This is a genomic window from Calothrix sp. NIES-2098 (assembly GCF_963875125.1).
Lineage (GTDB): Bacteria > Cyanobacteriota > Cyanobacteriia > Cyanobacteriales > Nostocaceae > Aulosira.
Genome location: NZ_CAWNKJ010000001.1, coordinates 5,904,461 through 6,019,803, shown reverse-complemented (window position 1 = coordinate 6,019,803; position 115,343 = coordinate 5,904,461). Strand labels below are relative to the sequence as shown.

Sequence of the window (115,343 nt, the reverse complement as noted above, 5' to 3'; positions counted from 1 at the left end):
GAGCGTCCCACTGTCACTCAAGACCTTTCAGAAAACGTAATTCTGACTACGGTTGATGACCTTTACAACTGGGCGCGACTTTCTAGCTTGTGGCCGTTGCTATTTGGTACGGCTTGTTGCTTTATTGAGTTTGCAGCTTTAATTGGCTCTCGGTTTGACTTTGACCGCTTTGGGCTAATTCCCCGTTCCAGCCCCCGCCAAGCTGATTTAATTATTACGGCTGGGACAATCACCATGAAGATGGCACCTCAACTCGTGCGTCTTTACGAACAAATGCCTGAGCCTAAGTATGTGATTGCGATGGGAGCTTGTACAATTACAGGCGGGATGTTCAGCGTTGATTCTCCCACTGCTGTGCGGGGAGTGGATAAACTCATTCCTGTAGATGTGTACTTGCCTGGTTGTCCGCCGCGTCCAGAAGCGATTATTGACGCAATTATTAAGCTGCGGAAGAAGATAGCCAATGATTCCATCCAAGAACGGGATCAAATTAAGCAAACTCACCGCTATTACAGCACTACTCACAACTTGAAGCCTGTAGCGGAAATTTTGACTGGTAAGTATATGCAGTCAGATACTCGCTTTACACCACCAAAGGAATTGGCGGAAGCGATTGGTTTACCAGTTCCACCTGCTTTATTGACATCCCAGAAACAAAAGGAGGAAACAAACCGTGGCTGATGAAGAATCTAAGCCAGTACCAGCAGCCGAGGAGTCACTGGTAAAAGCCGGGAAAGTTTCCCAGTGGTTGACTGAAAATGGCTTTGACCATAAGGTTTTAGCACCCGATGTCAATGGGGTAGAGATAATTAAGGTAGAGCCAGATTTCTTACTCCCTACCGCCACAGCTTTGTATGCTTACGGGTTTAATTATCTCCAGTTTCAAGGCGGTGTTGACCTGGGGCCGGGAGAAAACTTGGTGAGTGTTTATCACTTAATTAAAGTTGGTGATAATAGCGATCGCCCTGAAGAAATCCGATTGAAAGTGTTCTTACCACGGGAAAATCCCAGAGTACCTTCAGTTTACTGGATTTGGAAAACCGCAGACTGGCAAGAACGCGAGTCTTACGATATGTTCGGCATTGTCTATGAAGGACACCCTAATCTGAAGCGGATTTTGATGCCAGAAGATTGGGTAGGTTGGCCTTTGCGGAAGGATTACATCTCGCCTGATTTCTACGAGTTGCAAGACGCTTATTAGACAGTGGTGAGTGCTGAGTTTCAGCAGTGAGAATTGTGATATCTCATCCCTAACCCCTCTCCGACGGCGGAGGGGGGTATTGTTTTTTGGAGTTAGCATAGAAGGGGATGATATTTGCTTGTTACGCAGAAATATCTAGAGATAGGACAAAGATTTTTGAGTAATGGCTAGGTAGGCATTAATATAAATAGGCAGTAAAAATATTTTTTTGTAAAAGCCAATGTCTAGCGAATTACAAGCATCATTTAAACAAGCATATAACAATCTTGAATTGTTTCCACTAGTGGAAAAGAAGGAAACAGATAATTTTAGAGTTGATTATGGTAATGATTCTATAGAAAAGTTAATTCAATACATTGAATACAGCCCTAATGGTGATGCGAAGATTGTATTTACTGGACATCGGGGATGCGGTAAATCGTCTTTATTAGCTGAGTTAAGTAGACAAATTGAAGATAATTATTTTGTAGTTTTATTTTCTATTGCTGACAGTATTGAAATGTCGGCTGTTAATCATATTAATATTTTGTTTGCGATCGCTCTTAATTTAATGTCTGAGGCGGAAGCACGTAAAGTACAAATTCCTAAAACTACCAAAGATAAACTCTATGGATGGTTTACAGATCGCACTCGAACTACAGAGGTAGAGTTAGGAGGTGGGATTGAAGTTGGTTTTGATTTGCTCAAATTTTTGAAAACTCAATTAAAAGCTGATGCGAAAGTTAGAGAGGAAATTAAACAGGAATTTGAACGGAAAATATCGGAGTTAGTTGAACGCATTAATGAAATTGCAGCGTTGATTCAATTTACCACTAAAAAAGAAACTATAGTCATCATTGATGACTTAGATAAACTAGACTTGGCAACAGTTCAGGAAATTTATAAAAACAATATTAAATCCCTATTTCAACCTAATATTCGCATTATTTATACTGTCCCTATTGCAGTAATGTGTAACACTTATATTTGGGATATTATTAAGGCAGAAAGCAAAAACTTAATTGAGGTAATGCCTGTTATCAAAATTTTTCATAAGGGTGATAATCGCTTACCTGATGCCCAACCTCGGAGTGAAGCCATAAATATTTTATGTGAAATATTAGAAAAACGAATTTCTCGTGACTTAATAGACAAGTCAGCCGCAGAAAAGATTGTCATTTACAGTGGTGGAGTGCTGCGGGAGTTGATTCGTTTAGCTAATGTATGCTGTCTTATATGTTTGCGACTTATTAAACAGAAACCTGGAGAAAGAATAGCGATTAATGACCAAGTTATAGAACAAGCAATTAAGGAAATTCGTAATGAACTTTCTCTGCGTTTAGGAAAAGAAGAGTTTAAAATTTTGAAAACTACTTATGAAAATTTCGAGCCTGATGACGTAAAGCAGCAAGAGTTTTTAGAATTACTGCATGGATTGTATATTTTAGAATATCGTGATGATTACACTTGGTATGATGTTCACCCCATTCTTATAGAAACCTTGAGACGTAGGGGGTTGATTAATTAATTATGAATGAAGATTTAGTGACAGATGATGACAACAGAGATGCTTATGATTACTTAACTATTTCTATTGAGGCTAAAGCCAATCGATTAAATTTGCTAATTGCTGTTTGTGATGATGCTAGTTTTCGTGATGAAATTATTGCTGAGTATGAAGCAGAATTACAGCCACAAATCCGTTGTTATCGGGTGACATTGGCAAGAGATGAGCCGAGTTTGACGGCTGCTATTTCTCAATTGGTCAGAAGTGAAGAGTATTTGCAGCAACATCAATCAGCAGTAATTACGGTAACTGGTGCAGAACAGCTTCATTTTCTGAAATTGGGCAAGGAACGTTCCGAGCAAGAGGTTTTTTTCGGTTATTTACAGTGGACTAGGGAAGCATTGAGGGCATTTCCTTTTGCGATTATCTTGTGGGTGACTAATCAAATATTAGTTGAGTTAATTAAAAAAGCACCTGATTTTTGGAGTTGGCGCAATGGTGTTTTTCGGTTTGTGTCTAGAAGGAAAAATACTGTTTCTGGTAGAGAATTAGAAGCGATTCGTTTTGCTTTTAAGGATAATGAAATTTCAGGTTTGGATGATGACAATGATTATTTGTTGCCTATAGAAGATTTGCAAGGGTTTATTCAAGATTTAGAACAGCGCGGTGTTAAAGATGCAACTTTAGCGACTTTATACTTTAGCTTAGGAGATATTTATAGGAAAAGACTCAACCGGGGTGAGTTTCAAGATTATAAGCAAGAGCAAGAATTAGGCATTGAGTATTTAAGCAAAGCTGTAGAATTGCAAAAAGAATTAGGTTTAGAGAAAGACTTAGCTACTAGCCTCAATAACTTGGCGGAACTCTACGAATCTCAAGGTAGATATAGCGAAGCCGAACCCCTCTATCGACAAGCTTTGTTACTCAGGCAACGCCTACTGGGAGAAGAACATCTAGATGTTGCCACTAGCCTCAACAACCTAGCTGCACTATACTACTCTCAAGGCAAATACAGCGAAGCTAAATCCCTTTTACTGCAAACTTTGGCACTCAGGCAACGCCTACTGGGAGAAGAACATCTAGATGTTGCCACTAGCTTCAACAACTTAGCTGCACTATACTACTCTCAAGGCAAATACAGCGAAGCTGAACCCCTTTTATTCCAAGCTTTAGCACTATGGCGACACCTGCTGGGTGAGGAAAATCCAGAGGTTGCTACTAGCCTCAACAATCTGGGGTTACTCTACCACTCTCAGGGAAAATACAGCGAAGCCGAAGCTTTATTTCTGCAAGCTTTGGAACTAACACGACACCTACTGGGAGAAGAACATCCAGATGTTGCTACTAGCCTTAACAACCTGGGGTTACTCTACCACTCTCAGGGAAAATACAGCGAAGCCGAAGCTTTATTCCTGCAAGCTTTAGCACTTAGGCAACGTCTGCTGGGTGATAAACATCTTGAAGTTGCATCTAGCCTAACAAGTCTGGCAGGACTCTACTTCTCTCAAGGAAGATATACTGAAGCCGAAGCTTTATTCCTGCAAGCTTTAGCACTTAGACGACGCCTACTACGTGAAGAGCATCCAGATATTGCCTCTAGCCTCAACAACCTGGCGGAACTCTACTTTTCCCAGAGAAGATACAGCGAAGCCGAACCCCTGTACTTGCAAGCTTTGAAGATTTGTGAGCGAACTTTAGGGGTAGATCATCCCAATACTATTATTGTTCGTAAAAATTTAGCATATCTCCGCGATCGCCTCTCCTCAGAACAGTAACATTGATGAGGAAATTCTTAAGCGCGATCGCCTAAACTCGAAGTTCCGAGTTCTAAGCTCGAAGTGTCGTGTTCTGAACTCGAAGTTCCGTGTTCCAAGCTCGACGTTTCATGTTCTGAACTCGAAGTTCCGTGTTCCAAGCTCGACATTTTGTGTTCCGAACTCGAAGTTCCGAGTTCCAAGCTCGACATTTCGTGTCCCGAACTCGACGTTTCGTGTTCCAAGCTCGAAGTTCCGTGTTCCGAACTCGAAGTTTCAGGTTCTGAGGTTGAATGATGGGGTTGTGAAGGCGATCGCTTAATGTTTGAACTGCAAATTCCACGTTTTAAATCAGAATAATTGCAAGCTATAACTGTGCGATCGCTCATTTTGGCTGATGTGTCTCTTCACAGCAACAACCTGCAACCCCATCTGTTGGATGAATCTCACGCAGAGTAATTATAGACGGCTTGGCAAACAAAGGACAGGAAGGTAATTGCCATTGCACGGTGGAAACATTTAAGTCTTTGATTAGCCCGGTTTTGATATCTAGCACCCAACCATGAATTTTTGGGGCTTTTTGCTCGTGGAGTGCTTTGCGGACGATGGAAGTTTGGTAGAGATTCTTAACCTGCGCCAAAACGTTGATTTCTGCTAATCGATTTAGGCGTGCTTCTCTGTTTGGTAAAGCATTAATCTCGTCTAGGTTGTGTAAATAAAGTTCCCGAATGGGATTTACCCAGTTATCAATGATTCCAGTGGTGCTTCCTTCTAGAGCTGCTTTAATTCCACCACAACCGTAGTGTCCACAAACAATGATGTGTTTAACTTGAAGATGAGAAATCGCATAATCTAAAACCGCTAAGAAGTTCATATCTGTTAGCGATACTTGATTAGCAATATTGCGATGTACAAATAACTCTCCGGGTTCTGTGCGAGTAAAGTTAGTCAGAGGTAAACGGCTGTCTGAACAACCTATGTAAAGAAAAGGTGGTTTTTGTCCCTCGGCTAATCTCTCAAAATACTTGGCGTCTAGGGCTAATTTTTCTGCAACCCAAGATTGATTATTGGTTAGTAGTTCATCAATGGTGTGATATTTCATCAATCATTAGATATATCTATGATTAATATTGTATTTTATCTATATATAACGGTATGCTCTCCATACATGAAGCGATCGCGCTTTCCGTTTGCATGAAAGACATTCGTTGAAGACTAAATTATTCTGAAGAAACAACAGTCTTGCAGTTTGATAGTGAATTATTCAACTGCAAATTGCTGTGAGTTGGTTAGTTTCCTGGTGCTGAAGGATATTCATGAGAAACAAAGGGAACTTCTACTATTTCACCCTCGGTTTCTCCTACTTGCACTTTTAAACCAACGCCGCCTGCTTTGGTACGAATGTAACCCAGTCCAAAATAACCATCAGGCGTTTCGGTGTAACTGGTGAGTTTGCCGACTTTTTCATCTCCTACAGCAATTGTTGCGCCAACTTCCGCAGGTTTACTCAGACGAATTCCCCAAAGGTGTTGCTTTACGCCTTTATATGTATTTAATCTGGCTATAGTTTCTTGCCCAATATAGCAACCTTTATTAAAGGAAATTGTTTGCCATAAACCGACTTCTAGAGGATTGTAATCATCTGTGAGTTCTGCTTCTGGGGCGGGGCGTCCTTGTAAAATTCGTAACAATTCCCAAGCGCGATCGCTCGCTTCTACTGCGCCTAATTCTAAAATTTGGCTCCAAATCTTCTGTTTTTCGGAAACGGGCAAAATCAAAGTATATCCAGGGGAAGCCAAGCCACTACCAACCGCCACAATTACGCCATCGTTGACTAAAATATGATTGCCGTGAGGTTGTCCGATAATTGCACCCGCACCCAAATTTTCAATAATCGCATCGCTTCCCGAACCGATGAGACTAAAGGTTGCTGTTTCACCAGTCACATCGGTTAATTGCACTTTATCGGCAAAAAAGATGTAGCGATCTAACCACTGCATCATAAATTCGCGGCGGTTAGGCGAAACTAATAATAAAACCGCATCCTCTAGAACGTAAGCACTCACCAAATCTATCGTGCGGGCGGTGGATGTCACCATTACAGTATCGCATCCTTGCCCAGGTTTGAGACTTTGGAAGTCATTAGTGCTTTGATTGTGTAAAAAGCGGAGGCGTTCTTCATCAGAAACACGGATGCGTCCCCAAAAAGAGCGATCGCATACAGCAACTCCTTCCTTTACCGCTTGGATAGCTGCTGCGTCTTTAGCGTCAATTGCAGAGGTTGGCATGGTAATGAAGAGTTACTTTGTTTCAATGTTTTCGCATTGGAAATCTTAGCAAATTATCTTTTACTGGTTCAACAGTCATTTGCCATTCGTCATTTCTCCTCATCTTCCCCATGCCCATTGTCTTCTTCGTTCCTGATTTATGGTTTGATTTGAAAGATATCGACGTTTTCCAATATATCTATATAGAGTTCCAGAATTCTTATGATGCCGAAGGTTGCACCTGCTGTTGTGGTACTTGGTCAAAATAGTGTGACTGTAGCACGCAAAATTATTAGCGTTCTACCAGGGGCGACGTTATACGGTTTGGCGGGGCGCACTTCTGAGGTTGATGTCAGCTTTAGCAATTTCGGTGAAACTTTGCGCGAGTTGTTCGCGGAGGGAAGGCCGCTGATTGGTATTTGTGCGGCTGGTATTTTAATTAGAACTCTCGCGCCTTTGATTTCCGATAAACGCCAAGAACCGCCAGTAGTAGCTGTAGCTGAGGATGGTAGCGCGGTTGTTCCACTGTTAGGCGGACTGAGTGGGGTGAATGATTTGGCACGCCGCATTGCTGAGGTATTTGATGTCAAAGCAGCAATTACAACTACTGGCGACATTCGTTTTCGGACAGCGTTGTTGTCTCCTCCGCCTGGATATCATTTGGCTAACCCAGATGATGCGAAAACGTTTATCTCAGATTTGCTAGCTGGGGCGCAGGTAAAGTTGGAAGGAACAGCACCTTGGTTGAGTAATAGCCAATTGCCGATTGATGCTAATGGAAATTTGACAATTAAAATTAGCGATCGCTTGTCACATCCTACAGCCAATTGTCTTGTTTACCATCCAGCGACAATTGCGATCGCTATTAGTAACGCATCTGCAACTAATGATGAAGTAATAGCTTCACTACAACAATTATTAGCAGCTGCGGAACTTGCGCCTGCATCGGTAGCGGGGGTATTTGCACCTATCAATATGGCAGCAAATTCAGTAATCCACGCGGTTGCTAGCGCGTTGGGAGTGCCTGCACGCTTTTTTACCTCAAATCAACTAGAAAACTTACAATCTCAAGGTTATAGCCCCGCCCAAGCTATAGCGATTGCCGCTACAGGTACATCTGGAAAGCTAATTTCGACAGCAGCAACAGAAATTGCGATCGCTATTTCCCCCGAACCCATCGACGCCAGCACCATTGGTCAGCCACGGGGGCGGTTAGCTGTGATTGGTACGGGGCCGGGAAGTCTAGAGTGGATGTCTCCGGAAGTCAGAGAAATTCTCAAGTCGGCTACTGATTTGGTAGGTTACACAACTTACTTAAATTTAGTTGGTTCCCTCGCGGAAGGTAAGCAACGCCATGATTCTGACAACCGCGAAGAAATCGCACGGGCGGAAATGGCGTTAGATTTGGCAGCCCAAGGGCGATATGTAGCTGTTGTCTCCTCTGGCGACCCCGGTATTTACGCAATGGCGACAGCAATTTTTGAAGTACTAGATAACCATGCCAAACCAGAATGGGATAGCGTTGAAATTCATGTAGCGCCTGGTATTTCCGCGATGCAAGCCGCCGCCGCTGCCATTGGCGCGCCCTTGGGACATGACTTCTGTGCGATTTCTCTATCAGATATTTTGAAACCCTGGTCAATTATTGAACAACGAATTGCTGCGGCTGCGGAAGCTGATTTTGCGATCGCTTTCTACAATCCTGTGTCTAAAGAGCGTACTTGGCAACTTACAGAAGCGAGAAATATTTTGCTGCGCTATAGAACGCCTGACACACCAGTAGTCTTAGGACGAAATCTCGGCAGACCAGGACAGACTGTTAAAGTAATTAACCTAGAAGAGTTAGCGCCAACAGTAGCAGATATGCGCACAATTATTCTCGTTGGTTCTAGTAAGACGCGGAAAATTCAGCGCAGTGATGGCAGTGTCTCCGTTTACACTCCACGCCGATACGGTTAAAATCGCATTCATCGAAGAAGGTGACAGGAAATTTCTCTATTTCCTGTTCAATGAAGAGTTCCAAAAAATCCTAGCGTGCATCAATTATAAATATTTAGACGGCAACACTTGTTCTATTTAAATTCTAAATAGCTTGTTTTATACAGCTAAAATATATGCCTTACGATATTATTATGTGCCCCGGACAAAGTTGTCCAATCAAACACGATTGTTACCGTTTTACATCTGAAATTTTGGGTCGTCAGGATTTTTTTGGAACAGATCCTTATAGTTTTTCGACTAATTCCTGTGAGTATTTTATCAGTAATCGCCCAGATGAAGATTCAATTCGTTTGAAAGCTTATGAAATCTGGCAAAAAAGCGGCTATGCAGATGGCAAGTCTGTGGAACATTGGCTTCAGGCTGAAAGAGAGTTGACAGGGTTAAAAAACTTACATTCCTGATGAATATTAATTTGTAATGTAAGATGAAATCGGCTCATTTGAGCAATGGAAATTCTTCACCTGGAAACTAATGAACAAGTTTATACTGCACTTACTTTCAACTCCTGTAGTTATTAGCTCTATATTGTCTACGGGAATCGTCATTAATCAAGCCCAAGCTATAGAGCCAAAACCTGCAAATACAGATCGTCTATCCTGTATCCGTAATAAACATAAAGTTGGTTTAGTATGTGCTAGAGCTTCTGTTTTGGCCCAAATTCCTCAATATCAACCAGAAGTTGAACCATCTGCGGATGGTGTACCAATGTTAGAGTTTACTGTCGAAGAAAGCGATATGGCAGCCACTTTATTTGGTTGTGATTGTCCTGCTTGCATAAATTCATTAAGGAAGATGCAGGGTGCGACACCATTAGTTTATTAATAGTTCAAAGTTTTTCTTTTTGCTTTATAGTAAAAAACTTCCAAGAATAACACTTGGAAGTTTTTCTATTCTCAAGATGGCTTTACATAAAATCGCAGTATTTTAACAAGCTAATTTTATAAAAATTTTGTGATATAAATGCTTGATAGCCATTTAAATATTGTTGGTAATACCTGGATGATTTGTAAAGGCACAACATTGTTGTGCCCCTACCCTAACGTCGCATTTTTATGCAAATTGGTATTAGTTTGCGCAATTGAAAACTGTGGTTAAGTTAATAGATTTAGGTTGTCTTTAAGGGTTTAGCTCTAGATTTTAAGCACTTGCTAAGAACTAATTTTGAATCACTGTGCAACTACTACCCCATGTCACCCATTTATGGGATATACCTACAGAGACAATGCTTTCGCCTATCTCTTGTTCAGTGATGCTTGCTCCAGTGAAATCTGCATCAGTGATTTCGGCTTCATCAAGATTGCAACTAATCAAATTTGTTTCTCTTAGATTAGCACCTCTTAAATCGGCTCCACTCAATTCTGCTTCACTAAGGTTTGCACCAAATAGATTTGCCATTGCTAAATTTGCACCCCGCAAATCAGCACGACTGAGGTTTGTTTTCTCTAAATTAGCCCAGCCCATTTCTGCACCAATCAGGTTTACCTCACTCAAGTTAGCACCATTGAGATTGGTACTAGTTAAATCTGCATCAGTCAGGTTTGCTCTAGTTAAGTTACATTCGCTTAAGTTGGCTTCACTTAAGTCAGCACCACTCAAGTCAGCATCTGCAAAATTTATGCCACTCAAATCAAGATGAGAAAGGTTAGCCTGATGTAGAATGACTCCATTAAAATTCTTTTCCCCTGCTGCATATCGACTCAGGAGCTTATTTGTGTCCATATTGTCCCCTCGCAATGTCTACAGGTAAGTCAAGTCTAGTTATGAGTTATCCACTACCCAAACCACACTAAAGTTACTGGTTTGAGTTACCAGCAACCAATATATTAGTTAGGAAAAACTTGTAGTTTTATTTTGCTATAGTTTATGGAATTCTGAATAGCAACTTAATGTAAATATAAGAATTCTGATTAATTCTGGTCAAGTTGTTACTAACTGACTACTATTTGACTAGGTAATTAGATTTTCTGAGATTTTAAAATATCTGAAAATTCAGGCATCAGGCAGATGGGGCAGTATGCGATCAAATTATTTATCTGGAAAATTTCCTCAATTGGTTGAAGTAATGTAAAGTATTGTCATTAAATAGTTGATTATTGATAATACGATCGCACCTATAAATTACTGCTCTAGAACAGCCTTGAGAAAAGTTGTCCGTCTCCAAACAGAAATACAGCTATTGAAAGCTTCGCTAACAGAATCACAAATTATTCATTAGGAATTTATCCCTAAGCGATCGCTCTATGAGTTGGCTGACTAACTGATTACCTTGTATGTTAAGGTGAATATGGTCTTGATACAATGCTTTAACATTTGGGGTGGAGTTGAAGATTGGCAACACATCTATATAAGTAATCTGCTGTGCTTTCGTAAATTCATTCAACCGTTGACGTGCTTTAATTTCATAATCGCGGGGGCCGGGTTCTCCGATTTCGCGCAATAAAGGAGTCATTACTAACAGAAATTGGCTATTGCTTTCACGAGTTAGCGCCTGAATTTTACCAATCGCATCGAGATTGATCCCAACTCTATCGCCTGGTTCATTTTGTACGGCTTGGATTTCGGGAATGGGCTTTTGTTTAATTAGATAACGTTGCCAAACTTCTACTAAAGCCAAGGGTGGTTTACGATCTGGATAGTTGCGATCGCGTCCCACTGGTAACGATGTGGGAGCCGTAGCAAACAAATCATCAGTATTAATTAATAACACTACTGTCTGAGCTTGAAAATTCCCAAATCTTTGGAGATAGGCTAATTCATTTCTCGGCCCCCAAGAGTTGGCTGACGCATTTAAAACTTCGACTTCTTGATATTTAGTTTGATTGTTTGAACTTAAAGAGCGCGTTATCAAGGCAGAAATTGTATTATCCCCATCTGTCCACCAGCCACCATTAGCGATCGAGTCTCCTAGAATTAGCACTCGCAGCGTGGAAGGTGCAGGTGTCTGTTGAATCGGCTGGCTACGCATGGAATACTCATTAATCTCAATGCGATTTCCAAAGCGACGGGTGCGCTGGTTAGGTGCTAACAAGTAGCCTATTTGCTCATCAGCAATGTAAATTAGAGGCTTGCCAAAGCCAAAGAGCGATCGCAGTCCAATTTCAATCGCTACCAATAATCCGATAACTACTGTCACAATTACGATCGCTGCTAATTTCACCTGCAAATACTCCCCAATCAATTTAAGAAAATTAATCGCCCAAGGATAAAGTATTAAATTATACTATTTTACTTTCAGCCCTGAGACAGATTTCTCATAATTTGGCGTCTGTATCGTCTAAATACATTTATGGAATAAAAAAACTGAGTTTAGTATTTTAAATTACTTTATTTAGTAGAAATTTTAGAGATACTTATGCATAACATCTCACTATGCAACTTTGATGCGCAAATTAATTAAATAATTACAAAGTGTAAAAAGATACTCGCTTTTTGAGGACGAAGATAGATTTGTTGCGGTCATTGTTGCAAAGCTTAAACAAAATAATAATGACGATTTAATACTATCCTTGAACATAAGGACTACAATCAAAACGGACAAATTAGCACTGTAACAAAGGAGGCTTACAAAGCTATGTCCGACTTAAATCGCGGAATCATGAAGTTCGAGGGAGCAGATTCTCCAAAAGTGGTCACTATCTCTACCGTGCTGCTATTGGGGTCAATTGCTGGTCTAATTATCTGGGCACTCCAAGCTGCCTATGCGCTAAACTAAGAATTAGCTGCTTAGTATTTGGTAGGTTGGCAGGACACTGGCAAAAATGGCTTCTGCCTCGGCCATGTGTACCTTGCCCAACTGATAGAAGCGCCCTTGAAAGCATCAATAGAATTTCCGAAAGATTTTAGATTTGAGATTTGAGATGCCAAATGCAAAGTGCAAGATAAATCTAAAATCAAAAATCCAAGATGTTTGAACTTTGGGGTGCCCTAACTATTTTAATCGTCTGCCCTCTACTGGGTGCATTACCGCTAATTGCTTGGATTACCTATGCCCTGACAGGGAAGCAATTAGCCAAACTCGGTACAGGCAATATCAGTGTGTCAGCGGCTTTTTACCACGGTGGCAAACTGGTAGGTATTCTCGCAGTACTATCAGAAGCTTTTAAGGGTATTACAGCAGTTCTCATTGCCCGCGCTTTTTTTGGAGAAGGGTCAACTTGGGAACTTATCGCCTTAATTGCCTTGGTAATAGGTAGATACTCGATTGGCAGAGGAGCCGGTACAACAAACGTCGTCTGGGGATTTTTGGTACACGATCCACTCGTGGCAGGTTTTACAACTTTTTTAGCAGCAATTAGCTTTACAGTTTTGCAATCAAAACAATTGGTAAAGTTCGGCGTTTTGCTGCTATTTCCGCTGTTTGTGGCAGTGTTACACTTTGAAGATTTCCCCAGAGTGATTGCGGCTGTTAGCCTGGCGGGCTTATTAGGTTGGATTTATACAAAAATACCCGATGACCTTAACCTCCCAGCCCAAGGAGCAAAATCAGAATCGAAACCCATGCTGGAATTTTTGGGTGGCGAAACCAGGCCAATTGCTCTGGGTGAAGACTTGGACGAGGCGAAAGTGGGTCACAAAGCAGCAGCGCTATCTCAACTCAAGCGATGGGGTTATCCAGTACCCAAGGGATGGGTAATTAACCCAAACCAAGATCCTGAGGAAGTAATAGACTTTTTTCAACCTTCGGAATTATCGCCGTTAGTTGTGCGTTCTTCGGCAATTGGGGAAGACTCAGAACAAGCTTCAGCAGCTGGACAGTACGAAACGGTGTTGAACGTTACCAGCGAACAGCAGCTCAAAGAAGCGATCGCTCAAGTTAGAGCTTCTTACGATCAACCTGCTGCGGTACAATATCGACGCGATCGCGGCCTACCAGACCAAGCGATGGCCGTGCTAATTCAACAGCAAGTCCAGAGTGTATATTCTGGCGTAGCTTTTAGTCGCGACCCGATTACTCAACAAGGCGACGCCATTGTGATTGAAGCTTTACCAGGCAGCGCCAGTCAAGTGGTTTCCGGCAGAGTTACCCCAGAACAATATCGGGCTTTTGTTGTCGAGACAGAAAATTTCTCCTCTGTGCAATTAGAAGGTACAGGTAGAGTACCCCAAGCATTAATTAAACAAGTAGCCTTATTAACCCGCCGTCTCGAAAAACGTTACCACGGCATTCCTCAAGATATCGAGTGGAGTTACGACGGTCAAACACTTTGGGTATTACAAGCGCGACCCATCACTACCTTGTTACCCATCTGGACGCGTAAAATCGCTGCCGAAGTCATCCCTGGAGTCATTCACCCCTTAACTTGGTCGGTGAATCGTCCCTTAACTTGTGGCGTTTGGGGAGAAATTTTTACTGTCGGTTTAGGCGATCGCGTTTTGGGTTTAGATTTTACCGAAACCGCTACTCTGCACTATTCAAGGGCATATTTCAATGCATCCCTCCTAGGACAGATTTTTTTGCGGATGGGTTTACCGCCAGAAAGCCTAGAATTTTTAACTAGAGGCGATCGCTTCACTAAGCCACCCTTGCTTTCGACTTTGCGGAATATCCCTGGATTGCTGCGGTTGGTGCGCCGGGAAATGGATTTAGAAACAGAATTTAAGCGAGATTACCGCGAGAAGTTTATTCCTGTATTGTCGCAGTTGGCTCACGAACCTGTCCAAGAACTGGAACCATCCCAGTTATTGGCGAGAATTGACATGATTTTAGAAGCGCTGCGGCTTGCCACTTACTACAGTATTTTCGCTCCGCTCAGTGCTGCCATTAGACAGGGAATTTTTCGAGTTAAAGACGGGCAAATAGATAACAGCGTTGCACCAGAGGTAGCGGTTTTGCGATCGCTGAGTGCTTTAGCGCAAAATGCCAAGCAAGTATTACCTGAATTCGAGCCAGAGAAAGTCTTTGAGCAGTTGGAGACAACTCCTGAAGGACAAAACGTTTTGTATGATTTTAACGAACTGCTTCAGGATTACGGCTATTTAAGTGAAGTGGGAACTGATATTGCCGTTCCCACTTGGAAGGAAGACCCTGAGTATGTCAAACAGTTATTTGTACAGTTAATGCAGGGAAATGAACCGCCAACAGACGGTGTAGATCCGATCAATCAAGTCTTTTCTGGAAAACGCAAACGTGGAAATGTCCAAAGACGCGTAGATCTCAAAGGTCGAGTTACCGAGGTTTACTCGCGACTGCTAGCGGAATTACGTTGGAGTTTTGTTGCTTTAGAGCAGATTTGGTTAAAGTCCAGTTTCCTGAAACAAACTGGAGATATCTTTTTCCTAGAGTTAGATGAAATTGGTAGTCTAGTTGCAGCAGCTGATGCTGAATTTAGCAGCCAGTTGGAGAAATTGGTGCAAAATAGGCGATCGCAATTTGAACAAGACAGCGAAATCAATCAAGTTCCGCTTCTAGTTTACGGTCATACACCACCTCATCCTCTAACACCTTCTCCCCTCTACTCTGACCAAGTTTTACAGGGTATTCCCGCTAGTCACGGACAGGCTGAAGGGCAAGTAAGGGTACTGCGAAATTTAAAAAATATACCAGAGATTAATAAAGAGACAATCTTGGTAGTACCTTATACAGATTCTGCTTGGGCACCATTATTAGTCAGGGCTGGAGGCTTAATTGCCGAGGCAGGAGGCAGACTTTCTCACGGTGCGATCGTGGCGCGGGAATATGGAATTCCCGCAGTTATGGATGTGCGCGGTGCTACTTGGCTAATGCAAGATGGGCAGCGAGTACGGATAGATGGCTCTAGGGGTATTGTGGAATTATCGAATGATTTAAGACCAGAATGATTACTACTTCCCTGAATGATTTGCCAGAAGAATCTGTTTCTCACAACCCCGAAATCAAGAAAAAGGTAATGCTGCGGTTTGGGGATCTACCCCACCTAACTAACTTTTCGCAAGCACGTTTTGCTCCCGGACAAAGCGCCCCCGCCCACGCCCATCAAGATATGTCTGAAGTCTTCTTTGTGGAATCTGGTGCGGGGGTTATTTATATTGATGGTCAAGCATACCCTCTACTTCCAGGTAACTGTGTAGCCGTAGAACCAGGAGAAGTCCACGAAGTTGTGAATAATGGTACAACTGAACTTGTTCTTACTTACTTTGGTTTACGCGTGGAAAAGCCAGCCTGTTGATGAGTTCGTAGCCAGCAGTATCCTAGGGGTTATACCATTTCACGAAATACCTGATACACGTGATGAATTTCTAATTCTTTCTCCTTGCTGCTTATGTGTATCAATCTATACAATTAGTTAGTATTGTTAGGCGATCGCTTGTTTACAGGTATTGACTCTGGTAAATTAATCGCCGGATTGCGGCTAAAAAATCCTCTAGGAGCCAGTTTAAACCCTACTCGGTGCGTTGGCATCACAGGCCAATCTTCTGGTCGGGGAATATGGGTAACGCCCATTGTGTACCAAAGTACGAGATCTTCTCCAGTTAACGATTCATCGTTGGCAATATATTTAGGTAAACCTTGTCCTGGTTGACTTTGGTTAGGATAATCTCCGCCAGCATAGAGTTCATCTGGCTGATATTTTGTGATCCAGACATGGTGTGTAGCAAAGCCAGCTTTCTCACGAATCTTCGCACCTTCCACAGGGAAGAATACCGCATTCCCTCCTGGCATTAGCATATATGCTGGTGCAGTACCTAGAGTATTTTGGCGATTGGTGTTGACAATCATCCATTCACGGCTGTGTTTCATATCCAAATCGCGGACAGCAGCCTTTTCTGTGGTTAAGGGAGTTTCTGTAACTGCGATCGCATTTCCGAGAGAATTGTTATTATCCATCGGTAAGGCTTGAACATTCATTTCCATCACGGAATTAGCCTCACCGTCTACATCCATATCTAAGCGGTAGTTGAAAAAGTGTTGATGATTCACGCCAAAGATATTCTTTGCTATCAGCCTTCCATAGGAATTATCTTGAGACTGTTTTTCCGCTTCTGTCCCTTGTACTAAAACAATTCCTGTTAAATCATTCTCAATTTCTAAACTGCCATCTTGGTGAAAAATCCAATTCAGGCTGTAATCATAATTATCAACTGCCGCCGTCATTGTCATGACAAGTTCTCGACTGCGACGGACATAATTTTTCTGCGTATTGTATTCGTAGTGCTTCCAGAGTATGCCATTATCCCGTTCGTAAATACCAATAACTTTTGGCATTTCGTAGGCTTCGCCCTGTTCATTAGCTAAAACAGCATTCAACAACAAGCCGTTTTCAGGAATATCTTTACCTAACTCCATTGAGGTGGCGAGGGAACCAAAGTTATATTCGCCCACATCAAAAGCATTTCTAAAAGACCAGGTAGGGTCAGGGTCGCCATAAGGTACTACCATTTCTGATAGGCTAGCGCGGTATAAAACTGGTCGAATCTTTTCCCCATCGTCATAAGTTACTTGGTAAAGAACTAACCCACTACGGGGATGCATGAGATAGCGAAAATTCCAACCTTGCCAGCTAATTGTATTACCTTTAATTCGGAAACTCGCGCCTTGCGGTTGGAGAATTTTTAATAATTTAGGTGGTGAAAGTAATTTACCCAAAGATTGCAAATCGTAGTTCCAATTCTGTTTAGAGAAAGGTACTATCCCTTTGTCTACAAAGTTGTCAATTTTACCTGTATTTAAATCAACAGTAGCCAGCACACCTTCAATTGGACTGCCAAAATAGTTCCAATTGTTACCTTTATAGTAGGATAATGCTCGACAAAGACGCTTACCTTTTGCAGTTTCGCTATTAGTTAAAACTCCTGGTGCCCAGCAATTAATTTTAACTTGATCAAAATCTGTAATTCCCCGTTTTTGCATTGCTGCTTGCCATTGGGGGTCAGATTGTACAATCTCCCGTGCTAGATCGTATTCTGAATTAATTAGTGCTGGTTGGGCGTTAGGTATTTGTTTCCAAGAACTTAAGGTTTGGGTTTTGAGGTCAACTACAGCTTCATAGGTTTGATTTTGCGTTCGCTCATACACTACCAAAAAAGCTTGGCGCTTAAAAGTTTTCCCTGTTGTAAAATTTAGGACTTCTTTTTTATCTGGTTCTTGCAAAGTTATTAGGGGAAACACAGCGTTTTCCGAGAGATTTTTATCTTTTTTTACTACTGCAACCGCTGTGTTAATTTCTGCTGATGTTAATGCAGTTAGAGGATGGGAAATAGTTGGTTGTTGTGCAAACAACATTTCCCTAGAACCAAGAGCGCCAACAATGAAAATAATAATGGCAATAGCTAAAATAAATAACCGTACCCGCTTAATCATTCTTGAAATATTTACAGGAATATATAGTTATCTATATTCCTAGCTTGTTTTAACAAACCGCATAGATTTATTTGAATTTTAGATTTTGTATTAGCAATACTCATCCTGCAATCTTTTTACCAATGTGAAACAACAAGACTTATGTAAATTTGGTATAAAATTTTGTGAATAAAAAGATTCCCGACTGATTAATTAAGTCGGGAATCTAGGTTGTTTAATAATGCTAGCAAGGGTGATTAATTAGGCAGAAACTAAACGACGTAAAGATTCAGAACGGCGTTTAGCAGTAGAATTATTGGGAGCAAATTTCAGGGCTTCTTCGTAGCTTTGTAGTGCCTGTGCGTTTAATTTTTTACGCTCATAAGCATGACCGAGATTATTTAGGGCTGTTACGTAGTCAGGCTTGATTTTCAGGGCTTCTTTGTACTGACGAATTGCTAAATCATACTGCTCTTGGGCAAAGTAAACATAGCCCAGTCCATTGTAAATAGGAGAAATATTTTCTTCTCCTTCTTCTTCCGCAGCTTTGAGCGCTTTTTGAAATAGGGTAATAGCTTGAGAATAAATTTTCTTTTGAGAATAAATACTAGCTAACTCGTAATATTCTTGAGTCGTACCCTTATCTTTACTCAACTTGTTTTTTAATCGTGATAAGGAACTTTCAAGTCTCCGAGTTTTGAAAATTTGGCGAAAAATAGTCACAACTGCAAATGCGAGTATACCGACAAAAATTGAGAGATAAACAACCGCTAGACTGTTATCCATTGTCTTGAATTAGAAAATTATAAAGAGTCTTCTTATTTATTATCAGCTTTTTGTCATCTGTCATTTGTTCTTTGTTGATTGTTTATGTTCTCGTAACCAATGACTAATGACCAATAACTAATTTATGGCAAACCCCAATATTGAGCGCGTTGCTTTAGCCAACCTTCAGCTAGATAACGCGCGATCGCTTCATTTACCTGTCGTCTTAAATCATCGTACTGCAATCCCTTAGGCATGACTACAGATAAAGGTGCTGTGGATAGTTTGGTTGGTAGTAACCGATATTGGGGATATTGTTGCACCCAACCACTGAGAACGCTAGCATCGGCTCCAAAGGCTTGCACTTTCCCACTTTCTACTTCCTCGCGCGCTTCTTCATAGGAACTCACGCCTACCAACTCAGCATTGGGCACATAGTATCTAACGTCACCAATTGTACTGGAATGGTTGAGTACAGCTATTTTGCGTTTTGCTAAATCATTTATCTGCTGGATGCCAGTATCTTTTACAACTAAATAACTACCATCATAGTAGTAAGGAACGCTGAGACTAACCAAGCGAGAGCGTGACTCTGTGGCTGTTACTCTCGCAATGGCAAAGTCAACTTTATGGTTTAAGACTACAGATAAGCGATCGCGATTTGCTACAGGTTGCAACTTCACAGCATTGGGCTTACCTAGCAAGTCCACTGCTAAACGCTGTGCTAAGTCAATTTCTAAACCTTGCAAATTCCCGTTAGCATCTCTAAATCCCAAGGGACGCAAGTTATCTTTGACGGCAATGTTGAAATAGCCTCGCCGCTGAATTTCTGGCATTTCGGCGGCAGATGCAATTGAGCCTGTTAAGAGAAAGCAAAAGCAAAAAATTAATAATAAGGATAAGGAGTAAAGGATAAAGGATGAAAAAAAGAATTGCTGTAAGACACCCATTCTGTATAGTAAGGTGTCTTTCTTCCAGCCCCCAGATTGATTTTTGGGGTATACTTCAGCCTTCATACTTCATCCTTAATCCTTTATCCCCTGGCTTGGCTTGCCAATTCAGCGATTTTGCTAAAGCTAGCTGGGTCTACAACTGCCAATTGTGCTAACATTTTGCGATTTAGTTGGATATTAGCTTTTTTGAGGTTGCCGATTAGCTTGCTGTAACTCAAACCATGTTGCCTTGCAGCAGCATTGATCCGCGCGATCCAAAGGCGACGAAAATCGCGCTTTTTCTTTTTGCGATCGCGATAAGCACTCCGCAGTGCTTTCATTACTTGTTGGTTAGCGGTTCTAAACAAAGTTGAGTGGGAACCGCGAAAACCTTTAGCTAGTTTGAGAATTTTGTTGCGGCGTTTACGAGCTACGTTACCGCGTTTTACCCGTGTCATATCTTAATATTCCTGAGGACTTACAAATAAGGGAGCATCAAACGCACATTATCTTCATCGCGTTCGTGTACAAGTGTAGACTTGGACAAGTTACGCTTCTTATTGGAAGTTTTGTGCTCTAAAAGGTGATTTTTGAAAGCTTTACGACGCACAATTTTACCTGTGCCAGTGGCACGGAATCGCTTCGCCGCTGCTTTACGAGTTTTGAGTTTAGGCATGGTTTGGCTCTGATCGACACAATCCATCATTATATACTAAGCGCATGAGATTGCACGAGCCACACAGCCTAAATCCGGCGAATATATCTGCTAATAGTAGAGACAGGCACTGACTCAGTGTTTTGGAAGTCAAGCGATCGCACAATTTAAAAAGCTGATAAGCGCAGCAAATCATTTTTATTGTGAATTTCTAAATTCAATAGTGCATAGACCAATTTTCTTTCGGAATTGCTCATTGTACTTTTATCTAATTCCCGATCGATATAATGGTTTGATAAAAAATCAAGTACTCGATGGTAAATTTCCCACTGGGGAAACTGTGGACTCATATAGCTATGGAGCCATGCGGGTTTATCTGGTAGAATATCTTGTCCCAAGAAAATTTCTTTTCCTGTCAATATTCGATAATAGATAATTCCTAATGCTAATAAATCAGACATTGAGGGATTGCTTTGCTGTTGAACTTCCGACAAAGATGGTGCAGGAATGCGATTACTTGGCTTCATTTCTCTGCCAAAGTATTTCAGACATTCTACGATACCAACAGCTTTAGAATCGCCTAAATATGGGGGTAATAGTGGATAATTTGCAGATGTAGTTGTAAAGATATATTGTTCTTGTAATCCAAAAAGCTTACCTGAATCGCTAGCTAATACAACTCCCGGATCGATGATGTGAAAAATATTTTGTTTTTGACTAATTAAAATATTACTTTCTGATAAATCGCCGTGATGCATATAGCAAAGAGCATCCCAGAGAGCAGGTAACATTTGTGGGAATAGCAGTCGCTTTGAATAAGCTGGTAATTTTGAGAAAGGAGTTGCCTCGTAATCAGGCATAATTAGTACTGGTAAAAATCGCAGATCCAAAGGCTCGGATGTATTATAAACCTCTTTATTGCCATGAATTTGTGATAATCCATCCCAAGTCCCTAAACCAATAATTGAATGATTCCACCTACCTCTTGTCCAATTAATTAGTTGAGTCTCAACTAATAAAATCCATGTAGCAACTTTAATTGGATCGAGAAGATCGTTAGGATGGTCAAAAACTTTATCAATACCAAGTTCGCTAGTAACAAAAATTTCAGATGTACTGTAGCTGTTGTAAGCATAAATATCTTCGCCAGTCACATGGGGCGAAGGTGTCTTCAAAACTACATCTTTGCCGCATAAGTTGGCACGATAGAGATTAAAAGTTTTTCCTTGATGTAGGATTTCTGTTACTATACCTTCACCAAAAGGACTAATATTAAATTTATTTAGCATCTCTAATATCCTATTCGTCAGTAAGCTGATATAATTAGTGCTTATTTATAAGTAAAGATGTATTTGTAGAGGTGGAGTTTCCTTCGCAAAAATCTACAATTTCTAATTATTGATTGCATTAATATTACTTAAAAATTTATGCAACGACGTTTGAGGAGCATAAGGCAATACGGTTCAGTTAAGAGAGATTATAGGGGCACGGCGTCTACAATCTTTTGGTGTATACAATCATCTTATCGGTGCCGTGCCCCTACTACTGAATTGTCTTGAAATATTAGGGTTTATGAAAAATTAAGCAACTTTAGGATCTAAAACGATCGCAGAGCCAGATTTATTCACATGATAAGTCCAAGATTGCTGCTTCACCTGAACAATTACTTCCCAACCTTCAACAGGCTTATAAATCTCTGCACAGACTTCGCCAAAATTAAAATGGCACTCATTGCCAAAGGTTTTGGCTGTAGCTTGAGTAATTCTTAAATTAGTAACTGCTACTCCAGAACGTTTGGCGGCATCGCGTAAAACTTTATTGGCGATCGCTTTTGGTAATGTGACATTTCCTGTTGTCTTAATTTTTGGATCTAAAACGATTTGCGAGCCAGATCTATTTACATGGTAAGTCCAAGATTGCTCTTGCACTTGAACGATTACTTCCCAACCTTGAATGGGATTGTATTCCTTAGTGCAGATTTCACCGAAGTTGAACTCGCAAGGATTTCCAAAGGTTTTAGATGTAGCTTGAGCAATTTTTAAGTTAGCAACCGCCACTCCAGAACGCTTGGCGGCATCGTTTAATATTTTATTAGCGATCGCTCTCGGTAATGCAACATTTCCCGATGCATTAATTTTTGGATCTAAAACGATTTGCGAGCCAGATCTATTGGCATGATAAGTCCAAGATTGGTCTTTCACTTGGACAATTACCTCCCAGCCTTGTATAGGTCTGTATTCTCGCGTACAAACTTCTCCAAACTGGAAAATACAGGGATTACTAAAGGTTTTCGCTGTGAATTGAGTAATTTTCAAATCCGCGATCGCTACTCCAGAACGCTGGGAAGCATCATTTAGTACGGCTTGAGCAACGGCTTTTGGTAGTTGATTCGGTCTATTTTGGACGTTTTGGGATAATTGTATGTTTGCTACACTAGGCGCAGCAGTAGCAGTATTGTTATTTGTCAGTCCCATCCCCCAAGATAGCAGGCTTGTTAAGGCTAGAGTTAATATCACTCCTTGCGGAAATTGACGCGAACTATTAATTGAGTGAGATAGTTTATAAATATTTTTCATGCTATTTTACCTTGAGAATTGCATAGTTCGTCTCGCTACTAATACCAATTCTCTGAAATTTACACTTAAAGGATGACTGATTTTTCTGCTTTAGAGCCATGCCTTATTATTAGGTTAATAAATATTAAGTGCAACTTCATAGCGAATTGCTATCAGTTCGCTCAAAAGAGGATATTGGAATTGACGTTATACTTTCAATCCAGTTTCCCAGAAATGAATTTTAGTTAAATTTTGCTTGAGACTGCCTACTTTGATAAATTAGGTTCTACAACATTGGGGAAGTTCTGAAAATTACGCCGTACCCAATCCATACCAACTTCATTGTTAAGTTTAATTTTCTGAGGTGTATTGGGATAAATCTTCGTGAGAATATCTGCATCTTGATCCACTACAACCTTGCCAAACTTGAGATAGGTACTGCCAAATAGCTTAAAGGCTGGATGCTTGGCTTGGGCAAATAGCAAAATGTAAGTTTTTGTACGATTTAAGGCTTCTGGTACAAATATATGGCACTGAGCAGCTTTACCTAATGGCATTTCTCCATGAAAAATCACTAGCGAAGGAAAGTGATTTTCTAGATGGGCTTTAATAGTGCTGGGTAGTAGAAATAAATCAGGTTTTTTCAGCTTTTCTACCCAGCTGTAAGCTGCTGTGGGCAGATCGTAAAGTGCATGGGAATGATGCCCGTTATCAATAAATTGATGAAATTCTACATTGGTAATCCGAAATAATTCCCGGTGAGTGCCATTTTGATGATTGTAGTCATGCATATTCAGCAGCATAGTTAGCAAATCTGTCTCTACACTTCTATCTGCTGTATACCCGACAAAGTAATAATTTTTAGCAATCTCATTCAGTACGTTAGGAATGGGCACTTTCGGTTCGTATCCCCCATAAGACCAAATAAAATCGTCTTGTAGAATTAACTCTAAAGGTTTCAGTTGGGGTAATGTTTTCTTGTGAGAACCTGGTAAAACCGTGCAGCCTTCCGCATCAAACTCCAGGGCATGAAACGGGCACACCACGCTACTTGCGCCACTGCTTTTGACTTCGCACCACCCTGCTGACAGCATTGCACCCATGTGTGGACAAGCGTTGGGTAAAGCAGATATCTTTCCAGACGCATCTTTCCACATCACATAATCAACCCCATACAAAGAAATTTTGCGCGGTTGATTTACAGGCAGCATCGATTTGTGTGCCAATAACCAAGGCGCACCAGGAAGCATAGACTGCATCATGTTCTCCCTTAGATATAAAATTGTGAGAAATCCGTCGTGTTTCTAAAATATGACAGAACATTCACATTCGTCAAGAAGTTTGCGCCGTCAACCCAAACAGCAGCGAGGTAAAGAAAGAGTCAAAAAAATCTTAGATGCGGCCGCAGCAGTGTTTGACGAAGTGGGCTATGAAGCGGCGACAACACATTTAATTGCGGCAAAAGCGGGAACAGCTATTGGTTCTCTATACCAATTTTTTCCTGATAAAGCCGCTATTTTTCATGCAATGGAGTTGCGCCATGTAGAACAAGTCAAGCTGATGTGGGCGCAAGTAGATAAGCAACAGATTGTCCAGTTACCACTCCGCCAAATGATTCATACACTGGCAAGTGCTGTCGCACAGCTATTTGAACAGCCTGTGTCGCGGGTGGTTTTTGTGCAGTTTTTTATATCTCGTCAGATTTTTCAGTCAATTGATGACAGCATGACTCAAGAAGCGATTAACTTTATGGCAAGTATCTTGAAACAGCGAAACTCTGCATTGAGTGAGGCGCAGTGTAACCTCCTAGCAGAAGTTTGCGTGCATAGCAGCAATGCTGTAATGTTGTCGGCACTTCGCACCGCAGATCGGCAACACAAGCAATTGCTAATTCAGCAGATTGAGGACTTGCTAGTGTCATATTTAGAGCCGCATTTGGGAGATAGTCTGTTGGGTAATGTAATGAAAGTAATGAAATGCCCGCATTGTCGATCGCCGCAATTATCGAAAAATGGGTATCGCAGAGGGAAGCAGTGCTATCGCTGTAAGGACTGTGGGAAACAGTTTGTGAACAACTCTAGGGGATGATTAAATCAATCAATCACCTTGATATGTGATATTTTCTCAGCCGCAAAAGGCACAAGACAGAATGTTATTGATAAATTACAAGTTCAGTAATGGCAGTATGACAGTAAAGGTTGTACCTTCGCCAACTTTGCTATCAACTAGAATCTCACCGCCATGTGCATCAACACACTTTTTCGCAATTGCTAAACCCAAACCAGTACCAGGAATAGATCCCACATTTTCCGCACGCTGAAAAGGCTGAAATAATCGTTTTTGGTCTTCTTCAGGAATACCAATTCCCCAATCTTTAATGCGAAAAGCGATCGCTTTTTCTTGACCAATTAGTTCAAACTTGACTGTACCGCCTGGTAGCGAATACTTAATCGCATTAGTTAGTAAATTTCCCAATATGTGTCGTAGGAGGCTCTCATCCCAGAGATTATCTTTAAATTCTCCCACACTTGTAAACACAAGATTTATCTGCTTTTCCTTTGTTGTGAGTTGCGCTTCTTCGATGAGTTGACGGCAGAATTTTTGTAAATCTAAAGAGATGAGTTCGCAATGAAGTCTACCTGAATCTGCTTGTCCAATTAACGAAACTTCATCTAATAACTGCGCCATGTTTTTGATTGCTGCGCGAATCATTTGAAAGTGAGAACTTTTTTTCTCTTGGGTCAATTTTTCATCGTTATTTTGTAGTAATCCCGCAGCTAGGAGAATAGTATTGAGGGGATTGCGGATGTCATGGGAGAGCATGGAGACAAATTCAGATTTGAACTGGTTAATTTCTTGAGCTTTTACCAGTTCGGCTGTGCGTTCTTCAACGCGAGTTTCTAATGTTTTATTAGTTGTCCGTAATGATTCTAAAACCTGTTTGCGCTCGATCGCATAATGTATGGAGCGAACTAAAACATCTACATTTACCTGTCGCTTAACTAGATAATCTTGCGCCCCTTGTCGCACTGCTTCAATTGCTAAGGCTTCGTCATTGGTATTTGTGAGGACAACAATCGGTAAGCTAGGGGCATAGCCAATCAGCGTTGGCAAGGATGACAATCCTTCGCTATCAGGTAGAGTCAGATCCAACAAAATGACATCATAGGAACATAAAGCCCTGTCTAGAGTTAATTCTTGGAGGGCATTTTGCAAGCGCTGAACGTGAACTACACTAAAGTCTTTGGATTGGGCTTGCTTCAGAAACTCTTGTAACAATCTCGCTTCTGCTAAGTTGTCCTCAATCAACAAGATTTTTACTGAGCCTGTAGCCATCATTTCCTGGTTCTACCTCCTTAATAGTCAAGAGTCCAGAGTCCACAGTCAAGGGTCATTAGTTCTTTCTCCCCACACTCCCTCATTCCCTACTCCGATGGCAATGTAGCAGTAGAGAGCCAAAACTCTTCAATACCCTTAACGATTTGAAAGAGCTGGCTCAGGTTGCGAGATTTAGTAATGTAGCAATTCACGTGTAAATCGTAACTGTGAAAAATATCATCCTCGTTTCTGGAGGTTGTGAGTACGACTACCGGAATGCGTTTGAGTGTGGGGTCGGTTTTAATTTCCGCCAGTACCTCACGACCATCCTTTTTAGGTAGGTTCAAATCCAAGAGAATCAGGTCAGGGCGTGGAGCATCAGCATATTCACCTTCTTGGCGTAAATAAGCCATAGCGTCCATGCCATCCCTGACCGTTACCACTTGGTGTGGTACTGTGCTATTTTTCAGCGCTTCTTGAATCAGGCGGATATCAGCTTTATTATCCTCGACCAAAAAGATCGTTTTGTGTTTTTCTTCCGTTTCTACGCTCACGCTCGCGGCCTCCAACTGGAATCGTAAAGTAGAAGGTTGCACCTTCACCCAGCTGTGACTCTACCCAGATTCGTCCCCGATGGCATTCGATAATTTTCTTACAGATTGCCAAGCCCATGCCTGTACCGGGATACTCTTCTCTGGTATGTAGGCGCTGAAAGATGACAAAAATGCGATCGCTAAATCGTGGATCGAGTCCAATACCATTATCGCGCACGGAGAACAACCACTCTTCCTCTAATCTTTCGGCTCCGATATGGATTTGTGGCGGTTTGTTGCTGCGGAATTTGATGGCGTTGGCAATCAGGTTTTGAAATAGCTGCATTAATTGTGTACTGTCAGCCATCACAGTAGGTAAGGGGTCATGGGTAATTGTTCCCCCAGTTTCATGGATGCGTCCACGCAAATTACTGAGGGCACGATTTAAGGGCGTTTCTATCTCAGTTAACTGAAAGGCGATCGCTTGCATATCGACTTTAGAGTATGCTAATACGTCATCAATCAGCGTTTGCATCAGACTAACTCCCTCAACGGCAAAGTTAATAAATTCCTTTGCGTCTTCGTCGAGTTCTTCTTCGTAGCGCATCTCTAATAGCTGCACGTAGTTTGCTACTTGATTTAGCGGTTCTTGCAAATCATGGGAAGCGACATAAGCAAACTTTTTCAGTTCAGCGTTTGAACGTTCTAAGTCTTGCGCTAACTGAGCCAGTTCATCGGCTTGGCGCAACACAATATTAATGATGGCTTTGCGTAGTTCTAAGGCTGCTTTAATTTCGACAAACTGCCAAGGTAAAGAAGTTAAACGAACGGTTTCTTTCCACAGTTCAAATGATTTCCGCGGAACTAGGCGCAAATTTCCTTCTGATTGGTTAACTTCAAATGCTTCGTTGGGATTTCCTCCCCAATTTACCGTTTGAATTACTTCCGGTCTAAACCACAATACATAATTGCGCTTGGAAATCGGAATAGCTAATAAACCGCTAGCGACATTTTTAAATTTTTCTGCATCTGGATAAATCTGTGGTAGTGAATCTGTATAGAATACTTCTTCATGTACATGATTCTTGAGCCATTGCAGTAAAAAATTCAAGTCGTCTTCTTTGGGCGTCTCACCAATAACTGTACAATTATCGCCAAAACATACAGCTGCGCCTTGGGCACTTGTTAAATCTAATAGATTCGGCTGGTGTTTAACTAACCCATCGATAAAGTTTTCTTCTTGCGACATATATTCCATCAACACTGATTGAATATATGCCAAATTCATGCGGTAATCGTAATCTTCAGTTTCTTCTCTAGCTGAAATTTCTGTAAATATCACTCTTCCTAAGAATTCGCACGCTTTACGCAATTCGTAGGAAACATATTTAGGCGTTTGATGATGACAAGCAATTAAACCCCAGAGTTTGCCATCTTTAATTAAAGAGATAGTCAAAGAAGCACCTACACCCATGTTGTGTAAATACTCTAAATGACAAGCAGCTGCACTTCGTAGAATTGAATTGGTTAAATCAACCGGACGCTGGCTTCCCGGATTATTCACCGGAATCATTTGTACGGGTTCAGAATATGAATCGGGGATTAATCTAATGAAATTGGAAGCGAATAATTTTCTTGCTGGTTTAGGAATATCTGACTCTGGGTAGTGTAACCCTAAGTAAGGTTCCATGCTGTTTAATTTTTCTTCAGCAATGACCGAGCCATGCCCATCTTCATCAAACTTATATAGCATGACTCTGTCAAAACCAGTTACTTTGCGGACTTCTTGGACAATTATTTGACAGAAATCGCGAAGGTTAGTAGTTTTTTCTAACTGGTTAATAGAAGCTCTAGCTAGATGGTAAAAACTTAAAAATGGGATATTCTCTTGAGAAATTGCTGGCTCTAATTCTAGAATTAAAATTCCTTCTGGATTGCGATGAAAAATCGCATCAAATACTACGTAATCATCGCCTTTTTTTCTTACCCAGACTTTAACTGGATTGATATAATCAAGATTTCCTGATAGTATGCCTGCTTTAATTCTTTCTATTTGGAATGGGTCTAGTAAGTCTTCTAGTTTTTTTTGCAATACATTTTCGGGTGATATGCCGAAAACATTCCATGTATTATTGCTAACTTGTAAGATTTTTAGCTCCGGCTCCTCCAATACCAAAAGGACACCATGAGGCTGAATTTGACTAGAAATATGAATTGGCGCTTCTTTTAAGCTACTAACATTAATACTTTGGACTTCTAATTCTGTCGCCATTACGATTCTCCTCTATTGGGCGGGAGCATCAAAAGTAATATCTCAATAAGTGTTAAGCACTTATTGAAGTTTGCATACTACTTTAGATGTTTCAAATTTAGTTGCAGATCCTGAGATATATGCCTAGGCTGGAATCATTTTCTTGAGCTATATAAAGTTAAAAATGTTCCGATCGCCAAAGGCAGGGAAGAAATAATGCAAATGCGAAAAACTTTATCAATCACCTACTATCTATGGTTATTTACTATATATTTGATTTCCCGGTTACTGCGCTAGCTTAATTATTTTTATGCTGAGAATTTGGAAATCTTCAGTAGCATCACACAGTATCTCTTTTGTCTGCAATTCACAGTTTAACAGCCGATAAACTTATGTAGGGATAAGAAATATGAATAATACGCGATTAACTAAACCGCAAACTATGTAGTTGTATGAAGCTAAGTTTGCAGTCATAAATTCCAACAGAATTTAACAGGAAAAATGCCACAATATCAAGCATTATAACTGCTGAGTACGTTAAAATAAGTGCTTAACCGATGATTCTGAGAACACAATACAAAAGACATAATTGTTAATGCTTCGTTTTTTTACTAAACTAATGCACATTTAACTTATACAAATATGCGATCGCCAAGTTTTAGGATTGCTACTCTTCGTAGCCTAGGTGAATCCTTATGCCTATGCAATGACATATAGATATTTTTACCTATCCTTACGGAATGAAAAGTTAACCGCCAATGAATTTAGGCGGCGCGTTACTGGGAGTACTTTTGCTTTAACTAAATGAAATTTCGTCTAAATTATTATTTAAATCCAAGAGTTAAATAACATTCGCAATTTATAACCCTCGGAAGTTAGAGGTAAGCCTAAATAAATCGGCATCCAGAAGATAAAAGCAGCCAAAATCAGAAATGCAATAGTTACACCGAATACACGTAGTTCTTTATAATAACTGCGAAGACATTGATCTACAAACCAAGCGATCGCTAAAAATACAAACACTACAGCACATATATAGTGGTAAATAAAAACGCACCTAGTGACTTTTACCCAAGGCAACAAATTAGCAGCATAATTTAACACTATATATAAGGCAACCCAAGTATCAACAGAAAGGTTTGCAGGTACAGACAACTGCTTGTTTTTGAACAAAGGAATTACCAATTTTGACCCCAGCATTCCTACTAAAAACAACATAGCAGCCATCCCAGACCACCACAAAAAAGGATTACCCATTGCATGGACATCATAAATTATCTGTCCGTCAGCAGCAGGTAAATTAGGCCCCATTACGGGTAATGCATCTTTAAAACTACGAGCTGTTTGATAATAATAAGCCATTGGTCGAGTCATCAAAGGCCATTTATACCAAGCCGCACAGTAAGGATGCACTGCGGGAGTATTACCACCCATATGCAGATGAAACTGCAAAATTTGTTGGTGTACTTCGATAAAACCGTATCTTTTATCAAGTTGTAGATGAGGAATCCAGATCAGGCTGTAGATTAAAGCTGGGATAATTCCTAAATAAAACACCATCTGAAAAATATTTAGTTGAGTTAGCTTTTGGAGTGGGGTCTCAACTTTAGTTAATGATGTTTCTTCAAAGTTGGCATCTTTTTTAGCAGTAAGATAAGAATGTAACCACCGCAATAGCCAAGCTGTAATCCAAATAAAATAAGTACCTAACAGAAACCATAAACCGTTCCATTTAGTGCCAACTGACGCACCAAAACCAATACCAGCAGCAATTAACCATAAAGAACGTCGTTGTTTTTGGTTATCTAAGGCTAAAAATAAAAACCATTGCCCTAATAAACCAAAAATCACAATATAAATATTACTAAGAGCATAGCGAGACTCAACCAGAAATAAACCATCACAGGCGGTAAAAAAGCCTGCAAGCAATGCAAAGCTACGACGATGGCTAATTTGATAAGCAATAGCAGCGACAACTAAGGGAATAAATGAGCCAGTGAAGGCGTTTGCCCAACGATAAGCCCAAGGAGATATTAAAGAACCGGCTAACCCATTTAATGATTCTTGCCCAAAACTAAAATGACTACCAAGCCAAATTCCAATACCAATAATATATTGACTCAAAGGCGGATGAGCGTTGAAAAATGGAGTATTGGTCAGATAATTATTGCCAAATTTGGCAAAGTAAACTTCATCAAATACTAGAGTATTAAATCGATCTAGTTGCCAAAAACGCAAGGCAAATGAGAAGAGAAAAATAGCCGCTAGCCCTATACGGAACAAATTTTTAGTCATTTGTTATTTGTCATTTGTTATTTGTCATTTGTTATTTGTCATTGGTATTTGGTATTTGGCGGTTAAGTATTCATTTGCTTTTGTCTAACTAACTCAATGGCGATCGCAATTAGTGCATTGGCATCAACTGGTTTCACAATATGTCTTTGGAAACCTGCCGCGATCGCTTTTTGCTGATTCAATTCTCCAGCATAAGCTGTTAAGGCGATGGCTGGAATAGATTTACCTTGTGGCGCGGCTCGAATGTTTTGTATGAGCATATAACCATCCATTTCTGGCATACCGATATCGCTGATTAATAAGTCGGGAATTCTTTGGTTAATAGCATTGAGGGCGGCGAATCCTGATGACACGGCTGTCACGGTTGCTTGTTCTTGCGTCAACACAAAGGTGAGAAATTCACAGGAATCTGGCTCGTCATCTACAACTAAAATGTGAATACCGCTGAGATCTAGCGAGTGCCGATCGGATTGTGGTAAAGCCGCTTGAGGAACCATCGCATCCCAGAATAGGGGAAGTTGCACTATAAAAGTTGCACCTTGCCCTTCCCCTGGGCTTTCTACTGACACAGTACCGCCATGCAGTTCCACGAGTTGTCGTACAATCGCTAACCCCAATCCTAAACCCCCGAATTGCCTGGTTGTGGAGCCGTCTTCTTGCTGGAAATGGTCAAATACATAGGGTAGAAACTCAGCACGAATGCCTTTACCCGTATCTTTGACTTGAATTTGAGCGTTGCTGCCAACTGATATTAAGCGAACTTCAATTTTTCCCCCTGGCGGAGTAAACTTTACAGCGTTGGATAGAATATTCCAAACTACTTGCTGCAATCTAGTTGCATCCCCTATAGCATTGATCGTGGGGCTAATATCAGTCTGTATTTCTATAGACTTGGCTTGAGCCGCTAATTGTACAGTCTCCAGTGCCGAGTAAATCACGTTACCCAAATCGAGGGGGAGTGCATTTAAAACTAATTTACCCCGAAGAATTCGCGAGACATCGAGTAAATCATCAATTAGCTGTGCTTGTAACTTAGCGTTGCGCTCGATGGTAGCGAGAGCTTCAGCAGTTTGTGTGGGATTGAGTTTGCCATTTTGCAATAACCTTGACCAGCCAAGAATCGGGTTGAGAGGGGAGCGCAATTCGTGGGAAAGGACGGCGAGAAATTCATCTTTAATTCGACTGGCGCGTTCGGCTTCTTCACGGGCGGCGCGTTCGCGCATAAGTAATTCTTCTCGATCTTGCTCGGCTTGCTTGCGTTCGGTGATATCTTCAGCAACACCGGCAATTCGATATGCTCGTCCATCTTCATCTCGAACTATAAAACCGCGATCGCGTATCCAGCGAATCGTACCATCAGGACGCAATATCCGATATTCTTCAGTATGATTGCCCTTGGCTAGACATCTTACTCCAGCCATCTGTACCTGTTCTCGATCTTTGGGGTGAATTGTTTCCGTCCAACTGCTGAGACTGGCATACAAGCTTTCACAGGAACGCCCCCAAATTTGCTCGTAGGCGGGACTGACGTAAAGTATCTTTTGTTCTTGCGGATCGGATAGCCAAAACACGCTTTCAATTGCGTCTGCCATTTGGCGAAACAGTTCTTGACTTTGCTGTAATGCGGCCTCTGTTTGTTGGCGATCGCGTAGTGCTGCTTCTGCTGCCATTCTTAAGGTTTTTTCTTGCTGGCGTGCAGCTTGTCGCAATTGAGATAATTTAAGATTGGTTTCTACACGCGCCAGCAATTCTCGTGCGGAAAAAGGCTTGACTATATAATCATCGGCTCCGGCAGCCAGTCCTTCAATCCGCGATTCTTCACCAGCCCGTGCTGATAATAAAATAATCGGGATTTCTTGAGTTTGTGGATCGCAACGCAGCGATCGCAGTAATTCAAAGCCATCAATTCCTGGCATCATCACATCTGTTAATACCAAGTCTGGTGGATGATTCCGCACTGCCTTTAACGCCGAGTTACCATCTGCGACTGTCTCAACTATGTAGCAAGAACTCAACAACCGCTTGACATAATCACGCATATCTGCATTATCATCAGCCAAGAGAATGCGAGTCGTTTTCGCAAAGGTAGTAATACCATCTCCCCCACTCGCCTGCTCCCATACATCTAGCCAACGCCGAGCTTCTTCCAGATAAGGAATTGAGCTTAGAGTAGTTGGCGTTAAAGTCTGACTAGCGTGGATTGCTTCCCTTGGTAAATGAGTCGATCCCGTGGGAATGGTTACAGTAAAGCAACTTCCTCCACCCAAAACACTGGTAACGCTAACCGTCCCACCATGAAGTTTCACAAATTCCTGCACCAGCGATAATCCAATACCTGAGCCTTCAAAACTTCTTCCTTGGGCACCTTTGACTCTGTGAAATCGCTGAAATAAATAGGGAATTTCCTCAAAGGGAATGCCAATCCCTGTATCTTCAACAATTAAATCAATGTAATTGGGAAAATAGCCTAATCGAACTGTAATTGTACCTGAAAAGGTAAATTTAAATGCATTTGATAACAGATTAAAGACAATTTTTTCCCACATTTCGCGATCGACATAAATCGCTTCTGGTAAAGGAGGACAATCAACAATCAGTTGCATTCCTGCCTGTTCAATTGTGGAGCGAAACACACTGGCAAGTTCGGCGGTAAATGTGGCTAAATCTGTGGGTTCATAAACTGCCTGAATGCGTCCAGCTTCAATGCGAGAAAAATCAAGCAAGGTGTTAACTAATTTTAATAACCGCAGTGCATTACGCTGGACAATTTCAAGTCGTTCTCGTTGCACAGCAGGTAAGGGATGTGCGGGATCGGATAATGCATCTTCTGTTGGCCCCAACATTAAAGTTAAGGGGGTACGGAATTCATGAGAAACATTACTGAAAAATTGGGTTTTGGCGCGATCGATTTCTGCAAGTGCTTCCGCCCGCAGCCGTTCTGCTTCGTAAGCGCGGGCGTTAGCGATCGCCGTGGTAATTTGTCCGGCTACTAAATCCCAGAAGCCTTGATAATCATCATCAAATTGGCGGCGGGGACTGATTCCTGCAATCAAAAATCCGCTAAGTCGCAGCTGTCCGGGAGTGGTAAGTGGTAAAACACAAGCGCAGTTTGGCGACTCCGGCCAAGCACCTCCGGGCAAATCTCCAAATTTTGATTGCAGATTATTGACTAACTGACTTTTACCATCGGTAAGGACAGCAGAAAGCGACCAGCGATCGCATATTTCCGATCCCATCTCAATTTCTGGAGGGCTGGCTGGGGTTCCTGGGGCTAATCCTGTTGCACCTACTAGTCGCGCCTGCGATTCGCTATCATCCAGCAAATACAGTAGGGCAAAGGGTACATCATAGGGGTTATTAGCTAAGGTGTGGGCAGAAATTTCACAAGCATCTTCAACGGTTTTAGCCTCGGCGGTATTAGCTGCTAGTTCTCGTAACGTGTGCAGACGGCGATCGCTCAAAACGCGACGGGTTTCCTCAGTACAGGCACAGAAGACCCCACCCACACTACCATCATCCTGGGGAATGGGACTGTAGGAAAAGGTAAAGTAGGTTTCTTCGGTATAACCATTACGCTGCATAACTAAGAGCAATTCTTGGTTCCATGAAGAATACCCTTTTTGCAGCACAGCTTCAGCTTGTGGCCCTAAGGTGTCCCAAATCTCCGCCCATACCTGGGAAGCAGGCTGACCTAGCGCTTGGGGATGGCGTTGACCCAAAACTGGAATGTAAGCATCGTTATAAAACTTGGTCATCGACTCTCCCCACCAAACAAACATGGGGTAGCGCGACCCTAACATGATGCGAACGGCAGTTTTTAAGCTTTGCGGCCAAGTTTCTACAGCACCGACAGCGGTAGTTGACCAGTCAAGCGATCGCATGAGCGCCCCCATCTCACCTCCGCCCGCGACAATATCTTCACATCTCGTCAATTTTTGCTCAGTGCCCACAATCTTGACTCCGCTTCTGAAAAGTATTTCATAAAACCTCACCTTTAGAGGCAGGAGGAGATGAATCTGGGTGCTTGAGTGCGTGAATTTGCTTCATTGTTAAAGGGGAGGGGCTGCTCGTCGATTCTCCCCAAAATTAATTGTGGAGAAAGTCAACCCCTATGGGTAATTCAAAATGCCACATTAATCATACACATATTGATTTTTAGGTAAATTTACTTGGAATGTCTATATATCTCCAGAAAGAAGGAATTTAAGCCTTGAGATTTTCCACTTTTGCTATTTCTAACATTGTTTTCAGAACTGAATCAGGATTCAAACTAATAGAATCAATTCCCTGTTCGACTAAAAACTGAGCGAATTCTGGATAATCGCTAGGTGCTTGCCCACAAATCCCAATTTTACGATGATTTTGTTTTGCAGCTTGGATTGCCATTTTTACCATTCGCTTGACACCTTGACTGCGTTCGTCAAATAATCGCGCCACTAATGCGGAATCCCTATCTAAACCCAGTGTTAGCTGCGTTAGGTCATTAGAACCAATAGAAAATCCATCAAAAACCGCAGCAAACTCTTCAGCCATAATTACATTGTTGGGCAACTCGCACATTACATATACTTGCAAATCATTTACACCTTGTTGCAGGCCATTTTTTGCCATTTCTGCTAATACTAAACGTCCTTCATCGGGTGTACGACAGAAGGGAATCATTGGGATAACATTAGTTAAACCCATCTCTTCCCGTACCCGCTTAATGGCATAACATTCCAAGGCAAAAGCTTCTCTATAACCTGGATCGTAGTAACGTCCAGCCCCGCGCCAGCCCAGCATCGGGTTTTCTTCATGGGGTTCAAACTGTTGACCGCCTAAAAGATTTGCATATTCATTACTTTTAAAATCTGACATCCGCACAATGACGGGTTTGGGATAAAATGCCGCAGCAATTCTGCCGATGCCTTGGGCTAATTTATCAACAAAATATTGGGGTTTATCATCATAAAGTGCGGTAATTTCTGCAATTTTAGCTTTGACAAATTCATCCTTTAAATTATCATAGTGAATCAACGCCATTGGATGAATTTGAATTTGATTGGCAATAATAAATTCTGTCCGCGCTAAACCAACTCCATCGTTAGGAATAGCAGATAAACTAAATGCTTCTTGGGGATTCCCCACATTCATTAAAATTTGTGTGCGGGTGCGGGGCAAGTTTTCTAGATGCACTTCTTGAACTTCAAAAGGTAATAAACCTGGATAAACTCGTCCTTCTTCTCCTTCGGCACAAGAAACTGTCACCTCTTGACCGGTTTTTAAAACTGCCGTAGCATTGCCACAACCAACGATCGCAGGTACGCCCAATTCCCGCGCAATAATCGCTGCGTGACAGGTACGACCGCCAGAGTTTGTAATAATTGCACTAGCGCGTTTCATAATCGGTTCCCAGTCGGGGTCGGTTCGATCTGTCACCAAAACTTCCCCAGGCTGGAACTGGTCGATTTTACTCACATCTAAAATTAGCCTGACTTTTCCTTGACTAATTGCTTCCCCTATAGCGCGTCCCGTCACTAGAGGTTGGGGGAAATTTGCAACTTTTTTCTCCTCTGGTTTCTCCAAGCGGTAACTCCGCAGTACATTTCCCTGCTTCTGCGACTGGACGGTTTCTGGACGTGCTTGGACAACAAATAATTCATTAGTAATGCCATCTTTTGCCCATTCAATGTCCATTGGGGTGTAATGACCGTGAACTTGAGAATAATGATCCTCAATTACACAAGCCCAACGCGCTAGTTGTAAAATCTCGTCATCGTTGAGGACGAATTTACCTCTTTCTTCGGCAGGAACTAGAATATTTTTGGTATATTTTGAGCCATCATCATAGACCATTTTTAATTCTTTACTGCCCACTTTTTTATCAACAATTGGGCTATAACCTGCTTTTAAAGTTGGTTTAAAAACATAATATTCGTCTGGGTTAACCGTTCCCTGAACGACATTTTCGCCTAAACCGTAGGCAGCAGAAATCAATGCAGCATCCTTAAAACCAGTTTCTGTTTCAATTGAGAACATTACCCCAGAAGAGGCTAAATCAGAACGCACCATTTTTTGCACGCCCACAGCTAGGGCAATACTAAAGTGATCGAATCCTTTAGTATGACGATAAGAAATAGCGCGATCGGTAAATAACGAAGCAAAGCAACGATGACAAGCGCCTAATACGCTTTCAATACCCACAACGTTTAAATATGTTTCCTGCTGTCCAGCAAAACTTGCATCGGGGAGGTCTTCAGCGGTGGCGCTAGAACGAACGGCGACATCTGTATCTGCATTGTATGGTTCGCATAAACTTGCGTAGGCTTTAACGATCGCCTGACGCAATTCCACAGGAAATGGTGTGTGCATTAGTAGCGATCGCGCTTTTTTTCCGCGTTCTTGCAAGTTTTTTACATCCTCAACATCTAAGTCAGAAAAGAGTTTCCGCAACTTGGCGTCTAATCCCGCCGACTCAATAAAATAACGATAAGCATAAGCAGTAGTAGCGAATCCAGTGGGAACGTTTACACCCTTGGGTTTCAGCTGTTGAATCATTTCTCCTAGTGATGCATTTTTCCCCCCTACTAAAGGAATATCTGCAATACCCACTTCATCAAACCAAAGAATCAGCGATCGCTCTTTGGTATCAACAGATAAAGTATTTTTAGCTACTGTCACCATCAGTATTACCTCACAAGTAAATGCTCTGGTTGTAAATGCGAAATCGCTAGTACTGCTACGCGGAATTGCTCAAGAATCAAGAGTTAAAGCACGAGGATCAAGGAGAACTGTAAGCTTCTGAAAATTCTCCTGGTTTGTATAGAGTCTTATTTCTGCCTTAGCGTGCTAGTATATTTTGCCTATGTTCAATTTTAAATAGTAAATTTGGAATTGTGCTATAAAATGCCCCCAAATACCCTAATTAAGTCAAGAAAAATTAACAATAATTCGAGATAATAACAATATCGAGAATTAGAGATAGAATATAAGATGGTGCAATTAGAACAACTCCTGAAAATGGCAGAAGACGAGCTAACTGAGTACAGTACTGATGCTCGTAAAATTGAAAAACTGCGTCGCAAAATTGGTTTATCAGTATCGTTAGCAGAGCAGCGGCAAATAAAAGCAGCTTTATTAGCTACTATGCAACCCAATCAAATCGCTCAAATTGTCGAAGAACAAAGACAAGTAGTAGCTTTACCATTTTGGGGAATTGCGGGATTGGGTTTATTATTAGGAATTTCCTTAAATCAACCTATAGGATTGTTAGCAGCTATAGCTGGTTCTGTAGTTGCTTTTAGAATTCAAAAATGGGGTTGGCAATTACAGGCAAAACGTTTATTACTGCAAACATTAGAAGATATTGAAGCGCGGATTACCCAACCCAATAATTCATCAGTCTAAGCGCTGCCATTGCTAATCACTGGGTGGATTTCTGCTAGACAAGCTTTGCGATCGCCTTCTATATAAATAACTGGGAAGCGATCGCTTCAATCTGTTAACAGCTTTAAGCCACAATATAGTAGCGGCGGATGTCGGGTGCAGCAGCCACCAACCCTTCTAATTTTGCAGCTGCTTCTTGTAGATGGGGTGAGTCTAGATGAGTATTCAAAGCTTCGTTAGAAGTCCATTCTTCTACGAAAGTAAAATCTGTAGGATCGTGTTGGTTTTGTAAGAGTTCATACTTGATAACGCCTGCTTCTTGTCGAGTTGGCTCAATTAATTCCAACAGAACTGCTTTGAGTGCTTCTACTTTATCGGGTAAAGCAATCACACGGGCAACAACGCGAATAGTTTGGTTAGTCATTGGTAAATAAGTTCAAAGTCAAGAGTCAAGAGTCAATTAATTATTTCTCCCCACACTCCCCACACTCCCTAAGCCCCCAGACTACGGGCAGCAACCATATAGCGAAAGATGTATTCTACTAACTCAATATAATTACGGGCAACTGTGGGGGAAGATGCCCAAACTGTAACACCATGATCGCGGATGAGGAGGGCTGGGATTTGGGGAGGAGTGGTGGTGAAGCGCTGTTGAATTTCAGCTGCAATACGAGGAACTTGCAAATAATTGGGGAAGATGGGAATTACACAATAAGGATTTTCTTCGTAGACTCCTAAACCTTTGAGCATTTCTAAAGGTGGTAAAGGCAGGTAATCTTCTTTTATAAAGTGAGAAACCAAGTTAGATTCAATCGAGTGGATATGATAACAGGCTTGTGTTTTTGGGAAGAGAGTATAAAGTATTTGGTGAATCGCTGTTTCAGCAGAAGGTTTTAAGTTAGTTGATGATTCTTCTATGCTGCCATTGGGATAAACACGAACAAAATCACTGGGTAATAATTCTCCTTTGGAACGACCGCTAGCTGTAATCCAGAAGCTACCATCGGGTTGACGGATAGAAAGATTTCCTGCTGTTCCCACCATCCAACCTTGCTGGTAAAAACTGCGGGCGGTATTGATAAGTTCAACGCGAGAATCAGTGAGGATTGGGCTGGTCATAGGATGAGATTTATTTCCACAATTTCACTAGATAATCGCGTATTTGCCAGAAGTTATCCCAGCGAATGTAGGGTTTTTTTTGCTCATCTAAATACTCGGCTAGGCGATCGCGTGCAAACACTAGATTCGCTTGAAGTGCCATATTTAGATCGGTCAGCGAATCACCGATAGCAATCTTCTGGTAGGCTGGATACTTTGACATGACTTTTACTTTGGCAATCAGTTCTGTACCTCCCTCATATTCAGAACAAACTTTTAAGTGAGAACCATTAGTATCTACATCTACAGCATGGATAGCATGGACTCGTTGCACTAGGCTATCTAGGACTATTTCCACCATTCCGCGCAACCCGCCAGAAATTACAACTAAAGGTACTCCCTGAAACTCTAGAAAGTCTAGCAGTTCCACAAATCCTGGGCGGATCGGCTGGATTTGAGTAAATTCCAAGATTTCGTTATAGCGTGAAGCGGGAATTGATTCGAGAATTTGCCGGACTCCCTGACGCAGTGTTATCTTTCGTGCGTACATTTCCGGAAGTAATTTTGCTGACAGTTCTGGTGCAAACTTTTTTAGAACTGCAACAAAGGTTTCTTCTACTGTTATCGTGCCGTCAAAGTCACAAAAAACAATTCGCCTCAAGTCTATTCTCCCAATTTTTCAACCTACAGCTTGCGGAATGCGAATTTCTCTGGCTGTGTATTCAGGAACCCAGCCTTCAGTAGTAATAAAATAGCGTACTGCTTTCACTCGCCGTAATGGAGTTAGATGAAACCAGTGTTCGGTTTTGGCTGGAACGTTGATGTACTCTTGTGGCTGTACTGTCAGTTCTACTTGGCTACCATCGGGACGCACAAAGCCAAAAACTGCTTCGCCGTCAATGATGTAGCGGACTTCATCGTCTGCATGGGTGTGGATTTTTGCAAACTTTGCGAGTAACTCATCTAAATTGGGAATTCCTGGGTGTAGGACAATGAGATCGCGGGATTGATAACCTGCTGTTTGTTGCAGCTGCTCAAAATATCCATCTAAAGCTTGGAGTACTTGTTCTTTTTCTGCTTCGTTGAGGCTATCTTTTGCTAATAGATCGTGGAATTGGCGATCGCTTCCCACATTCCACCGATTGAGTTGAACATTCAAAGATGCCAATTCTCGCGTAATATCTTCTAAATCCTTGTGCAATATGCCATTTTCTAGTCGTAGAATTGCCATAAATGCTCCTCCTGCAAGAACTATAGCGTATTGTTACTTACTATTATGCTAAAACTATAACCACCGCTTGCTATTCCTTATTTTCATCATTCTCTTCTGATATAGAAATCCGGTTCGATTCTTGAAAAAATTCCGTACACTTTAATCTTAAGTTTAGGGTGTTTCATAAATCAAACATGATTCCTCTATGAATTAAGAAAGTAGTAGATAGATATTTTCTATCTACTACAAGCAGAAGTGAGGATAAAGTTGGCATATTTATAATCTGATAAAAGTCTTTTTCTTAAGCACGATTGAATTCATACAAAAAATGTAGTATATGGTTTAACCTAATAATTTTTGAGAAAGGTAGCAGATGAATGGTAATATCCACCTGCCACAAAGGAACGGAGGTATAAACTTAATTATTGAATTTGCTGATGCCAATGCTGGATATAGAAATATGCCAAATATGAATCATTCAATTAGAATACCTGTCTCTACAACTGATGCCGTTTATTGATTAGTTTGAGTTCCCATAGCTTCAGATGTATTGACTTTCTGGCTCAGACTTTCGTATGGACGGCGCAAACTCTGACTTTCCACTTCCCAGATGTAGCCGTGAATTACTACATCTTGAGGAATCAACGGAGAGTTACGCAGCAATTCTACTTGTTGAACACAAATTTTATCTACATCAGTAAACGTTTTAATCCACTTAGAAAAAACACCTTTTGGTAATTTCAAATCTGGTAGTGCAGGATCGATAGCAACTCGATCTGTATCAATTCCTTTGTTACGCAATACCTCGCTTAAAAAGTCACCTGAAGCCGTCATCATACCGCACTCAGTATGATTAATCACAATGATTTCTTGTGTACCAAAAAACTGGGTAGTTAACATCGCTGAACGAATTGCATCGTCTGTAACTAAACCCCCAGCATTACGGAAAATATGCGCATCCCCTTCACTAATTCCTAAGGCTTTTTCTATAGGTAATCGTTCATCCATACAAGCTAATACCCATAAACGTTTATTGTTGGGTATTCCTAACTGTCGTCGCAATGCCCATGCTTTTCTTTCTGATAATTTATCGTCAATTTGTTGGTGCAACATTGCTTAGTGTCTCTCAAAATTCACTAGGATATATGTACAGTTTTCTCCTGAGGATGCCATGAGATAACATAATTCATTGCTAACAATTTCTCTTAATAAATCAATACATATTAGGCAGATTTATTCAGAATTGAATCATACTTCTGTTTTAGCGTGCCTCACAATTAGATGTAGGTAAATGCCATTGGTCTGTATCTAACTCTACAAAAACTACCTATATAGCTTTTAAAAGCTAGCATTTATCCTTGTAAGTTGGAATTAACGATAGTAGTTGTATAAGCATTATACTATAAAATACTGTAAGACGATAAACATACAGTATTTTATATTTAATTTACAAAGTATCGCATATTATCATCGGTCTAGCAAGGTGTGTAGAGAAAAAACCTTATTGCTGCTTGAGGAAATCTAAAGTTGTTTAAAAAACGACTAAATCTGCCTGCCAAATCACTTAGGCAGTTTAAAAATTGACATCAAAAGCCAAATTTTTAACTTGCTGATTTATGCTAAATAAGAGTTTTACTTAATTTAAAATCAACTTTTTTTACATAAATACTATAAATCAATAGCACAGTAACTCTGATAAAAAATGTGAGCCTAAGAACTACCATTATTTGACCTAAGAAGATATTCCCAGATGCGGCGAATTTCTTCTCGAAAAGCTTCGCGATCGGCTTCTAAATTCTCAATTGATTGCATAACTACTTCGGTGAGGCTAGCTACATCTTCAGTTAGCTGGGCGATCGCCTGAGTATTAGTAGCTTGTTGTATGGCGTTTTGGCGAATTTGTTCTTCCAGCCGAACCAGCACTTCATCATGGCGAGTTGCGGTTTCAGAAGTGCTGGTTGCAATTTGTGCTACTTGTGTCAATAGCGGAGCTAACTGATTCAGCATTTGGGCATGAGTAGTCAGCATAGCTTCCAGCCGATCTAATCTTTTATGTGGTTCCGAGCCATTGTGTGTCATGTTCTATCAAGTTTAATTTGGCATCCATTATCTAATTCTTTTGACCTCAACTTGAAAGTTTGTGACAGAAATGTCAATATCCCACCCCAGCCCCAATAAAATCAAGGTGTAAGGTGGGTATGCGCATCGCAGTACCGACTGTTTAGTCCTTCCTCAATTTCAACCGTGCCCGCCCTACCAAACTTTTCGCATTGATTGCTGGAATTGTGGCGATCGCCACAAAGGAGGCTAGTATGGAAAGTTTTGATTATGTGATTTTAGGAGCAGGATTAGGTGGACTTTCAGCGGCTGCTTGCCTTACACGGCAAGGATATCGGGTTGCGGTTTTAGAAAAACACTACTTGCCTGGTGGATGCTGTCACACCTTTGATTATGGTGAATACAGCTTCTGTGCTGATGTGCATTACATTGCTGGATGTGGTGAAGGTCAGACAATTGCTCAGTTTCTCAATTACATTGAGCAGGATGTTCCATTTAACTCCCTAGACCCTGACTGCATAGATCGCATAGTTCTAGCAGATGTTGATTTTAAGATTCCTTTGGGTTGGGAAAATCTGCGTACTCGCTTGCTCTCAACTTTTCCAGAGGAAGCTGTGGCGATTAACCGCTACTGCGATGAAATTGCGCAACTCAATCAAGAACTAGGTCGCTTAGAACGCTGGATCGATCCCAAGTGGTCAGATTGGGTGCAGCTTCCTAGATACTGGAATATATTTTCAAAGCGCACCTGGACATTACAGAACCTTTACGATCGCCTTGGTCTATCGCCGAAGCTACAAGCATTACTAGCAGGTCAAAGCGGTGATTATGGGCTACCGCCAAACGAAGTTGCTCTGTTGACTCATGCAGCTCTGGTTGGGGCTTATGCAGCAGGAGCTTACTATCCAAAACATCACTTCAAGCACTTGGTTGACACGATTGTTGCAGCAATTACATCAGGAGGGGGGATAGTACAATACTCCACTCCAGTCGAACACATTGAAGTGAGCGATCGCAAAGTGCAAAGTGTAACGGCTGGCGGTAAAAAGTATCAAGCAATTCAAGCTTATATTAGTGACCTCGATCCTAAACTCACCGTTCAGTTGATGCAAAATCCTCATGCTGTAAGCAAACAAGAAGCGCAACGTCTTACCAATTATGAATACTCAGCTAGTGCCTTCAATATCTACTTGGGTTTGCATCACACCTTCGATCCGACAAAATACGGCATTGGGAATTGGAATCTCTGGTACTACCCTAACAGCGATCTCAACCAAGCCTATCAACAACAGTTAGCAGGCAATCTGGATCGTCCCTGGATTTTCCTATCTTGTCCCACGATGAAATCCAACGCGCCAGGAATGGCTCCGAACGGCAACCATGTTCTAGAAATTGCCACAGTTTGTCCTTATGAACCGTTCAAACATCTGTACGAAACCAATTCCGAAGCTTACAAGCTCAAAAAACGGGAAGTTTATCAGCAAATTATGGTTAGCGTGCAAGATTTGATTCCTGATATCAATGCCTATATCCGGATGAAGATCTATGGTACTCCTACCACCAGTGAATATTATCTGGGTCAGCCACAGGGTAATGCTTATGGTGCCAAATTATCTCCGCAATATATTGGCTTAAATCGCCTGGGATACCATACTGAACTGCCTAATCTTTTCTTAGTCGGAGCTTGTGCAGGCTCTCCCAGCGTACCGGGTGTAATTGGCAATGGGATGGATGTGGTTGAAAGGATTACAGGAAAATCGATTCGCAGCCAGACTAAAGTCTCAAAAACAACTGTTAGAGCCTGACTACGCCAGAAAGCTAATACTATTGGTTACTGGGGATTAGCTTCCCGTTGAGGAAAATACAGAAACCGCTTGATTGAGGTTTGGCAATCTCCCGCTATGCCAGGTTTAGCGGGAGAATATCATTACCCGCCCATAGATTAGACCACATATATTCAAGTTGCGATCGCCAACAGCCAGCAATCTCATCATTTAAATTATTAATAAATAAGTTGACTATCCAGCAAGTTGCTATAATTTATAAAGTTAATAGATGATATCTGTAGTTGATTAATTTTAGTCATAGCTCACTCAAGAAATCATATCAGTATCTAGGCTGTAAAAGTCAGTACTAATCATAGTTTGTAAGTTGGGAAATAAAATTGCTAGAGAAAAAATTTGCCATAATTATTATTTACTTTAATTAGAGAAATCATAATTTATCTGTTTTAATCAGATTAATTTTTTAAAGTCCTATAAAACAGCGCTCGTAAGTATTAAACTTGAAACAATACTGTATAATCTTCTAATTTTTTTATTCCCGATCAAAGTTGAATATAATGGGTTTTACTATTCAACAACCTTGAGTGCTGTACAAACTTTAGGTTCTCATAAGTTTTGCGTTCCACTAATGGATAAAGAAAAATTATTTCATGCTTGTGTAACTCAATTAACAGCATTAGGTATTCCAACAGAAAAGTATCTCAAAGGAGAGTACTTTGGGATAAATTCGCAAAAACTAGCAAATGGCTTGTGGGAAATTTGGGTAATTCTAGATTGGGATCAATGTCTGGCTTACTGGAATTGTGGAGTAAAATGCATTGTTTCGGAAAATTTACAAATTAAACAATGTACGCTTCTGACCCAAAGACAAAAGGGTAGCATAATTGAACATTTTCAATACCCTTAAATAAAAACTCTTCCTGAGGTAGTATATCTACTGGTTAATTTAGGAAGCTAATTATGCTATATCACTTAGATTTTCATGTAGAGTATCCTCATGAAATCTCTCAGGCAGAACTTTTTGCAATCTGGGCAGAAGAAGCGGATGCCGCCCTCAAAGCAAAAGAAGCAGGGGTAGTTGTAGACTTATGGAAATGTGTTGGTATTCGACGTGTAATTGCTATTGTTAATGTTCCAAATCTTGATGTGCTGGATCAAATTTTATTAGATTTACCCATCATGCAAAAACATGGTCAGCACGTTCAAGTAGAAGTGACTCCTCTGAGACGATATGAAGACTTTGCAGAAGATCTGAAAGCGCGTTTGGATCGGAAAGAGAAATAGTAAATAGCGATGGCTTTGCCAATGGCTTGGGCGATCGCACATAGTTCAATTATTCTGATTTTCCTGCGTCGAGAGTTTGTAGTGTCCAGGTGGGGCCTTCGCAACTCGGCCCATCTGGTGTCCAGATGAGTTTGTCTAAGTACATTTGCCGTGCTGCCATATTTTTTGGCCAAGCATGGTAGACAATGTATTCAATTTTATCATCCGGGGCAAACACAATTGAGTTGTGTCCAGGCCCCATAACATGACCTGGTACAGACCGCAGCACCCTTGGCCCTGTTTCGTTACCTGCATCTGAGTAAGGCCCCATAACATTGTCAGCAACTCCATAATCGACACCATAATTTTCAGTTTCCCAGCGCCCACCACTATAAAAGCAGTAGTATCGACCTTCATGTTTGCGAACACAGGGGCCTTCCAAAGTATGCCAATCAAATATTTCGCCATACATCAAACGATTGGCTAAAAACCGTTGCCAGTCAGAACGCGCGCGTAATACGACTTTCTCATCACCAGCAAGCTTTGTCATCTCTTGAAGTCGGTCTACAACCAGCGCCGTCCCTGCACGTACACCGCCTTCTGTATCGAGAAAATCACGGGCGTGAAATAGATACCACTGTCCATCGTCATCGCGGAATGGGTGAGGATCGATCGCAAAGGGGCAAGATTGAGGATCTACTAAAGGCTTGCCAGTATCCTGATATGGCCCCACAGGATGATCGCTGACAGCTACGCGCAATTGATGATTTTTATCCTCATGTCCCACAGAGTAGTAGAGATAAAACTGGCGATCGCAATAAGCAACTTCAGGTGCCCAAAAATTATCACCAAGGGCGGGGTCTGGTCGCAATAGTGCGTTATCAACAAAATGCCAATTCACCAAATCGAAGGAGCGTAACAGCGGAAACACACGCAATTTAGTAGAATCAACCCCTACCACCGGAGCTACTTCGTCTACCATTCCTTCCGCTTCTGCCGGGCCAGTTCCGATCGCATAGTATACACCTTCGTATTCCCATACAAACGGATCGGCAAAATAGTCTTCATAAACTGGATTAGTGTAAGTCAGCATTTCGATAACACTTTGCAGGAGGATGAAAATAACAAATCTTCTCCAATTTTTTTGTCAGTATCCTCTATCTTTGTGCTGGTTAAGCAAGTAGCTGGGCATTGCCCAGCTAACTATTTTTTAGTACTTGTTTTTAGTACTTGAAATTGATATAGGTTTCCGCTTTTTCCTGTGGTAACTGCTCCACTACCTGACAGCGCAGCATCTGTCTTAATTTCTCTGGTAGGCTTTCATAGTAATCACGCTCCAGAGTTAAATCGACTTTTGGCGTATGCAACCAATGCATTACGTAGCCCATAACTACCATCGGTCTTGGCTGGCTTGTGCGATTTGGCGAACCCCGGTGTAAGGCCAAAGGTGTCCGAATCATCACATCACCTGGCTGCATATAAAAAGATTCCATCGGAATTTCACCTGTAGCAATTTTCCTGAGTCCCTCTTCCCGTGGTATGACATGGGTTCCACGTGCCATTTGGAAAGGGCCGTTCTCTGCGGTTACTTCTACCAGTGGAAAATTAACTGCTAGGGCGTAAAGTGGCGTTACTATGTTATCTGAGAATAAAGGGCGATAGTCTCGATGGGTTTCCTGATAATCCGAACCCTGGAAAGGAACATCAACACCCAACTGAACCATAACGTATTCTTGGTAAAACACGCGCTCAAGAATACCCATAATCACGGGATTAGCGAAAACTTCTGGATTTGCAAATGGGGAAACCCAAGGTAGTGTGAGATAGTAACGAGCAATTTCACGAGGGGCTAATCCACCAGGTTGATTTTGACGCTCTCGGAATAATCGATCAAAAGCTTGTGCCCAATCATCAATTAAGTTTTTATCAAAAAGTCCACGAATTACACAAATCCCGTCTCGATTTAGATCTTCGACAAATCGATCTAGGTCGGTAGCTGTATAGTTAGCTATACCGCCTATAGTTTGAACCATTTTCTTATCCTCTTCTATTTAAGATGTGATAGCAAACCTAGACAATTAGTGAAAAATCCCTAATTGTCTAGGTTGGGCATTGTCAGGAAAAAAATAAATGCTCGCTCAATGCTCACCATACAAAGCTTTCACTAATTAACCAGGAATGCTATAGAGTCGATTGTTATCCAACTATTAATAGCCAATTTTTGTATTTGCTTGTCGATAATAGCGTATTAATATCAAAATTAGCTGACTATTTTCTCAAGACTGAGGTTGTAAAAATACTTAAACAAATCAAAAATCAAGCCAAAATATAGTCAACACGATCGGCAGAGATAAAGCAATATTCATTGCAGATTTTATTGGCTCAAATTCCTGCAATTTCTGGGTGAAACTATTGAGACAATTCAGTTTGCACTTGCTGTAGCCTATATACAAAGGTATACGCCCTTAGTAGTATGATGATGCTAGGGCTGTTACCAAGGCAGAGCAAGATGTAACAAGCTGTGAATAATAATTACAAAAAGTTTCTGCGTCATCAAAGAAAGACAGAGGTTTGTGTCTCTGTGCCTTAGTTGTCAAAAAATATTGAAACACAAAGACACAAAGAAATTTACGACCGCTACTTATAAAGTTGCCACAAGTTCTTTTAAGCGATCGCGTCCATCCCGAAAAACAGACCAACCATCCCCGACTAATACCGTTTCAACCTGAGTGAGGTCTGCCAATCTCTGTACAGATGCGACTGCTTCTTTGCGATTTAACAGCTTTTCATCGGGCAATATTGTTAACGTACCAGCTTTGTGTGCCCTTACTAAATCACCAGTAATTAAAGTTGTTTCTTCTAGCAATAGGGCGAGTTCGCCTGGAGTTTTGGAACCTTGGAGTTCGATCGCCTTCAGTCCAGGAACTACCTCCTCACCATCCACCAGCCAGCGATCGCAATGTATGGGAAAATTATCTTTCTCCGCTGCTGGCCCTGCTATTTTGGCATAGGTTTGATTAGCTATTTCTGGTGCTGACCTCACATGATCGGAGTTAGTCAGTACAATCCAAGCTACACCACCAAGGGATTCTAAGTGATTCCAATCGTGATTTGATAAAGCTACTGGATCGATCAGGATATTGCCACTATGACGAATCCAAGCAACCCCATTAAAATCAATATTCCTTGCTGGATTGAAAGAAGACCAAGCATAGAGATCGGGACGGTGCAGAGATTTCATGTGGTTTTTGCGTCAATACCTGCAATTATTCAGTATCCGTAAATTTAGAAGATAAATCAAGCAAAAGAAAGCAAGGTGGCAGGGGGTCTAACCCATCAACCCAATATATCTGCAATTTCTTTAATTTCACTACGTTTCCAGGGAATTTAGCTATTAACCCGCAATTTATTGCAGGACGGGAAAGCTACTTTAATGATACCAATGGCAAAATAATGGGCAAACTAATGTATGCAAGAAATTTACTTCATGTTGAGCAAGCTGCCAAAAAGTGAAAATTATGACAATCTCATCAAATTCTCGGAGAAAAACATGGTGTAACGCTAAGAGTTAATTCATTACTAGGATATAGTTCCGAACATATAATTACTATTCTCGTTCGGTAAACAGGCTTTAAATCGATATAAATTTTACTGTAAATATACTTATATTAATTATCAATTACTTGAGTTTTATTATTCATTCATAATTCATATTTGAGTTGTGAGATATAGATTTATTTTCCACATATTTTCCTCATTTTTAAACTTTAAAATAAGCGTTATAAGTAAAAATTTTTAACTTAATCTTTCCTAATTTGTGCTGATATCTTTTTAAAACAATATGAATAAAGCTATAATAAAATCCTCATTATGTATGAGTAATTTAAAATTTAAAAAATATCAGAAAGTATCATTCAGGCTGATTCTGATTCTTCCCTTTATTATCCAGATATTTGCTGCTGTGGGACTAGTAGGTTATTTTTCTATGAAAAATGGGGAGAAGGCGGTTAACGATCTGGCTAATCAATTAATGAAAAAAGTAAATCAGCTTGTTGTTCAGCATCTTGATACATATTTAGCAACTCCTCCACAGATTAATCAGATTAATACCGATGCTATTAAGTTAAAAATGATCGATTTAAATAATTTGCAAAGCACTGGACATTATTTTTGGAAGCAAATGCAAGTGCTAAATATCGGCTACATTAACTTTGCTAATCCCAAAGGAGAATTTATTGGTATCGAGCGTTTAGATAATGGGGAGCTTTTAATTAATGAAGTTTCCCAAAAACATAAAATTGGCAAACTATATGTTTATACTACAGACACTCAAGGAAATCGTAAAAAGCTGACAGCGGTTAAAGATTACGATCCTCGGATAGAAGCTTGGTATGCAGATGCAGTCAAGATGGGCAAACCTTTATGGACACCAATTTATCAATGGGAAGATAAACCAGAAATTTTTTCTATCTCTTCTAGTTTTCCGCTTTATGATGAGGCTCATAAGCCTATTGGCGTAATTGGTATCGACTTGATATTATCACAAATTAGTAATTTTTTAGCAAATCTAAAAGTCGGTCAAAAGGGAAAAATATTTATTTTAGAGCGTTCTGGTTTAATAGTGGCTGCTTCTCATAATGAGCTACCCTACAATATTATTAATGGTAAAGCCGAAAGGCTTTCAGCTTTACGCAGTAAAGATGATTTAATTAAAGAAACTGCACAGTATATAGAGAGAAAATTCGGCAGTTTTAGAGAAATTAAAGATAGTCAAGAACTTGAATTTACTCTCAAAGGCGAACGGCAATTTATTCAAGTTATCCCTTGGCGAGACAAACTGGGACTGGATTGGTTAGTCATTGTTGTGGTGCCAGAATCTGATTTTATGGCACAAATAGACGCCAATACTCGCAGCAGCATACTCTTGTGTCTAGCAGCGTTAGGAGTAGCAGTTTTAGTAGGAATCATCACATCTCGTTGGATTACACAACCAATTCTCCGCTTGCAGGCTGCAAGTGTAGCGATCGCTTCCGGAAAACTAGACCAAAAAGTTGAAATTACAGGTATAGATGAACTAGAAAGTCTGGCACAATCTTTTAACCAAATGGCTGCACAGTTGCAAGCATCTTTCCTAGAACTAGAAACTAGAGTTGAAGAACGTACTATCGAATTAAAAACAGCAAAAGAACTTGCTGATAGTGCTAACACAGCTAAAAGTGAATTTCTGGCAAACATGAGCCACGAACTTCGCACGCCACTCAACGGTATCCTCGGATATGCTCAAATACTTGAACTTGACCAAAATTTGAGTGCCAAACAAAAGAATGCTATTAACATTATTTACCAGTGTGGTTCCCATCTACTGACTCTAATCAACGATATTCTTGACCTCTCAAAAATCGAAGCTCGGAAATTGGAATTATCTGCTCACGATTTCCACTTTACTAGTTTCCTCAAAAGTATTTATGAAATTTGTCATATCAAATCTGAGCAAAAAGAAATTGCTTTTACTTACCAAGAACTAAATCAACTTCCCATAGCTGTATTAGCTGATGAAAAACGGTTGCGGCAAGTGCTGCTGAACTTATTAAGTAACGCTATTAAATTTACAGATTGTGGGGAAGTCAAATTCAAAATAGGTGTGTTGGATAATTCGCTCAATATTAACGATTCTTTAACTCAGATAGCAGAGAAGGCTTTAGCTAATAGCCAAAACCAAGAATTACCTATAATAAAAATTAGATTTCAAATCGAGGATACAGGCGTTGGCATGAGTCCAGAGCAATTACAAAAAATATTTCTTCCTTTTGAACAAGTGGGAAATAAGCAGCGAATGGCAGAAGGAACTGGACTCGGACTTGCTATTAGCCAGCAAATTGTACAAATGATGGGGAGTGAAATCAAAGTAGAAAGTATTTTGAAGCAAGGTAGCAAGTTTTGGTTTGATGTGGATTTACAAGTATCACAGCAATGGATTAATTCATCTCCTAGTAAGCCTACCCATAAAATTATTGGCTATGAAGGAGAACCAATCAAAATTCTAGTTGTTGATGACCGTTGGGAAAATCGCTCTGTGATTGTTAATTTATTAGAACCTCTCGGTTTTTTACTAATGGAAGCAGTCAACGGACAAGAAGGATTAGAAAAAGCTCTTACTTGGCATCCTAAGTTAATCATCACTGACATAGTTATGCCTATACTTAATGGTTGGGAGATGGTACAAAAGTTACGTTCCCAAACACAATTTTCAAAACTTATTATTATTGCTTCCTCTGCCAATGTATTTAACTTTGACCAACAACAAAGTTATAATTCTGGCTGCAATGATTTTCTTCCCAAGCCTGTGCGATCGGAGCAACTATTAGCCCAGATACAAATGCATCTAGGCCTAACTTGGATAGATCAAGCAGATAGCATAACTGTACCAGCATCGACAGCAGAGAATGCTCCTAGTCAGGATGGTTGCGAGTTCATGGTTCCTCCTAAAGAGGAATTACAAAATATCTGGACTGCTGCCACCATTGGTGATATTGCAGCAGTTGAACAGGAAGCTCAAAGATTACAGCATTTAGATATTATATATTTACCTTTTACTGCCAAGCTTTTGGAATTAACTCAAAATCTTGATGAAGAAGCAATTATCAAGCTAGTGAAACAGTACATTTGAAAACCGTAATATGGTTAAAGATCGACAAAATCTCATCATGATTGTTGAGGATAATGCAACAAATGCCAAGCTACTATTTGAGTTTTTACAGGCATCAGGTTTTCGCGTTTTAGTTGCAAAAAGTGGCGAGAGTGCTTTAGAGAAATTACAAGTAGTATCTCCCGACCTCATATTATTAGATATTATGATGCCGGGAATCGATGGATTTGAAACTTGCCGTCGCTTAAAAGCAGAAAAAGCTACCCAAGATATTCCAGTGATTTTTATGACGGCTCTATCAGATGTGGTAGATAAAGTAAAAGGTTTAAGTCTGGGTGCAGTAGATTACATTACCAAGCCATTTCAGCCAGAAGATATCCTGGCCAGAGTTAATGTTCATCTCAAGCTGTGTCACCTCAATCGCAAGTTAGAACAAAGAGCAACAGAGCTAACTGCAACGGTGGAGCAGCTACAACAGTCTCAGCGGCGGTTAGTGCAGAGTGAAAAAATGTCTTCTTTGGGACAAATGGTAGCAGGAATTGCTCATGAAATTAATAACCCTGCTGGCTTTGTTAAGGGCAATCTCGTCTATGCTCATAAATATATGCAAGACCTGATCGATCATCTTCATCTTTATAAAGATCGGGCTTCGGCAGCAGAAATCGCCCAACATGCAGCAAAAATTGATTTGGAATATCTGCTGAAAGACTTTCCCCACATTCTCAGTTCCATGCATGAGGGTGTAGAAAGGATTTGCGATATTAGTAATTCTCTACGTAACTTTGCCCGTGCTGATAACGCGATAAAAATTCCTTTTAATATTCATGATGGTATTGATGGTACTATTTTAATTCTCAAACATAGATTGAAAGCTTCTAATACTCGCCCGGCTATTGAAGTTATCCGAGATTACGATGATTTACCAGAAGTAGAATGCTTTCCTGGGCAATTAAATCAGGTATTTATGAATCTTTTAGCTAATGCTATTGATGCTTTAGAAGAGTCTAATATAGGACGTAGCTATCAAGAAATAGCAGCTAATCCTAATTACATTATAATTAAAACTAAATTAACAGAAGATGAAGATTATGTGGCAATTATCATTAAAGATAATGGCTTAGGTATTCCCGATGAGATAAAATCCCAAATATTTGATAATTTATTTACGACTAAAGCTGTAGGAAAAGGTACGGGGTTGGGATTAGCAATTACTTATCAAATTATAGTGGAAAAGCATGAGGGTACTATCGAGGTCAATTCAGTACCAGGTGCAGGTGCAGAATTTGTAATTACTATCCCTATAAGTTCTCAACTTAGGTAATAGATAATTGCCAACACAATTACCTATTACCTCTATCTGATTTATAACCTTTCAGGATGCTCAACGTTCGCAGCACTTGCCTGAGTGCTAACAACATTAGTTGCTTGCAATATTGCAGTATTAGCAACGGAATTATTAGCTAAAGTAAACAGAGGATTTGACAAAATCCCAGCAATGGAAGTGGCGATGAGAGTTACTATCAACCCTACTTGCAAAGGTCTAAATCCAGGTAAATTCCAACGCACTGGGGGATAATTCTTCACCACGTCAGACATTTCTTGAGGTTCTTTGACTACCATCATCTTAACTACACGAATGTAGTAGTAGATGGAGACCACACTGGTGACTAAGCCTAACAAGACTAACCAGTAAAGACCTGCTTGCCAACCTGCCCAGAACAAGTAAATTTTGCCAAAAAACCCAGCTAATGGGGGAATTCCACCTAAAGACAGTAGGGAGATACTCAACCCTAATGTCAGAAGTGGGTCTTTTTGATACAAACCAGAGTATTCGGCAATCTGGTCGGTTCCTGTTCGTAGGGAGAACAGAATGATGCAGGTAAAGCCGCACAAGTTCATGAACAGATAGACCAGCAAGTAAAAAATCATACTGGCATATCCGGCTTCAGTATCAGCAATTAAGCCAATCATCACAAACCCTGCTTGGGCAATGGATGAATAAGCTAACATCCGTTTCATGCTGGTTTGGGCTAGAGCAACTACGTTACCCAACACCATACTGAGAACTGCAAGCGCAGTGAAGACGAATTTCCATTCCTCGGCAACTAAGGGGAAGACTGTGGTTAGTAAGCGGATAGCTAGGGCAAAACCTGCTGCTTTGGAACCTACAGATAAAAAGGCAATCACTGGGGTGGGAGCGCCTTCGTAAACGTCTGGAGTCCACTGGTGGAAGGGTGCAGCAGAAATTTTAAAACCAATCCCGGCAATCACAAAAACCAGGGAAATTACTATACCCAATGACTGACCGATATGAGCTGTCGCGATGCCATTAGCGATCGCACTCAGTTCAGTTTGTCCGCCCGATAAGCCGTACAGTAGCGACACGCCATATAAAAATACTGCTGTACTGGAAGCTCCAATCAACAGATATTTCAGCGCCGCTTCGTTAGAGCGCGGGTCACGCTTGGTATAACCTGTTAACAAATACGAGGAAATACTCAGGGTTTCTAGGGAGATGAAAATCATCACTAACTCGCTAGCCCCGGATAAAAACATTCCTCCTAGGGTAGCAGTTAACAAAATCGCGATGAACTCTGCTAAAGCAGTACCACTCTGCTCCACGTAGCGAATGGACATTAATATGGTGACAGCAGCAGATAAGGCAACGATACCGCGAAAGACGATACTTAGGTCGTCACCATTAAAGCCACCGCTAAAGGAGATGGGATTGGTAGCATCCCATTGAAAATACAGGGCGACAATCGAAGCAAGTAAACCTGCGATCGCTAGATACCCAATCCAGCGTGAAGATGTACGCCCCAAAATCAAATCAACAATCAAAACCCCTAAGAGGGTGAGAATGACAATCCCCTCTGGCAAAATTGTTCCAGCATTTAACTGGGATGCAAGATTAGCAAAATCCATGATTTGTATAGGTTTTGGCGATTAGACGTCAAGGCTAACTTTGTTCACTCTAACAAGTTTTCCCGGCCACGCACTAGCTTATTGAACAACAATTTCACAAATTCAAGGATGATGGGGCATTGGGCATGGAATTAAGATTAACTGCTTTCAAAATTACAAAAGTGTAATTTGAGCTAAAGATTAATCAATTTAATATGGAACAATAGGTGAACTAATGAATACTTGTGAACGTTCTGTTTGTCGAAGATGAAGCAAAAATTGCTAACTTCGTCCGGGCTGGACTGAGGGAGCAGGGATTTGTCGTAGACTACTGCGACAACGGCGATGAAGGATATCTGCGGGCACTAGATAACGAATACGATGCGATTATTCTCGATATTATGATACCGGGAAAAGATGGGCTATCAATTCTCAAACAACTGCGGCGGGAAGGCCGCAATACTCCGGTAATTTTGTTGACAGCACGCAATGAATTAGACGATCGCTTGGCAGGTTTGAACTTGGGAGCCGATGATTATATTGCCAAACCGTTTTTTGTGGAAGAGTTAGCGGCTCGCATTCACGCTGTTGTCCGCCGGAGTGTAGGCGATCGCCAAAATTTACTGGCAGTTGGGCCGATTAAACTGGATCGGATTGCGCGAGAAGTCACTTGCAATCAACGGGCAATTGAACTCACCAGCCGCGAGTTTAATCTGCTGGAATATCTCATGCGCTCTCCGGGTAGAGTTTTTACTCGTACCCAAATCCTAGAACATATTTGGGGTTATGACTTTAACCCCAATACAAACGTCGTGGATGTATGTATCCAGCGAATTCGCAAAAAAATTGACTCGATTGATGAAGCTAGTTGGATTGAAAGTATTCGCGGCGTTGGCTATCGGTTTCGCAAACCAGAATCTTCATCGTGAAACAACTGCGATCGTTTCGGCTCCGGATTGCTCTGTTGTCTGCGGCTCTAGCTGGCAGTACATTAGTAGGGTTTGGTGCAGTCTCTTGGTTCCAGATTTATAATGCCAAGATTAGCCGCTTGGATGCAGAACTGTTAAATCAGTTGATGCGGGCTAGCCGTCCCCCAGAAATGGAAAAAGAGCGATCGCATCTGCACCCAGAACAGCTATCTTTTGTTTTGGGAAATACAAAAACCCCTATCGCACTGCTGATACTAGACGGTAACGGCAACACAGTTTATCAATTTAACTCTCTTGCTGCTGATGTTGAGGCGAACAGTCTGCTGGTTAAGCGTCTTAATTTAACGCCTATGCCGCCACCTCCTCCTAGAGAACGGCCGAATTCATCCGCAGAACCACGACCTTTTCGCCCACTTCCGCCGCAATTTGTGACTGCAAAGACAGGAAAAGCAACTTGGCGAATTGGCGCAGCGAAATTTCCCGATAGTCAGGTAGCTCTGGCTGTCAGTTTGCAAGTCGTCAATCAAGAGATGGCTAGCATTCGCAATATCTTCTTAGTTTCGATTCCCGTAGCATTGTTATTAGTTGCGATGGGAGCATGGTTAATGTCTGGGCGGGCGTTGCGTCCCATCGGTCAATTAACCGGAGTTATTCAACAGGTGACAGTCCAAGGGCTAGATCGGCGAATTCCTATTGGCACAACAGATGTGGAATTTGTCGAACTGATTCAAGTATTTAACCAAATGCTGGAACGCCTGGAACGCAGTTTTACCCAAGCCTCTCGCTTCAGTGCTGATGCTGCGCATGAATTGAAAACTCCACTGACGATTTTGCAAGGCGAACTGGAACGAACGCTGCAACAAGTTGAACCTGGAAGCGAACTGCAACAGCGCTTAAGCAATTTGTTGGATGAAGTGCGCCGCCTTAGCAGCATTATGCGGAAACTTTTACTGCTATCTCTAGCAGATGCCGGACAAATGAGCTTGTATCTGGTTGAGGTGGATATGTCAGAATTACTGATGGAGATGGTCGAGGATGTAGAACTCTTGGCTCCGCAGTTGAGTGTAGAAACTGAAATTCCTGCGGGATTGAGGGTAAAAGGCGATCGCGATTTGCTCGTGCAAGTTCTGCAAAATTTGTTGAGTAATGCCATTAAATACAATCTTGCCAACGGCTGGATAAAAATTCACGCAGACAAAACCCCAACAACTCTCCACATCACCATTGCCAATGCATCAAAAGATATTTCCCAGAGCGATCGCGATCGCCTTTTTGAGCGCTTCTATCGCGGCGATCCTGCCCATACCCGCAAAGTAGAAGGAATCGGACTCGGACTCAGCCTCGCGCGGGAAATTGCCAGGGCACATCATGGCGACCTCACCGTGGATTCAACATCTCAAGGACAAACAGCATTCACCTTCACTTTGCCAATTACCAAATAATTACGAATTATTTTGACAAACTGGTATTTGAATCAAAAACTCAGTACCTTGATTGGGTGTGGAAAAACAATTCAACTTTCCACCATGCTTTTCTGTAATGATTTGATAAGTAATTGACATCCCCATTCCCGTACCGCTACCAACAGGTTTAGTAGTAAAGAATGGATTCCACATTTGTTTTTGAACTTCCTCAGTCATGCCTATACCATTATCTGCGATCGCAATTTCTATCCAATGAGTATCAATGACTGATGTACGAATAATAACTTGGCTAGGATTTACCTGTATTTCTTCACAAGCGCGCGTGATATTTTTTTCTTCTATGGCGTCAATAGCATTTATCAAAATATTCATAAATACCTGATTTAATTGACCAGGATAACATTCTATCAAAGGTAATTGACCATAGTTTTTGATAATTCTAATGCTGGGGATTTGTGCTTTTTCTTTAAGTCGATGTTGTAAAATTAATAATGCACTTTCGATGCCTTCATGAATATCAACCTGTTTAAATTCAGCTTCATCCATGCGGGAAAAATTTCGCAGAGATAAAACAATTTCACTAATGCGTTCCGTACCCACTCTCATAGATTTGAGAATTTTTGGCAAATCTGTCTGGATAAACTCTAAATCAAGCTTATTTAATAAGGCTTGAATTTCTGGCATATTTAAATTCTGATGTTGATATAAATTAATCAACCGCAATAAATCTTGGGTATATTCTTGCACATAGGTAAGATTGCCGTGAATGAAATTGACCGGGTTATTAATTTCATGTGCTATACCTGCTACCATTTGTCCCAATGCAGACATTTTTTCACTTTGTAGCATCTGAACTTGGGTATGATGTAATTCTTTTAAGGTGTTTTGCAGTTGGTTATTTTTCTCGCTGAGTTCTTGGGTGCGTTCTTTAACTCTGTCTTCTAGTTCTATCAAAGCTTGTTGTAAAGCTGTGTACAGACGAGCATTTTCTAAAGATATTGCTGCTTGAGAAACTAATAAATTTAAAACTTGAACTTTATCAGTTGTAAATGCTCCTAGAGTCAGGTTATTTTCTAAATATAGAATACCGATTAATTCACCCTTATGCATAATCGGCATACACAATATACTTTGAGGTTTTTCCTTTTGAATATATCTATCAATATTCCAACTGTCTTGTGTAGCGATATCTTTAATAACTAATATTTCTAACGTATTTTTAACATAGTTAATAATGCTGTGGGGAACATCATAGCTATCTGTAACAGGGATAGATTGTAAAATACAATTTTGGCTGTTTTCGATGTTAGCAGTTGCTTCGATAACTAAACTATCGCCTTGTAATAACATCAATGCAGATTTAGTAGCACCTGCACTTTCTAGAACAATCTGCATGATCTGAACAAGTAATTTCTCCAGATTAATTTCACTCGATATTGCTTGTGATGCTTTGAGGATTCCAGGTAAATCGAGAACAGATGAGGTGGTTATGGTAGTTGAATGAATTGTACGTAAAGAAGTTAAGGAAATACTTTCATTAGTGAGAATGGGATTATATGTTTGTTGCAGGATGGGAGTAAGTAATTGGGAATAATGTTTTTCTAAGTCTAGTACTTTGGCTAGACTACCCCAACGGCTATAGCAGTAATAAGCTTCCTGCATGTAGGTTGCGGCAATTTTTTCTTTGCCCCATTCTAGATAGAATTTAGCAGTGAGTTCATTTGCTAATGCTTCTTCTTGAAGATATTGGTTTGCTCTAGCGAGTTGAATAGCGCGATCGTAATTTTCTGTAGCATCGGTTTTCCGATCTAAAACTCGATACTTTTCTGCTTCCACTAAATGAAACTTATGTAAATGATTCATTGGGGCGTGGTCTGCCCATTTTTTGATTTTTTTCTGGTTTGCTACTACACGTTTTAAAAGTCGTTTTTTGTCTTGAGGTGAAGCTTGGCTAGCAAGGGCTAAAGCAGTCAATGAATCGTAAAAATAGAAAATAACTGATGTGACTAAGCCGATACCTGCTGCTAAATTTTGTTGTGCTTTTTCTAGAATTTCGGCTCCATATTCCAAATCTGTAAATAAGTAGCTCAAAATTGCTTGATTCACATAAACAATAAACAGTCCGGCTTTGTCGTTTTTTGCTTGTTGTTGCGCCTCCATCCGACTGAGGGAGTACAAATCGCCTTCTAGTCGAGATGCTTGGGTTGATTTGTTTAGTAAATTTAGCACTGCTTGATAGTAAATTTTATGAGCTTGCAATGCTGTTTCTTGGTTAAGTTGAGTAATTGCTTGACTATAAAATTCCAGCTTTGGCTCTAGGTCTGCTAGATTTGTACCAATAAAATAGCTATGAGCGCAATAGCCAAAAACTGACCAAGCTGCAAATTCTTTATCGCCGCTATCCAACCCTGCTTGATAGCTTTCTAATAGTGATTCAAGTGTTTCTTTAATATGCTGTTGCCAAGGGTAAATAAAGCAGTGAACGGCGTTAACGACGCTGGCTTTAATTTCTTTAGTCTCAAATTTGTCTACTAACTTAAGTGCTAATTCCCCAAATTGATAGCCGGATTTAATATCACCTAAAAAACCGCAAAGAATTACTCCATACCATGTATAAATAAACGCAGATAAATTAGTATTGCCATACTTGGCAAATAAGCAAACTGCACGAAAAACTAGTAATGGTAATAGATTAGGTGCGCCATTAAAGGCAGCAGATATAGTTTTTGACAATACTTGAATCACAATGATTTTATCTGGTGCTGTCATGATGGGTAGCGCTTCTAGAGATGCGATAGATTTACCCATCAACGCTAATTTAGTGTCGATTAAAGCCAGCACAATCTTAGTTATAGTTGGCTTTTGAGGGAATTTGAGACCAAATTTTTGGACTACTGCTAGAGCAATTTTGACTGCTTCTACAGCCTGTCCTTGAAACATCAATGCTTGGATTTTGATTTCATAGACTTTAGCTGTATGTAGATGGGAGCGTCCTTTTTCTAGAACTACTTTGATAACTTGCTCCATCTGCGGAAAATCACCAGATAAAAATGTGGCGCGTGCTAATTCATTGTTAATTTCTAAAGTCAAGGAGTATTGATTTTGCCAGCAATCTGTGGTTAAGAGTTTTTGGCTGGTCCGGAGATAGTCTACTCCTGCGACATAAGCAGTAGAAGCGATCGCTTTTTTTGCGGCTTGCAAATTTATGCGCGCCAGCTGCTCTCGTTCTAATTTATCGGTAATTAGGGGTAATCCAAAATTTAGCTGATTGGCGATCGCAAAAATCTGTTCTTCTCGTTCAGCAGCATTAAGATTTGCCAGCAAGAGTTTGCCTATTTTCAGGTGAGTATGTTGTTTTTGCTCGTCAGGAATTAGAGAATAAGCCGCTTGTTGGACGCGATCGTGAAAAAATCTATACTTAGCTCTTGAGTGAGTATGAGTTGAAACTGGTTCTAAATCTACTGAAGTATCATTTTCTTGATAAAATTTATAAACTTCACTGATTGGGAGAATTAAACCTTCTCGTAAAGCTTTCCATAAATCTGTTGCTGTTTTTACTGGAGATTGCTCGCAGACAATTGCTAAGGTCTCTAAATCAAATTGAGAACCAATACAAGCAGATAATATTAAGGCATTTTGAGTTTCTAATGGCAATTTTTGTAATTGTAATGCCATAAACTCAAGCACATCATCAGTAAATGCCAAAGCTTTCACTTTAGCTAGATCGCAAAGCCAATATCTAGCCTCAAAATCCAACTTAATCAGCCCATCTTCAGCTAATGACTTGAGGAACTGTGTGCTGAAAAAAGGATTGCCTTGAGTTTTTTGATATACTAATTCTGTTAGAGGTTGTGCGAGTTCTTTAGAACAATTGAGAGCATCTGCTACTAGTTGATTTAAATTGTTTTTCTGGAGCTTATTTAGAGTAATAGTATTAATATTCCTGCCAATTTTATGAATTTCAGCTAAAGTCAGTATTAAAGGATGAGTAGGTGGTACTTCATTATCTCGATAAGCACCAATTAGTAACATATAAGCAGAATTAGAGCTACCCATTAATAATTGCATCAGTTTTAAAGAAGCCGAATCCACCCATTGCAGATCGTCTAAAAAAATCACTAAGGGATGTTTTTTAGTTGTGAAAACCTGGATAAATTTCTGAAATAATAAATTAAATCTATTTTCTGCTGCTATTCCCGAAAGTTCTGGTGCTGTTGGTTGTTCGCCAATAATTTTTTCTAATTCAGGAATCACATCAATAATTACTTGTCCATTTTCCCCTACAGCCTCTAAAATTTGACTTTTCCATTGCTGGATTTGAGTATCGCTTTCACCCAATAATTGCCCCATTAAATCCCGAAAAGCCTGAACAAATGCTGAGAAAGGAATATTTTTTTGAAATTGCTCGAATTTTCCTTTAATAAAATATCCTCGTTGCCGCACAATCGGCTTATGTACTTCATTGACAACTGCCGTTTTACCAATTCCAGAGAACCCAGCAACTAATATGATTTCGCTGTCACCATCGGCTACTCTCTCGAAGGCTTGGAGTAAGGTTTTTACCTCTTGTTCTCGACCATAAAGGTTTTCTGGAATCAAGAATCGATCGTTGATATCTCGACTACCTAAGATAAAATCTGCGATTGCACCTGTGATTTGCCATGTAGATAAACAAATTTCTAAATCATGTTTTAAACCCGCCGCACTCTGATATCTATCTTCGGCATTTTTTGCCATTAACTTAGCAATAATTTCTGAAATGATGGGGGATATATGAGAATTAATTTCACAGGCTTGGGCAGGGATTTTAGCGATATGAGAATGTACTAATTCCATTGGGTCGTTAGACAAAAATGGCAATTTCCCTGTGAGTAATTCGTAGAAAGTTACGCCTAGACTATAAAAATCAGTGCGATAATCTATACCCCGATTCATTCTGCCAGTTTGTTCGGGAGAAATATAAGCGAGAGTACCTTCTAATACTTGAGGGTTTTGTAGTTGTGGGGTTTCTTTAGGTAGTAGAGATGCAATACTAAAGTCAATTAATTTAATTTGATGATTTTCAGGATTAATTAGAATATTGGCAGGTTTAATATCTTTATGAATAACTTGATGACGGTGTAGCGCCTCTAGAGTTGTGGTTATGGCAATAGCAAATGTTAAGAAATTACTAATAGAAAATTCCTGATTTCTTTCTATCCACTCTTTGAGAGAAATACCATCAAAATCCTCCATAACTAAGGCATAACCATTAGAATATGGTTCTAGACTAATAGGTTTAATAATACCTGGTAAGTCTAAGTTTTTAATAATAGCGTACTGATTGCGAAACTGTACCAGTTCGTTGAAACTCGGATAAGGATTTTTCAGTAGTTTAATTACTACGGGTTTGTCATCAATTTCTCGGTATCCGCGATAAACCAGAGTTCTAGAACCGTTATAGAGTTCTTCATGGAATTGATATCCGGAAATTTTAAACATACCACTTAATCCTTGAGGCTTTCAGATTTAGTGTTCCCAGATATAGCAATCCTCAAACAACTAAAAACCTTTAGGATTGGAGATTATGTATGCATCTATTGCAGCCTTCCTAGGCTGTTAGTTTTGGACTATCGAACAGGGATTTGAATGATAAACTCAGTACCTTTTTTAGTTGAGGAATTACAATCGATTTTGCCACCGTGCTTTTCTACAATAATTTGCCGAGCGATCGCTAACCCCAACCCTGTACCTTTATTGACTCCTTTAGTAGTAAATAAGTGGTCAAAAATTCGCTGTTTAACTTCCTCATTCATGCCCATACCATTATCAGTAATGGCTACTTTAACTTGGTTATCTTCTAGTGAAGTTTTAATTGTAATCTGGTTAAGATTTGCTTGAATTTCTGCAAAACTTCGTCCATTATTGGCTTCTTCTAAAGCATCAATAGCATTTGCTAAGATGTTCATAAATACTTGATTTAATTGTCCAGGGAAGCATTCAAGCTGTGGTAAATCGCCATACTCTGTTACTACTTCAATGGCTGGACGTTGTTCGTTACCCTTTAGGCGATGCTTGAGAATTAAAATGGTGCTATCAATACCTTGATGAATATTAAAAGGTACTTTATAATCTTTATCTGCCCTTGAGAAAGTGCGAAGACTGGTGCTGATATTTTTCAGGCGATCGCACGCTATAACCATTGATTCAATTATCTTTGGTAAGTCCTCTAAGCTATATTCTAAATCGATTTCCTCAGCATGGTCTCTGATTTCATCGCTGGGATCGGGTAGACTTGCTTGATAAAGTTGCAAGTGTTGAATTATGTCAGCAAGAGTGGGTTTAGCTTGTTTGAGGCTAGCAGCAATAAAGCCCAAAGGATTATTCATTTCATGAGCAACTCCAGCAACTAAATTACCCAATGCTGACATTTTTTCGCTTTGGACAATTTGTAATTGTGCTTGTTGTAAATCTTGTAAAGCTTGTTGAGTTTGTTGGTAGAGTCGGGTGTTTTCTAGAGAAATTGCAGCTTGAGAAGCTAAGAGATTAATTAAACTGATGCGATCGCTGGTAAACACTCCGGAAGTCAGTTGATTTTCTAAGTAAATAATACCTACCAATTGTCCTTGATTAATAATTGGGGTACATAATACACTCTGGGGTTTGATTTGGTACATATATTCCCCAATTAAACTCGGAATATTTGTTTGTAAATTATCGATTAGAACTGTTTGTTGAGTATTTTTAACGTAATTGATAATTGCTATCGGAATATCTTGACTAATTTCTAGTGAATGTGGTTCGAGAATGGTTTGTATTTGCTGATGCTCAATCAATGTAATTGCTTGGACTTGCCAAATATGATGTTGAGGAAGCAGCAGTACAGCTTTTTTTGCCCCAGAATTTTCGAGGATAATTCGCGTCAGGCTAGCGATCAGCGTATCAAATTCTAAACAACTGGAAATCGCTTGAGCAGCCTTGAGGAGAGAGGTAAAATCTAAAACTTCGGAAATACTAGTGCTACCACTACTAGAAGTTTGGGTAGATGTAGAAGTCCCGCGAAAAGCAATAGTTTCTACAGAGTTAAGGTTGATTCGTTGCTGTTGCAGGATGGGTTTAAGTAGTTGGGGATAGAGTTTTTCTAAACGATCGGTTTTGGCTTTTGCGCCCCAACGTGCATAACAATAATAAGCTTCTTGCATATAGCCTGCGGCAATTTTTTCTTTACCTCTATTGAGGTAAAACTTAGCGGCGAGTTCGTTGGCAAGTGCTTCTTCTTGAATGTATGCGTTTTCTTTAGCTCCTAAGATAGCGCGATCGTACCAATCTCCAGCTTCATAATTTTTCTCGACGACCCGATATTTTTCTGCTGTGATTAAATCAACCTTATGCTGGTGATTCATCGGAGCATAATCAGCCCAAAGCTGTAACTTTGTTTGGTTTTGTGCGACAACTTCTAAGGCTTCTGATGTCTCATCTATTGGTTGATTCAACTGTGCCAGAACCAGTAGAGAATCGTAGAAATAAAATGCAGGTTCGCTGACCAGTCCCGCACCAGCCATAAAATAGCGTCTGACCTCAATTGCATAATTGTTAGCTGCTTCTATTTCTCCAAACAAGAAGCACAGCATCAGCTTATACAAACAGAAAATGTACAATCCATACCCATCATTGGTAGACCGCAGCAGAGACAAAAGTTCTGTCTCTTGCAAGGCTTCCCCAGATAACATGGTCGGATTTTCTGCCAAACTCTGTAAATTTAACACAGCTTGCCAATAGATTCGGCAATAATTAGCTGTTGTTAATTGGTTAATTTGTTCTAAGCCATTGCAGTAGGTGCGAGTCTGCTGTTCTAAGGTCGTTAAAGGCTGACCGCACCAAAAAGAATAGCTACAAAAATTGTGAGCATGATGTCCAGCAAACTCTAAGTTTCCAACTTCTAGTGAGGTTGTATAGCCTTCTTGTAAAATTGGTAGGGTTTCTTGGATGTGAGATTTGCGTTGGAGAATGTACAGTCCCAGAAGTAGCAACACTTGAGGTTGAGTGGTTTTGGCATTTAGTTTTGCAGCAATCTGGAGAGCTAATTGCCCAAACTGTGTCGCTGTATTCACATCTTGCAAAAAATTACACAGAAGTACACTATAAGTAGCATAAATATAGGCTGTAGCGAATGTATTACCGTACTGAATAGATATTCTGACTAATAATAAAGCTATTAATGGGAACAAGGAAGAACCAGAGAGGTAAGCCACTGCCATGATGCTACTAGCAATCTGGACAATTGCGATTTTCTGCCTATCTGCCATCATTGGTAGGTGAACTAAATCTTCAATCTTCCTATTGGCAATCAGTTCTCCAAATGCTTGAATTTCCTGTTGAATATCTTTCGGTGTGGGTGTTTCGGGAAACGTGACATTAAGCTGTTGTAGGATTATTTGAGCGATCGCGATCGCTTCGGGGAATTGATTTTGGGAGACGTGAAATTGAATTTTAATGCAGACAACATTAACTTGTTCGGGTAAGGAATGTGCCTGTTTGGTGACAAGATGAATCAACTGTTCCATCTGTGCAAAGTCACCACACAAAAAAGCTACTTCCGCCGCTAATTCATGCAAGGCAAGGGTGATTTCATATTGCTGTTGCCAAGCGTTTTCTCCCAATAAAGATAAACCCACACTCGCATATTCGCGGGCTGCTTGATAGGCGGTAGCGGCTCTGGCTTTGCGACAGGCGGTAAGGTTGAGTTGTGCTAATCTATCTCGTTCTGATTGTTGAGCAATCAGAGAGGTACCGTAATTTAATTGATTGACTAGTTCAAAAATGCGCTCTTCTCTTGCTTCTGGCGAAATCTGTTGCAGAAGTAGTTGTCCGATTTGGTAATGAGTTGTTTGTTTTTGATAATCGGGAATGAGAGAATAGGCGGCTTGTTGGATGCGATCGTGTAAAAATTTATATTTGGCTAATTTTTGAAAGTTATTTTCATGTGACAGCGATAATCGATCCTTATCTTCTCCCTGATAAAATTTATAAACATCAGTAATTGGTAAAATCAATCCCTCCTGTAAGGCTTTCCACAAATCGGCAGATGTTTCAACTTCCGGCTGTTGGCAAACAATTGCTAAAGTTGCTAAATCAAATTGATGACCAATACAAGCAGCTAGCTGTAATATGTTTTGAGTTGATGGTGGCAGTTTCTGCAATTGAAACGCCATAAAAGACACAACATCATCTGTAACTGCTTGTTGAGTTACTTGTGCAAGATCGCATTCCCATCCCCTCTGACTATGAGGATACAAAGAAGGGTAGTTAAATTTAATCGCTCCATCTTGATGTAATGCTTTGAGAAACTGTGTACTGAAAAATGGATTACCTTGAGTTTTTTGATATACCAGTTGCGAAAGATTCCATGCTACATCTTCTGCACACCTGAGTGTGTCAGCCACTAATTGATTGATTTGTATTTGGCTGAGTGGAGCTAAAGTGATTGTATTAATTGTTGATTGGGCTTTTTCGATTTCGCTCAAAGTCAACATTAAGGGATGCGCTGGGCTGGTTTCGTTATCGCGATATGCACCTATTAATAATAGATGTCTGGTATCAGCTATTAAGAGTTGTATTAACTTTAATGATGCGGAATCTGCCCATTGCAGATCGTCTAAAAATATTACTAATGGATGTTCGGTAGTAGTAAAAACCTGGGTAAACTTCTGGAATAATAAATTAAAGCGATTTTGGGCAGCACTACCTGATAATTCTATTGCAGATGGTTGTTGACCAAGAATGAGTTCTAATTCGGGAATTACTTCAATTATTACCTGTCCATTGTCGCCTAAAGCCTCTAAAATTCTGACTTTCCATTGCTGAATTTGGCTATCGCTTTCTGTTAATAATTGACTGATTAAATCCCGGAATGCTTGTACAAAAGCAGAGAAGGGAATATTGCGTTGGAATTGGTCGAATTTACCTTTAATAAAATATCCATGTTGTCTAACAATCGGTTTGTGAACTTCGTTGACAACCGCAGTTTTACCAATACCAGAAAACCCAGCAACTAACATCAATTCTGTTGCACCAAGGCTGACTCTATCGAAGGCTTGTAGTAGCGTTGCTACTTCCGTTTCTCTTCCATAAAGTTTGTCGGGTATGATGAAGCGATCGCACACATCCCTTTGAGCAATCTCGAAGTCTTCAATTCGACCATTTGCTTTTAACTGAGATAAACAATATTCTAAATCAAATTTGAGTCCTAACACACTTTGATAGCGGTCTTCAGCATTTTTCGCCATCAATTTCATCACAATATCAGAAATCACCTGCGGAATTTCTGGACTTTGAATTGGTTCTGGAAGTTTTGCAATATGACAATGCAGCAATTCCATCACATCATTTGTGTTAAAAGGTAATTCTCCTGTAAGTAATTCGTAGAAAGTCACGCCTAAAGAATAAAAATCACTGCGATAATCAATTAAGCGATTCATCCTCCCGGTTTGTTCTGGAGAAATATAAGCTAATGTTCCTTCTAAAACATTGGGACTAACGAATGTTTGAGTTTCTCTAGGAAGTAAAGATGCAATACTAAAGTCGATTAGCTTAACTTGCTTAGTCTCCGGATTAATTAAAATATTGCTAGGTTTAATATCTTTATGAATAATGCGATCGCGGTAGAGTATATCCAAGGCATTGCAAAGTGCGATCGCTACTTGTAAAAACTCACTAAGCGACGCTACACAATTGTTAACAAAATAATCCTTGAGAGAAACTCCCCCAAAGTCTTCCATCACTAAAATATAGGCATTTTGGAACGGTTCCAGGCTATAGGGTTGAATGATTCCGGAATTGTTGAGATTATTAGCAATCGTATACTGATTGCGGAATTGTACTAGTTCGCTAAAGCTGGGATAAGGATTTTTCAGCAGTTTGATAACTACAGGTAAATTGTCAGTTTCTTTTACTGCTCGGTAAACTATAGTTCTAGAACCATCATAGAGTTGTTCGCTGACTACATATCCGGGAATACTGACTTGAGTAGTAATCATACTGCGTTCAGGCTATATAATTTCCTACTTAGTATTCCCAGAGTTGCAAGGGAATAGGCTAAAAAGCAAAAATATTTATAGTGGAAGCTGAATGATAAACTCAGTACCTTTACCAACAACAGAATGACAAATCAACTTTCCATTGTGGGTTTCTTCCACTATTTGCCGAGCGATCGCCAATCCTAAACCCGTACCTTTGCCTACTTCTTTAGTAGTGAATAAATGGTCAAATATTTTCTGTTTAACTTCTTGACTCATCCCCTTACCATTGTCAGCAATTGTGATTTTTACTTGATTATCAGTCACTGAAGTAGTAATTTTAATGTGATTGGGATTAGCTTCAATATCTGCAAACTTTTGCCCAATATTGGCTTCATCTAAAGCATCAATAGCATTAGCAATAATATTCATAAAGACTTGATTTAATTGCCCAGGAAAGCATTCGATTTTTGGCAAATTACTGTATTCATTCGTAATCACAATAGCTGGACGTTGGTTGTTAGCTTTGAGTCGATGTTTGAGAATTAAAATAGTGCTATCGATGCCTTCATGAATATTAAAAGGTACTTTGTAATCTTTATCAGCACGCGAGAAAGTGCGAAGACTAGTGCTGATATTTTTTAATCTGTCGCACGCCATGACCATTGCATCAATTACCTTAGGTAAGTCTGCCAAACTATAATCCAAGTCAATTTTTTTGGCGTGGTCAAGAATTTTATCATCGGGATTGGCTAGACTTGCTTGATATAGTTTCAAATGTTCAACAATATCGGCAAGAGCAGGTTTAGTTTGTTCGAGGCTAGCAGCAATAAAACCAAGGGGATTATTCATCTCATGAGCCACCCCAGACACAAGATTACCTAATGCAGACATTTTCTCATGTTGCACTAATTGCAGTTGGGTTTGCTGGAGATGTTGAAGTGTTTGTTCGAGTTGGGTAGCTTGTTTTTGCGTTGCCAACAGCAGATCGGTTTGTTGAAGTGCAACTCCCATTTGTGCGCCAATTTGTTGGGCAAATTGAATTTCCGAAGCTTGCCAATGACGCGGGCGATCGCATTGATGAATGCACAGTAATCCCCAAAGTTCATCATTTTGCATAATTGGTACTACTAATGATGCTCTAACTTGAAATTGCGCTAAAATTGCCCGATGGCAATCTTTGACTGCATCGGTGTTGACATCATCGATGGCGCAAATGCGTCCTTGTTTATATAGCCTGGCAAAGTTGTCTCCAAAGCAGCGATCGTGAACTTTCACTGCTAAACCCGAAGTAAATTCTGGGAGAACATCCTCAGCGATTAATTCACCATATTCGTAATTTTCACCAAGATGAAACTGATAAATCCCGACGCGATCTGCATTAAGAATTTGACGAATATTTTGGGTGACTGCACGGAAAATCGCATCTAATTCTAAAGATTCGCGAATCTGAGTCACAACATGAAATAAGGTTTTTTGTTGCTGGAGAGATTGTTGTAGTTGTTGCGCTTTTACTTGCGATTCTCGATAGAGGCGGGCATTTTCTAAAGAGATGGCAGCTTGAGCTGATAACATTTGGATAATTTCCAGGCGATCGCTGTCAAATACCCCAGTTGTCAGTTGATTTTCTAGGTAGAGAATCCCGACTAAATGCCCTTGATGAATAATTGGCGTACACAATACACTCTTGGGTTGTGTGGCGTGCATATATTCGCCAATAATTCCGGGAATTTCTGTTTTGCAATTATCGATGATGATTGTTTGTTGAGTATTTTTGACGTAGTTGATAATTGTTGTGGGAATTTCTTGGCAAGTATCTATTGGTTGTGGCTGGATTGTGGTTTGGATTCCACCTTGGGAATTTACTTGACGATCGATCCAGGTAATCGCTGTGACTTGCCAAGTACCTTGTTCTGAGGGGAGAATCAATGCAGATTTTTTTGCCCCGGAATTTTCCACAATAATTTGGGTAAGGCTAGCAACGAGTCGATCTAATTCGATGGTACTGGAGATCGTTTGAGCCGCTTTCAGGACTGAGGAAAAATTGAGGGCATCAGTAATGCTGGTACTATGACTGTTGGAAGTTTGGGCAATTGTGGCTATGGTTTCTAACGAATTGAAGTTGAATCTGCGCTGTTGCTGGATGGGTTTGAGTAGTACCGGATAGCGCTTTTCTAGTTCTTCGGTTTTAGCTTTTGCTCCCCATCGCGCATAACAATAATATGCTTCTTGCATATATCCTTGCGCAGCTTTTTCCTTACCCCAATTAAAGTAGAATTTAGCAGCGAGTTCATTAGCAAGTGCTTCTTCTTGGAGATAACCGTTGACTTTAGCTTCGGCAATAGCGCGATCGTAAAGTTCCTGGGCTTCTAAGCATTTTCCTACAATTCGCGATCGCTCTGCTTCGACTAGCAAATACTTATGCAAAAAGTTTTCCGAACAGCTTTCTGACCAGATTTTCAGTTGGGCTTGATTGGTTTCAATTTGTTGCAAGACATCGCTACGTTGTGATTCTGACAAATTTGGATAGTGGTAACACAGAAGCAGAGAAGTGTAGTAATAGTAACCAGAAGAAGTGGTAAATCCCGCACAACCCTTGAGAAATTTACGCGCCCCTGTAATATAGTCAATGTCCGGCTTGAACCCTGGAATTAGACAAGCTCGATGCATTTGCAGAATGTAATACGTACCGAGTGCCGTGTAGGACTGTAATGCTTCAGAACGCTCAACCCAAGCCTGCTCTGCTGTTGCGAGGGTTTGTTCTTGCTCATCTAGAGATTGCGAGAGTTGGTTCACAAAAAAACGGCAGGCTGAAAGGATGCTCAACAAAAAATCATGCTTGAATTGCTCTCCAATCAGCCAATATTTATCAATGTCGATCGCAATATCTGCTAGGTTTTCACCTTGAAACAGCCGATTCAGAATATTACCGTATAGGTTGTATCCCGCATGGATAATTTCTCCCGATTCCAGCCCTGCTAAGAACCCTTGATAGTTAGTCTCAGGCGCTCCTTGGATTGGTTTTGCCCAAACTTGAATAGCGCAACCTAATATAAAGCAAGCCCGAGATTGTTGAAATTTACTATTGAGCTGATAACTTAATTGCAGGGCAAGGTCAGCAAACTCAAGTCCGCGCTGGTGCTGACCGTACATCAGTCCAATCAGAAAGCCATAGGTGGCATAAGCTTTAATTGATTCAGCGGTATTACCCTGCTCAATCGATAAACGAACGCCTCTGAAGGTCGCGAAACTGTACAGATCGAAATCAGAGACAATATAGGCTGGTGGTTGCAGAATAATCAATAATTCGATCGCGGCTTGAACTTCTGGATTCTTTGCCGCAGGTAAATCTAGTAAACTGGCGATCGAGCGATTTTTCAAGCTGTCTTCAACAATGGCAAATTCGTCTTGCGTCAATTGCCTCAAGGTATCTCGGTCAATGGTTATACCCAGATTTTGCAACCCTGCTAAACCCGCCTGGATGGCTTCTGCAAACTGCCCTTGCAAAGAATACCGATCGACCTTCAGAACATAAATTTTGGCGCGATCGATATTTGAATTGGCAAATTCGAGTAAGATTAACACCGTCTCATCAAACGACTGGAAATCTCCACTCATCAATGCGGCTTCTGCTAAATTGAAATGAAGATCGAACGCCAGACGATAGGTAGCAGTCCAAGCATCTTTTACCAGCAAGTTTATCCCTACTTGTAAATAAGTCTTTGCCGCTTCATAGGCTGTGGAAGCTTTCGCTTTTTGACCCGCACTTAAATTGAGTTCTGCAAGTTGTTTTTTCTCGCTTTCATATTGAAGTAGACATTTTCCAATATTGATTTGGTTAACTACATCAAAAATTCTCTCTTCCAATTCTGCGGTTGATAGGTTTCCTAATAGTAATTTACCGATATGATAGTGGGTTGCTTGCTTTTGATTTTCAGGAATCAAAGAATAGGCAGCTTGTTGGATGCGATCGTGCAAGAATTTGTAACTACAGGAGTCAGGAGCCATGAGCCAGAAGTCAGCAGGATTTCTTTGCTCTTGTGAATTCTCAATTTTGAATTCTGACTCTTGATAAAACTTATAAACCTCATTTTGCGGTAAAATCAAACCATCTTGTAAGGCACTCCACAAACAAGCTGCTGTTTCTATTTTTGATTGTTTAGAAACAATTGCTAATGTTTCTAAATCAAATTTATTGCCGATACAAGCAGCTAACTTTAGCACATTTTGAGTTAATTCCGGCAGTTTTTGTAATTGCAATGCCATGAATTCAACTACATCCGATGTAAGCGATCGCTGATTAATTGCTGCTATGTCACATTGCCAATATCTTTGTTCGTAATTAAAATATATCAGCGCATCTTGGTGCAATACCTTGATAAACTGGGTAGCAAAGAAGGGATTACCTTGAGTTTTTTGGTAGATTAATTGTGAGAGTGGTAAAGCTAGTTTTTCTGTGCAATCTAAGGTATCAGCTACTAATTGATTTAGTTTAAATTCATTCAGCGGTTTGAGAATAATTGTATTAATTTTTGCACCACGCTCTTGAATGTCATCCAATGTCATCATTAAAGGATGTGCCGCAGAGACTTCGTTATCTCGATAAGCACCTATCAGCAGTAAATAGCCATAATTTGCCTCACTTATTAATGATTGCATGAGTTTTAATGAGGCAGAATCTATCCATTGTAGGTCGTCCAAAAATATCACTAATAGATGTTCTTTATCTGTAAATAATTTAATAAATTTTTGTAAGAGTAAATTAAATCTATTTTGTGCGGCAATACCTGATACTTCGGGCACAGGAGGCTGTTTACCAATAATTAGTTCTAATTCTGGAATGACGTCAATAATTACCTGGGCGTTATCTCCTAATGCTTGAGTAATGTGATTTTGCCATTGTTGTATTTGGCGATCGCTTTCGGTAAGTAATTGCCCCATCAAATCGCGGAAAGCCTGTACAAATGCCGAAAAGGGAATATTACGGTTAAATTGGTCAAACTTACCTTTAATAAAATAACCGCGTTGCCGAACAATTGGTTTATGAACTTCATTCACAACTGCTGTTTTTCCAATCCCAGAAAAACCAGCCACCAGCATGATTTCAGTAGCACCATGAGCAACACGGTCAAATGCTGCTAACAGAGTTTCAACTTCCTGTTCTCGACCATATAGCTTTTCGGGAATGATAAAGCGATCGCACACATCTCTTTGTGCAATTGGGAAACTTTTAATTTCACCAGTTTCTTGAAGTTGAACTAAGCAATTTTCTAAATCAAATTTAAGTCCTAATGCACTTTGATATCTATCTTCAGCATTTTTCGCCATCAATTTCATGACAATATCAGAAATCACCTGCGGAATTTCTTCACTTTTGACTTCCCGAAGCAATGGAGGCATTTTAGCAATATGACAATGTACTAATTCCATTGCATCGTGAGATTGAAAAGGTAACTCTGCTGTAAGTAATTCGTAGAAAGTCACGCCTAAAGAATAAAAATCAGTCCGGTAATCAATCCCCCGATTCATTCTTCCTGTTTGTTCGGGAGAAATATAAGCTAAAGTTCCTTCTAAGATATTAGTGCCGATAAGCGTTTGAGTTTCTCTGGGCAATAAAGATGCAATACTAAAGTCAATTAATTTAACTTGTTTTGTTTGAGGATTAATTAAAATATTGCTGGGTTTGATATCTTTATGAATAATGCGATCGCGATACAGAGTATCTAAGATATCGCACAGTGCGATCGCTATCTGTAAAAACTCTTGTAGAGACCCAAAGGTGAAATACTCTTTGAGAGAAATCCCCCCGAAATCTTCCATCACCAGCGCATAGCCATTCTGGTAAGGCTCCAGGCTATAGGTTTGGATAATTCCAGGTTGATGCAGATTTTTGGCAATGGTGTACTGATTGCGAAATTGCACCAATTCGCTGAAACTCGGATAAGGATTTTTCAGCAGTTTGATTGCTACAGGCTTTTCGTCAATCTCGCGGTATCCACGATAAACCAGAGTTCTTGAGCCGTTGTAGAGTTCTTCATTAAATTGATATCCGGGAATTATCAACATACCACTAAATCCTGAAGCCTTTCAGATTTAGTGTTCCCAGATATCGTAGCCCTAAATCATTAGTTAACAAAAAGATCCCACACTTTTTAGAGAAGTTGGGGACCTGAACTCTCAAAATTTACAGGGGAATTTCAATCGAAAATTCTGTTCCTTCACCCAAAACAGAATTGCAAGTTAACTTGCCACTGTGGGTTTCTTCAACTATTTGACGAGCGATCGCCAAGCCTAATCCCGTACCTTTACCTACTGCTTTGGTCGTAAATAAATGCTCAAAAATCTTATCTTTAAGCGTTTCAGGTATTCCTAGTCCATTATCAGCAATTTTGATTTTTACATAATTATTTTCTTGAAATGTCCTTATTTTAATTTTGTTAGGATTGGCTTGAATTTCTGCAAAATTTCGTCCATTATTGGCTTCTTCTAAAGCATCAATGGCATTTGCCAAAATATTCATAAATACCTGATTTAATTGTCCGGGAAAGCATTCAATTTGAGGTAAGTCACCATACTCTGTCACCACCTCAATGGCTGGACGTTGTTCGTTAGCTTTGAGGCGGTGTTTGAGAATTAAAATTGTACTGTCGATACCTTGATGAATATTAAAAGGTACTTTGTAATCTTTATCTGCCCGTGAGAAAGTCCGAAGACTGGTGCTAATATTCTTGAGGCGATCGCAAGCCATTACCATTGCATCCATCATCTTTGGTAAGTCTTCTAGGATATAATCTATGTCAATTTCTTCCGCTTGTTCAATAATTTCTTCACTAGGATTGGCTAGGGTTTCTTGATATAATCTCAGGTGCTTGCTAATATCAGCAATATTGGGTTTAGCTTGTTTGAGACTAGCAGAGATAAAACCTAAAGGATTGTTCATTTCATGGGCTACGCCTGCTACTAAATTACCCAATGCTGACATCTTTTCACTTTGGACAATTTTTAATTGCGCTTGTTGTAGATTTTCTAATGCTTGTTGAACTTTGTGAAAAAGTCGAGCATTTTCTAAAGAGATGGCTGCTTGGGAAGAAAGTAGGTTAATTAATTGCAAACGTTCTGGGGTAAATACACCACTTGTCAGTTGGTTTTCTAAGTAGAGAATACCTATCAAATTTCCTTGATTAATAATTGGCGTGCATAATACACTTTTCGGCTGATGTGTGAGTATATATTCGCTAATTAGTCCAGGTATATCTGTTTGACAGTTATCTATAACTATTGTTTTTTGAGTATTTTTAACGTAATTGATAATTTTTTTAGGAACATCTTGATAAGTATCTAGTAACTGTTGGTCAAGCAGCGTTTGTATTTGAGTTTGGGAATTGATAAAAGTAATGGCGCGGATTTGCCAAGTATCTTCCTCAGGAAGAATTAGGGCAGATTTTTTTGCACCAGAGTTTTCTAAGATAATTTTGGTGAGATTGATGAGGAGTTCATCTAATTCGATACTGCTAGAAATAGTTTGAGCCGCTTTTAGTATGCTTGTAAAATCTAGGATTTCAGAAATATTGCTGCTACTAGCAGTAGAGGTATGAGCAGACGAAGATGTTTTAGGAAAGGCGATGGTCGAGATTGTCTCCCAAGGATTGAGAGTGATTTGTCGTTGTTGCAGGATGGGTTTGAGTAGTTGGGGATAGCGCGTTTCTAGGTCGTCGGTTTTGGCGGCACTGCCCCAACGGGTATAACAGTAATATGCTTGTTGCATATATCCGGCGGCGACGGTTTCTTTTCCCCAGTCAAGGTAAAATTTAGCAGCAAGTTCGTTAGCTAAAGCTTCTTCTTGAGTATAACCGTTGCTTTTAGCCAGAGAAATAGCGCGATCGTAGCAATCTCCGGCTTCATAATTTCTTTCTAGAACTCGATATTTTTCTGCATTTACCAGATTGAATTTATGTAAATAATTCATCGGTGCATGATTAGCCCAAACTTCCATTTTTTCCTGATTAGCTTGCACTTTTTCTAGAATTGCTTGTTGTTCAGCTAGTGGAACTTGAGAATACAACGCTAGTCGTACTAAAGAATCATAAAAATAGAAAAGAGGAACTACAACCAGTCCAGTAACTCCTCCTAGAGACTGTTCTGCCATTTCGGCGTTATTTAATGCCAGGTCATATTGATTAAATAAATAACTGATGAAGAGTTTATTAACAAACAAATGATTTATTGTATATAGATCGTTCGCTTTCTGATGTAAAGATAGCATTTGTTCTTCATCATAAGCTGTGCCAACTAAATTATATAAATGTGCAGATTTACCCTGGAGATTTAAAACAGTTTGGTAATAAATTGAAGTCCAATAGAAAGCAACTTTTTGCTTAATTTTTGTCAAAGAATCAACATAAACAGCAAAGTCTTTTTCTAAGATTTCTAGTTCCTTACCTAACCAAAAAGAATGCACTGGATAAATATAAGCACAATAACCAGCATATTCAAGGTCGCCTGTTTCCAGTCCTGTAGAATAACCTTCGATCGCAGGTGATAATGTTTCCTTAATGTGCTGTTGCCAATGGGCTATGTGAGCATTGACAACGGTTAATATCTTCGCTTTTAGTTCTGAAGAATTAAATTTAGATAATATGCCTAGAGCCAATTTGCCAAATTCACAGCCAGCTTCAATATCACCAAAGGCTCCACAGAGCAACAATCCATACAAACTATAACCATAGGCAGAAACCGATGTATTTCCATATTGAATTGATAACTGAACCATTGCAAAGGCGATCAAAGGAACCATTACCGGATCGCTTTGAAAAGCAGCAGGCAGGACTCGCATTAAAATTTTCATCGCTGCGATTTTTTCGGGCGTTGTCATTATCGGTAAATGAACTAAGCCAGCGATGGATTTACCCTGTAAATTGTCAATAACTTGCTGCAAACCTTGCTGAATATCTAAAGATGTTGCTGGTTCGGGGAAATTAATACCTAATTGTTGGAGAATGGAACGGGCAATTTGAATTCCTTCTATTTGTTGGCTTTGGACAATACAAGCAGTAATTTGAATTTCGTAAGTAGGAACCTTATCTAGTAATGTTTTGCCATTTTGCAAAATAATTTCTGTTAGCTGTTGCATCTGTGCAAAATTGCCGCTTAAGTAAGCAGCTTCCGCAACTACCTCATGCAGTTCCAGTGTTAATTGATACTGATTTTCCCAGCTATCTTCGCTAAGTAATTCTAACCCAACTAGAGAATATTCAATAGCAGCAGTATAAGCAGTAGCAGTTTTAGCTTTTTTCCCAGCAATAAGATTTAATTTAGCTAATTGAGTTCGTTCTTGTTCATCATTAATTAATACCCTACCAATATTTAATTGGTTAACAATATCAAAAATATGTTCTCCATATTTGGCTGCGGGAATGCTTGCTAAAAGCGATCGCCCAATTTGTAAATGTGTCCTTTGTCTATCTTCTTCCTGAATTAGAGAATAGGCCGCTTGTTGGATACGGTCATGCAAAAATTTATACTTAGCTATGTGGCGATCGCTAATTGTTAATTGAGTTTGTTCTTCCGTATCTTGATAAAACTTATAAACTGCACTTTGGGGTAAAATAAAATCTAACTGCAAAGATTTCCACAAAGATGCAGCCGTTTCTACTTCTGATAATTGGCAAACAATAGCCAATGTCGGTAAATCAAAAGAGTTACCAATACAAGCCGCAAGCTTTAACACTTGTTGAGTTGATTCTGGCAATCTGCGTAATTGAAGGGACATAAACTCTACAACATCAGAAGTGAGTGTTTGCTGATTTATTTGTGCAATATCACATTCCCAGCATCCCTCGCTCCAGTTAAAATTAATTAGTCCATCTTCATGTAATGATTTTAGGAATTGAGTGCTAAAAAAAGGATTACCTTGAGTTTTGCGATAAATTAACTGTGAAAGCGGAACTGCCAACTCCTCTGCACATTTTAACGTATCAACTACGAGTTGATTCAAATTTAATTGGCTCAAAGGTTGCAAGGTGAGTGTATTGGCGATCGCTCCTGTTTTCCTAATTCCATCTAAGCTCATCATTAAAGGATGGGTAGCAGAGACTTCATTATCTCGGTAGGCTCCAATTAATAGTAAATATCCTTGATTTGTTTCTGAGATTAATAGTTGAATTAACTTTAATGAAGCAAAATCAGCCCATTGTAAATCATCTAGAAATATTACCAATGGATGTTCTTTGCTGGTAAATAGTTGCAAAAACTTTTGGAATAATAAATTAAAGCGATTTTGCGCCGCAATCCCAGATAATTCTGTTGCCGATGGTTGTTGACCAATAATCTTTTCTAATTCGGGAATAACATCAATAATAACTTGTCCGTCCTTCCCTAATGCCTGAATAATTTTACTTTTCCATTGTTGGATTTGAGTATCACTCTCAGCAAGTAATTGCCCCATTAAATCTCGAAAGGCTTGCACAAATGCTGAAAAAGGGATATTCCGATTAAACTGGTCAAATTTGCCTTTAATGAAATATCCCCGTTGTTTAACAATGGGTTTATGAACTTCGTTAACTACCACAGTTTTACCAATACCAGAAAACCCCGCAACTAACATGAGTTCGCTATTACCTTGAGCAACTCTTTCAAAGGCTGTTAGTAGTTGCTGAACTTCTGGTTCTCGACCATATAACTTTTCGGGAATAGTGAAGCGATCGCAGATATCCCGCTTACCAATTTCAAAATAATTAATTTCACCAGTTGCGTTAATTTGCTCTAAACATTTTTCTAAATCATACTTTAAACCTAATGCGCTCTGATATCTATCTTCGGCATTTTTTGCCATTAATTTTTGCAGGATATCATCGATAACTCTAGGAATATCTGCTCTGTTGACTGAAGGAGGTATTTTGGCAATGTGACAGTGTACCAACTCCATTAGATCGGTTGAATTAAATGGTACTTGACTAGTCAATAATTCGTAAAAAGTTACGCCTAAAGAATAGAAATCAGTTCGATAGTCAATTACCCGATTCATTCTCCCTGTTTGCTCGGGTGATAGGTAAGATAATGTTCCTTCTAAAACTTGAGGATTTTTGAGCGATTGGGTTTCTCTCGCTAGTAAAGAAGCAATACTAAAGTCAATTAATTTAACTTGTTTTGTTTCTGGATTAATGACAATATTGGCAGGTTTAATATCTTTATGAATAATTCTATGTCGATAGAGAAAATCCAAAGTATCGCACAGAGAGATCGCAATTGGTAAAAATTCCTGTAAGGCAGTTATCTGTAAGGTTTTATGAGTGAAATAATCATTGAGGGAAATTCCCCCAAAGTCTTCCATCACCAATATATAACCATTTTGGTAAGGTTCTAAGCTATAGGTTTGGATGATTCCAGGAAAGTTCAGATTTTTAGCAATAGTATATTGATTACGGAATTGCACCAGTTCGCTAAAACTGGGATAAGGATTTTTCAGCAGTTTGATGATTACTCTTAAGGAATCTTGTTCTCGAATTGCTCGATATACCAAGGTTTTGGAACCATCATAAATGAGTTCCATAACTTGATATCCGGAAATACTGACTTGAGTGCTAACCATAGTGGATCGATCGTTGAGAGTTCGCACTTAGTATTCCCAGATACGGGATAGAATTTACTGTACTTGTAAAAGTTGTTACAGCAGAATCTTAATCTTAAAGAATAAAAATCACTCCGGTAATCAATTAAGCGATTCATCCTTCCGGTTTGTTCTGGAGAAATATAAGCCAATGTTCCTTCTAAAACATTGAGACTAACGAATGTTTGAGTTTCTCTAGGAAGTAAAGATGCAATACTAAAATCAATTAACTTAACTTGTTTTGTCTCCGGATTAATTAAAATATTGCTAGGTTTAATATCTTTATGAATAATGCGATCGCGGTAGAGTATATCCAAGGCATTACAAAGTGCGATCGCAATCTGTAAAAATTCTTGTAGAAACTCGATAGATTTTGTCTCTAATGAAGTGAAATAATCTTTGAGAGATATTCCTCCAAAATCTTCTATTACTAACAAATAGCCATTTTGGTATGGTTCTAAACTATAAGTTTGGATGATGCCAGGAAAGTGGAGATTTTTGGCAATGGTGTATTGATTGCGGAATTGTACTAGTTCATTGAAAGTGGGTAAGGATTTTTCAGCAGTTTGATGACTACTCTTGAGGAGTCAGTTTCGCGTAAAGCACGATACACTATGGTTCTGGAAGCTTCGTAAAGTTTTTCGCTGACTTCATATCCGGGAATCTTCATACTTTGCTTCTATTCTCAGTGCTATCGCAACTAGTATTCCCCAATACACGATATGATTTCATATTTAAGTAAAAATATTGACATCTATATTTTGATGAGCAATTCTGGGTAAGGCAAAAAGTAATTAAGTAAACAGGGAAACAAAATTCAATGAAAAAAGGCAAACATCAGAGGTTAATAACAACCTTAATAGCGGTGATTGCTACTGTACTTGTACTCGTGGGGGGGACGATTGAACTTGCTTCTGCGTCGCAACCCAACGATCGATCGGAGATTGAACAATTGACAGTTTGCTACGCTTTGGGAACTGATGCGATTGGGAGAGGAGATATCCAACAGGGAAAGAATATTTATCAGAACTGCTTTACGCCGAATGCAAAGATTACAGCGATTTTCCCTGATGGTGTCACTATCGAAACGCGTATCGGAACAAATGACTGGGCAGATTTTGTTGCTTCTGTATTTAAAGGAAACGGCTATGTAGCTACACAGCACTTGATGGGTACAATCAACATCGACGTTAATGGTAATAGTGGAAAGATGACTTCTTATCTACATGCCACTCACAAACGTTCTGATATTAGCATTGATGTTGCTAATGGTACTTATGAAGATGAAGTTATCAAACAAAATGGGCGTTGGCTAATTCGCAGTCGTACCCTTAAACTCATCACATTCCTGAACCTTTCTTCTCCTGTGAATGCTCAACGTTTAAGAATTCCTTCGCAGTAACTTAAGATTTCTGGTCAGTAATGGTAATAGCGATCGTCAATTCCGTATCTATTACCATACTGACTCACAACTCTAATTCCCTCAATACTTTGATTTACAGCGTATTTCAAGTTATTGAACTACAGTTTACTGACGTTCGCAGACTAAAACTGTCCCTCGTTCCGCACGAGTAATCCTCAGTTCCTCATCAAGATAGATAATTGCTAAACGACCTTTAGGCGATCGCTTCATTGTAAAAGAAACTTCTCCAGTTTCTAAATTCATTATTTGTGGGGGAACTAAACCAAACATCAGCTTTAAGAAAGCCGACTTCAATTTTTCTTCCCAACTTCTCCTTGAAGATGGTTGTTGATTGCCAAAAACTGCTTCCCAATCTGCTATGTTTGTTGATTCTTGGGGTGCTAAAGTACCTCCCGTAAATTGTACTTGTAGCACAGTATCATTCAACGGCGAACAGACTCCTAAGTTGCGAATCGTACCTTCTAACTTGGGTAGCGATCGATCGATTGTTGTAAATTCCACGATAATATCGTGGCTGCGTTGTTCCCCATTTCCCAACAAAAATACAGGCTGTAGCACACGCTGAATGCTTATTTTTAATCCTGTGGGTTGAAACATATCAAAGGCCACGCGACCAAGAGTGTAAACAAAACTACCATCTGGAAGTTGTTCGCCTCCTGGGAAATTTGGCGCACTAATCAATAACCAATTACTATCTAGTAGAGTACCGCTGTGGGTGGGTGCGAATGTCGGGTTGAGAACTTGCAAATTCTCAATAGCACCAATTACGTGTTTGTCTTTAGTATTTCCACCACAAGCAGCCAGCGCCTGACGTAAATCTTGCTTCGCAACTTCACGTTTTCTCGTATCTACTATCATAGATTGAAATGGTTGAGTTCCCCTACTTTTACTTTAGACTATCGTTGGCTTAAGGTTCATACAAATTGGCAAAAATCCCAATCCATCTAGATTTTTCATAGGGGTTTAGCACTGCTAAACCCTTACTCGCAAATTTGTATTACTCAACAATTCCCCATTCAAATTTGAGAGTTTCCAGCTTGGGATTTTTGACACTTAATCTTTTACATTCTTCCAAAAATTCTTTTACCTGTTCTTCGTTGAGTGTCAAGCCACCATCTTGAAGGTTATGAATGTAAGTGATGATATCGGAAGTTGTCAGAGAAGAACTTATTTCTTCGAGTAAAATGGCATTTCTGACTTCTCTGCATACTAATTCAACATCAGATGATGTAAATCTTGCACTTTTCTCAGCTAAAATCTCAAAATTAATTATCTGGTCAAAATCAATTTTTGCTAGATAGTGTTTAAATAAATCTCTTCTCTCTGATTCATCTGGGGGAAAGATAGGAATTTTCCAATCCAATCTACCAGAACGCTTCAAAGCACTATCAATTCCACTTAAATAATTAGTAGCTGCAATCACAATTACATCACTATTTCTGAGATTGTTAAGCTCAATCAGCAGTTGGTTAATAGTTGCTTTTTGGTCTGTGTGAGCATTATCTTCATTACGGTTAAAGCCAATACTATCTAACTCATCTATAAACAAGACTGAAGGAGATTTCTTTTTGGCTTGAGCAAAGATATCTCGAATATTTTTCTGACTCTGACCTATCCATACACTCACAATATCAGCAGGAGAGAATTTAAAGAAATATCTTCCCGATTCGTTAGCAAATGCATTGGCTAACAGAGTTTTACCACATCCAGGTAATCCATAGAAGAGAATACCACTAATTAAATCTTTATAGCCTTTAGATTGTAGCTTGAGGAGTTTACTTAATTTTTCTTTCTCTTCATTCAAGCCTTTAACTTGGCTAAAATCCAGCTTGATTTCTTTGCTAAGGTTGAGTAAAGAATATGTTTGTACTAAACTTTGTTTCTTAACTCCATACTCAAAAGATGGATATTCAATAGAGTCGAATATTACTGGAACTAATTGATGATTTTCATAATCTGGAGCCATGACTATAATTTGAAAAGTCTCACCATAATAGCCAGTAAGTTTATATTCTAAGATTTCTTTAGCCTTTTTGATTTGGTAATAGTTACGAGCAATCTCAAAACCAGGAACGACTAACCAAACAGCTTCTAATTTATTCGGCCATACTTTTGACTTCCTCAAAATCCTCTTAATTGAATCTAGAAACAGATTATCATCTTGATATTCTTGATATTTCAGAGTTTCTATCTCAACAATTACCTTATTTTCTACATAGACTTCTATGGTTTCACTTTGATATTCTTCTTCATAATCAGATGTATCATCATCGGTTGTTTCCCGATCTCTAGAAGTCAATTCAACTTCACAGCGAATATTAGACAATTCATAACCTAAACTTTCTAGAGTTTTAATTGCGAAATATTTAAGGTAGATATACTCTGTACTTTCTTGCTGCCACTTCAAAGTGTAAAAATGTTCGGCTTTCATTCTCAGCAATAACTGTGATTCAGCGAGAATTTGGGCTTTTTGGAGTTCTAAGAAGTAATTCAATAAAGATGCTTCATCTTCCTCTATGTCATAATACGGCAGTTCCAGCAATAGACGGAAATGAGCATAAATTTCCTCTTTATGCTGAATAGATGCTTCATTTGGGTATTTACATCTCAGAGTAAATGTGAAAGGAATTTTACTAGCTACTCTGTCTACTAAGTATCCTAAAGAATCTTCTTGTTGCTGTGCTTGAATATCTGATGCTGATGGACAATGAAATAGAATAAATAATTGTTCGGAATTATACTTATTTGCGTAGAGAGATATCTGTTCAAATTGCTCATCAAATTTTTCACAATCTAGTAAATCCAACCCAGTAGTACCCAGGATGACACTAGTCATTGTTGAAAGATAAAAGTGATAAATATTCGCATCAGCAAGCGAATATTCTTCATCATCATCGTCATCCTCTACTATATTTGTGGTAAATTTTTGATTAGAAGATTTAGGGATACTATTACTACCTCTATATTGATATTTTCTAATTAATTCATAATTCAAAATTTTAATAACGATATCAGAAAAGAAATCTTCTACTTGTGGTATTAGAAAAATTCCCACAGGTTGATTCGAGTCTAAACAGGCCTGAAATCGTTCATATTCTTCATTTGAACCAAAATCAAATAAATAATAGAAAAAATCATGCTTGACAGGAAGTGCTGCACTTAATTTGGCTAAAACTGGTTCCAAATCAGCAGCTTGCTTCTCTGAATTTACACCTTTAATAGAAATAGCTAGTTTGGTATCTAAGGGAATGTACAAATCAAGTATTGGCTCTGTACAAAGTCCCACTTCATCAAGAGCAGTATTAAAATTATCTACAAAAGCTTGACTGCGGCGCTGATAGCTAAACTGCTCCAGAATTGTTTTGACTCTCAGGCTTTTTTTCGTTCTACCAGTGCGTTCAAGTTCATTTTTGATTGAGCGTAAGTAGGCTGTATATGACATTTTGTAACTTTATTAGCTAAGTGAGTATTCCCCAGGGGAGCAAATATATATTTCCCTAAGTTGTATATGTAGTTAACTTACACAGGTGACGCTTTTTTGGGTACATCTGGTAGCACTTTACTATTTCCGAACAAAGCTTTCCCGGTAGGAGTACGATAAATAATCATGCACAACCCTTCGCCACAGCCGGGTTGATGCGCGATTAAGCGGAGGTTTAGTTGTGTTTGAAATTAGTAGGCAGAACAGAAAACCCAGGTTGAATATCACAGAAAACCTAGCTGGATATCTGTTTATGATGCCCGCTATTCTCGTTTTGGGCATTTTTGTGGTATTGCCCATTCTCTATGCGGTCTTCCTTTCCCTGCACAAAGTCCAACTTCTCGGCGGTATTGAATACCAGTTCATCGGCTTTCGCAATTTCACGCGCTTGGTTGAGGATGAGCGAGTTTGGATTGCTTTGAGAAATACAGCAGAATATGTTGCCATTGTCGTCCCAACTCAAACTATTCTCGCCCTAGTTCTCGCAGTCACTCTAAATTCTGGGATTCGGGGAAAAAACTGGTGGCGCATCCTTTATTTTTTACCAACAGTCACCTCTTCAGCCGTTCTAACGCTGATTTTCATGTGGATTTATAACACCGATGGGCTACTGAATAATTTTCTAGCTTCTGTGGGGCTACCTACATATAACTGGTTAGGAGATCCAGCGGTTGCCCTCAAAGGCATCATGATTATGAATATTTGGTCAACAGCGCCGTTTTACATGGTAATTTACCTAGCAGCGTTGCAGGATATCCCCCAATCGCTTTATGAAGCCGCCGAACTCGATGGGGCGAATGGGTGGCAAACGTTTCTCCATGTTACTATCCCCATACTCCAGCCTGTCACTTTCTTTGTCGTCGCGATGGGGGTGATTGGGACTTTTCAATTATTTGACCAGTCTTATATTTTTTCTGGCGGTACTGGCGGCCCAAACAATGCCACCTTAACTGTGGTACTACTAATTTACCAAGCTGTATTTCGGAATTTACAGATGGGTTATGCAGCTGCGATCGCTTTTTTATTAGCAGCAATAATTATTACGATTACTTTAATTCAGCGGCGACTCTTTGGAGGTGAAAGACTGTGACTAACATCTCTCGCTTTTCCTGGCTCAGAGTACTGCTATATGTCATACTCACGCTTTATGCTGTTATTACTCTGATTCCTTTTTTGTGGGCACTTTCATCATCATTTAAGCCCTTATCAGAAATTGTCGGTGGTGGACAGAGCTTAATACCAAAGAATTTCACTCTTGACAACTACAAGCAAATATTCTTACAAGAACCTCTGTTTTGGCGCTGGTTATTTAACAGCGTGCTAATTGCTGTCAGCGTGACAATTTTAAACTTGCTACTTAACTCAATGGCAGGTTACGCCTTAGCGAGACTCCACTTTGCCGGGAAACGCTTCTGGTTCTTGCTGATTTTGGCAGTCTTAGCCGTTCCCGCCCAGATTACCCTCATTCCTACCTTTTTGATTTTAAAAGCGATCGGCTGGCTAAATTCTTACCAAGGCATGATAGTTCCTAGTATGGTCAATGCCACCTTTATTTTCATGATGCGGCAGTTTTTCATCAATTTTCCTAGGGAACTAGAAGAAGCCGCACAACTTGATGGTTTAAATACCTTGGGGATTTTTCGGCATATTGTCTTACCGTTAGCCAAACCAGCCCTAGCAGCACAAGCAGTTTTTGTCTTCATGGGTAGTTGGAATAATTTTTTGCTACCTGTAGTCATTCTGTTTGACCCAGAAATGTTTACCCTCCCCTTGGGACTCAACACTTTCAAAGGCCAATACATCAGCTATTGGAACTACATCATGGCAGCTTCTATGGTATTCACCCTACCAGCTTTAGCAATCTACGCTTTTTTCAACCGCTATTTTATTCAAAGTGTCACATTTACTGGTGGTAAAGGTTAATTGTCATTAGTCATTTGTCTTCCTTGTCCCCTGCTTTCTCTACTTCCTTACCGCCATCATCCACAATCCCACTGGAACTAGAACCGTATTTTGGGCGACAAATTGCACTCTTAACGTGATATTGGTATTACAGCGACTTAATCTCTATATATCAGTTAACAAAACATTATGGGTTTTGCAGACCTATCGATCGCAGAGATAGCAGCAGACTACAGTATTCCTGTGGCCAAAGGGTTTTCTCTGTTCGAGCAACTCTTAATTGCCGATAAACACCAAAAGACTCGTTTGGCTTTGGAGGCTGCAAAGGCAATTATTTCGCAATTATTGTCTGAGAAACACCCAAAAGGTACTAGGGACTTGGTGGGTGATACCGAAGCCACCAGAAGGGCTATCTGGGGGTTTGGTTCGTGGCTCATGACAAAAAACAATTAGCAACATAGAGATTGAGTAACGCTAACTAGCTGTGTTGAGTGTCAAAATCTTTAAGGGGAAACAATGTTTAGAAGATTAATTGGCGTTGTTGTAGCTACTGTTTTGCTAACGTTTCAGTTTATTGTCGGTAGCGCGACAGCCGTAGAACTGGATGCAGCCACCCGAACAGTACCGTTAAATGAAAAGGGTGATACCGTTGTACTCAGCTTGAAACAAGTCAAAGAAGGTAAACGTTTATTTCAATACGCTTGCGCTCAATGCCATGTAGGGGGCGTTACCAAGACTAACCAAAACGTGGGACTTGAGCCAGAAGCACTAGCCCTCGCAACACCAAACCGCAACAATATTGAAGGCTTGGTGGATTATATGAAAAATCCCACTACTTATGACGGTGAAGAGGAGATTTCGGAATTACACCCCAGCACCAAGAGTGCAGATATTTTCACTGAAATGAGAAATCTGACTGACGATGATTTGAAAGCGATCGCTGGTCATATTCTTCTACAACCTAAAGTTGTTGGTGACAAGTGGGGAGGTGGTAAAATTTATTACTAAAGCTAGTTATTAGTACTGTGGTCTGGGTGCTGAGTTCTGAAAAAAAAGGCTGGAGATTTTGAAATACTTACTTTTTGAATCTCTACTGCCCAAAAATTCAGGGCTCAGAACTCGGATCTCAGTAACTTTCAACGCACTTACAATACTTCCATTGGCTGCGGATGCTGTATCAATTCTTAACTCGCTATTTGTTCCCAATTTTACTGATTGTCTTAATGGTGTATCACAGCAGTACCTTACCCGCCCAAGCTGCCAATATCGATCCTTATATAGGGCGTTATTTACATATCACTGAGTCAATAGCCCTAAATGTAGATGAACAAGGCAATACTCGTCTGTTTTCACCATTAGAGTTGTCTGCTGGTAAACAACTTTTTGAAACAAACTGTATTAATTGTCACGTCGGTGGAGTAACTTTGCCCGACCCCCAAGTATCTCTGTCTCTGACAACACTCAAGAGTGCTAATCCACCGCGCGATCGTATTAACGCTCTTGTTAGCTTTATGCGTCAGCCTATGACTTATGATGGCAGTCAAGAAACTTATTGGTGTCGCCAGCTGACTCCTAGTTTTCTCTCGCAAACGCAAGTAGAGAGTTTAGCAGCTTTCATTCTCACAGCAGCACAAAAGGCTCCTGGTTGGGGTACGGAAAATTTTTGAGCAGCTAGGGAGCTTTTCTAAAGAAAAAATAAAATTTTTGCTTTTAGTTTCTAAAATAGAATATTTGTCTTCATCGTCTTGCTTGTACACATATCTTGCCGATCGCACAGATTTTTACTTTTGAATCTTGCCCATTAATTAAAAAAAAATTCATCTACGACAGTTTGTCATATTTGGCGTTGATTTTATTTAAAATAAGAAAGGGAAATTAAAAACATAGGTTAGGAGAACGCCATGAAATTAATTGCGGCAAGCTTGCGGCGCTTTGGCCTAGCTGTCTTGACAATTCTTTTAGTTGTTAGCAGCTTCGCTATTTTTACTCCCAGCGCATCTGCTGAAACTTATCAGGTGAAACTAGGTACTGATAAAGGACAATTAGCATTTGAACCTAAAAAGATCACCGTTAAACCAGGCGATACAATTGAGTGGGTGAACAACAAAGTTCCTCCCCATAATGTGGTGTTTGATGCTGCTCTCAACCCCGCAAAAAGCGGTGATTTAGCCAAATCTTTGTCTCACAAAAACTTGTTGATGAGTCCAGGTCAAAAAGAGACAACCACCATCCCCGCAGATGCGCCTGCTGGTGAATACACCTTCTACTGCGAACCCCACCGTGGTGCTGGTATGGTTGGCAAAGTGGTTGTCGAATAGTTGATACTTGATGATTTTCCTTGCTTCTGAGCAAAATTAGCACAGAGCAACCTACCGTAATCCTAAAGTGACATACACTATGGATAATCAGCGGTGTCGAGTCCTATCCCTGCCTAAAATACTAACTATGGCTCAAGCCTAGTCATGGAAGGGGTAAACTTGTCACCGCTAATTTTAATAAAATTGACTGAAAATATTTAACTATTTGATATTGCTCCTCTTCGGATTCTGCAACTCCCAAGCTAGATAGCTTGAAACCTTGCGAAGCTAAACAAAATATAACTTCAATGCTTCTGTGCTTAATAGAGTTTATGCGCTACAGAAATTATCGCTTCTTAGGATAGAGTACACATAGCATTTGGTAATCTCTCTGGCTTCTAGTAACCGTAGAAAACTTACTGGCGAAGGTTTTGCAGTTGCCGAATGGTTGTTGCGAGGAGAATCTCTTGAGAAGACTTTTATTTATACTATTGTTGGCGATCGCTCTATTTAAATTCACATTCACTCTACCAGCACTAGCTGCCGAAACATCCAATGGAAGTAAAATCTTCGATGCTAATTGTTCTTCTTGCCATATAGGTGGCGGTAACATCCTAATTAGCCATAAAACTCTCGCAAAAGAGGCATTGTCAAATTACCTGGAAAATTATAACCAAGACGCTATTCAAGCCATTATCCACCAGGTACAGAATGGAAAAAATGCTATGCCCTCTTTCAAAAACAAGTTAAGCAGCGAGGAAATATTGGAGGTAGCAGCTTACGTTTTCCAGAAAGCGGAAACAGGCTGGTAGCCCAAGAGGAGCCAGTCACACGCGCTGAGTATACGGGAGGATTTCAACGCCAGTTGCTACCTGCGAAAAGCCGCTTAACGCAGTTGCGCCTCCACAGGTTACTGGCGGTAGTTATGAAGAAGAGTCGGCCGTGTTACCGAAGGTTGGCTATGGTAAGCGTTTCTACCGTTGAGTGTAGACGCCTGGAGGGCAGCTTCTCGCAGAACACAGGCGTTCAAAAGTCAAGAGTCCATATTAATCTTGACTCTTGACTCTTGACTTTTGACTCCCCTGACAAGATAAAGCTTATTTGCCAGGCTCAGGAGTTTGCCTTTCTTGTTTTAGTTCACGCAACTGCTGTATTAGTTTTTTACCAGATTCCACAGTGGCGGTTGGCTGGCTGGTGTTGCTATCCGGCGCAGCTAATGGTTTGAGAGTAGTTGCTGGTGTAGATAGTGGTGCAGCTAATGGTTTAACACTAGTTGCTGGCGTAGGTACAGACTGGAGTTTATTGATTAACGAATTGGATATTGGTTTAGCAGTTGGCGCTGGCGCAGGTACAGGCTGAAGTTTATTGATTAATAAATTGGATGCTGGTTTAGCAGTTGGCGCTGGTGCAGGTACAGACTGAAGTTTATTGATTAATAAATTGGATGATGGTTTGACAGTTGTCGCTGATGCGGGTTCAGGTTGATTGCTATTAACTGTTGGATTTAATAATGGTTTGAGAGTAGTTGCTGATGCAGGTGCAGGCTTTTGAGTATCTCCAGCAGCGTTATTGCTGTTATTTTTGAACTCTAAGCTAAATGGATGATGAGCAATCTGCTTATCTCCCTTGGGAGGATTTGCACTAAAATACTCTCTAGCTTTTACTTGCAAAGCAGGCGATACTGATTGTCCTTCAAACTTGATATCTAGGACTTTGCCATCAGGGTCTACTACTAATCGACCCAATACTAAACCTTGCAAATCTGATTTATCTGTAGTAACGGTGTCACGGATCACACTTTTTTCTACAGCATTTGGGTACTCTTGCTGAACAGTTTTTCTCAGTTCTTCGTAAGCATTAATCTGAGCGATCGCTTTTTCTGTTCCCAGTGCAGGCGCATCATTAGATAAACTCGGCGTATTCCCCAGTTTTCCTGGTTGTAGCCCTTCTGTAGCTAGGGTTAAATTATCGCCAGCTTGCGGAGTATTTCCAATCCGAGCTATTAGCTGATCGTTTTGTGCAACTCCAGAGGCATTATCTCCGGGCTGAGTAGTTTGTGCTGTGGTATTTACACTGCTTGGTGTTACAGGAGTAGCGTCAACTGGAAGAGGCGCTGGAGAGGTTGGCAAGCCATCTGGTAGTTTGGCCTCAGGCAATACTGGCAATTTGCTAATAGGTAGAGGCTTGGCATCACCCAATGCTATTTCTCTATTATTAAAACGCGGTGCTGGTGGCGTCGTGAATTTGCTATTAGAGTTGAAACCAGAGGTATCAAATCGGAAATCTCCTTGAGAGTATTTCCCTAAAGGCTGTTGTTTAGGCAGGGCAGCAATGCGGTAATTGCTTGGTGATGATGGGATAGGTGGCAATACCAGCTGACTAGAATTAGGATCTGGTGGTGGTGGTAACGGCGGTAAACTTGATTGCGCACCCATATCCACTTGTGGCAATTGGGATTGCTGTAGCAGAACTGAGGATTGTGGATTAATCGGTGCAGATGAGCCTGGAATTTGTGGCAGCCGATTTTGGTCAGCTTGGCTTAATTCCATAACTCCAACTGTTTTTGATGATGCTGATTCTTTGGGTTTATTGGAGTCTACAGGTACTAATGGCACAATCAACGCAATAGCACCGTGGATGCCAAGAGAGGCTATAGCTGCTATCCCAGTTGGCTGGGTGATGATTTCTGGTAGATTTTTTAGCAGGGAGACGTAAGACATAGCTGTTATCGTTCACTCGGCTCGGTTGCAGTTGACTATCAATAAATTATTTTTCAAGCTCTAAATTATTTTTCCGGCTCTATCGCAATCTAGATGCGTCCCTCTAAAAATAATAGCTTCCTATACTGGACACAAAACGGCCAGTTTGCCATTTTTTTCAGTTTAATTTTTGTAATAAATTGATATTGTACTTCAACGTGGCATTTGCCGACTTAGCAAGTGATAAATTATCGTGTCTGGTTTTGATGACTTGCACAGTTCCAACTGAAACTTCTATTGAGCGTTGATACCTGCTTTGATAATTTCTAATGTCTTTACCAACAGTTATTTTACCTGGCTATTTAGAAAGCGCGAGCGCTTACCGCCAACTAGAAAAATCTCTACAACAGTTGGGTTTTCCCACAGTTACAGTTCCCCTGCGCCGCCGAGACTGGATAGCTTTACTTGGTGGTAGGCCTGTCACACCAATTTTGTGGCAACTCGATCGCACAGTCAAACAGATATTGCAGCAATACAACAGTTCTCAAATTAACTTGATCGGTCATTCAGCAGGTGGTTGGATATCTCGAATTTATTTAGGAGATCGGCCTTATTCTGGACGTGGCCAAGTAATATCTTCCCTGTGGCAAGCTCACCCTTGTGTGGCAACTTTGATTACCTTGGGTACACCCCATGTTAGCCAAGAACGCTGGACTCGTTGGAATTTAGATTTTGTTAGCAATAATTACCCTGGAGCTTTTTACAAAAATGTTCGTTACGTTTGTGTAGCTGGCAAAACTATTTTTGGCGAAAGGCGACCTGGTAGATGGTTAGCTTACAGTAGCTACCAATTAACTTGTGGTCAAGGCAACACTTGGGGAGATGGCATCACGCCCATTGTAGCTGCTCATCTCGATGGTGCAGAAAATATTGTCATTGAAGGTGTCAGACATTCTCCGAGAAGCCCTGGTATTTGGTACGGCTCACCACAAACACTCCAAACTTGGATAAAATACTTGGCTTAAATCAAGCAAAAAATTAAGGTAAATTAATATTTCTTAGTTAAAATCGTAATAATAATACACATTTACATAATTTTAAAGAGGTGTCAGCCATGCAAAGTACCCAGTTCGATAGGATTTTGCGGCGACTAGCGACAATATTATCAGTCGTGATTCTGACCTTGTGCCTGATTGACCTCACAACTGGAGTTCTACTGTCTTTTTATTACGAACCAACAGCAGGCGGGGCTTATCGCTCGCTGAAAATGATTAATACCGCAGTACCATACGGTTGGTTATTTCATAAAGCCCATGATTTTTCTGGTAATGCCGTAATTGCGATCGCTTTGATTCAAATTGTGGTGATGTTTTTAGGTCGGCAATTTCGCAAGAGTTGGCTAACAGCGTGGATTAGTGGAATTTTATTTACCCTGAGTGCGATCGCTCTAGATTGGACAGCAATGCTTTTAGACTGGACTCAAGAAGGATACTGGCGTTTTAGTATTGAGCTAGGAACAATTGAAGCCATTCCTTTAATCGGCGGACAATTACGAGACATCCTAATTGGCGGAGGCGCAATCAATACCATAACTGTTCAACACCTTTACGCCTTAAACAGTTATATTATTTCGCCTGTTGCACTACTGCTGGCTGTAGTGCATTTATCAGCTTTGTTGTGGCAAGAAAGAGAAATGTATAGCAACTTTACTCAACTACCAGAAGCTTCACTAGTGGAAAGTTGACCTAGTTTTGCCAGAGGAACTTCTTCCACTTCAGGTAACTTTTCTAGTGATAGACGAGTAGACTGATTTGCACCCGATAAACGTTTTAAAAGATTTGGTCTGGGGTCGTGTAAAAGGTAGATAATGCGATCGCCAACTTCCCATTCTTGATTAACTGGCATTACCTGTAAGCGTTGTTCTCGTTCTAGCAACAACGGTATCAACACTCCAGTCCGAATCTTTTCTTGGATGCGATCCTGCTGACTAGCAAATTCCAACTCATTCAGTGTCGTTGTTCCTAACTTCACTCGCCCATCATTCAAATATTCATTCCAAGTTTTAATTGCCAAGTCAGAAACAAAAGCTTGATTAACCTTACTAGTAGCAGAACTATTAGCTTGCGGATCGCGAGGAAACACGGCTAACACACGCGGCGGATTAAATTCCTCAGCCGCCCGTTGTGCCAAGACAAAGTTTACTTCACCATTACTAGTCATCGCCAAAAAAGTGCCTATAGAAGCCAACCCTGCTTCTTCTAAAACAGCAGTATCCAAGGCGCTGCTAGCAATCACTCGCAGATTTTGGGCTTCAGCTTGGGCAAAGCAATCTGGATCTGTATCAATTATTACTACATTTTCACCCCGTTCTTGAAAGAATCGGGCAATCAACAGACTCAAAGGATTGCAACCTACAATCACTGCCCCTGTTGCCTCTTTCGAGGTGATTTGCAACCATTTTGCAATCTGTCCGGCTGTTAGTCCTTGGCAGACAACTGTCATGATAATTGTCAAGAAAACCAAGGCTTTAATAGCATCACCCCCGTTGATCCCGCGTTGGGTCAAGGAAATGGCAAATAAAGACGCAACAGAAGCCGCCACAATTCCCCTTGGTGCAACCCAGCTTAAAAACAATTTTTGCCGCCAATTGAGGTCACTATTCCAGGTACACAACAAGATGTTAATTGGTCTGATAACAAACATCAGTACCAAAACCGTGAATAAACTGCCCCAACCCAAGGCAAATACGCTGGCGATAGATAAGTCGGCTGCTAGCAAAATAAACAGCACAGAAACGCTGAGAATGGTTAGTTGACCTTTGAAATGACGCAAAAGTCGTTCTTCTGGTACTGATGAGTTGGCAAAAACTGCACCTGCAATCACCGTAGTCATCACTCCCGATTCACTACGGATAGTTTGCGCTAAGGTAAACAAACCCCAAAGTATTGCCAGTACCACCAAGTTTTTCAGTTCAAAAGACAAGAAAGTAGCGCGTTTAAAAATCAAGCTCATCAAGTAACCGCCAGCAGCGCCAATTGCCCCGCCAATACCAAGACGCATAAGTAACCCGATGATGGCATTTAGTGGGTCGGCATCGCCATTTAAAATCGTATCGAGAACAACGAAAGCCAAAATAGCGCCAACTGGATCGATTAAAACCCCTTCTCCTTCTAACAGCGTGGCTACTTGGCGATCGACATTAATTTGCTTCAATAGTGGATTGATCACGGTTGGGCCTGTCACCACGATGATAGAAGCGTAGAGAAAGGCGATATTCCAGGGAAATTCACCCAACCAGTGCGCCGCCATACTCCCACCCAGCAGTGTAATTAGCGTTCCCAAAGTGACGAGCAATTGAAGGCTAACTGAAACTCTACCCAACTCTCGCACATCCAGGTTGAGTCCACCTTCAAACAAAATTATTGCCGTTGCTAGAGCGACAATAACTTCCAAACCCGTGCCTAGCAAATGGGGATGCAATAAACCAATACCATCAGACCCCAGCAAGATGCCCAAAAGCAGCAACAAAACAATGCTAGGTACGCGGAGATAGGCAGCTAGCACTTGGGCGCTAATACCTGCAACGACAGCAGCCACCATCTGTAAGGTGATTTCAAAAGATGCTTCCATGTTGTAGATTTTGAGCGATAAATATCAAAATCTTTTGTAAAGAAGAGTAAATATTACCTCTAAAGGGTACAACATCACACCCTTGACGCTTGTTAAATTCAAACTTTTTTTCATACTTAGTTTCTTATAATACTGTATTTCCCTCTGATTGGCAAAAAGCAGTAGGTTTGGACATTGGGGAGCCAGTGCGTTGCGCGGGTTCCCAGCGTTGTAGCAACTGGCGTCATTGGGCATCGGACATTGAACATGGTAAGGAAAAAGTAGGGAGTCATGGGGGAAAGAAATAACTATTGACTTTGGATTATTGATGCTTGACTATTCAGCTAAAAAAATTTTGCAGAGACTGTTGACATCTATTAGAAAATTCGTTAATTTATAAAAGGTCTGAGTCCAAACGCCCCCATCGTCTAGAGGCCTAGGACACCTCCCTTTCACGGAGGTAACGGGGATTCGAATTCCCCTGGGGGTATTAAAAAAAATTCAACTAAAGTTGAAATTAAAGTATCAGAAACCAAAATGAGCAGCCTACCCTGAGTTTTGATGTGACTCCAGGATAGGTTGTTTATAATTTAAACTAGCTGGGTTACACGTTGGTATACAGCTAACAGATTTAACCGCAGATCCTTACTGAGGCGATTTTCAATAATTCCTACTGGCATAGTGAGTTTAGGCCAAACTTGGATTGTATAGCAAAGATTTGTGCCGATAATCTCACCAAAATAATAAGGCTCTAAACACCAGCTACCAGAAAAGCCTTTGAAATCTCCTTCTACCATGCAGAATTTGATTTCCTTAGGGAAATATTCTTGTAGATCGAGTACTACACGGGCACAAAAATTAAAGTTGAGCAGGCGTTGAGAACCTACTTGCTCTAGGCGAATACCACCATTAGGATGGTCTAAAAGCCGACTTTTAGCCAAGTTAGGAATGAAGTCAACTAAGCCTTCATAATCTGTCAGTACTTTCCAGATTTGTTCTACTGGGTGAGGTATCTGGATTTTAGCGGTGATTTGTCGTTGTCGCTCTGCTATTTTCTCAATTTGGATTTCCACAGATGGTGAGCTATCTGTATCAACAGCCAAATTTAGTTCGGGGTTGGTTTTGTCACTAGCGGCGTTGAAATCGATATCCGCTGAAGTGTTAGGTTGTTCAGTCACTGTCAGAATAGAGTTTGCTTTCGTCAGAAAACTGGGGTAGCGTCAGGGTAAAACAAATTTTGCTCAGATCGGAATCTGAAATTTGCATACTCTCGACGGCAATTGTCCCATTTAAATGCTGTACAAGGGACTTGGCTAGAGCCAAACCTAAACCAGTCCCAGGAGTCCAGCGTCCTTTACCGCGACGGAACTTGTCAAAGATGTAAGTCGCTTCTTCGGAAGAGATGCCGCGTCCTATATTAGTCACCTTAATAATAACTTGATCGACCAGTTGGTTGACTTGGTGAGTAGCGTGCAAATCAACAATGGTTTCATGCTCTGAGTATTTACAGGCATTAGTGAGTAACTCTTGCAGGATGCGGTCAAAACTTTCAACTTCTGTTTGTAGTTTTAACGACTCCTCTGGTAAATCAAGAGTAATGCTTAATCCTTTCTCAGCCAGTTTGCGATCGAAAGAAGCAGCTAAATCCTGAATTCTTGTATTTAAATCTATAGTTTCAAATTGTGGTGTTGCTTGTTGAGACTCTAGTTTCTGGAGTGTCAGCAAGTCATTAATCAAATTTATTTCTTTGGTACATTCCTGCTCTAAAATATCGAAATATCGGTTCTGGCGCTCTGGTGTGATTCCTGGCAGGCGTAAATTACGAATTGACATGAGCATATTGGTTAGCGGGTAGCGTAAGCGATCGCTCATATTGCTCAAAAATTCATCTTTGAGTTCGTTGAGTTCTCGCAATTGCTCAACATATTGCCTTGTTCTTTCGTGTAATTTAGCTTGCAATTCCAGACTGCTTTGGAGTTTTGCTGTCCGTTCATCGACTAAATTTTGCACTTGTCGTAATGTCTGTGACTGAATAATTGAATTACTTACTTGCGCACAGACCATTTCCACAAGATTTAATTCTGCTGCTTGCCAACTTCGAGCAGATGCTTGCTGTAGAACTAAAAATCCTAATACTTTACCTTGACTTTCCAAGGGCATCAATAGCACAGCCCGGAACTGATCGACTGCAAATAGTGGAGCTGCTGTGACAATATCTTTTTGTTCTGTATAGTCATTAATGACTACTGGTTTTCCTGATTCTGTGAATATGCGCTGGCATAAACCACACTCCGAAACCACAAAGGACTGGTCTTTTAAGATGTCTGATGTACTAGAAGGATAACTTTGGGCATCCCTAGTCCATTGTCCAATGACTGTGGCTTTCGCATTAGGAATTTGTTTTTTAGAGCGAGTCCGAAATAAGGGATCTGTATATTTCACCATGATGAACAGACCCCGATCTGCTTGTAACGATTCCGCAGTCGAGGAGATCGCTAACTGGAGCATTTGTTTTAACTCCAAGTTGCTCCGACTTAATATAGTTAATTGCCTGATCAAGCTTTGATATTGATCGCTCTTTTGCAAATGCTGCTGTTGCAGCACAATCAATTGTGATTGTGCTACTTGAGCCACAGCGATCGCGCAAGACGACTCTACACTTTTCAAAAGTTGTTGTTCTGACTGAGTCCAATTATGGGGTTGAAATTTAATTAGACTAATGACCCCGTTATTTTTACCCCGAAAACGGGTAGGAATCGCCAAAACAGCCTTAATTGGTAATGGCAAAGATTGACAACCAATTTCCAGACTTTTTTGAATAGTGGAAATGTCTTCAATATTTAATGGTTCAGCAGCACATGGAACTACATGCAGTTCCATGAGCAACTGTTCCATTGAGAAGATTTCGTCTGACTGCGGTAACCCTAGATATTGTTCTGTACACCAACTAGCAGTAGTCGCTTCAGTAGATGGCTCGCTCATCACTGTAACTAAGCAGCAATCCACCCCAAAAGTTTCTCCCAGCAATTTAGCCAGATCTTGCAGCATCAATACTGTCGCTTGTCTATTAGCAACGATCTGATTAATCTGTTGTAACAACTTGTGGGCTGGTTCTTCCGGATGCTGCATCAGCTTGACTGGGTATGATTGTAGTCGATCTACGTCATCTGGGCACTGTGGCGGCGATGATAAACGCTTTTTCATTCCTGGCACGCTCTTGGATAACGACCCCATTTTGTTTTGCACCCAACCTCTTGGCTTAGTTGTTCACCCTTCCTATGATTGGTGCACCCTGATGAATTGCAAATCTTTGATGAAGACTTTCTCTCACCTGTTATAGCCCCTTTCTATTTCAGATGACTAAGTTTTTGGTATATTAAACGATTTTTTACACCGGTAATAAGATACCTAGGATATACTAAAACGCTTTTGCTAGATAATTTCTAACTCGATCGGGTTCGGTTAATTTACTAACTTTGACTTAGAATATCCTGTCCGTAACTATACATAAACCGTAATTTCTCTGGAATTGAGGCAAAAACTCCGCTATAACTCTCCGTGTTAACACGCAGAGTTATACAAAAAAAATGCATATTTTTTTCACAATTCCATTACTCAGTGAACTAGCTTTTTTTTAGCCTTGCTCAAAGTAAAATTCGATTTAGGCAGAGCTTCAGGAACAATGTATATAGCTGCTTGATAGTAGCAGCCAAGTATATATGGGTATTGTTGCTTAACTCCTATGGTCGATAATCATTTACTTAATATGCCGATGGTTAGAATCTGTCAAGTGATGTCAAACCCCCTGTGCCGGAAATTGCGATCTTTTTGAGAGGATCTGCCTGTCGCGGCTGTTCGCGATGAAAATTAACAGGTATAAGCCTAATTACTTTATATATATAATATTTATTTATATGTTGGATAGCATTCAATAATAAATGCAGCCCAATTAGCACTTAGCAAAACTGGGCTGCATTCAGGTGAAGATAAATTTATCCAGCCAAACTCTCGACGCTCAGAGGAACCATATCGCCATTTCTCGTTAGCCCTAAGAGCATCGGTTGTTGTGGTTGAATTACTTGACCTGTAAGTACACAACGTTCTTCTTGTTGAGCGGTGGCTGCTATGCTCGCTCGAATATCAGTTCGCGAAAATCGAGGTTTCCACTCACCTGATTTTTGCTGCACATAATTCCAGAGGATATCTCGAATTAAGGCTTGATATCCTTGATTGCCAGCTATATCTTTGAGTTTCTCTTTAAGTTCTCTCTCTAGACGGATGCTGGTAACTTCCATGTCGGTGGTTGAGGTGCGAGCGATTGTATGCATGACTTTTTCTCCTTTAAGGTATAGACAGGATAGTAATACAAGTGTAGTATGTTTAAAGGAATGTTCAATAGGTGAAATTTTCTGTGAAATCCATTTACTCCATCTCTACTTCATTGGGTGCTACCAACTGCCGAGCCAGTCGGGAATTAGCATCTTTGGGAGTGGAGTATTTTTTTATGGGTAATGGTGGCCAAAAGCATGGGCAAATCACAGAGGGTAATTATGATTTTAGATATCTCAGCATTGATGGGCTGAATGCAAAACCACAACTAGACGCAAGAAGCGGGAGGTACAGGCGGAGCCATACTGTACCAACATAGACCAGAAAACTTTGAGGTCAATTTCCCACCCCCGCTTCAGTTAAAAAAGAAGCGGGGGTTTTTTAATAAGGAGTCAAGCTGTGACGATCGCGATGCAAGTGTTAGAGCAATCCGTAGTGGTATTTTCTCAAAATTACTTGCCACTGTGTCGGGTCAATATCAAGCGAGCTATTGTACTGTTAGTGACAAACAAAGCTGAACCATTAAGTTTGTCTACAGACGCCGGATGGAAAATCCATTCCCCCAGCTTGATACTTGATGTGCCAAAACACATTCGTCTGAAAATTGCTTCTGGCGAACGGACGTGGAAAGTTCCGCCAGTGAATCGGCGAGAAGTATTGCGACGAGACCATCACAGTTGCCAATATTGCGGTAGTAAAAAATCTCTAACGCTAGATCATGTAATTCCGCGATCGCAAGGCGGCCCGCACACATGGAATAACGTAGTCATAGCTTGTGAAAGATGTAACTCCTATAAAGGGAATCGCACCCCATCTGAGGCGGGTATGCAACTGCGTACCAAACCCAAAGCACCAGTGCATCCGGCGATTTCTTTTGCCGAGCAGTTCTGGAACAATGTGCAAGCAAACCTGGAATAACAGGAGAGCAGAAGGAATGCTGAAATTAACTTACACCGAAAGGAGCTTTTACTTAGAGTGCTTGAATCTCTCGCTGGAGGAATGGGTATCACAGCGCGTAATTTTGGCACTGCGAGTCGGTCAATCTATTTGTGTTGAACCCAGCACGGCTTCCTTTTTGCTTCCTGTTGATTTACCAGGAGTAGAAAAGCTCAAGGCTGAGGTAATACGCAATGACAGTGAAATCATGGCACTGTCTACCTGTGATACTGAATATCTGGAAGTCACCCTCCGGGGTTCTTGGCTGTCTAATGGTTCAGAGGAAGCTGTAGGCGTGTTCGTTACGAAAATGAGCGATCGCACTGAGTTCTTCTTGCATAAAATTTGGCAGGAAGCCCAAGCCTGCGCTAGGGCGATGAGTGAGTAATTGGGGCATAAGGGAAGGGTAAATAACCAATGCCCTATCCCTTATGCCCCATGCCCAATAATTTATTTTTGCATTTCTAGTAATTCGGGGACTGTGACAAATCGATAGCCTTGTTGTTTGAGTCTGCTAATAATTTCTGGCAAGGCTTGGACAGTTCTTTGGCGATCGCCTCCGCCGTCATGCATTAATACAATAGATCCTGGTTTGGCATCTCTTAAGACGTTCTTGATAAATACTTGATACTTAGCATGAGGATCGGTATCGGCGGAAGTTTGCGACCACATGATTACAGCATCTTTTTGGCTTTTAGCGTAAGCAGCCAATCCGTTATTTAATACTCCTCCGGGAGGGCGAAACAAAGTAGTTTTAACTCCCGTAGTTTTGTAAATAAGTTCGTTTGTGCGCTCAATTTCATTTTTGGCTGTGGCTTCATCCATGCGTCGATACCAATGATGCCAAGTATGATTACCGATCGCGTGCCCTTCGGCTACTACTTGCTTGGCAATTTCGGGATTAGCTTGTAAAGCTTGACCTACCCAAAAAAATGTTGCTTTCACATCATTTTGCTTGAGAATATCCAGCATTTGTAAGGTAGTTTTGGGCCAGGGGCCATCATCAATGCTCAGGGCGATAACTTTCTCGTTATTATTAGGTTGAACATGATACACAGTTTGTCCCTGAAACTTCTCTGGGAGGCGAAAAGAGAGGTTTTCTACTTTAGTTGATGGCTGCGATTGGGGATTATCTTGGCTGATAATCTTTGGTTGCGGTACTGCTACAGCGTGAAGTTTACTACTTATCTGTTGAGTTTTTAATGGTGAGTTAATACCTATGGGATTAATACTACAAGCTGTTACTGAAAAAGCGATCGCTACTCCACTAATTATCTTTTGTCGCTGGTATTGATTGTGTGTCACATCAGGGTGCCAAAAACTCACACCATCATAAGCGGCAAGTTTTAATTTGTAATGAAGTTGATGAGTTAATAGTGTGTGGAGAATCTCATTGAAAACCAGGCGAGCAGATTTGAGGATGAATTTAGCTGCTTCTTAGAATACTGATAAGATAATTAGCATAAGAACTTTTACTAGGTTGCAAATAACTGCGATCGCTTGCACCTAATTTGACACTTTGAACAAAAGCGATCGCTTTCAAACTATGTAGCTTGGGTTGAGGAACAAAACCCAACATTTCCAAAGTATTTGTTTCTTGAAAAACTAGCGATCGCTCTCACACTCATCTCACAACCTTCACTAGCGATCGCTCATCATTCTACAATTTAAGTCGAGAGATCGCCTTCGGAACGCCACCATTCCACCTCAGAACAGGAAACTTCGAGTAAAAAGGTGAAGCGATCGCCTTCAGAACACGATCGTTCCACTTTAGAACAGGAAACTTCGAGTAAAAAGGTCGAGCGATCGCCTTCGGAACACCATCATTCCACCTCAGAACAGGAACGTTCTCGTTTGGAACCTGAACATTCGTGTTTGGAACTCGAAACTTTGAGTTCAGAGCATGAAACTTCGAGTTCGGAACTCGGAACTTGGAGATAAAAGCTTGACTGATGAGGTTCAGAACTTAAATTTTACTGTTGTGAGTTGAGGCGATCGCGTAAATATGCTAAATTTTTACGCACAGTCACAGTATAAGGATGATTCATTCCTAAGCGTTGCTCAAAAATATCTAAAGCGTGCAAGTAAAGAGGTTCAGCCTCGCTGTATCTACCTTGGGAACGGTAGAGTTCTGCTAGGTTGTTAAGGCTAAGTGCAACATCAGGATGTTTCTCTCCTAGCAGGTGTTGCCTAAGTGCTAAAGCGTGCAAGTAAAGAGGTTCAGCTTCTATGTATCTACCTTGGGAACGGTAGAGTCCCGCTAAGTTGTTGAGGCTAAGTGCAACATCAGGATGTTTCTCTCCTAGCAGGTGTTGCCTAAGTGCTAAAGCTTGCAGGTAAAGAGGTTCAGCTTCGATATATCTACCTTGGGAATAGTAAAGTGTCGCCAAGTTGTTGAGGCTAGATGCAACATTGGGATGTTCTTTACCTAACAGGTGTCGCCATATTTTTAAAGCGTGCAGGTAAAGGGGTTCGGCTTCACTGTATTTTTTTTGGGAGTAGTAGAGTAATGCCAAGTTGTTGAGGCTAAGTGCAATATCTGGATGTTCTTCCTTCAGCAGTTTGCGCCTGAGTACCAAAGTTTGGATGTACAAGGGTTCAGCATCGCTGTATCTGCCTTGGGAACGGTAAAATTCCGCCAAGCTGTTGAGGCTAGATGCAACATCTAGATGTTCTTCACCTAGCAGATGTCGCTTAAGTGCTAAAGCTTTCAGATACAAAGGTTCGGCTTCGCTGTATCTGCTTTGTGAATGGTAGAGTGCTGCCAAGTTGTGAAGGCTAGATGCAACATCTGAATGGTTCTTACCCAGCAGGTTTTGTGCTAGTTCCAAAGCTTGCAGATACAGAGGTTCAGCTTCACTGTATCTGCCTTGTGAATGGTAGAGTAACGCCAAGCTATTGAGGCTAGATGCAACATTAGGATGTTCTTGACCAAAGCGCTTTTTGGTAATTTCTAGACACTTCTTATACCAAGGTTCAGCCTGAACATACAACCCCCGACCATTGTAGAATCGAGCGTTAGCGATGAGTGGCCAAATTAAATCCTCATCATTGATGTATTGAATCAAATTACTAGCTACTTCAGCTAAATGAGGTATGGCAGGGGAAAAAGTTTTAATTTGCTGAAGTGTGGGAGTGTCAGGAATATTTTTAGCAACTGCTACCATCACTCCGCAAACAGAACGCTTAAAATCCTCTGCTTGTTCTAAACCTGTAAGCTTATCTTGGAAAAACTCCCGCAGTAGGGGATGTAGTTGATAGATTCCCTCACCTTTGGGCTGGAGTAGATGTAACTGTAACAAATCTCGTCTAGCTTTTTTCCAATCTTGAGCCGCATTATTTATTGTTATACCCTCTACCAACTCCCAAGGAATCGGAGCTAGGGCAAATAAACTCAGAAGACAACCTAAGCGTTGAGCATTTTCTCGCAACCGTCGCCAACTCAATTCAAAAGCAGCAGCAACACCCAACTTAACAGCCATTTCTTGGGGAACTTGTTCTAAAGCCTCATGCTTTAAACGCTCATTTTCCAAGTCTTGCAGCATTTCTGCTAGGGTTAATTCCTCATCAACTAACAAATAACGCCCGACTAATTCCAAACCCAAGGGCAAATATCCCAGCCATTTACAAAGTTTTCTCGCAACTAACGCCTCACGCCGCAGTCTTTCTCTACCAACTATAGATTTTAATAACTGCATTGCCGCTAGTGGTGTCAGCACATCTAAATCTAATCGCACTATCTGCGGCTGTAATTTTTCCCGCGTGGTAATTAACTGCTTAAACCGGAAAGGAACAGACTCTAAATAACTCCTAACTTCCTCTCGATAATTAGTAACGTTATCAATTACCAATAAAACCTCACCCTCATGCCATTTTGTGAGGCAAAATTGGACTCTCCCAACTAAATCTAAATCATCTGGGATGTTCAATTGCAGCTGATTACGCGCAAACTGCACCAATTGCACCCCCACATCCTGTAATGCAGACAACCAGCAAATTCCGCCTTGATAAGTGACGCGGTGCAAATTCGCATATTGCAGTGCTAGTTCTGTTTTCCCGACTCCACCCATCCCCGCAATAGCTGCAATGGCTACCTGTTGATTTGACTGCAACAGTTGATGGAGGTTTTGCAATTCCGTTTCTCGTCCGACAAACTCCACTACCCCACTCAAGGGAATATTTTCGTAACGGGTAGGCGAAAGTTTAGCTTTTCTACCTTCCGCACGCTGTACACCAGGTAATTTTTCGCGTCGGCTTTGCCATTCAGCATCAAATTTCTGTAAATTCCCGTGTTTGTCGCTTTTATCATGCCAAAGCGTCAGCCGAAAGTGCCAATTCTCTGAACCTCGCTTGTGTTCGCGCAAGTCTTCGAGAATTTCTACAAAATCTTTAAGCGCATTTAGTGAGTCTCGGACTTGTTCTTTGCTCAAACCGCTAAGTTCCGCCAAAACTCTTAGCTGTGTTCTGACTATTACTTGCTGCGGTGTTTCCCAGTTGAGAGCAATTTTATAAAGTTCGCCGTCTTCTAACTCGTCATTGACATAAGCCAAAAACCTTTCTAACAGCGTCCTTACCCGCGCTATAACATAATCACCATAGCTAACACGCGCCATCGGTTATTCTTGCCCAAATTTGCGACAAAGTTTCGGGATTCCCCAAACTTAATCTAGCATCCCCAAACTCAAGGCTCGGCAGATTCACGCATTACAGCCAAAAAACACCCGCTTTTGCTTCCATTTACTACCCCAAATCTACCTTTGCTTCAGCGTTTGAGGTTAAGTGAATGAAAGCTAAGAAGCTGATGGCGGTTGTGTTATTTCTGATTCCTTTAATTGCTGATTTATTTGTCCCTGGTTCAGGTGTTGCGATCGAGTTAGCCTTCCTGATTTGGGAATTGCTGGAACCGGAGGAAAACTGAAGAAGCGTTACAGATCTACGGGCACAGCAGTGCTGTGCCCCTACGATAGATATGGTTGAAATATGAGAAAACTGCTGTAAATTGGGAGTTATCTTTCAACTTCATCCACTTCTTTGGGAACTCCAGCCGTTAACACTTCATGTCCGGTGCTGGTTACTAACACATCATCTTCAATGCGAATCCCAATCCCCACCCAACGCGGATCGGTTTGAGGTTGGTCTTCTGCAAGTTTGGTATCTGGCACAATATACAATCCAGGTTCTACCGTCAGTATTTGTCCTGGTTGTAAAATCTGGGGGTTTTCACCATGCTGATAAACACCGACATCATGAACATCCAAGCCTAGCCAATGACTTGTACGGTGCATATAGTAGGGCTTATATTTTTCTTCCTCAATTAACTTATCAACTTCGCCCTTGAGGATACCAACTTCTACTAAGCCTTCTGTAAGGACGCGCACGGCTGTATCGTGAACTAAATTGAAGGGATTACCCGGTTGAACTTGCGCGATCGCTTTTTTCTGAGCTTCTAAAACAATCTCATACAATATCTTTTGTTCTGGTGTAAACTTACCACCTACCGGAAATGTCCGGGTAATATCGGAGTTGTAATAGCCATAGGCACAACCAGCATCAATCAGCAGTAATTCGCCATCCTGCATTTGGCGCTGATTCTCTATATAGTGCAAGACGCAAGCATTCACACCCGAAGCGACAATGGAAGGATAGGCTGGCCCCATTGCACCCCGCAACCGGAAAATGTGTTCTATTTCTGCCTGAACTTCATACTCATAACGTCCCGGTGCGGTAAATTTCAGAGCATGATTATGTGCTTCAATAGCGATCGCAGCTGCTTGACGCATCAATTCCAACTCAGCTTCACTTTTTACCAATCTCATGCTGCTGAGAATTGCGCCTGTATCTTCAATCGCAATTGGCCCTGTACCCCGCTTGGGATAAGTCCGGAGGAGACTTTGATAATGTTTGAGAACCGTGTCGTTAAAAGTGCGATCGCGTCCGAGATGATAGTAAATGCGATCGGCTTTTTCTAAATATTGGGGTAATTTCTCATCTAGTTCGTGGATGGGGTAAGCTTCATCAGCACCATACAACTCTTTGGCTGCATCGACTCCACAGAGATAACCAGTCCAAACTTCTTTTTCCCGATCCTTGGGTTGGACAAACAACACAAACTGATGTTCTGGGTGATTGGGTGCTAACACAGCTACCGCTTGCGGTTCGTTAAACCCAGTCAGATAGAAGAAATCACTGTCTTGGCGATAAGTGTATTCAACATCGTTGTGCATCACAGCCATTGGCGCACTGCGAAAAATGGCAGTACCATTACCAAGTTTTGACATCAATTGCTGACGACGCTTCTGATATTCTGCTTGCATAGCTAGTTTATATCTCAAATTATGCTGATATCTTAACCTTTGAACGCTACAGATTGCAGATATCACACTTATTATAAGTAGTTACTAATTTCCAGTATATCTAGCAATATTTTTTAAATTTACTAGCATTTGGCGATTATTTTGAGTGCTTATAGCAAACTTTAGGCATCATTTTTTCACAATACAAAGTCATCATTTATTAATATTCTTCTAAATCTGAATTATATCACATTGTAATTCCAAATCTTATCCGTGATTTAATCCATATTGGATGTACTTGTATTGAAAATTTATGCAAAATTGGGCGTACAAAATATCATAATTCAAATATCATATTTGAGATTTCAAACAAAGTTTCCTATGTAGCATTACCATATTTATTTTTATGTTAAACATTGACTTTATTGCTTTATCCATAAAACATGACATTGGCAAAATATTTTTTCTAATTGCTCATTATGAGCTTGATAATGTTTGATAGATCAACTATAAGAAGAGATAGCAATATTTATATATGTTGGCTTTTAGTAAAATCAAATAATTATAAAAAAATATTTAATGGCTAATAAATGTTATTTAAGAACAGAAATTATTTATCCAAAAAAGCTAAAACTTTTATAACAACTAGCCATAAAAACACCCCATGTCTGATAAATCGCTGGATACAAATAGCTTGTCATCAGCACCTTTAGCAATAACTGCATCTCCTTTTGATGGAGCTTCTAATTCTGGTTATATAAATAGAAGTTCTGCATCAGAACTAACAAGTGAAGTGCCAAATACTGTATCAGCACAATCTTTATTTGGAGGAGCAAACAATAATCCCAATCCCTACTTAAGTAGTGCCGCGATCGTGCCTGATTTCAACGGCGATGGCAAAACAGATAAAATCTGGGTTGATGCTCAAACTGGTGACACTCAGGTTTGGTTGATGGATGGAACAACCGTTGCTGCTAAAGGTTCTTTGGGCCAAATCGATTTAGCATCAACGGTTTACAAAATTGGCGATTTCAACGGCGATAATAAGACAGATTTCTTGTTACGCAATCAGGTGACAGGGCAAAATACCATCGTACTGATGGATGGCACAAATGTTGCTAGGCTAGTTCCTCTAGATACCCTAGACTCATCCTGGACGCCACTGATTGGGGATTTCGATGGCGATCGCAAAACTGATATCTTCTGGCGTAACACTCAAACAGGTGAAAACGCCCTCTGGCTGGTAGATGCTACCAACCCAGGTCAAGCCGTGAAAAGTGGAACCAAGCTTGATGCTCTCGATCCAAGCTGGACTCCTACTATGGTTGACTTCGACGGTAATGGTATAACTGATATCTTCTGGCGCAGTGCCACAGGTGAAAACAGCGCTTGGTTTATCAATGGTACGCAAGTTAATCAGAGTTCTCTCCAATCACAAGATCCCAGCTGGAATTTTACCGTTGGCGATTTTAACGGTGATATGCGTTCTGACTTCTTGTGGCGGAACACGACAACAGGTGAGAACAAAGTTTGGCTGACAAATTCTCTCATCCCAAATAACGTCTTCTTCACCGAATCATCTCTAACAACTCTTGACGCTAACTGGACATCTAGCATTGCTGATTTCAATGGTGATGGTAAGACTGATATCTTCTGGCACAACCAGTCCACTGGTGAAAACACCTCATGGTTAATGGATGGCGGAACTATTGTTACTCAAACTTTCCTCGCACCCAGTTCCACAACCGCGCAAGCAACATTTGGCGATTTCAATAATGATGGTAGAACCGATATCTACTGGCGCGATTACGGCACAGGTGCGGATGAAATTTGGACAACAAATCCAGATGGTACAACAGTAACTAGAACTCCTGTTGCAGATACAGATAAGCTTCCCGCAGTACAAGTAGGAGAAGATGGTAATCCCCTAGTAGGCCCAGATGGTCTACCTCTGAAAAAGTGGATGACTTTCTAGAAAATAGTTGGTTGATTCGCGATCGCATAAAGACTCGCTAGGCTATGGTAGCTAAATTGAGTAGAGTTAAGCCTCAATATTTTTCTATTTCTACTCAGTAGCCTGTAAACAAAAAGTTTCACTCCGGAACACACGAGAAGTTCAAGGTAATTCTACCGTCACATCAATACCTCATCTCAGAGTGTTATTTGAGATGAAACCACAGATAAACATAGATACTTTATCTGTGGTTACTTGTCTCCTTATTAAAATTTGTAACTCAAAGTCTGAATTACGCTCTTTTCTGGTAGATTACTAGGGCTAATACTTATACTATCGCTATCACTACGACGTACTGTTATACCCTGCATCAAGTTGAGAAAGTCATCTACTGGAGAAATTTCGCACTTAGAAGCATCTGCTGCCTTTGTACGATAATGAGTAGGAATTATCAGTTTGGGATTTAAAATTTCCACTGCTTGCTTGGCTTCTTGGGCATTATAGGCTTTTGCACTACCCCCAACCGGAACAAATGCGACATCGGGACGCCCCATCAGGATTTTTTGTTCGGCAGAAATGGGCGCAGCAGCACCTCCCAAGTGCAGGATATTAATTCCGCCTTGTTTCCAACTCCAAGCAGTATTAACACCAAATTGCTTACCACCTTTGCGATCGTGGTCTATGGCAATTCCTTGGAACTTAATGCCTTGGAACTCATAAACTCCAGGTTCGTAGATGAGTTTAGGTTTTCCTGGGAGTCCATCTACTGCACCTTCATCTAGCAATTGACTGCTAATCATAACCAAGTCTGCGGCCACTTTCGGGGGACGATACCCAGCCGTACAGCCAACAGGTCGAAATGGATTGACGAGAATTTTGACACCGCCACCCGTCAACAAAAAGCAAGTATGACCCAACCACTGAACTGATAGACCGCTAGATTGCGCGTCAGCTTGAAATTCAGAACCTAAGGTAGTAAGAAAAGCTGTTGCCAAACCCGCCCCAGCATAGCCCATCAACTGTCGTCGTTTCATTAATTACTCTCTCGACTGTAATTCTTCCAGAAAGTTTCGCAGCAATTGCTTGCCTGAAGATGTTAAAACACTCTCTGGGTGAAACTGGACGCCTTGAATGTGCGGATAGTTCCTGTGCCTTACTCCCATAATAGTACCATCCTCCACCCAAGCAGTAATTTCCAATACATCGGGGCAAGTTTCGCGGTCAATCACCAGACTGTGATATCTGGTTGCAGTTAGAGGATTTTCTAATCCCCGAAAAACTCCTACCCCAGTATGAGTCACCTGAGAAGTTTTGCCATGCATCAATTCAGGAGCAGAAACGATTTTACCACCGAATACCTGACCAATGCTTTGATGTCCTAAACATACGCCTAAAATTGGCAGATTAGAACCTAGTTGTTCAATTAAATCTAGGCTAATCCCGGCATCTTCAGGACGACCGGGCCCGGGAGAAATTACTACAAGCTCAGGATTTAAAGCCCGAATTTCATCTACAGATATTTTATCGTTGCGAAAAACCTTAATATCTGCTGCTACAGGGAACTCTGCTGCAAGTTCTCCGAGATACTGCACTAAATTATAAGTAAAACTATCGTAATTATCGATGACTATAATCACAGCTGATAACTCCTGGTCAGATTACTTCTTATTATTTTGTTTAATTGTCACCAGATTTGAATTGCTGTAAACGTCATCAATTATGAAATGAAAAGGTTACACCGAGATAGCTGACATAATTAAAGTTGCTAGAGGCGGTAGTATGAGCATACTCGCTACGAGAACAGCGACCAAAGCCGAAACCAGCACAGCACCAGCTGCACAGTCCTTAGCAATTTTCGCCAACTCATGATATGTCTGCTTCACCGTTAAATCGACCAGCGACTCAAGGGCTGTATTCAGTAACTCTAAAGCTAAAACTAAACCGCTAGTAATCCCAATAACAGCTATTTCCACAGCTGATAAATGTAGAACAATGCTGGAGGCGATCGCCACAGCACACACACCTACATGAATGCGGAAATTACGTTGCGTTTTAAAACTATAGCTAATTCCAGCCCAGGCGTATTTAAAACTAATCAATAAATTAGTGGCGACTTGCCAGGAGAATTCCCGTTCTTTAGTCACAAGTGTTGGTAAGCGGTTTGACGTTGGTGGTGGAGAAACTTGTTGGGACATAGGCTTAAAGATCATAGAGTCGAAGTAGTTAAAGTTGGAATATCCGCCGATTTTAATGGCGTAATCAAGTTTTAGGCAATTTATTGGGATGTTCTTGGAGAACAGAGATAAATAATAGTGTTACTCTATGTCAAGAGCAATACCTATTTCTCTCAGCAATATTACTTGCTGCTTTAACATTCTTTCTAAACTTTCTTCATCAGGATGATCCCAGCCCAATAGATGCAGTAGACCGTGAGCTACTAGCCAGGCCAGTTCGGTTTGCAAACTATGCTGCTGCTGTTGGGCTTGACGTTTTGCAGTATCCACAGATACCACGATATCCCCTAAATATAAAGGCATAGAGGCAAACATTTCCTCATTTTGAGGGCAGTCTACCTCTAAAGCAGCAAAGGCTAAAACATCCGTAGGTTTATCTTGCTGACGATACTGAGCATTCAACGACTGAATTTCTGCATCATCTGTCAACCGTAGCCCGATTTCATAACCTGGTGCGGTTGGAAGATCTGAGTGAAGTATTTCCAACCAGCATTTAAACCAGCGTTCCCAAGTTTCTTCTGCTATCCGATTATCATTAGTCCCCAAATCTTCAGTTTTTTCTGGGGACGATTCATAAAAACAATCTTGTACATCTAGTTCAACTTGCACTAGCTACAAAGTCTCCTCATAACTCGAAGTTTGGGTTAACGATCAGCGAGTTAGGTAAGCAAGACCTACGAAGACAGCTAACAGCCCTATGGTGGTAAGCACAAAATGTTTGATGGACGTACCACCTTTGCGCACCATATTGCGCATGGCAAGTTTGACGTAACTAGGTTGAGTTTCCGTTGACGGAGAGTTGCTCATGATGATTTGATAACAAACTCTTTTATATATAAATGTAACAGTTTACCTAGCGTAAAACTGTCATTTTCTTCATTTGTTATTGGTCAAGAGTTAAGGGACAAGGATCAAGGGTAATTCTTAGTTTCCCCACGCCTCCTTGTCCCCTTTCCTTAGTCCCTAATCATCGGTTGTTTGTTCCCAATTAAGCCGGAGTACTTTCTACTAATTGGTTTTCTTGTCGCAGATAGGCTTGAATGAACGCATCAAGGTCGCCGTTCATGACATCGGTAATGGCAGTGGTTTCTACGTTGGTACGCAAATCTTTCACCATCTGGTATGGGTGAAACACATAGTTACGGATTTGGTTCCCCCAAGAAGCTTCTACCATATCACCGCGAATTTGGGCGATTTCTTGGGCGCGTTGTTCTTGGGCAATGACTAGCAGCTTTGCTTTCAGACGAGTGAGAGCTTTCTCTTTATTTTGCAGCTGCGATCGCTCTTCTGTACAACGCACAGCAAGACCCGTGGGAATGTGAACAATGCGCACTGCTGTTTCTACTTTGTTGACATTCTGCCCACCTTTACCACCAGAACGGGATGTAGTAATTTCTAAATCTTTTTCGGGAATTTCCAACTGCACAGAACTATCTATTTGTGGCATTACTTCCACTCCAGCAAAACTGGTTTGGCGTTTGCCGTTGGCGTTGAATGGAGAAATTCGCACTAAGCGATGCGTACCAGTTTCTGAACGTAGATATCCATAGGCATAGCGTCCAGTAATTTCCAAGGTAGCCGATTTAATTCCAGCTTCATCACCTTCTGACTCTTCTGCTAAAGTCACTTTGTAACCGTGGGCTTCTGCCCAACGAGTATACATCCGCATTAGCATAAATGCCCAATCTTGGGCATCCGTACCACCAGCGCCAGCGTTAATTGTCAGTACTGCCCCCTTATCGTCGTAGGGGCCGGAAAGTAACTGCTGTAACTCCCACTGATCGAGTTCGTGATTGAGTTTGGTAATGGTAGATTCCGCTTCTTCCAACAACCCTTCGTCAGTTTCTAACTCCAACAACTCAACCACAGCCTTGGTATCTTCCAAATTAGCTTGCCATTGATGATACTGCTGGAGATGGGCTTTCAGGTCGTTGAGTTCTTGCAGTGTTTGTTGCGCTTGGGTTTGGTCGTTCCAAAATTCTGGCTGGGCAGAAATTTGTTCCAGGTCTTGAATTTTGGCAGTCAGTGCAGGTATGTCAAAGATAGTCCTGGGTTTTACCCAGGCGGTAAGACAACGTTTCGATTTCGCGTTTGAGTTCTAAGACTTCCATAGTGCTTGCTAAAAAATAGAGCGCTTCGATTATGAGGAAGTTGCTCTTATAATTCTATTTGTCTTTTTGATTTTAGCTGTTGTTGGGCAAGTTCTTCCGTCCCAGTTGTCTAAGTTGCTAAAATTATTTGCGGTATATTAATATGCACCCGAAAGAAGATAGCTCTTTTTTTTATGTACGTGTCCCAGCACGAGTTTTAGGATGCCTGCGTAGTGGTGAAATTACTATTATTCTCTTTCCTGGGCATGGGTTAGTGCTAATAGAACCAATTCCGACCGATTTCATTCCTGAAAACTTAAGAATGCCTAACAGTGAGTTTGATGTGTTGTTCAAACATCCTGGGCGAGAGATGGTTAGAGTCTTGCGTCACAATGAATTATGTCCAGAAATTGATGCGAGCAAGGAGTAAATTTCAATTTATCTCAAGCATTTAATAATCAATATATAAAAATCTATTTTTATCAAAAAATTCTAAGTTTTTATTACTGCTTATCCCTTACTAAACATAGTATACAAAATTTACTTGATGTTTTATGGCAATTAAAAAACCGTGGTTGCTTTACAGTTAACCACGGTTGACAGTTTCTGAAAGTTTTCTGTTTATGGATGCTTAATCACGGCCATTCAGGGCGATTAGCAACCGCAAAATAAAAATGAACAGGTTGATGTATGTGAGGTACATAGACAAAGCCGCAGGTAAGTACTGATCGTTGCGATAATTACGTGGCAAGATGTAGAAATCAACCACGGATGCGCCAGCAAACAGAAATACCCCCAAACCAGAAATGGCGATTTCTAACCAAGTTGGCGTATAAACACCGAACAAAGCAAAGACAAATTGAGTTAGACAAACCACTACCAAAGCAATGATGCCGAGAGAGATGGTTTTTGTCAAAGCCATCCCGTCTTGTTCGGAAAGATTGGAACCAATTTGACGGGCGACGATAAAGGTGACGCCACAACCAAGGGCAGCTAAACCAATGCCTTGAATACCAACGCCTTGGGTTCTTAAGGCGAGGTGTACTAAACCACTGAGAGTATATCCAGATAGGAGGCTGTAGGTAGCTAATAGGGGAAGTGCTAAACCCTTGTTGCCTTTTTCAGCAACATTTTGGGCAACAAAGAACAAAATTAACTCCAGAATGACCGCACCAATGAAGGTGGGGAAGAATAATCCAGGGTTAGTACGGATAATTCCCAAACCTCCGTAAGTTCCCAATGCAGTCAGCACAAGGCCGCCACCAACATAGGGAAGGGCATTGGCAATTACATTTGGCCCTACGAGGGCTTGAGATCGAGCCTCACGAATAGCGTCACGAAAATTGCTAGTATTGCTCATCTTGAAAACTTGTTTTGTGGATAAACATCCTGTCTACTCCCATTTTTACCAAGATTTGCGGCTAGTCACCAGTAAGTCACACTAGAGAAATTATGTTTGTTAATGCGATCGCCAAATTAGAAAAACCGTTTTGTTTTCAACAATCGTAGTCTTCAAAAACATTACTGACAGCATATTCTTGGGT

Annotated in this window: 87 protein-coding genes, 1 tRNA gene and 1 pseudogene (1 of these 89 cut by a window edge); 37 read left to right on the top strand and 52 right to left on the bottom strand. The window is 40.6% G+C overall.

Annotated features, from left to right (window positions below; translation table 11 throughout):
- From ndhK to AACU33_RS25215, 4 genes are all read left to right on the top strand, one after another.
- Positions 1-681 carry the 3' portion of a photosynthetic/respiratory NAD(P)H-quinone oxidoreductase subunit K gene (gene ndhK / locus AACU33_RS25230; protein WP_096591740.1) on the top strand. The gene continues 57 nt to the left of window position 1, outside the view, so only the last 681 of its 738 coding nucleotides appear in the window; its start codon lies off the left edge, out of view; it ends in the stop codon at positions 679-681.
- Entirely contained in the window at positions 674-1,201 is a 528-nt protein-coding gene (locus AACU33_RS25225; protein ID WP_096591738.1) for an NAD(P)H-quinone oxidoreductase subunit J, read from the top strand. The genes ndhK and AACU33_RS25225 overlap by 8 nt, the downstream gene beginning before the upstream one ends.
- Positions 1,202-1,421: 220 nt before the next feature.
- On the top strand, positions 1,422-2,708 hold the full coding sequence (locus AACU33_RS25220; RefSeq protein ID WP_096591735.1) for an ATP-binding protein: 1,287 nt from the start codon (positions 1,422-1,424) through the stop codon (positions 2,706-2,708).
- Positions 2,709-2,710: 2 nt separating this feature from the next.
- The gene (locus AACU33_RS25215; protein WP_096591733.1) at positions 2,711-4,462 is read left to right on the top strand and encodes a tetratricopeptide repeat protein; all 1,752 of its coding nucleotides are present in this window, start codon (positions 2,711-2,713) and stop codon (positions 4,460-4,462) included.
- A 17-nt stretch (positions 4,463-4,479) separates the two neighbouring features.
- On the opposite strand, the gene AACU33_RS25210 is transcribed toward AACU33_RS25215, so the two are convergent.
- From AACU33_RS25210 to ygfZ, 3 genes are all read right to left on the bottom strand, one after another.
- Complete coding sequence (locus AACU33_RS25210; RefSeq protein WP_339376276.1) at positions 4,480-4,830, bottom strand: hypothetical protein; 351 nt, start codon at positions 4,828-4,830, stop codon at positions 4,480-4,482.
- A complete protein-coding gene (locus AACU33_RS25205) occupies positions 4,827-5,543 on the bottom strand; it encodes a carbonic anhydrase (RefSeq protein ID WP_096591730.1) in 717 nt (238 codons plus the stop codon). The genes AACU33_RS25210 and AACU33_RS25205 overlap by 4 nt, the downstream gene beginning before the upstream one ends.
- 187 nt (positions 5,544-5,730) lie before the next feature.
- The gene (gene ygfZ / locus AACU33_RS25200) at positions 5,731-6,729 is read right to left on the bottom strand and encodes a CAF17-like 4Fe-4S cluster assembly/insertion protein YgfZ (RefSeq protein ID WP_096591728.1); all 999 of its coding nucleotides are present in this window, start codon (positions 6,727-6,729) and stop codon (positions 5,731-5,733) included.
- 201 nt (positions 6,730-6,930) lie between these two features.
- Here ygfZ and cobJ point away from each other — a divergent pair, with 201 nt between their 5' ends.
- The 3 genes from cobJ to AACU33_RS25185 all read left to right on the top strand — a co-directional run bounded on the left by cobJ (position 6,931) and on the right by AACU33_RS25185 (position 9,531).
- On the top strand, positions 6,931-8,667 hold the full coding sequence (cobJ, locus tag AACU33_RS25195; protein WP_096591725.1) for a precorrin-3B C(17)-methyltransferase: 1,737 nt from the start codon (positions 6,931-6,933) through the stop codon (positions 8,665-8,667).
- 155 nt (positions 8,668-8,822) lie between these two features.
- Complete coding sequence (locus AACU33_RS25190; protein ID WP_096591723.1) at positions 8,823-9,110, top strand: DUF2934 domain-containing protein; 288 nt, start codon at positions 8,823-8,825, stop codon at positions 9,108-9,110.
- A gap of 70 nt (positions 9,111-9,180) precedes the next feature.
- Complete coding sequence (locus tag AACU33_RS25185; protein ID WP_096591720.1) at positions 9,181-9,531, top strand: hypothetical protein; 351 nt, start codon at positions 9,181-9,183, stop codon at positions 9,529-9,531.
- A 333-nt stretch (positions 9,532-9,864) separates the two neighbouring features.
- On the opposite strand, the gene AACU33_RS25180 is transcribed toward AACU33_RS25185, so the two are convergent.
- A complete protein-coding gene (locus AACU33_RS25180) occupies positions 9,865-10,428 on the bottom strand; it encodes a pentapeptide repeat-containing protein (protein ID WP_096591718.1) in 564 nt (187 codons plus the stop codon).
- A gap of 478 nt (positions 10,429-10,906) precedes the next feature.
- Positions 10,907-11,866, bottom strand: a complete 960-nt coding sequence (locus AACU33_RS25175) for an SGNH/GDSL hydrolase family protein (RefSeq protein ID WP_096591715.1) — start codon at positions 11,864-11,866, stop codon at positions 10,907-10,909.
- A 414-nt stretch (positions 11,867-12,280) separates the two neighbouring features.
- On the opposite strand from AACU33_RS25175, the gene AACU33_RS25170 reads away from it, so the two are divergent.
- The 3 genes from AACU33_RS25170 (at position 12,281) to AACU33_RS25160 (ending at position 15,854) form a co-directional block, all read left to right on the top strand.
- The gene (locus AACU33_RS25170) at positions 12,281-12,421 is read left to right on the top strand and encodes a hypothetical protein (RefSeq protein ID WP_062289360.1); all 141 of its coding nucleotides are present in this window, start codon (positions 12,281-12,283) and stop codon (positions 12,419-12,421) included.
- Positions 12,422-12,612: 191 nt separating this feature from the next.
- Positions 12,613-15,507 carry a glycerol-3-phosphate acyltransferase gene (locus AACU33_RS25165; protein WP_096591713.1) on the top strand — a complete coding sequence of 965 codons (2,895 nt, stop codon included), beginning with the start codon at positions 12,613-12,615 and terminating at the stop codon, positions 15,505-15,507.
- Complete coding sequence (locus AACU33_RS25160; RefSeq protein WP_096591711.1) at positions 15,504-15,854, top strand: cupin domain-containing protein; 351 nt, start codon at positions 15,504-15,506, stop codon at positions 15,852-15,854. The genes AACU33_RS25165 and AACU33_RS25160 overlap by 4 nt, the downstream gene beginning before the upstream one ends.
- 113 nt (positions 15,855-15,967) lie before the next feature.
- On the opposite strand, the gene AACU33_RS25155 is transcribed toward AACU33_RS25160, so the two are convergent.
- The 8 genes from AACU33_RS25155 to AACU33_RS25120 all read right to left on the bottom strand — a co-directional run bounded on the left by AACU33_RS25155 (position 15,968) and on the right by AACU33_RS25120 (position 24,134).
- Entirely contained in the window at positions 15,968-17,986 is a 2,019-nt protein-coding gene (locus tag AACU33_RS25155) for a primary-amine oxidase (RefSeq protein ID WP_096591709.1), read from the bottom strand.
- Between the two features lie 240 nt (positions 17,987-18,226).
- On the bottom strand, positions 18,227-18,751 hold the full coding sequence (locus AACU33_RS25150) for a tetratricopeptide repeat protein (protein ID WP_096591707.1): 525 nt from the start codon (positions 18,749-18,751) through the stop codon (positions 18,227-18,229).
- Positions 18,752-18,873: 122 nt separating this feature from the next.
- Positions 18,874-19,746: a transporter substrate-binding domain-containing protein gene (locus AACU33_RS25145; protein WP_096591705.1), complete on the bottom strand. Its 873-nt coding sequence runs from the start codon at positions 19,744-19,746 to the stop codon at positions 18,874-18,876.
- 17 nt (positions 19,747-19,763) lie between these two features.
- On the bottom strand, positions 19,764-20,120 hold the full coding sequence (gene rplT / locus AACU33_RS25140; RefSeq protein ID WP_096591703.1) for a 50S ribosomal protein L20: 357 nt from the start codon (positions 20,118-20,120) through the stop codon (positions 19,764-19,766).
- Between the two features lie 20 nt (positions 20,121-20,140).
- The gene (gene rpmI / locus AACU33_RS25135) at positions 20,141-20,338 is read right to left on the bottom strand and encodes a 50S ribosomal protein L35 (RefSeq protein ID WP_096591701.1); all 198 of its coding nucleotides are present in this window, start codon (positions 20,336-20,338) and stop codon (positions 20,141-20,143) included.
- Between the two features lie 146 nt (positions 20,339-20,484).
- On the bottom strand, positions 20,485-21,606 hold the full coding sequence (locus tag AACU33_RS25130; protein WP_096591698.1) for a hypothetical protein: 1,122 nt from the start codon (positions 21,604-21,606) through the stop codon (positions 20,485-20,487).
- 291 nt (positions 21,607-21,897) lie between these two features.
- Positions 21,898-22,893: a hypothetical protein gene (locus AACU33_RS25125; RefSeq protein WP_096591695.1), complete on the bottom strand. Its 996-nt coding sequence runs from the start codon at positions 22,891-22,893 to the stop codon at positions 21,898-21,900.
- 245 nt (positions 22,894-23,138) lie between these two features.
- Entirely contained in the window at positions 23,139-24,134 is a 996-nt protein-coding gene (locus AACU33_RS25120; protein WP_339376274.1) for a Rieske 2Fe-2S domain-containing protein, read from the bottom strand.
- Between the two features lie 49 nt (positions 24,135-24,183).
- Between AACU33_RS25120 and AACU33_RS25115 the strand changes: the two genes are divergently transcribed.
- Complete coding sequence (locus AACU33_RS25115; RefSeq protein ID WP_096591690.1) at positions 24,184-24,960, top strand: TetR/AcrR family transcriptional regulator; 777 nt, start codon at positions 24,184-24,186, stop codon at positions 24,958-24,960.
- A gap of 75 nt (positions 24,961-25,035) precedes the next feature.
- Here the strand turns inward: AACU33_RS25115 and AACU33_RS25110 are convergent, their stop codons facing one another.
- The 6 genes from AACU33_RS25110 to ppsA form a co-directional block, all read right to left on the bottom strand.
- Positions 25,036-26,208: an ATP-binding protein gene (locus AACU33_RS25110; protein ID WP_096591687.1), complete on the bottom strand. Its 1,173-nt coding sequence runs from the start codon at positions 26,206-26,208 to the stop codon at positions 25,036-25,038.
- 89 nt (positions 26,209-26,297) lie between these two features.
- Entirely contained in the window at positions 26,298-26,744 is a 447-nt protein-coding gene (locus tag AACU33_RS25105) for a response regulator (protein WP_096591684.1), read from the bottom strand.
- Positions 26,692-28,995 carry a sensor histidine kinase gene (locus tag AACU33_RS25100; protein WP_096591682.1) on the bottom strand — a complete coding sequence of 768 codons (2,304 nt, stop codon included), beginning with the start codon at positions 28,993-28,995 and terminating at the stop codon, positions 26,692-26,694. The genes AACU33_RS25105 and AACU33_RS25100 overlap by 53 nt, the downstream gene beginning before the upstream one ends.
- Positions 28,996-29,802: 807 nt before the next feature.
- Complete coding sequence (locus AACU33_RS25095) at positions 29,803-31,269, bottom strand: dolichyl-phosphate-mannose--protein mannosyltransferase (RefSeq protein WP_096591679.1); 1,467 nt, start codon at positions 31,267-31,269, stop codon at positions 29,803-29,805.
- A 62-nt stretch (positions 31,270-31,331) separates the two neighbouring features.
- Entirely contained in the window at positions 31,332-35,162 is a 3,831-nt protein-coding gene (locus AACU33_RS25090; protein WP_096595375.1) for an ATP-binding protein, read from the bottom strand.
- 310 nt (positions 35,163-35,472) lie between these two features.
- The gene (gene ppsA, locus AACU33_RS25085) at positions 35,473-37,932 is read right to left on the bottom strand and encodes a phosphoenolpyruvate synthase (protein ID WP_096591676.1); all 2,460 of its coding nucleotides are present in this window, start codon (positions 37,930-37,932) and stop codon (positions 35,473-35,475) included.
- Between the two features lie 309 nt (positions 37,933-38,241).
- Here ppsA and AACU33_RS25080 point away from each other — a divergent pair, with 309 nt between their 5' ends.
- Positions 38,242-38,655: a hypothetical protein gene (locus tag AACU33_RS25080; protein ID WP_096591673.1), complete on the top strand. Its 414-nt coding sequence runs from the start codon at positions 38,242-38,244 to the stop codon at positions 38,653-38,655.
- A gap of 103 nt (positions 38,656-38,758) precedes the next feature.
- Here the strand turns inward: AACU33_RS25080 and AACU33_RS25075 are convergent, their stop codons facing one another.
- The 6 genes from AACU33_RS25075 to AACU33_RS25050 form a co-directional block, all read right to left on the bottom strand.
- The gene (locus tag AACU33_RS25075; protein WP_096591670.1) at positions 38,759-39,058 is read right to left on the bottom strand and encodes a putative quinol monooxygenase; all 300 of its coding nucleotides are present in this window, start codon (positions 39,056-39,058) and stop codon (positions 38,759-38,761) included.
- Positions 39,059-39,126: 68 nt separating this feature from the next.
- Positions 39,127-39,753 (bottom strand): methylthioribulose 1-phosphate dehydratase, encoded by a 627-nt coding sequence (gene mtnB / locus AACU33_RS25070; protein WP_096591668.1) that lies wholly within the window; start codon positions 39,751-39,753, stop codon positions 39,127-39,129.
- Between the two features lie 10 nt (positions 39,754-39,763).
- On the bottom strand, positions 39,764-40,393 hold the full coding sequence (locus tag AACU33_RS25065; RefSeq protein ID WP_096591665.1) for an HAD-IB family phosphatase: 630 nt from the start codon (positions 40,391-40,393) through the stop codon (positions 39,764-39,766).
- Positions 40,394-40,411: 18 nt separating this feature from the next.
- Positions 40,412-40,963, bottom strand: a complete 552-nt coding sequence (locus tag AACU33_RS25060) for a 1,2-dihydroxy-3-keto-5-methylthiopentene dioxygenase (protein ID WP_096591663.1) — start codon at positions 40,961-40,963, stop codon at positions 40,412-40,414.
- A 495-nt stretch (positions 40,964-41,458) separates the two neighbouring features.
- The gene (locus AACU33_RS25055) at positions 41,459-42,058 is read right to left on the bottom strand and encodes a beta-class carbonic anhydrase (protein WP_096591661.1); all 600 of its coding nucleotides are present in this window, start codon (positions 42,056-42,058) and stop codon (positions 41,459-41,461) included.
- Between the two features lie 597 nt (positions 42,059-42,655).
- On the bottom strand, positions 42,656-43,024 hold the full coding sequence (locus AACU33_RS25050) for a hypothetical protein (RefSeq protein WP_096591659.1): 369 nt from the start codon (positions 43,022-43,024) through the stop codon (positions 42,656-42,658).
- A gap of 233 nt (positions 43,025-43,257) precedes the next feature.
- Here AACU33_RS25050 and AACU33_RS25045 point away from each other — a divergent pair, with 233 nt between their 5' ends.
- From AACU33_RS25045 to AACU33_RS25035, 3 genes are all read left to right on the top strand, one after another.
- Entirely contained in the window at positions 43,258-44,808 is a 1,551-nt protein-coding gene (locus AACU33_RS25045; RefSeq protein ID WP_096591656.1) for a phytoene desaturase family protein, read from the top strand.
- 559 nt (positions 44,809-45,367) lie between these two features.
- The gene (locus tag AACU33_RS25040) at positions 45,368-45,694 is read left to right on the top strand and encodes a hypothetical protein (RefSeq protein ID WP_339376272.1); all 327 of its coding nucleotides are present in this window, start codon (positions 45,368-45,370) and stop codon (positions 45,692-45,694) included.
- A gap of 53 nt (positions 45,695-45,747) precedes the next feature.
- Complete coding sequence (locus tag AACU33_RS25035) at positions 45,748-46,071, top strand: muconolactone Delta-isomerase (protein WP_096591650.1); 324 nt, start codon at positions 45,748-45,750, stop codon at positions 46,069-46,071.
- 49 nt (positions 46,072-46,120) lie between these two features.
- Here AACU33_RS25035 and AACU33_RS25030 read toward each other — a convergent pair whose 3' ends face one another.
- From AACU33_RS25030 to AACU33_RS25020, 3 genes are all read right to left on the bottom strand, one after another.
- Entirely contained in the window at positions 46,121-47,143 is a 1,023-nt protein-coding gene (locus AACU33_RS25030; RefSeq protein WP_096591647.1) for a glycoside hydrolase family 43 protein, read from the bottom strand.
- A 130-nt stretch (positions 47,144-47,273) separates the two neighbouring features.
- A complete protein-coding gene (locus tag AACU33_RS25025; RefSeq protein WP_096591645.1) occupies positions 47,274-48,083 on the bottom strand; it encodes a phytanoyl-CoA dioxygenase family protein in 810 nt (269 codons plus the stop codon).
- A gap of 608 nt (positions 48,084-48,691) precedes the next feature.
- The gene (locus AACU33_RS25020; protein WP_096591642.1) at positions 48,692-49,291 is read right to left on the bottom strand and encodes an MBL fold metallo-hydrolase; all 600 of its coding nucleotides are present in this window, start codon (positions 49,289-49,291) and stop codon (positions 48,692-48,694) included.
- A gap of 633 nt (positions 49,292-49,924) precedes the next feature.
- On the opposite strand from AACU33_RS25020, the gene AACU33_RS25015 reads away from it, so the two are divergent.
- Complete coding sequence (locus AACU33_RS25015; protein ID WP_096591640.1) at positions 49,925-52,717, top strand: hybrid sensor histidine kinase/response regulator; 2,793 nt, start codon at positions 49,925-49,927, stop codon at positions 52,715-52,717.
- A 10-nt stretch (positions 52,718-52,727) separates the two neighbouring features.
- Entirely contained in the window at positions 52,728-54,017 is a 1,290-nt protein-coding gene (locus tag AACU33_RS25010; protein WP_096591638.1) for a sensor histidine kinase, read from the top strand.
- A 41-nt stretch (positions 54,018-54,058) separates the two neighbouring features.
- Here the strand turns inward: AACU33_RS25010 and AACU33_RS25005 are convergent, their stop codons facing one another.
- Positions 54,059-55,621, bottom strand: a complete 1,563-nt coding sequence (locus tag AACU33_RS25005; protein WP_096591635.1) for an NAD(P)H-quinone oxidoreductase subunit N — start codon at positions 55,619-55,621, stop codon at positions 54,059-54,061.
- A 224-nt stretch (positions 55,622-55,845) separates the two neighbouring features.
- Between AACU33_RS25005 and AACU33_RS25000 the strand changes: the two genes are divergently transcribed.
- Together AACU33_RS25000 and AACU33_RS24995 are read left to right on the top strand one after the other, a co-directional pair.
- Positions 55,846-56,529: a response regulator transcription factor gene (locus AACU33_RS25000; protein WP_096591633.1), complete on the top strand. Its 684-nt coding sequence runs from the start codon at positions 55,846-55,848 to the stop codon at positions 56,527-56,529.
- Entirely contained in the window at positions 56,526-57,971 is a 1,446-nt protein-coding gene (locus tag AACU33_RS24995) for an ATP-binding protein (protein WP_096591630.1), read from the top strand. Before AACU33_RS25000 ends, AACU33_RS24995 begins: the two co-directional genes overlap by 4 nt.
- Here AACU33_RS24995 and AACU33_RS24990 read toward each other — a convergent pair whose 3' ends face one another.
- The 5 genes and pseudogenes from AACU33_RS24990 to AACU33_RS24970 form a co-directional block, all read right to left on the bottom strand.
- Positions 57,972-63,434: a trifunctional serine/threonine-protein kinase/ATP-binding protein/sensor histidine kinase gene (locus AACU33_RS24990; protein ID WP_096591627.1), complete on the bottom strand. Its 5,463-nt coding sequence runs from the start codon at positions 63,432-63,434 to the stop codon at positions 57,972-57,974. It lies immediately after the preceding gene.
- Positions 63,435-63,562: 128 nt separating this feature from the next.
- Positions 63,563-68,968, bottom strand: a complete 5,406-nt coding sequence (locus AACU33_RS24985) for an ATP-binding sensor histidine kinase (protein WP_096591625.1) — start codon at positions 68,966-68,968, stop codon at positions 63,563-63,565.
- Positions 68,969-69,043: 75 nt separating this feature from the next.
- The gene (locus tag AACU33_RS24980; protein ID WP_096591622.1) at positions 69,044-75,013 is read right to left on the bottom strand and encodes a trifunctional serine/threonine-protein kinase/ATP-binding protein/sensor histidine kinase; all 5,970 of its coding nucleotides are present in this window, start codon (positions 75,011-75,013) and stop codon (positions 69,044-69,046) included.
- 118 nt (positions 75,014-75,131) lie between these two features.
- Positions 75,132-80,534 (bottom strand): ATP-binding sensor histidine kinase, encoded by a 5,403-nt coding sequence (locus AACU33_RS24975; RefSeq protein ID WP_096591619.1) that lies wholly within the window; start codon positions 80,532-80,534, stop codon positions 75,132-75,134.
- An 83-nt stretch (positions 80,535-80,617) separates the two neighbouring features.
- Positions 80,618-81,222 (bottom strand): annotated as a pseudogene (locus tag AACU33_RS24970) (serine/threonine protein kinase); the annotation flags it as partial.
- A 150-nt stretch (positions 81,223-81,372) separates the two neighbouring features.
- Here AACU33_RS24970 and AACU33_RS24965 point away from each other — a divergent pair.
- Positions 81,373-81,954: a nuclear transport factor 2 family protein gene (locus AACU33_RS24965; RefSeq protein ID WP_096591614.1), complete on the top strand. Its 582-nt coding sequence runs from the start codon at positions 81,373-81,375 to the stop codon at positions 81,952-81,954.
- Between the two features lie 126 nt (positions 81,955-82,080).
- Here the strand turns inward: AACU33_RS24965 and AACU33_RS24960 are convergent, their stop codons facing one another.
- A complete protein-coding gene (locus AACU33_RS24960; RefSeq protein ID WP_096591611.1) occupies positions 82,081-82,833 on the bottom strand; it encodes a PAP/fibrillin family protein in 753 nt (250 codons plus the stop codon).
- 139 nt (positions 82,834-82,972) lie between these two features.
- Positions 82,973-85,417 (bottom strand): ATP-binding protein, encoded by a 2,445-nt coding sequence (locus AACU33_RS24955; RefSeq protein WP_096591609.1) that lies wholly within the window; start codon positions 85,415-85,417, stop codon positions 82,973-82,975.
- Positions 85,418-85,637: 220 nt separating this feature from the next.
- Here AACU33_RS24955 and AACU33_RS24950 point away from each other — a divergent pair, with 220 nt between their 5' ends.
- The 7 genes from AACU33_RS24950 (at position 85,638) to petJ (ending at position 90,467) form a co-directional block, all read left to right on the top strand.
- Positions 85,638-86,546: a carbohydrate ABC transporter permease gene (locus AACU33_RS24950; protein WP_096591606.1), complete on the top strand. Its 909-nt coding sequence runs from the start codon at positions 85,638-85,640 to the stop codon at positions 86,544-86,546.
- The gene (locus tag AACU33_RS24945; RefSeq protein ID WP_096591604.1) at positions 86,543-87,379 is read left to right on the top strand and encodes a carbohydrate ABC transporter permease; all 837 of its coding nucleotides are present in this window, start codon (positions 86,543-86,545) and stop codon (positions 87,377-87,379) included. The genes AACU33_RS24950 and AACU33_RS24945 overlap by 4 nt, the downstream gene beginning before the upstream one ends.
- A gap of 168 nt (positions 87,380-87,547) precedes the next feature.
- Positions 87,548-87,811, top strand: coding sequence for a hypothetical protein (locus AACU33_RS24940; protein ID WP_096591601.1), 264 nt, complete (start codon positions 87,548-87,550; stop codon positions 87,809-87,811).
- Between the two features lie 63 nt (positions 87,812-87,874).
- A complete protein-coding gene (gene psbV / locus AACU33_RS24935) occupies positions 87,875-88,366 on the top strand; it encodes a photosystem II cytochrome c-550 (RefSeq protein WP_096591598.1) in 492 nt (163 codons plus the stop codon).
- 161 nt (positions 88,367-88,527) lie between these two features.
- On the top strand, positions 88,528-89,025 hold the full coding sequence (gene psbV2, locus AACU33_RS24930) for a photosystem II cytochrome PsbV2 (protein ID WP_096591596.1): 498 nt from the start codon (positions 88,528-88,530) through the stop codon (positions 89,023-89,025).
- Between the two features lie 234 nt (positions 89,026-89,259).
- Complete coding sequence (gene petE / locus AACU33_RS24925; RefSeq protein ID WP_096591593.1) at positions 89,260-89,676, top strand: plastocyanin; 417 nt, start codon at positions 89,260-89,262, stop codon at positions 89,674-89,676.
- Between the two features lie 446 nt (positions 89,677-90,122).
- On the top strand, positions 90,123-90,467 hold the full coding sequence (petJ, locus tag AACU33_RS24920; RefSeq protein ID WP_096591591.1) for a cytochrome c6 PetJ: 345 nt from the start codon (positions 90,123-90,125) through the stop codon (positions 90,465-90,467).
- A gap of 285 nt (positions 90,468-90,752) precedes the next feature.
- Here the strand turns inward: petJ and AACU33_RS24915 are convergent, their stop codons facing one another.
- Positions 90,753-92,375: a hypothetical protein gene (locus AACU33_RS24915; RefSeq protein WP_096591588.1), complete on the bottom strand. Its 1,623-nt coding sequence runs from the start codon at positions 92,373-92,375 to the stop codon at positions 90,753-90,755.
- A gap of 308 nt (positions 92,376-92,683) precedes the next feature.
- Between AACU33_RS24915 and AACU33_RS24910 the strand changes: the two genes are divergently transcribed.
- Positions 92,684-93,379 carry an esterase/lipase family protein gene (locus AACU33_RS24910; protein ID WP_096591584.1) on the top strand — a complete coding sequence of 232 codons (696 nt, stop codon included), beginning with the start codon at positions 92,684-92,686 and terminating at the stop codon, positions 93,377-93,379.
- Between the two features lie 89 nt (positions 93,380-93,468).
- On the top strand, positions 93,469-94,098 hold the full coding sequence (locus AACU33_RS24905) for a cytochrome b N-terminal domain-containing protein (protein ID WP_096591582.1): 630 nt from the start codon (positions 93,469-93,471) through the stop codon (positions 94,096-94,098).
- On the opposite strand, the gene AACU33_RS24900 is transcribed toward AACU33_RS24905, so the two are convergent.
- A complete protein-coding gene (locus AACU33_RS24900; RefSeq protein ID WP_096591579.1) occupies positions 94,065-95,984 on the bottom strand; it encodes a cation:proton antiporter in 1,920 nt (639 codons plus the stop codon). The two genes, AACU33_RS24905 and AACU33_RS24900, sit on opposite strands and share 34 nt — an antisense overlap.
- A 396-nt stretch (positions 95,985-96,380) precedes the next feature.
- Here AACU33_RS24900 and AACU33_RS24895 point away from each other — a divergent pair.
- A tRNA-Glu gene (locus AACU33_RS24895) sits at positions 96,381-96,453 on the top strand.
- Positions 96,454-96,553: 100 nt separating this feature from the next.
- On the opposite strand, the gene AACU33_RS24890 is transcribed toward AACU33_RS24895, so the two are convergent.
- From AACU33_RS24890 to AACU33_RS24880, 3 genes are all read right to left on the bottom strand, one after another.
- Positions 96,554-97,141 carry an SRPBCC family protein gene (locus AACU33_RS24890; protein ID WP_096591577.1) on the bottom strand — a complete coding sequence of 196 codons (588 nt, stop codon included), beginning with the start codon at positions 97,139-97,141 and terminating at the stop codon, positions 96,554-96,556.
- Positions 97,134-99,167, bottom strand: coding sequence for a sensor histidine kinase (locus AACU33_RS24885; RefSeq protein ID WP_096591574.1), 2,034 nt, complete (start codon positions 99,165-99,167; stop codon positions 97,134-97,136). The genes AACU33_RS24890 and AACU33_RS24885 overlap by 8 nt, the downstream gene beginning before the upstream one ends.
- 788 nt (positions 99,168-99,955) lie before the next feature.
- Positions 99,956-100,291, bottom strand: coding sequence for a hypothetical protein (locus tag AACU33_RS24880; RefSeq protein WP_096591572.1), 336 nt, complete (start codon positions 100,289-100,291; stop codon positions 99,956-99,958).
- Between the two features lie 71 nt (positions 100,292-100,362).
- Here AACU33_RS24880 and AACU33_RS24875 point away from each other — a divergent pair, with 71 nt between their 5' ends.
- The 3 genes from AACU33_RS24875 (at position 100,363) to AACU33_RS24865 (ending at position 101,616) form a co-directional block, all read left to right on the top strand.
- Positions 100,363-100,611, top strand: coding sequence for a hypothetical protein (locus AACU33_RS24875; RefSeq protein ID WP_096591569.1), 249 nt, complete (start codon positions 100,363-100,365; stop codon positions 100,609-100,611).
- Positions 100,612-100,691: 80 nt separating this feature from the next.
- Positions 100,692-101,210: an HNH endonuclease gene (locus AACU33_RS24870; protein ID WP_096591567.1), complete on the top strand. Its 519-nt coding sequence runs from the start codon at positions 100,692-100,694 to the stop codon at positions 101,208-101,210.
- Between the two features lie 16 nt (positions 101,211-101,226).
- Positions 101,227-101,616: an alr0857 family protein gene (locus AACU33_RS24865; RefSeq protein WP_096591564.1), complete on the top strand. Its 390-nt coding sequence runs from the start codon at positions 101,227-101,229 to the stop codon at positions 101,614-101,616.
- 62 nt (positions 101,617-101,678) lie between these two features.
- Here the strand turns inward: AACU33_RS24865 and AACU33_RS24860 are convergent, their stop codons facing one another.
- The gene (locus tag AACU33_RS24860) at positions 101,679-102,533 is read right to left on the bottom strand and encodes a polysaccharide deacetylase family protein (protein ID WP_339376271.1); all 855 of its coding nucleotides are present in this window, start codon (positions 102,531-102,533) and stop codon (positions 101,679-101,681) included.
- 121 nt (positions 102,534-102,654) lie between these two features.
- Complete coding sequence (locus tag AACU33_RS24855) at positions 102,655-102,807, bottom strand: hypothetical protein (RefSeq protein WP_339376270.1); 153 nt, start codon at positions 102,805-102,807, stop codon at positions 102,655-102,657.
- A 155-nt stretch (positions 102,808-102,962) separates the two neighbouring features.
- Between AACU33_RS24855 and AACU33_RS24850 the strand changes: the two genes are divergently transcribed.
- Positions 102,963-103,169 carry a hypothetical protein gene (locus AACU33_RS24850; protein ID WP_339376269.1) on the top strand — a complete coding sequence of 69 codons (207 nt, stop codon included), beginning with the start codon at positions 102,963-102,965 and terminating at the stop codon, positions 103,167-103,169.
- A gap of 32 nt (positions 103,170-103,201) precedes the next feature.
- Here AACU33_RS24850 and AACU33_RS24845 read toward each other — a convergent pair whose 3' ends face one another.
- Positions 103,202-105,841, bottom strand: coding sequence for a tetratricopeptide repeat protein (locus AACU33_RS24845; RefSeq protein WP_096591559.1), 2,640 nt, complete (start codon positions 105,839-105,841; stop codon positions 103,202-103,204).
- A gap of 170 nt (positions 105,842-106,011) precedes the next feature.
- Here AACU33_RS24845 and AACU33_RS24840 point away from each other — a divergent pair, with 170 nt between their 5' ends.
- Entirely contained in the window at positions 106,012-106,146 is a 135-nt protein-coding gene (locus AACU33_RS24840; protein ID WP_339376268.1) for a hypothetical protein, read from the top strand.
- Between the two features lie 88 nt (positions 106,147-106,234).
- Here AACU33_RS24840 and AACU33_RS24835 read toward each other — a convergent pair whose 3' ends face one another.
- Positions 106,235-107,542 (bottom strand): aminopeptidase P N-terminal domain-containing protein, encoded by a 1,308-nt coding sequence (locus AACU33_RS24835; protein WP_096591555.1) that lies wholly within the window; start codon positions 107,540-107,542, stop codon positions 106,235-106,237.
- A gap of 643 nt (positions 107,543-108,185) precedes the next feature.
- Here AACU33_RS24835 and AACU33_RS24830 point away from each other — a divergent pair.
- A complete protein-coding gene (locus AACU33_RS24830) occupies positions 108,186-109,496 on the top strand; it encodes an FG-GAP repeat domain-containing protein (protein ID WP_096591552.1) in 1,311 nt (436 codons plus the stop codon).
- Positions 109,497-109,741: 245 nt separating this feature from the next.
- Here AACU33_RS24830 and AACU33_RS24825 read toward each other — a convergent pair whose 3' ends face one another.
- From AACU33_RS24825 to prfB, 6 genes are all read right to left on the bottom strand, one after another.
- On the bottom strand, positions 109,742-110,509 hold the full coding sequence (locus AACU33_RS24825) for an MBL fold metallo-hydrolase (RefSeq protein WP_096591550.1): 768 nt from the start codon (positions 110,507-110,509) through the stop codon (positions 109,742-109,744).
- Between the two features lie 3 nt (positions 110,510-110,512).
- Positions 110,513-111,112, bottom strand: a complete 600-nt coding sequence (locus AACU33_RS24820; protein WP_096591547.1) for an anthranilate synthase component II — start codon at positions 111,110-111,112, stop codon at positions 110,513-110,515.
- A gap of 96 nt (positions 111,113-111,208) precedes the next feature.
- Positions 111,209-111,670 (bottom strand): diacylglycerol kinase family protein, encoded by a 462-nt coding sequence (locus AACU33_RS24815; protein ID WP_096595374.1) that lies wholly within the window; start codon positions 111,668-111,670, stop codon positions 111,209-111,211.
- A 120-nt stretch (positions 111,671-111,790) separates the two neighbouring features.
- The gene (gene ybeY / locus AACU33_RS24810) at positions 111,791-112,318 is read right to left on the bottom strand and encodes an rRNA maturation RNase YbeY (protein ID WP_096591545.1); all 528 of its coding nucleotides are present in this window, start codon (positions 112,316-112,318) and stop codon (positions 111,791-111,793) included.
- Positions 112,319-112,360: 42 nt separating this feature from the next.
- Positions 112,361-112,516: a DUF3285 domain-containing protein gene (locus AACU33_RS24805; RefSeq protein WP_096591542.1), complete on the bottom strand. Its 156-nt coding sequence runs from the start codon at positions 112,514-112,516 to the stop codon at positions 112,361-112,363.
- Between the two features lie 181 nt (positions 112,517-112,697).
- Positions 112,698-113,820, bottom strand: a protein-coding gene (gene prfB, locus AACU33_RS24800) for a peptide chain release factor 2 (protein WP_096591539.1) whose coding sequence is annotated in 2 segments (ribosomal slippage) — positions 112,698-113,747 and positions 113,749-113,820 — 1,122 coding nt in all. Because the reading frame shifts where the segments join, the coding sequence is not laid out codon by codon here.
- Between the two features lie 142 nt (positions 113,821-113,962).
- On the opposite strand from prfB, the gene AACU33_RS24795 reads away from it, so the two are divergent.
- Positions 113,963-114,229 (top strand): hypothetical protein, encoded by a 267-nt coding sequence (locus tag AACU33_RS24795; RefSeq protein WP_096591538.1) that lies wholly within the window; start codon positions 113,963-113,965, stop codon positions 114,227-114,229.
- Between the two features lie 201 nt (positions 114,230-114,430).
- Here the strand turns inward: AACU33_RS24795 and AACU33_RS24790 are convergent, their stop codons facing one another.
- Entirely contained in the window at positions 114,431-115,159 is a 729-nt protein-coding gene (locus tag AACU33_RS24790; protein WP_096591535.1) for a Bax inhibitor-1/YccA family protein, read from the bottom strand.
- Between the last annotated feature and the right edge of the window lie 184 nt (positions 115,160-115,343).

Bases quoted from the DNA above. Each gene is read 5' to 3' on its own strand.
- AACU33_RS25050 (WP_096591659.1), bottom strand. From the start codon at position 43,024: ATGACACACAATGGCTCGGAACCACATAAAAGATTAGATCGGCTGGAA.
- AACU33_RS25005 (WP_096591635.1), bottom strand. From the start codon at position 55,621: ATGGATTTTGCTAATCTTGCATCCCAGTTAAATGCTGGAACAATTTTG.
- AACU33_RS24960 (WP_096591611.1), bottom strand. From the start codon at position 82,833: ATGATAGTAGATACGAGAAAACGTGAAGTTGCGAAGCAAGATTTACGT.
- AACU33_RS25145 (WP_096591705.1), bottom strand. From the start codon at position 19,746: ATGAAGGCTGAAGTATACCCCAAAAATCAATCTGGGGGCTGGAAGAAA.
- AACU33_RS24915 (WP_096591588.1), bottom strand. From the start codon at position 92,375: ATGTCTTACGTCTCCCTGCTAAAAAATCTACCAGAAATCATCACCCAG.
- AACU33_RS25215 (WP_096591733.1), top strand. From the start codon at position 2,711: ATGAATGAAGATTTAGTGACAGATGATGACAACAGAGATGCTTATGAT.
- AACU33_RS25090 (WP_096595375.1), bottom strand. From the start codon at position 35,162: ATGGGGGCGCTCATGCGATCGCTTGACTGGTCAACTACCGCTGTCGGT.
- AACU33_RS24830 (WP_096591552.1), top strand. From the start codon at position 108,186: ATGTCTGATAAATCGCTGGATACAAATAGCTTGTCATCAGCACCTTTA.
- AACU33_RS25210 (WP_339376276.1), bottom strand. From the start codon at position 4,830: ATGAGCGATCGCACAGTTATAGCTTGCAATTATTCTGATTTAAAACGT.
- AACU33_RS24965 (WP_096591614.1), top strand. From the start codon at position 81,373: ATGAAAAAAGGCAAACATCAGAGGTTAATAACAACCTTAATAGCGGTG.
- AACU33_RS25165 (WP_096591713.1), top strand. From the start codon at position 12,613: ATGTTTGAACTTTGGGGTGCCCTAACTATTTTAATCGTCTGCCCTCTA.
- AACU33_RS25055 (WP_096591661.1), bottom strand. From the start codon at position 42,058: ATGTTGCACCAACAAATTGACGATAAATTATCAGAAAGAAAAGCATGG.
- AACU33_RS25190 (WP_096591723.1), top strand. From the start codon at position 8,823: ATGCCTTACGATATTATTATGTGCCCCGGACAAAGTTGTCCAATCAAA.
- AACU33_RS25130 (WP_096591698.1), bottom strand. From the start codon at position 21,606: ATGCTAAATAAATTTAATATTAGTCCTTTTGGTGAAGGTATAGTAACA.
- AACU33_RS25100 (WP_096591682.1), bottom strand. From the start codon at position 28,995: ATGGCGACAGAATTAGAAGTCCAAAGTATTAATGTTAGTAGCTTAAAA.
- AACU33_RS24900 (WP_096591579.1), bottom strand. From the start codon at position 95,984: ATGGAAGCATCTTTTGAAATCACCTTACAGATGGTGGCTGCTGTCGTT.
- AACU33_RS25015 (WP_096591640.1), top strand. From the start codon at position 49,925: ATGAGTAATTTAAAATTTAAAAAATATCAGAAAGTATCATTCAGGCTG.
- AACU33_RS25020 (WP_096591642.1), bottom strand. From the start codon at position 49,291: ATGAAATCTCTGCACCGTCCCGATCTCTATGCTTGGTCTTCTTTCAAT.
- AACU33_RS25060 (WP_096591663.1), bottom strand. From the start codon at position 40,963: ATGGCAATTCTACGACTAGAAAATGGCATATTGCACAAGGATTTAGAA.
- AACU33_RS25115 (WP_096591690.1), top strand. From the start codon at position 24,184: ATGACAGAACATTCACATTCGTCAAGAAGTTTGCGCCGTCAACCCAAA.
- AACU33_RS25180 (WP_096591718.1), bottom strand. From the start codon at position 10,428: ATGGACACAAATAAGCTCCTGAGTCGATATGCAGCAGGGGAAAAGAAT.
- AACU33_RS24940 (WP_096591601.1), top strand. From the start codon at position 87,548: ATGGGTTTTGCAGACCTATCGATCGCAGAGATAGCAGCAGACTACAGT.
- AACU33_RS24790 (WP_096591535.1), bottom strand. From the start codon at position 115,159: ATGAGCAATACTAGCAATTTTCGTGACGCTATTCGTGAGGCTCGATCT.
- AACU33_RS24985 (WP_096591625.1), bottom strand. From the start codon at position 68,968: ATGATTACTACTCAAGTCAGTATTCCCGGATATGTAGTCAGCGAACAA.
- AACU33_RS24975 (WP_096591619.1), bottom strand. From the start codon at position 80,534: ATGGTTAGCACTCAAGTCAGTATTTCCGGATATCAAGTTATGGAACTC.
- AACU33_RS25110 (WP_096591687.1), bottom strand. From the start codon at position 26,208: ATGGCTACAGGCTCAGTAAAAATCTTGTTGATTGAGGACAACTTAGCA.
- AACU33_RS24840 (WP_339376268.1), top strand. From the start codon at position 106,012: ATGAAAGCTAAGAAGCTGATGGCGGTTGTGTTATTTCTGATTCCTTTA.
- AACU33_RS24825 (WP_096591550.1), bottom strand. From the start codon at position 110,509: ATGAAACGACGACAGTTGATGGGCTATGCTGGGGCGGGTTTGGCAACA.
- AACU33_RS25080 (WP_096591673.1), top strand. From the start codon at position 38,242: ATGGTGCAATTAGAACAACTCCTGAAAATGGCAGAAGACGAGCTAACT.
- cobJ (WP_096591725.1), top strand. From the start codon at position 6,931: ATGATGCCGAAGGTTGCACCTGCTGTTGTGGTACTTGGTCAAAATAGT.
- AACU33_RS25220 (WP_096591735.1), top strand. From the start codon at position 1,422: ATGTCTAGCGAATTACAAGCATCATTTAAACAAGCATATAACAATCTT.
- mtnB (WP_096591668.1), bottom strand. From the start codon at position 39,753: ATGACCAGCCCAATCCTCACTGATTCTCGCGTTGAACTTATCAATACC.
- AACU33_RS25205 (WP_096591730.1), bottom strand. From the start codon at position 5,543: ATGAAATATCACACCATTGATGAACTACTAACCAATAATCAATCTTGG.
- rpmI (WP_096591701.1), bottom strand. From the start codon at position 20,338: ATGCCTAAACTCAAAACTCGTAAAGCAGCGGCGAAGCGATTCCGTGCC.
- AACU33_RS24865 (WP_096591564.1), top strand. From the start codon at position 101,227: ATGCTGAAATTAACTTACACCGAAAGGAGCTTTTACTTAGAGTGCTTG.
- AACU33_RS24885 (WP_096591574.1), bottom strand. From the start codon at position 99,167: ATGAAAAAGCGTTTATCATCGCCGCCACAGTGCCCAGATGACGTAGAT.
- AACU33_RS24845 (WP_096591559.1), bottom strand. From the start codon at position 105,841: ATGGCGCGTGTTAGCTATGGTGATTATGTTATAGCGCGGGTAAGGACG.
- ppsA (WP_096591676.1), bottom strand. From the start codon at position 37,932: ATGGTGACAGTAGCTAAAAATACTTTATCTGTTGATACCAAAGAGCGA.
- AACU33_RS25155 (WP_096591709.1), bottom strand. From the start codon at position 17,986: ATGATTAAGCGGGTACGGTTATTTATTTTAGCTATTGCCATTATTATT.
- AACU33_RS25125 (WP_096591695.1), bottom strand. From the start codon at position 22,893: ATGAAAAATATTTATAAACTATCTCACTCAATTAATAGTTCGCGTCAA.
- AACU33_RS25075 (WP_096591670.1), bottom strand. From the start codon at position 39,058: ATGACTAACCAAACTATTCGCGTTGTTGCCCGTGTGATTGCTTTACCC.
- psbV (WP_096591598.1), top strand. From the start codon at position 87,875: ATGTTTAGAAGATTAATTGGCGTTGTTGTAGCTACTGTTTTGCTAACG.
- AACU33_RS24795 (WP_096591538.1), top strand. From the start codon at position 113,963: ATGCACCCGAAAGAAGATAGCTCTTTTTTTTATGTACGTGTCCCAGCA.
- AACU33_RS24980 (WP_096591622.1), bottom strand. From the start codon at position 75,013: ATGTTGATAATTCCCGGATATCAATTTAATGAAGAACTCTACAACGGC.
- AACU33_RS25045 (WP_096591656.1), top strand. From the start codon at position 43,258: ATGGAAAGTTTTGATTATGTGATTTTAGGAGCAGGATTAGGTGGACTT.
- AACU33_RS25035 (WP_096591650.1), top strand. From the start codon at position 45,748: ATGCTATATCACTTAGATTTTCATGTAGAGTATCCTCATGAAATCTCT.
- psbV2 (WP_096591596.1), top strand. From the start codon at position 88,528: ATGCTGTATCAATTCTTAACTCGCTATTTGTTCCCAATTTTACTGATT.
- AACU33_RS24955 (WP_096591609.1), bottom strand. From the start codon at position 85,417: ATGTCATATACAGCCTACTTACGCTCAATCAAAAATGAACTTGAACGC.
- petE (WP_096591593.1), top strand. From the start codon at position 89,260: ATGAAATTAATTGCGGCAAGCTTGCGGCGCTTTGGCCTAGCTGTCTTG.
- AACU33_RS24855 (WP_339376270.1), bottom strand. From the start codon at position 102,807: ATGTTGGGTTTTGTTCCTCAACCCAAGCTACATAGTTTGAAAGCGATC.
- AACU33_RS25120 (WP_339376274.1), bottom strand. From the start codon at position 24,134: ATGATGCAGTCTATGCTTCCTGGTGCGCCTTGGTTATTGGCACACAAA.
- AACU33_RS25150 (WP_096591707.1), bottom strand. From the start codon at position 18,751: ATGGATAACAGTCTAGCGGTTGTTTATCTCTCAATTTTTGTCGGTATA.
- AACU33_RS24990 (WP_096591627.1), bottom strand. From the start codon at position 63,434: ATGTTTAAAATTTCCGGATATCAATTCCATGAAGAACTCTATAACGGT.
- AACU33_RS24905 (WP_096591582.1), top strand. From the start codon at position 93,469: ATGCAAAGTACCCAGTTCGATAGGATTTTGCGGCGACTAGCGACAATA.
- AACU33_RS25025 (WP_096591645.1), bottom strand. From the start codon at position 48,083: ATGGTTCAAACTATAGGCGGTATAGCTAACTATACAGCTACCGACCTA.
- AACU33_RS25170 (WP_062289360.1), top strand. From the start codon at position 12,281: ATGTCCGACTTAAATCGCGGAATCATGAAGTTCGAGGGAGCAGATTCT.
- ygfZ (WP_096591728.1), bottom strand. From the start codon at position 6,729: ATGCCAACCTCTGCAATTGACGCTAAAGACGCAGCAGCTATCCAAGCG.
- AACU33_RS24835 (WP_096591555.1), bottom strand. From the start codon at position 107,542: ATGCAAGCAGAATATCAGAAGCGTCGTCAGCAATTGATGTCAAAACTT.
- AACU33_RS24880 (WP_096591572.1), bottom strand. From the start codon at position 100,291: ATGCATACAATCGCTCGCACCTCAACCACCGACATGGAAGTTACCAGC.
- AACU33_RS24815 (WP_096595374.1), bottom strand. From the start codon at position 111,670: ATGTCCCAACAAGTTTCTCCACCACCAACGTCAAACCGCTTACCAACA.
- AACU33_RS24910 (WP_096591584.1), top strand. From the start codon at position 92,684: ATGTCTTTACCAACAGTTATTTTACCTGGCTATTTAGAAAGCGCGAGC.
- AACU33_RS25010 (WP_096591638.1), top strand. From the start codon at position 52,728: ATGGTTAAAGATCGACAAAATCTCATCATGATTGTTGAGGATAATGCA.
- AACU33_RS25160 (WP_096591711.1), top strand. From the start codon at position 15,504: ATGATTACTACTTCCCTGAATGATTTGCCAGAAGAATCTGTTTCTCAC.
- AACU33_RS25185 (WP_096591720.1), top strand. From the start codon at position 9,181: ATGAACAAGTTTATACTGCACTTACTTTCAACTCCTGTAGTTATTAGC.
- AACU33_RS25030 (WP_096591647.1), bottom strand. From the start codon at position 47,143: ATGCTGACTTACACTAATCCAGTTTATGAAGACTATTTTGCCGATCCG.
- rplT (WP_096591703.1), bottom strand. From the start codon at position 20,120: ATGACACGGGTAAAACGCGGTAACGTAGCTCGTAAACGCCGCAACAAA.
- AACU33_RS25095 (WP_096591679.1), bottom strand. From the start codon at position 31,269: ATGACTAAAAATTTGTTCCGTATAGGGCTAGCGGCTATTTTTCTCTTC.
- AACU33_RS24805 (WP_096591542.1), bottom strand. From the start codon at position 112,516: ATGAGCAACTCTCCGTCAACGGAAACTCAACCTAGTTACGTCAAACTT.